The following is a 102,296-nucleotide window of genomic DNA, read 5'->3' on the forward strand; positions in this document are numbered from 1 at the left end:
TGAATCTTGGGGCTTTGCTGGCAAGCGGAGTTCTTTATTTACTTGCCTCAACATTAAGCAAAGAAGAAATTGTGAGTTGGGGTTGGCGGCTCCCTTTTTTGGCAGGGGGAATCCTAGGGATCTTACTCCTTATTGCCCGAAATGTGGTCCAGGAAACGCCGGTTTTTCAGTCTATTCAGGAAAGAAGCAAAAATCATAAGCCTCTCATGATCTTGTTGGACAATCATAAATTTTCTCTTTTAAAAGGTGCTGCCCTGACAGCATTTATGGCTGCTTTAACTATCACCAATCTCTACTTACCTTACTACCTTCCCAAATTCTTTGGATATGAATCAAAAGATGTCTATTTCGCCACAACCTTAAGCTTTATTTTTTCAGTCCTGGTTCTACCATTCGCAGGAATGATTGCAGACTTATTTCGCCATAAAACAACTCCCTTACGGTGGACTTGTGCTTCTTATATTGTTTTATCTTTACCCATTTTCTTGCTTTTATCGAAGGGAACAATGCTATTCTTGGTCACTTTTTTAATGATCCAACAACTTTTTATTGCTCTTTTTGTCTCTGCTTTTTTCCCCATTTTAATTCGTATTTTTTCACCTGAGGTAAGATACACAGGCATTGCTTTTTGTTACAACTTAACTTGGGCAACCATGGCAACACTTCCCATGGGACTAACAGCCATTCTCGACTTTTTTGCAAATCCTTGGGTCGTTCCCATCGTCTTGTCAGGTATTGCAGGACTGTCTTTAGTGGCAACGTGGGGTACAAAAGAGACGATTCTGGACTCTACAAATAATCGGGATGAAGAGGATCTCGTGAAATTGGAGCGAGTGGGATGAGTCTATTTTAAGGAGCTGAGAAAGAATTCTGGGCTGCATTATGCCTTTTTGGGGCTCAGCTGAGTTTTCGTTGTTTTTTTCTTTTCTATAAAATAATCCTACTGAAAAGCTAAAAAAATTATTTTTAAATTGCTTCTTCTAAGCCGTTGCACACATTCAGCATTGGCTCCAACAATTTCAGCATCTGACCATTTTTGAGAGACCATTCAAAAATTGGGGTTGCGACACGAGGTCTTTGTTGAGAGCTGTCCTGACAATGTAGCGAAGCATAGTAATGCAGGATAGGAGCCATGAGAGGAATATCCTCCTGAGAACCGAACTCGGGATAGAGCTAGGTAACTGATACAGATCTGTTGCAAATTTAAAGGGGTTTGGTAAAGTGGTCACTATTGTATCTCAAGGAGGCTATTTTAATGAAACCTCAAGACCTCCGATACAGGCATTTTCTCCCAACAATTATTCTGCAATGTATGAGATGGTACCTGCGGTATCCTATCAGCTATAGAAATCTTGAAGAAATGATGCTTGAGTGGGGCATTGATGTTGACCATACAACCCTTTACCGTTGGATTTAGCATTATGCACCTGAGTTTGAAAAGCGCATTCGTTGATATGCTAGATGTTTCTCTTGGTCATGGAGGGTTGACGAACCCTACGTCAAGCTACTTGGCGTTTACGCCTAAAGTGTACCTGCAAGGTGGCTTAATAAGTCAAAAATTGCCTATCTTTCAAATTTGCAACAGATCCCTATTTCTTATATATTGAAGCAAGGAGAAACACAGTTTAAAGAGATTGGACCTGGAACGGTTCTAACAGGTTTGGTGCGACGCATTAAGAATGAACAATAACTTATTAGCATTTACATACAAAACACCTCTCACTTTACAACATGGTAATGTGGAGTATGTAGCGGGTTTTTGTTTCAGCAAGCTTAATTTAGAGGAATTAAATGCAAATTATTCTGATTTCTTACTTGTTGAGGAGCAGAAGTGTTTTATGTCTCTTTACTACCCTAAAAGGCAGCATAGCTATCTTCTTGGCTGTTATTGCGCCAAGCAGTCCCTTACCCTTTATATGCAAAATAATCAACCAACGACATTATGGATTAAAAATGGAGTCTTTCAGCAGCCCATTGTTTATTCTCCTTTATTTTTAACACTCTTTTGGACGGTTAAAGAAGCCCTCTCTAAAGTTATTAAATGCGGTTTTACTATTCCAAGCGAATTGTTGGAGATAGGAGATATTCAACTTAAGGAAAATTATGTAGAAAGTAAATTTAAGAATTTTCAGCAATATCAAGCTTTATCTTTTTCAGTGGCTAACTATGTCTGTTCCATTGTTCACCCAAAAAATTCCGTTTTAACTTCCAATCCTTCAGCAATCAAAACAGCAATGACAGAGTTACCTATGCCCCAACCAAAATCTGACTTTGCTTCCAACAAACCAACAAATAAGGAACTCAGCATAATTTAAACCAGGATAATTAAAGTAACTCTTTTAAAAAGGACTTAAAAATGAATATGTTAAAAGCTTGCCAACTTAAAGAGCATCATAACAATGAGGAAACAGGGCGAAATTACCATTGTATGATTTTTGGGTTTCCCTCGTACGGCCATACTAATCCTTTGCTGTTGTTATCTGCAGAACTGGTCAAGTCAGGATATGAAGTGTCCTTCTATAATACAGACATGTTTAAGAAAGAAATTGAGAACACAGGTGCTGCATTCATTGATTACAAGAGCCCCGCGGCTGTTTTGGCTTCTCAGCCTATGGATTGTAAAACTCTTGATCTTGAAGGGCTATATGAGGAATTAAATCATATTTATGATGAAGTTTGGACCAATCTCCCTCGATTCACTGAACACTTAGATATCATAATTTATGATCAATTTGCTATTTGGGGAAAACGTTACGCAGAGAAAAATAATATCACATCCTTATGTTCTAACACCTATCTCCTTACTACCCCACATTACTGGAGAAGCAATTTCAAAATAGAAAAACTGAAAGAAAATGAACAATTATTAGAAGAGTTCATTAATTGTCTGTCAGGAAATTCAGCCAATGGAATCATTGTTTACACTCCTCAAGAGATGCAGATAGTGCAGCCATCAGCTGATGCAAAAAATATCTTCTTTCTTGGAAATAGGTTCGCTAGTCAATATCCTCCCAGCACAGCTAAATTTGGCAAAAAAGCTCTTATCTATATTTCTTTAGGTACTGTTTTTAATTGTGATATTGAATTATTAAAATCTCTGATAGACTACTTTGGCAATACTAAATATAATTTAATTATTTCTTCTGGAAATAATTTAAAAATATATGAGGAACTAAGCAAGTTAAAATTAAAACCTAACATACAAGTACATAAATTTATAGATCAACTAAAAGTATTACAAGAAGCATCATTATTTATAACGCATGGTGGGGGTAACAGCCTATATGAAAGCCTCTATTTCACTGTGCCTATGATTCTATTTCCACAAATGGAGGAGCAACATATTAATGCTCAAAAAATGGCAGAGTTAAATGTGGGCTATTACTTCCAAAAGGATGGGTTTTCAAAAGATCGAATGGATGAAGCGATGAATAATATCACACAAAATTGGGATATCTATAAAGAGTCCACAATGCTACTCAGAGAAGCAATAATCAGATCTTCAAATGCTCAAAAAGTTGTTGATCAAGTGAATAAGCTTTTAAGTAAGAATCAACGACCGCCGGCTAAAGCCGTCGCTATGTAATCAGCCTAAAGAGGCGAGCCTTCATTTGCTATATTTGGATCTATGCTACCATCTTAAATGTCAAGTAATTTTGGATTCCAAGGTTGTAAAGTCTTAAGCATAGCATTGAGAATCGTTAAGAGTTTGCGCATGCAGGCTGTAAGCGCAACCTTGGCAGCTTTGCCCTGTTTTCTTAACCGTTCATAAAAATGGTGAATCAATGGATTAAAGCTAATACAAACCAGAATCGGCATATAAAGAGCTTTGCGAACGCTCGACCTTCCTCCCTTTATAATCGCTTTTCCTCGTAACTGACCACTCTTACAAGCATAAGGAGCAAGATCAGCTAAAGAGGCAATTTGCTTGCGATTAAGGGACCCTAATTCTGGCAGATAACATAACAAAGAGGCAACAGTTTTATTGGCAATACCGGGGACTGTTTCCAAGCATTCTTTTTTCTGTCGAAACTTCTCATGGCTTTGGATGAGCTCTTCAATATGCTTATTTAAGCTTTTAATATCGTGTTTCAATTGCTCTATTTTTTGATTAAGAAGGGGTATCAGCCCCATTCGTGTAAAATGGTACGGTTTGAGATTAAACGAGAGAGTATTGCTCTGATAATAGTAGGGTAAAACCTATCTAATTTGGCCTCTTTATCCGTTCCTATTTATCTGCCTCTTTTTGGCGCTACATTATGAGAAGGTAATCATCTGATAGTAAAATATACGGTTTCGGAAAAGATTCAAACTCAAGACCATACCATTTACACGAATGGGGCTGATACCTCAAGTTGGATCGCTTGGGGCGAAATCTCAAGCATCTTGTCAATACAGTTGAAGATCTGAAAAATAAAGAAATAGGCTTTAGAGTTCTAAGGGGGCAGGGAGCCCAGATTGATACAACGACGCCGCACGGTAAACTTGTCTTTGGTATGTTTGCCGCTCTTGCAGAATTTGAACAAGAGTTAATTGTTGAGCGAACCAAGGCTGGCCTTGAGGCAGCACGGGCGCGTGGGAGAAAAGGGGGTCGTCCTCGAAAAATGGATATCCATCTCTTGAAAATGGCAATGGCAGCTATGTCAGATCGAAAAGCAGTTGCACAAGATATTGCTAAACGCCTCGGCATCACAACAACGACATTATATATGTATGTGAATGGTGATGGATCAGTTAAAGAACCAGGACAAAGATTGTTATCATCTGAACTTATTGCTTAAATATACATTAGCACGCCCTGTTGCGAAAACTATTAGTGATTAGAATTGTTTCTTGAAGGAAGGTTTTTAGGAGTTGTAAATTCCAAATTGTCTTTCAATAAGACAGACTTCGCCTATCATTCCGTCCGTAATATCATACCTTCATTTGCCCTTTTTTAAACATACGCATTAGCTCAAAACCCTTAAGTGTCGTATAAGCTGCTTTCATGGATTAAAATCCTAAGGTAGGCTCAATTAATCTCTTAAGTTTACCATGATCAGCCTCTTCCTTTTTAAGTTGCTGTTTGTTTTAATTAACTTGCAATTAAATTCTCAGGAATACAATTAATAAAAATGACTTATAGTTAATACTTAGGAAGAACAAAGAATGATAAAATTATTCCGCCCCCTTTTGGTTTGTTGCTTTTTGATTATTGGCGGGAGCTTTCTAAATCACGGGCAAGCAATGGAGCAAGACAAACCCCATGTTGACCCTACGCCTACCAAAGTTGTTCCGGCTTATGGAGGTGAGAAGCAGGAAGATTTTGAACAGGGAATACGCGTTGCTTCTTGCATATCCCTCGGGGGAGGATGCCTTGATCGTATTAATACTACTTTGAAGAGTGCTGACCAATTCGTTGTTTCTTTTATGTACCGATTTAATTCCCCAACGCTTATACGAACGCTGGAGGAGAAATATCTTGACTCTCAAAAAAGCGGACAGCCTATGCCTATTGTGGTTTTCCTAGATTATAATCAAACATATAACTCTTCTTTTGAAGGATCAAAATATATTAATTATGTGAAGCGATTAATGAATAGTATTCCTACCAGCCTGGTCAAATTAGGCAGCCGCTCCTTTCATCACAAAGTGACCATTTCCAAAAAACAAGGAGAACAAGCCATTGTTATTTTAGGTTCTGCCAATGCAACGTATGAATCAGATAATCAGCATTCGGAAGATGTTATCTTTGTCCAAAGCAACAAGCTAGCCGCATTTTATCTAGAAGAGTTTGAAAAGCTGTTTCGCCGGGATCCCTCAAAAAAATCGGTGGGGCAAGAATTTGAAGAACCTCAAGTAAAAATTTTTCATGAGCATCGCTTTCAACCTGAGGTTAGCAATATTGAGGCCCTTTCGAGAATGAGCAAGTTCTTGGCAGAAGAAGACCAGATAACTTTGGAAGGGCATGAAGGAGACATTACAACAGTGGCCCTTTCTACAGGTCATCCGGAAGAAGGAGGGAACCAAAGATGCTTAGAGGTAGTTACCCAGGCGCTAGGCAATCCTCGTAACAATGCTCTCTTTTTATTTGAAAACTATATCAGCCTGAACGAAGAATTGAAAAGCCAGGAAATATGGCAGCATTTAACCAGTAAGACCCCCAAATTTATTGTCGTGGAGGATAACAAGCATAATAGGGGAGAGAAAAATATACCCGACTCCGCATCAGAAGAAGATGAGGAACCTGAAGAGACAGCCATCATAGAAGACGAACTGGAAAAAAATGAAGGCGCTGCGGCTTTGGGCAGTAGAAATAACAAGGTTTTATTCTTTCGGCCATTTACGGGGCAGAAATTTCATCACAAGCTGATCCTACAATACTTTAAAAACAGGGATCCAATTGTTTATACAGGCTCTTTTCACATTTCTACCAGTGCCGTTAAGAAAAATTCGGAAACGATTATCGGTATTCGAAGTCAGGAGTTAGCAGATGATGTTTTGGCTTCCCTCTTACTCAATTCAGGCCTGGGAGAAAAACCGCAAAGTTGGAGATTTATTGCGGATAATCCTTATATAGCTAAAAAAATAGCTCCTTTATTTAGTGCAGAAACTGAATCATACCGGCAAACCCAATTATTGAAAGCCGCCGAGCAGATCTCCTTAAAAACGGACATCAATTTAAAAAGATATATGGATCGGTTAGATCGGATCCGTAGTGAAATATTAACAACTGCCTCTCATGCGGATGAGCAACAGGAAATCGAAAAATACTTTGATCATTATATAGGAAAATTTAAAGAAAATATAGGGAATGCTGAAGCACAGGTAGAAACCATTGAAGAATTAAAAACAATTATCTTTACGCAAGAAAATATTTATCTTATTTGGGAAGAATACTTAATGCAGCTAAAGAAAAAATCAAAGCCAAGTATAAAGGGTTTTTTTCGATGCCCGCCTATACTCCGTCTGAGCCTGAAGAATGGCTAAAAGAGATGAAAGGATGGCTGGAAGAAGAAATCGAACAAAACAAAAACAATAAGTTGAAAATCAAGGAAGAGTTGAACTCCCTAAAAAACCTGTATCATGCTTTAAATGATCTTAATGATTATGAAGAAACTCTTGGGGAGCTTTCTGCTTTAAGTGAAGAGCTAAATGAAGTTATTAAAAAAATTTCTTCTTAAAGATAGGAAAGCTCTTTGTCAGCTACAGCATAAAGCTGCAACCGTTTTAAAGAAACAGATAGTTTCAAGGAATAAACTGTGGGGAAGGATTATATTTTTGTTTTATTTTTCTTTGATTTGGGCGACTCATGCCTGAAAAAGCAACGCGCACATTTCTAAGCTTGGTATCTGCCAATAAAAGATTCACCACTTCATCAGTAATGTCTTCATTACGAGAAATATCCAATTCCCGTAGGTTAGGCATAGCTAGAAGTTGGGGGATTGAGCTATCGGAAATATGGGTAGCAGCAAGAGATAAGTATTCTAAGCTGGTTACAGAAGCAATATATGGGGTGGTTTCGTCTGTTATCCTGTTAGAGCTTAAATCTAACCTTTTCAAATGCTTGAAGTTGCCAATTTTTGTAAGATATGTATCATCAAGGTTACATGCCGTTAATGTAAGGCTTTGTACTAATGGATTAAATATTTTGGGCGAAACAGTTAACGCGTCGATATCACCTTGCTGATTAACCAAATATGATCCCTGTATGCTTATCACTTTATAGCGCTCTTCTTTTAGAGGCGTTAATTGAGAAAAGTAAAGTGGAACTCTTATAGTCAAGGTTTCTAGAGATTGAGAAGAATCCATTGGTTTTTCAAAAGATCGGACTACTTCTACGTGTGAAGGAACGGGCAAGCTTCGTTCAATTGCAGTGTCAGCAGCTCCGGCATATTGGGTGGCTAGTGCTGTCAGAGAAAAAGATAAGAATTTAAACATGTAAAGCGCCTTTATCTTTAAGTTTCAAGTTATCTGTTTCTATGATGTAGTTATCCTTCTCCCTTTTTTCAAGGTAAACTTTCTTATCATTTTAAATTAATTTTTATAATCGCTAAAATGGTTTAACACCCTAGCCTAGTATTCTTGTATTTGGTAACAGAGTTTATATGTAAACTCCCTGGTCCAATTTTTGGAGGGAAGACCACTTTTGAATGGTCTCCAAGTTGGACCGATTGGGGTGAAATCTCAAGCATCTTGTCAATACAGTTGAAGATCTAAAGAATAAGGACATAGGCTTTAGAGTTCTAACGGGGCAGGGAGCCCAGATTGATACAACAACGCCTCTCGGCATGGTCCTTTTTAGCATGTGCGCTGCTTTTTCTGAAATGGAACGGGAATTAATTCGAGAACGAGTTAGAGCTGGGCTAGATGCTGCTCATAAAAAAGGTAGGAAAGGAGGCAGACCAAGAGCCTTAACACCAGAAAAACTCTCAACTTTAATGTCCTTAACAAAAAATAATGAATTCTCAGTTAAAAAAATCTGTGAAATGGTAGAAATTACAAGATCAGTCTATTATAGGGCTCTTAAACAGAATAGCTAATTCATAGAAAGCACCCATTCCTCTGTGAGCTGCAGAAAATAAGGTGTTTCCAGGTTTTTTTAAATCCTTATGATAATCCTACGCTCAAATCCTAACACAACACCTCAAGGAGGTCTCAGGAAATTTCGCGACGATGGGCGCCCTGCTTAGGATTCCTTCAAGCGCGCACGCAAGAAATCGATGAAAAGCTGTGTTTTCGCCGGAAGCAGGCGCGTTTCGGTGATAGCGTAAACAGGGATAGGAGTGGTGCTCCACTGCGGCAACACTCGATGCAGTCGTCCCTATAATAGATAATATAACGAGAAAGAATTTCTAGGGAATTTTTTAACCTATTGATTTTAAAGTATAAATTCTTATATTTTTCAACAAAACTTGCTTGCTTTTTTAGGCTCTGGCTCAGCCCCTATTAAATTATCGTTTTGTGTTTTGCAGATCTGGCTCTTGCTCTGAGTTCGACATCAATATAACGATCAGTAATAGCCCCGGAGCTATGACCAGCATCATCTCGTACATGTTCCCTTGGGCGGCGCTTAACATCTTCAGATATGCCTGTGTGTCGCAACCAGTGCACGGTGGCCATACGAAGGCCATTGGCTTCTTCATGTTTACCCTCTGATTCAAGTAGCTCTGCTGCCTGATCGAAGCATTCTTGCACCAGATTCCGAATGGGACCATCATTCGTAATCGGCTTATTAGGGTTTTTAAGATGAGAGATTAAAGGTGTCTTTTCGTTAAGGGAGGGAAGGGGGGACAAGTTTAGATACTTCTCCCGATAGTGTTTTAAGGAGGTAAGCATAGCATCACTCACAGCAATTTGTCTGGCTTTATTGCCTTTTCCTATGGTTTTAAACCACCAATGTCCCTCAGCATCTTTAAAAAAATCACCCATGGTTGGGGTCCATCGTGGACTTGCAGCAAGTTCTGAGATGCGTAAATACATACCAAACAGACAAGAAAGGATAAAAACGGTTCTTTCATGGGAAGGGTTTTGAGCCGCTTTATCCTTGGCAACTTTAATGACGGTTTCCCATTGTTCATTGGATAATCGTCGGATCAGTTGAGTCTTGGCTTGTTTTTGTAAGAATTTACTTTTTTGCCGAATGAGAACAAGGGGGTTAACTTGAACGACTTGCTCTTGCAAAAGAAAGTTGTAGAAACTGCTCAATATATTAAACATGACCTTTAGGGCAGATTGAGAGAATTGGTATTTATCTTTATCGGGTGTAATTCCAACTTTATGGTCCTTTTTGCTGACATGAGCTTCAAAGGGACGCCATTCTGGGTTGGGAACTTTCTCACCCTTATCTTTTTTAAATCGTGCAACCTTTTTAAGGCTTATCCACCGCTTGGGTGGTTTCAAACAAAACTCAATAAAAGACTCAATATCTTCACGCTTATTCTTTAAGAAGGATTGTTGACACACAAACCAGCTCCACTGAAGAAGACGCTCCAAATCCCGTCTGTAAGCTCCAAATGTATCTGTACTTCCACGATAGCTGTATAAGAAATTCAAAGCCATTTGATAATCTTTAACAGCAAATGGTGGCAAAGTCACTTTAGTATGAGCAAAACAATGATCCAGCCATTGACTAATGATTTGATGAGGATTGTCATCGGCATAAATTGTTTTATATTGATCAATGACTTCTTCAAGGGTATCAAAAACAGGTATTGGAATATAGGAGTTTCTTGACATTTAAACGACACATCTTCATAACCTAGTAATCAAACTTACTCGTTTTTTATGAGAACAACAACAAAAAAGTAATCTCATGGCCAACAATGTGAAATGTGTGAAAGAGAAACAATAAGATACGTGCATTTTATGAAGCATAATGATCATGATCCGCTTGAGGTTGGATGCATTTGTGCTGGGCATATGGAAGGTGATTTAAATGCTGCTGAATCTAGAGATAGAGAGTTAAGAGCCAGAGCTAATCGCCGCTCTAATTGGCTATCCCTTTTAGGTTGGAAAGTATCAAAAAAAGAAAATGATTATCTCAGAACCCGTCCAAACATGACTGATGATGAGACACATTTTATTATTATAACTCAATCCCAATTTAGAGGCTATTCCGCTATAATCGATGGAAGCTATCTTAAGCTATGGTATGATAATAAAAATAGAGCAAAATTAGCAGCATTTGATTATCTTTGGCCCTCAAAAATGTCATTTAGCTAGCAACCAGTAGGCTTTTTAAAGTTACTTGCCTCTTTTCCTGGAAAACAGCGTTTTTAAGAGAGAGGTATTTTTGGCGCTAATGGTATGGCGTGAGCATTTAGATTAACTAACAAATAAGTTAATCTATCGGTGTTTATAAAATACTAATAATGAGGACTATACCATGACTATAACAATTCTCGGGATCGATATTGCTAAACGTGTCTTTCAACTTCATGGCGTAGATGCCAAAGGCAAGGTAATTCTAAAGAAGCGCGTTTCTCGTAATCAATTATTAAATTTTATTGCTAATCTTCCCCCATGCCTTATCGGGATGGAATCTTGCATTGGGGCTCATTATTGGGCGCGCCGATTTCAGACTTATGGACATGGGGTAAAATTAATCCCTCCTCAATATGTAAAACCTTATGTCAAAACCAAACATCGGTATCGTCAAAGAGTTGGTCAACAAAGGACAGCTTTGGTAAATCAAATTAGAGGACTCCTTAGCGAATATGGAATTGTGATTCCTCAAGGGATTACTTATCTACGTAAAAGGCTACCAGAAATTTTAGAAAATCAAGACAATCAGTTAACAACTCTGGCTCTTGAGATCTTTTATGATCTTCATCCGGAACTCTCGGCAATTGATGAGCGAGTAAAGCTGCTCGATAAACGTCTTTCCAAATTATGTGAACAGACTGAAGCGTGTCGAAAAATTAAACAAGTGGAGGGTATTAGTCCTCTTACAGCCACAGCTTTGGTCGCCGCTATTGGTGATGTGTCTAATTTTAAGAATGGCCGTTATTTAGCGGCTTGGTTAGGCCTTGTACCGCGTCAGTATTCCAGTGGAAATAGGCAAGTATTGTTAGGGATTAGTAAACGAGGGGATCGTTATTTAAGAACGCTTCTTATTCACGGTGCCCGCGCCTTTATTAGCTTGGCCAAGAGGAAATCTGCTTGGTTAGAAAACCTTGTCCAACGTTGCGGCAAACAGAAAGCATATGTCGCTTTAGCTAATAAAAATGCAAGGATTGTATGGGCTCTTCTTGCCAGACAAACAACATACCAATCAGCGCATTAAACAGGAAAACATAAGAAAACGCTAGACAAGTAAGAATGATTTACCAACGAGGTTTGCTAGAGTAAATAAATAGAGATGAATAATTGAGTCATACAGCTTCTTGAGATCCTGATTTGCAACACGGTTCATTGAGACCTTGGCACTGTAAAGGGCAAGAAGTGATCGGATACACCATCTGGCCTAGAAGAATAATCCTTCATAAAAGGGACGGAACCATATACGGATATATGTCTGCAATATTCTTTTTAAGTTTATCAATTTTTAGCTTACAATACGGATCGGTCCATATATGACGACACCGGTTCATTACTTTATAATTTTCCCTCGCGGTAAGATCTTAATTAGAATCAACACCAAAAAGCCTTTACTGTAAAATACAACTCCAAGTTGATTTTCCAAGCAATCGATCAAGCTCATTTTGAGCAGTATGGTCTCGGTATTTGTGAGATACAGGAGAGAGAGAACAAAAATTCATAGCTCCCTCATGCGAGACTCCCCCGCCCCTTAGCATTTCATAACTTAAATCGAACATGCACTGTGCTTCAACATTCTTCTTAGCAATAGCAATACTAAATGCCCTTAAAACCTCTTCATGGGATTGACCTACATTTTGCATATCTTCCAGCGTCCCCCTCAACATAGCTTTATCTTCAACATATCCTTGCTTTGCAGCAAGAGTACACCATTTAAGCCCCTCTTCGTATGACTGGGGCACACCATGTCCTTGTGCATGCATTAGCCCTACTGCATATTGAGCTGGGGCATACTTTTGCTCTGCAGCAAGGGTAGACCACTTCACAGCCTCTTCAAACGACTGGGGCACACCATGTCCCATAACATAACATCCTCCAAGCTCATATTGAGCTTGAGCATAGCCCTGATCAGCAGCAAGACGATACAACTTTGCAGCTTCTGTACGTGATTTATATATGCCTTGACGTTGGCCTGGTCCATCATCATACATCTTTCCAAGATGAAACTGACCAGGGGCAAATTTTTGAGCAGCAGACTTTTTAAACTGGTTTAGAGCTTTAGCATATTCTTCTTGATTATAATAGATTATGCCAATGTTAACCTGAGCATATGCAAATCCTTGATCAGCAGACTTCTTATGCCATCTTAAAGCTTCAGTACAATTTCCTTTCTTAGAATAGATTAAACCAAGATGATTCTGAGCAGAGGCAAGACCTTGAGCGGCAGCTAACTTACACCACTCTAAGGCTTTATCATATTTTTTTCTTTAATATATAATTCCCCTAGATTATCTTGAGCAATAACATCTCCTTGAGCGGCTGCTTTTTTTAAAGCTACTTTGTTAGGAAAGACTTCATTTTCCATTTCCATTGCATGAGAGCCGTACACAGAAGCGACAACAAAGAAACTTATAGAAGTTGTTAGACTCAGGAGCGTAGACATAAATATATTCCCTTTTATTATTATTTTTTCTAAAAAATTCTACATTGAATATTAGGAAGAACTTTACATTAAATATTAAGAATACTTTACAGGATGGTTTCTTATATGAGTCCTAAAAAGCAAGCAGGAGTATGCTTATCGAGAGTTAAGCTTGGCATTAAATGATAACGACCTTTTTCGGTTTAGTTGTCCTGTTTAAGAGATCTATAATAGACAGATCTTGTAATTCCAACCATTTCACAGATTTTTTTAAATCCTTATGATAATTCTACGCGCAAATCCTGGCACAATACCTTGAAGGTGAGACCATCCCAAACCTGGGGATGGTCTCACAACATATTGACCAACAGAAACACTATAGATACTATATGTAGTGTAATTATGGTGATTTTGGTTGAACAAGCCAAATCTTAAAAGGGAAACCGGGGTAATGCCATTTAAGACATTTACTAACCGGTGCTGCCCCCGCAACTGTAAGTGATAGCGTTTCTCCATCATATGTCACTGGATGAACTCTGGGAAGACAGGAATAACGCGATGATTCACCAAGCCAGGAGACCTGCCATAATGATGAACGTTTAACCCTCGGACGGGGTGTACCGAGTGCGAACTGGCATGGCCAGAACACTTTTTATCGCCCTCCAAAATGAAAGTTCTATTAAGGAGAAGCCCTTGAATAGAGCTAAGGAGAATCCTATGCAACGACTTTATGATTTTGACCAAAATGGGCATCTAGTGCCCCTACTCATCCATCCAAAAGTTATTAATTTTCCTAATAAAAAAACAGAAAAGCTACCTGTTGATTGGCGCCAGCCAGTAAGTAGCCAAGAGATTATTCAAGATCCTTCTCGTGATATCCTCTTAACCAATTTTGGCAAAGCCACTTTGGATGACCGCTATCTATTGCCGGGAGAAACCTATCAGGGAATGTTCGCTAGAGTATCCGCTGCTTTTGCAGATAATAAAGATCATGCTCAGCGCCTTTATGATTATATGTCAAAGCTATGGTTTATGCCGGCAACACCTATTTTGTCCAATGGAGGCGCCAAGCGTGGTTTGCCAATTTCCTGTTTTCTTAATTCTGTGAGTGACACCCTAGGTGGGATTGTCTCAGCTTGGACTGAAAACGTTGCCCTTGCTTCTCTTGGTGGCGGTATAGGTACCTATTGGGGCGAGGTCCGCTCGATTGGTGAAAAAATTGGGAGAGCCGGAAAAACATCAGGAGTTATCCCCTTTATTCATGTGATGGATGCCCTCACCCTTGCCATTAGCCAAGGATCGCTTCGTCGTGGATCTGCGGCTGTATACCTAGACATCCACCATCCTGAAATTGAAGAATTTTTAGAAATCCGCAAGCCTTCCGGTGACTTTAATCGCAAAAGCTTAAATCTAAACCATGGAATTGTCATTACGGATGAATTTATGGAGGCAGTTCTGGAGGATAAACTTTTTGGCCTTCGAAGCCCCAAAACAGGTGAAATTTTGCGACATGTCTCAGCGCGTGATCTCTTCCAACGGATTCTGGAAATCCGCTTACAAACGGGCGAGCCATATCTAATTTTTATTGATGCGGCCAATCGCGCTCTTTCCAAGCATCAGCGCGATTTGGGGCTAAAAATCACAATGTCAAATTTATGCAGTGAGATTTTTTTGCCCACTGGTACGGATCATTTAGGCCATCAACGCACTGCTGTTTGCTGCCTTTCCTCCATTAATGCCGAAAAGTGGGATGAATGGCATGAAGACAAAATCTTTATCGAAGATGTCATGCGATTCCTAGATAATGTCTTACAAAACTTCATTGAAAATGCGCCAGCTAGCATGGCTCAGGCGCGCTATTCAGCGATACGAGAACGCTCGGTGGGCCTTGGGTTGATGGGGTTTCACTCCCTCCTTCAATCTAAGCAAATTCCTTTTGAAAGTGCCCTTACCAAATCATGGAATTTACGCCTTTTCCGCCACATTCGCCGCAATGCTGATGCGGCCTCTGTCAAACTTGCTGAAGAACGCGGTCCCTGCCTTGATGCAAAAGAGCGCCATATTATGGCTAGGTTTAGTCATAAGCTCGCCATTGCTCCCACTGCCTCTATCAGCATTATTTGCGGAGGGACTAGCGCTTGCATTGAACCCATACCCGCCAATATCTACACACACAAAACCTTGTCTGGTTCCTTCACGGTAAAGAACCGTTATCTAGAAGCTTTATTGGAAGAAAAAGGCCTTAATACAGCCGCCATTTGGCAGTCAATCATTGAGAATGAAGGCTCTGTCCAGCATCTCAATTGCCTTAATGTGGAAGAAAAAGTCATCTTTAAAACAGCTTTTGAGATAGATCAGCGATGGATCATTGATTTTGCTGGGGATCGAACCCCTTTTATCTGCCAAGGCCAATCTTTAAATCTTTATCTTTCTTCTGACATTGATAAATGGGATTTGTTAATGCTGCATTGGAGTGCCTGGCAAAAAGGCTTAAAAAGCCTTTACTATCTCCGCTCCAAATCCATACAGCGCGCCCAATATGCGGGAGAGAGAAGTCCCCATCCCATGCAGAGCAGCGCTCTACGTAAAGATTATGAAGAATGCCTTGCTTGCCAATAAAAGATAGGATTACCCATGACTACTCAAAACCTCATTCACATAGACCCTCACACCCTTATCGGCCAAAATGTCTGCGGGCTACTTGATCCCACAGGCAGTTATAATGTAAGTCGTTATCCCTGGGCCTATGAGTATTGGAAACGCCAGCAACAAATCCATTGGATGGGCGAAGAAATCCCTTTGGGTGAAGATGTTAAGGATTGGCGATCAGATAAACTTAATGAAACTGAACGGCATCTATTAACCCAGATCTTCCGCTTTTTTACCCAATCGGATATTGAGGTAAGCGATAATTATTTCAAACGCTATATCCCCATTTTCCAGCCTCTTGAGATTCAAATGATGATGGCAGCCTTTAGTAATATTGAAACAGTACATATTGATGCTTATGCCCTCCTCCTCAAAACTTTAGGTATGCCCAGCACCGAATTCGAAGCTTTTAACGACTATGCGGCCATGCGTGATAAGTCTGATTATATGCACAGCTTTGGCACCCAAACTTGTGCTGATGTGGCGCGCACCCTGGCAATGTTTGGCGCCTTTACCGAAGGAATGGCTTTGTTTGCTAGCTTTGCCATGCTGCTGCACTTTCCCCGGTTTAATAAAATGAAAGGAATGGGGCAAATTGTGTCCTGGTCAGTGCGCGATGAAAGTTTGCATTGTGAAGCCATGATTCGCCTGTATCATGAGTGGAGCCAGGAAACTCAATCTGTGACTAAAGCTGTAGCCGATGATATTATTGATGTGGCGAAAACTATGGTAAATCTGGAAGATAAATTTGTAGATCTTGCCTTTTCCCTTGGTAATCTTGATGGTATGCAGGCTGAGGATATTAAGGCCTATGTTCGTTATATCGCCGATTGGCGCTTAACCCAGCTTAACCTTACACCAATTTATGGCTATTTTGAAACTGTTTCAGGGGCATATCAACAGCGTCGTCTCCACCCTCTTCCTTGGCTCACAGAAATTCTCAATGGCGTTGAGCATGCCAACTTTTTTGAGCAACGCGCAACTGAATACTCCAAAGCTGCAACAAAAGGCCAATGGGAAGGTGAAACTGGAGTCTGGAAGCTATTTGATAAAAAACGCTAAGCAAAAATTAACCGCTAATCTAATAATATAGTCTTTCAACAAGAGAAATTGCCAAGGTTCTTGGCTACACAAATCATATTGCGGCCCTGTTGCAAAAACTATGGAAGATTAGCATCGTTTCTTGATGGAAGGTTTTTAGTAAGGGTCCCGGCCGTTTTCGTACTAAAAGTCACGCTTGTATCTTGACAATACCTCCACATACCCAAGATTCGGTACGTGATGTGTTGGGTTGACACTTTCACGGTGGCTGCTCTTGCAGCCACTAGCAAACAAGCGTCTCGTGGCGCACACTAGCAATGAGTTGTAGAGCTTCCCTTGTCAGGCAGCTCTTATCCTTAAGTTCACCTGATAATACAGGTTGTCCTCTTCTTTATTCAAGGGAGGACAGCTCTCAACAAAGAATTCATGTCGCAACCACAAAGTTTGAATGGCCTCCCCTAGCAAGGAGGATATCTCTTATCCTTAATAAAGACTGCTATGCGTTGATTTAATTTTTTAACTTTTTCGCTTCTAAATTTGCAACGGAACCAGATAGTGTCACTTTATAAGTAATATATTTTAACTCACTTAAAGGGTAAAAAAGTGACTTAATCTATAAGTTCTTCTACATTTATTCTGAAAGTTTAAGGCAAATAAGAGATAACTATCATCTGCTTTCTTAAATGCACCGGACCCATTTTACAACCTTAGCAGCTTGGCAATGCTTTGCATTTCCATCAGCCCCGTTTAAAATACTTATAATTTTCACTTCGTAAAATTGCGTAAATAATATTACAAAAAATTCAATCGGTTTAATCGGTTAATCTTAAAACCTTCAATACAATAAGAATAAGGAACATACATAGATGAAACTACTAATATTAGTATTAGCATCGGTTTGTTACTTCTTACCAACCTCTGTAACCCAAGCTACATTATTTGGTGACGAGAATTTAATGAATGAAGCTCGTTCAAAAACGCCACAAGGATCTTACTTACTAAGAGCCGTGAAGCCAGGAACCTCAGACAGATCTGTTGATGGAAGCTCAGTGGTGATTGAAACCGAAAATGGTTGGCGCTTTGGCTTAACAGTTGCCCATGCTTTAGAACCACAAGAAGGAGAAAGTATTGGTTTACTTATTAATGAAGACAAAATTACACATGGAGGTAAAACTGTTATATTCGCTAATCATCAAGAAGTAAGCCACTTTCAAAAGCATCCTTCTTACGACCCAAAAAAATCATGGGAGGAACAAGTAAAATTTGACATCGGTATTTTCTCGCTAAAACGTAAGCATGCAGCAAGATTACCGCATAAATTCAATGGCAACATATATGAAGAGCCCCTCACACCAGGAAATAAATATGAAGCAATCCATTGCTCGTATGGTCCATCCTTCGATAATGGTTTAACGTCTTTTATGAAAAACACTTATCATGAGGCACCAATCACCACTACTTATGATGCTCGAGGATTTTTTTACCAAGTCATCGAATCAAGAGATTTTTATTTTCTTCTATCCAAGAATGCAGACAATAAACTTGAGTGGTATTGTAACGTACTACCCAATCCTGGTGAGATTAGCTCTGTAAAAGGAGATAGTGGTGGTCTGCTCCGTACTGTAGATGGGAAAGCTTTGGCGTTGAGTTCTGGTACAAGCTGGAAAAAATTTTATAAGAAAAACCCTGTCCTTGCTGGGCAGCTAAATAACCTAAAAGAGATGGCCATTTCCATAAATGATGAGGAAGCTCTATTGCAGCAAATTCATACATCTGTTGCAGATGTGCAAAAAACCAAAAAGCTTGAGCTTGAGGATGGTAGAATACTATATCGCTTTACCTTACAGGAGCATTTACCACTCATTAAAGCTGTAAATTACTTCACTGCGCTACCCATCCATAAGAAGTTTATTGAAATATTTGCCAACGAGAATAAGTGGCAAATTTATACAAATCTTCCTGGAAATCCCCTTTATCAGCAACTAAAAGCACCGTTAAAGTTTCTTAATCAAGATAGGTTTGACAGACTATTAGAAGGTATAGAAAACGCACAATTATTAATAGTATTAAGCCAAAAAGCAATAAAAGATTTTATAGAAAGAATGGCTAATAAAACCAATCTTGACCAACAACCCACCATTGAAGAACAGCAAGAGCAAGAAAATATCAACCTAAAACGCCAATCCTGCGAGGAAGCCCTAGCAGATGCGAAACATGCAGCCATAATTTATGAAATGATATTACAAGAAAAAGATCTCTCAACATGGTGGAATGACAATAAACATCGAATGCGAGAGGAGAGCTTTCATCCTACTGCAGAAGAGAGTATCGTTGTCGAGAAACTGATTTCCTTGGTTAACAAACTTGAGCCTTTAACACAGTCCTTAAGTCCAAGATTTTTACGGTGGTGCGGGTTTTAGGATCATACTAGTTCTTGTTTTGTTGAAAGCAAGCTAAAATGAGTTAGGGACGGCTTTGATGGCATGGCGTGAGCATTTAGATTAACAACAAATAAGTTAATTTATCAGTGTCCGTAAAAACATTAATAATAAGGACCATACCATCAGAGCCCTGGAGTCGAGTAAGCAGCATCCCTAGATTGCTCCAGGGATACTCCTCTAAGAACGGAGCGGGCCATTTTCACGGCACTCCGCTCAAGCCTTCAAAGGCTGAATGGTTTTCAACCCGGTCAGCTCAGTGTCGTAACTGAGTTTACAATGGCGTTGCTTTTCCTGTTCTCTCTTTACAAAGTATTCCTTGTAAAAAGGGTCAAAAGGATTAGCTTTGGCGACAATTTTAATGTGACGGCAAATCTTGGTGTCTATTGCGCGTTTTAGGAAGAGGGTTTTCTTCTTCCCTTCTTTATACTTTATCAGACAATAGAAACGCCAATTATCGCCCTTATGGCTCTTCCAGTAGTGTTTCATAATCCACTTTATGCCTTTTCGGGAGTGCCTTTTGAGCGCCCACCGTTTGTGAGGGCCTGAAAGAGTTCATGGTCGAATTGAGCGAAGACTTTCGATGCCACGACACACCGATAATAGTTTGTCCAACCCGTTATCTTTTCATTTAACGCGTAGATCAACTTGTCGGTGGGCAGCGCGATTCCCCTTTTGATCAAACATCTGAGTTCTTGTCGGAACTGCTTTATGTTTGCCTTGGAGGGTTTCGTGAAGACGCGTCCATTCTTGTATTTTCGTATGTTAAATCCAAGAAAATCGAATCCGTCCTCAATCGAGATGATCTTTGTCTTCTCGAGCGATAACTCAAGTCCCACCGTTTTAAGAGCTTCCACTAACTTTGGTTGCCGCCGTGACAATAAGGTGAGTCAGCATCGGGAACTTCCCCCAATGCTGCTCGCAGAACGGTGCATGAACCTCTCGACTCACACCGCTCCCATTATCTAACCGGTGATCCAAGACCTAATCTCCAGTGAACAAATAATCCAGACTCGCGTTTTCTTACACGACCCAGCCAATTCCTTGCTCTGTGTCTATGCCTTTGGAATCTTTTGTATTTCCTCATAACCCATCGGATCAGATAACGCTCTATGTTACGCAAAAATGGATACATGGCCGATTTGTAGTATCGTCCATAGTAATTTACCCATCCTTGTACATAGGCATTGAACATCCTTGCTAGGTCATCAATGTTCTTGTCACTTCGCAGATGAATCTTCCAACTTCGGATTTCTTTTCTAATCCGATTTGCAGCTTCTTTGCTAATCGCGGGCGTAAAGTTTACAAAGCCCTTCCCCATCTTGTTCTTTGACAGACGAGGACGAAATGTGTACCCAAGAAAATCAAAACTTTCGTGCTCGTAAGAGCCCTTGCGATCCGAATCCTTACAATACACAATCTTTGTCTTCTCTGGATGTAACTCAAGACCACATTCTTTCAATCTGTTCCTGATTCCCTCCAGCACCTTTTCCGCTTGCTTTAGCGAACTACAGTGCGCCAAAATATCATCTGCAAAACGCTCATACTTTACATTAGGAAAGTATCTCCTCATCCACTCATCAAACGCATGATGCATGAATATATTGGCTAGCAAAGGGCTAGCAACTCCCCCTTGGGGAGTGCCTTTCTCCCTTTTGATCAGTTCTCCATCTTCTGTTTGTAAAGGGGCTTTTAGCCATCTCTCAATGTAAAGATGAATCCACTTCTCCTTTGTATGGAATTTTATTGCTTTCATCATCAATGAATGATCTAAGTTATCAAAGAAGCCTTTGATATCCAGATCAATACACCAATCCTGCCGCCAACAACGCTTCCTGGCTACTCCTACCGCATCCAATGCTGATCTCCCAGGACGATATCCATAAGAATCTTCATGGAACTTCGGTTCGACTATATTTTCCAAGTAGCTCTTAACAACTGCTTGTGCAATTCGATCCGAAACGGTCGGAATTCCTAATAAACGCTTACTGCCGTCAGATTTCGGTATTTCCACTGCCCTCACTGGTGGAGGAAAGTAGGTACCCGATGACATTCGATTCCATAACTTATAAAGGTTATCCTTTAAGTTTAATTCGAAATCTTCAATAGATTCTTCATCAACCCCAAAGGCCCCTTTGTTCGCCTTAACTCTTTCCCAAGCGGCCATTACGCTTTGCTTGGAAATACAAAATGGTTTCGTCTTACTCACTTCGTTCCTTCCATCTTCATGGTTGACTCAATAGTAAAACCAGATAACTCGACCCCTTCGCTCCATTAGCTTTCACTAACTTCCTCACTAATACGAGTCAATCCGCCCCTGTGCTCTGCTTTGGTACTCTAATCCTTGTGGGGCTTCCACTTGGATGTCTCCCTTTGCATCAGAGCACAAGTTCCCACGTTCCATATAAGAGCCTGAGTCAAGTTCATGCCACCTCTATGCCGGAGACCACTTAGCCAGTAAACAGGTTTCCGCTAAGCTTATCCCGAGTTAACGACTCCCCCTCGGTTTTGATCTCATCGATACGCTTTCGACACTTCAGCAGTGGTTTAATCGCTTCATCTCCTTGATTCTTACCTGATATCTTGCAAGATACCTTTTCTCTAACGCTCACCACCCTGGCTTTTGACCAGCGCAGCTTAGAGTGGTTTGAAGCCTCTTCCTGCAAAGCGGCTTCGGAGGGCCTACCTCCATCTCTCATACAGTTGCACACAAATTCAAATCATACTTCTGGCTTCATACAATCCTTCTTTGTGCTCGTGGCACACTATCGTCAGCATAACGGACAAATTTAACACAGGGTATTTCTTTATCCAGCCACCAATCAAAGACCTCATCAAGATATAAGTTTGCTAGTAAAGGACTCATGACCCCGCCTTGCGGCGTTCCTTGAGTTCTTTTCATTACTTCTCCTTTTTCATCTTGTGTAGATGCTTTTAACCAGCGCTTAATATAGAGCTTTGCCCATTTCTCCTCAATTCTTCTTTCCACAATTTCCATCATTTGTTCATGAGGGATTGAGTCAAAGAAGTTTTGAATGTCTAGGTCAATAACCCAGGCGTAATCCCAGTTCCTCTTCCGTACTGTCCCGATAGCATCGTGGGCGGAACGATTAGGTCGGTAGCCAAAAGAATCCGAATGAAATGTTGATTCTAATTTAGCTTCTATCTTCTCTTTCACGACCATTTGCGCTACCCTATCCATTACTGTTGGGATTCCCAGGATACGCTCTTTTCCTCCCTGCTTTGGAATGGACACCTTTTTAACAGGGCTAGCCATATAGCTTCCAGAACTCATTCGATTCCACAGCTTATATAGGTGATTCTTATAATCTGCTTCAATCTCCTGAATACTTAAGCCATCACAGCCTGCTGCCCCCTTATTTTGTCGCACCTTAAGCCAGGCGTGATAAACTAACCGTTTTTCAATCTGATACACTTTTGTCATTGTTTATTTACATCCTCTTGTTTCCAATTGTGTAAACTCCCTATTATGACTCAATAAGTTCCCCCCTTCGCTCCTCATCCATTACAGACGACTCATCACTACTACAGGTTCTTCCGCCCCTGAGTTCTCTTAACACCACGTCTTTCGACCGTTAGCTGGCGTTGCTTTCCCTGGTGTAAAGGCTCAGGTTCCCAAGTTCCTTGAGTAAGCCTAACTTTAGGTCATGCTACCTATGTACCGGATGTCACTTGGTCAGAACTCACCATACCCACCAAGCCTTGCTCTCAATTACCGTGACAACTAATTGATTTCGACATCAACTTACGTTTTCGATACTTTAAATACGGCAGTTCACTTTCGTTCATCTCCATAAAGTCTTACATGGCACTTAACTATGCCTTTTCCTTAACGCTCACCACCACTGGTCTTAACTAGCAGCAGCTTAAGGTTGTTTGAAACCCCTGGGTGATCAGTGGTTCCGGAGGGCCTCTCCTCCATCTTACCCAAAGCACGAAACACAAAGCCTTGTATTTCTTCTTGGCACACGTCACGCTCTTGGCGTAAAATCTCATTCTCACGCCTTAGCTGTCTCAATTCTTGCTCTTCTTTATAATTCTTCCCAGAAAAAGCCTGTGTTTGATTAGCCTTATAGGCTTTTATCCAGTTATGGAGACTAGCCTTGCTAAGGCCTAAGTCATCACTCACTGAGTTAATGGAGCGACCTTCCTGCAAAACAAACTTTACAGCGCCTAGCTTAAACTCTTGGTCGTAAAATCTTTTTTGTGTCATTTTTTCACCTCATCTTTAACATTGATTATTCTCAATGTTCAGATCTCAGGTGTCTACTTTTTTGGGGGTAGATCAACTCACCCCGAACCCCTAATGAATTATATTTTTATTAAGGTCAACTATTTTAGATTCAAGGCGAACAATATGGGGAGAGTTTATCGGAAAATCTGTCTTAACTATTGCAAGAGCTTGCTTTAATAATTCAATTGCATGATTCTTAAAATTCTGAGACTGTTCAACATCTTCTTTTATTTTTACTGCTTTTTTTAAATAAAGTTCCGCTAAGCTTTCTAAAGCACTAAATCTTTTAGGATGGTTATGCTGCTGAAATATTCTTAAAGCTTTATTGATAAGCTTTTCAGCTTTACCCACTTCTCCCTCAAGTGTATATACTTGTCCTAAGGCTTTTAAGACGTAAGCAGTTTCAATATGGTCTTCACCATAAATTTTATGGTATATGGATAAACTTTTCTCAAGAAAAATGTTTGCTTTTTTGTAATTACTTAATTCTTTTTCGATAATTCCTAAATGTAATAAAACCCAAGCATTTCCCGTACTATCTGCTCCTAGTTGATGCATATAAATTTCTCGGGCTTTTTCTAAATAGTCTTTTGCTTTATCATAATTGGCAAGTTCTATATAGAAAATTCCTAACCCTGTTAAGGTATAGGCAATGGCTACTGGATTATCTGGCTGATGATGTGCCTGGTGGAGGCTAAGGGCGCGCTCAAGCAAATTTTTGGCCTTATCATAGTAAGCAAGCTCCGTATAAACTATTCCTAACCTGCTTAAAACCCACGGCATTTCTGAATGAGCTTCAGAAAAATATTCGCTATAAATTGTCTGAGCCTCTTCAAGAATAATCCTTGCTTTCTCATAGTGACCCTGCGATTTATAAACGTTTCCTAGTTGCAGTAGTGTCCAAGCTTTATCCGCATAATTATTAGGAAGATATATTTGATAAATTGATATACTTTGGTCAAAAAAGCTTCTTGCTTCCTCATAAACTCCTATATCTCTATAAAGCATTCCTAAATAGGCTAAAACCCGCGCAATTCCCCTATAATTCTTAGGAAAATATTTTTTATACATGTCAAGGCTATGGGTAAGCAAAATTTTTGCTTTTTCATAACGGTTTAGATTTCGATAAATAAGTCCTAAATAAGCTAGGGAGTGGGCAAATCCTATATGATTTTTTGAAAGATGCTTTTTATAGATAGTAATACTCTGCTCTAAGACAGTTGCCGCTTTTTCAAAATGACCATGTTCTCTATAAATATATCCTAAGTGAGACAAAAGACGGACAAGCCCTAAATAGTCTTTATTTTTATACTGGTTAAGCGTAATCAAGCTATTTTCAAGTATCTGTTGAGCTTTTCCGTAATTGCTTAGGTAGTAATAAAGACACCCAGATTCTGCAGTTATTTTTTCTTTAATAAGACTTGTTAAAAAATAATTATTGCTTAAAAATTTTTCACAATGGCTTACAGTTAATCTCATTCTTAAGTAATCTTCTATGTCAATAATATAAGATAAGTAGTTTTCAAATTTACCGGCAATTCTATTTATTAAAAAATTATTTTTCTTTAAATCGAGGATCTTAACCAAGTAAGTAAAAATTATTTCTTGTGTACTGCGATGAAGGGAAATACAAGCTATAAATTCAGGAGTCTCTGAGGACTCAAAATTAATTAAAGAATATTTTTTTAAATGGTAAATAAATCTTTCAACAATTACGTCATTTTTAAGAATACTCAACAAATCTTGCGGAATATTCTGAGAATCAAGTAAGCTTATAAATAGTAAAAGCTCACCGAAATCTTTATGAACCTCCATAATATGCTGTAAAGATAAGGTAATAATACCATATCGGGTTTTAACATACTCCCCACTATCCTCCAAAAAATTCTTTTGCGTACTTATAAAATCTTCGGTATTTTTATGAAGGTGTTCTAAATACTTTGCATAAGAAATTCCTGTTTGCTTTAAATAATGAGCTGCTGTTACCATATCTAAGGGAAAAGGTGGTATATTTTGTAAAAAGTTCAGTGCCTCTTCTTGCTCTTTTTTTGATAATTTTTCTGACTCGCAGTTAAAAAGGATTTTACTAAAAAGCATTAAAATTTCCGGTTTATTTAATCCTTTCATTTCAATGATATGCTCTGAAGTTAGGTAAATATTATTCTTAATATTGCTGTCTCGAGTGGTAAATATGACTTTCCCACTTCCCCAAACAGTAGGGTCGTGAGGAAAATAGTCTTTTATACTAGTTAAGGTTTCCACATTATCATAAATAAGCAACCAATTAGACATTCCTTTCAACCGTTCCTTAACAAAATAAAAAAGTTGCTTTTCCATTTCTTGAGAGTTTTTTATCGTGTAGATAAAGCTTAATTCATTTTTCTGTTCCCTTGTTTTGGCAAGCCTATACGCCAAGTCTTTAAATGAGCTTATCAGGCTATCTTTCGTTGTAGCATTAATTTCCCACACCAGAGGGAGTTTTTGAGAACGCCCAAATTGACGAACAATTGTGGTTTTTCCACTTCCTCCTATTCCCACAATTCCCAACAGAGAAATTGTTTGGACGCCCTGTGGGGCTCTCAGTTTTTCTTCTATTTTAGCAAGAATCTGAGACCGTATTAAAAGATTTGCCTCAAGGGGGAGGGGTAAATCCGATCGAATAGAATGTTGTTCCTGAACTTTACTATTTTGATCCGTTTTTTTTGTAGTATGGCCATTCACATTCAAGAATATCCAACTTAAAAAGCAAAGGCTTAGCCCAAAAGTGCCCAGGATCCATAACCGATTATTTCTTTTTTTAAGAAGGTGAGAAATAAATATAGATTCTAAAATATTTTTATTGAATTTATGACTACTATTCTCTTCGGGAAAAGAAGTTTTTCTAAATATCTCTTTTAACTCTTCAACATATAAGTTGACGTTAATTTGAGGATATATTTTTTGTAGTATTTCTAATATTGAAAAATAATAATTCTCTTTTTCTAAAAATAAAATTTGTTGAGCATGTTGTTTTTCTTTAAGGATAATTTCTTTATCTTCAGGAAAAAAAATAACTTCTCCTGAATGAGAGTTTGTTCTAAGGATTAACCTTGTTAAGTTATCAATATTTACCTCTTGTTTAAAAGAGCCTATTAAATTTTTGGGAAAGATATAGATACTATAATCTCTATTTTTATCCTTTAAATTTGGCATAACTTCCCCAAGGGGCTTATAGCCTTCTGTAGTACGACTACGTACAGAAATTCCTGCTTGGTTCAAATGATTTTTAATTTGATTAACAAAATATCCTATATCTTTTTGAGTTTGTCGATTTGTTTCATAACAGAAAGCCGTTTCACCTCTTATTAGTTGAGAAATTTTTCTTAATTGCTCTTCAAATTTCACTCTAATCAACAAATTGGGAAGATACTTATCCTTGATAAAGTTAAACTTATCAGACCTTTTAACAAAATCGACCACTTGTTCGCGGGTACTGGCGCCACATTTATCGGTAATTTGGTTGGTATAGGTGCTAACAGTTTTTTTACTGATTGATAAAAAATGAGCAATTTCATTAGGACGTTTTGAATTTATAAAGCAGGCAATAATATCTATTTTTCGGTGAGTAAAATCTATCCCATTAATTTGGGTTAGATGCTCATAATAAAGCTCATGGGTCGGAATAATTTTATTTTCTTGCATCAGGGAAATAGACCCTTCATATGAAGTATTTATTCATCAAGAAATATAAAAATTTATTAAGAATTTTATTTTTAGGTATTCTTGATGGTAACATCTTAACATACTCCAAGAGGAGGATAAAGACCTTATCAGACAGCTCATTAGACTTCTCCCTACGTCTACTGTCCTATATCTTCATCATCAATAACTTTCTAAATTGACGATGTTGCAACAGACTCTTTTTTATTAAGGAACATAGGTCTATCCGTAACAAGAAGAAAGGCTCAGGAAGACCTTTTGTTGAACCTCTAAAAAAGAAAGTTCTCTATCTTAGATTTAATAACAATAATAATACTTAGGAGCATATTATGGTTTTTAAAAATATAAAAAAACTTCAGAAGGTAATCTAGCTTTGTTTATCTGTTTATTCCATGGTATTTCCTTCAGGGTGAAGCCAGTGATATTAAGCATCCTGTTGGTAAGGGGAATGTAAAAGTTCCTAGATAAAAGAAAATAAATAAAGCACAAGAAAAAATGTATAACCCCAGAAAAAAACGGTAGTAATAGGAGATAATCTAATTTTATTTTAAAAAAACAGTCATTAATAATAAAATTAAATATTTTCCTCTAAGGGTAAAAGTATAAGAATACTGGCTAATAAAATGAGAGAATTGCGAATAAGCCTGGAACAAATTAATTTTTTCAGAGTCCATAAAGGCTTCACAATATCTCTAGTAAAAAGACTTCTCAAAAGCTTTTACCTCTATTTTTTTATGTTTGCATAATGTCAGGAAAAAAATGAAATCTTTATTACCAAATAAAAAGTCTTGTACTGCAAAAGATCTCTATATAGCCAAGAAAATACGAGAACGGCGTATTGAAAAAGAGATAAAACAGCATGAGTTAGCAAAAGCCTTAGGCGTTACGCCTCAACAAATATTTAAGTATGAAAAAGGGATAGATCGTGTTTCGGCTAGCCGGTTGCAAGAAATTTCAAAAATATTATCTGTTCCAATAAATTTCTTTTATCAAAACGCTGAAGAAGATTATTTCTTTTTGGAAGAAATTATCGTGAAGGTAGAGGTGGACCCCAAATTTAGACAATTTAGCAGCAAAAATAAGCTATAGTCAGTATTAAATATTATGCTGCACACTTCATTTCTAAAGAAGAATTTCTCTTCAGATTTTTGATATATAGGGTTCATAGTTGTGATCTCCCCCCGCATTTTTAGACAATAGAGATGTGAACGGCCTTACTTCTCTCAAACGCATTGGGGCTCATGTAGCCTAAACTAAATGCAATACTGTCTGCCACAATACTCTGCCTGGATCCTTATACTGCCTTCCATCGGGAAATATTGGTATTTTTTCAACTAATCTATTCAAGATAAATCCCCCACTCTATTGTTCAGTGAATAATAATGTGGATGCGACCGATCCTAAAAATAATACATGATCACAATGAAATTTATTTTTTACCTACAGTTAAAAAATTTGCTTGCGTTTTATGGTGATGAAAATTTATGACTGCCAATAAAACATTCAAGCAAGTTTGTATCATCGTATTAGGTTATATAGGCCTTCCTACCATTTGTATTTTAGCAGCTTCTGGTTATGAAGTCCTTGGGGTTGATAATTATATTACAGCTATCAATCGTATCCAATCAAAAAGACTAATGAATTCAGAGCCTAAGCTTCAAGATTTATTGTGCATAGTTATTCAAAGTGGCCGCCTTAAAGTTTCCACAAAAATTGCACCTGTTGATGTTTATATTATTGCTGTTCTTACTCCTCTAGCCTTCAATAATCAGCCAGATATTTCTTATGTAAAAACAGTTATTGACGCTCTAGGACCCTATCTTTGCCCTCATAATCTTGTATTTATTGAATCGACTTGTCCTGTAGGAACGACCGAAATAATAGGAAAGAAACTACAAAGTAGTTGTACTAACGTCTATGTTGCTTATTGTCCTGAACGAGTTTTACCAGGGAACCTTCTTTATGAACTTGTCTACAATGATCGTATGGTGGGAGGTATAGATGAAACTTCCACTTTGCATACGGTAGAATTTTATCAATCATTTATTCATGGTGATATATTCGCTACAAATACACGAACAGCAGAAGCAGGTAAACTTGCCGAAAACACTTATCGTGATATTATAGGAACCCGTCCTAAGGCCATTAAGCTTGCTCCCATCTTAGTGGCTATTTGCCAGAATAAATATTTTAAAAGCAAAATATGTATTACTCGTCAACACACCCATTTACTCGATAGTTTTTTTCTCAACCATGATGTTAAGATTGATTACCAATTTGAAAGATATGAAACGAGTGGGTCTCTGTATGAGAGTGCTGCGTATATTTTAAAACAAATAGGTAAAATTTTAGTAGAAGCTAAACCTGATCTGGTACTTGTTCAGGGTGATACGACCACAGCATTCATAGCAGCATTAGCAGCTTTCTATGCAGCAATCCCTATAACACACATTGAAGCAGGATTGAGAACAGGTGACCTTAATTCTCCCTGGCCTGAAGAAGCTCACCGATGCATGATTGCCAAGGTCGCAAACTTCTGTTTTGCACCCACAATAAAAGCACAAGATATGCTTTTAGCAGAGGGTGTGCCTCCTGAAAAAGTATGGGTTGTCGGAAATACCAGCATAGACGCCATAAGGCTCGCGCGCAAATCTTTAATTCCCCTTTCCTCTAAAGAGCGTTTTATCCTAGTAACCATGCACCGTCGAGAAAACCATGGCGCTTCCCTAATCGAAGTTTGTCAGGCACTTCGCCAAATAGTTAAACTGTTTCCAGATATTCATATTAAATTTGTTTTACACCCTAATCCTACTGTACATAAGCCCGTGAGGGAGATTTTATTCGGAGTGCACAAGGTTGAATTAATAGAACCTCTTGATCATTTTTCATTTACTAATCTCCTTGATAAATGTGCCTTTGTGATTACTGATTCTGGAGGCATTCAAGAGGAGGCATTTTCTATGGGTAAGCCTGTATTGATAGCGCGTAACGCTACTGAACGGCAAGAAGGTATTCTAGCTGGTATAGCACGATTAGTTGGTACAAAGGCTGCTAACATTATAAGTTGTTGCAAAGAATTACTGAAAAATGAGCAAATATTAAAATCTATGTCAAAGGTGCATTTTCCTTACGGAGATGGCCATGCTGCAGAACCTATTGTTAAAATCTTAGAAAAGAAATTATAGAGAGGTTGTTTTATGAGACCTCTAAATATTCTGTTTTTTGCTGACCGTCTTCCTCCACTTATTGGGGGAATGGAAATGCATGCAGGTTACTTTATAGAACATTTTACTGCCAGCCCCCGATTTCCCCTTTCTGGAGTCATCACTAAAAATGCTGCAGGGAAAGACTGCCTAATAACTAAAGATAGTAGAAATTTAATAAATCTTAAAAGATTACCAGCTCATCTCTCCCCTACTGTAGTCTTCTTTAATAGCGGGCGATGGATTGAGGAGCTCTCTCAAATTCGGGATACCTTTCCCAAGGCTATCTTTATTTATAGAACAGGAGGAAATGAAATTTTAAAAGCTCCTCTTATTTACCAAAAAATTTTGGATCATTCCTTAAGGCAATCTTATTGGGTTAAACAACTTAATAGTTTGGTAGATATCCTAATTACAAATTCGGGTTATACTGAACAACGTCTGCTTAAGTTAGGTATAACATGCCCTTTTGTACGCTGCGTTGGGGGTGTAAATACAGCTGCCTTCAAATCAGTCAAAAGGACGCGAAATAAATATTTAACCATTTTTTGCGCTGCTCGTTTTGTTCCCTATAAAAATCATTCTTTATTATTATCTGTCATACACCATCTAGTCTCCAGAGGATATAAGCTTCGACTTCGCTTTGCAGGGGATGGCCCTTTACTCCTCCATGCAAAAGAGCAAGTGCTGAGAGATAATTTAAGCTCAGTGGTCGAATTCCTTGGTGTACTTGATAATAAAGAAGTATGCCATGAGATTATGCGTGCTGATGTTTATATGCAACTTAGCACAGATCAAATAACAGAAGTTCCAGGGGGATCATATATTCATTCGGAAGGTATGGGACGATCTATCCTTGAAGCCTTAAGCGCTGGTACTTTTGTGGTGGTAAGTCAAAGTGGGGCTTTTCCTGAAGTTGTTACGGGAGATCGCGGGGTATTGGTTGAGCTTGGAGATGCTGCACATATTGCTAATCAACTCATGTCAGTTTTTAAGAATATACCTATACGTCATGCCTTTAGTGAGGAGTTTAGTTGGGCCAGAGTATTTAACCGCTATGAAGAATTGTTTAGAGATAATCATGAAAATCTTATTAATTACAGAAAAATGTAATCCATCTGAAACACAAAGAGATGGGGGTGCAAGAGTTGTGGATACTCTGCAACAAGCTTTTGACAGCTCTCTCAGTATCATGCAATTTGGCGCCCAAACAGATTCTTCAGCTACATGGTCTTTCAACTACCCTTTCAATTCAAACAATCGTTTTGAAAGGCGAATTGCTAATGCAAGTTTTATTGCAGAAAAAATTAAAGAGGTGGAGCATCTATTTACCCATCTTATTTTTATCCATGTGTCCATGCAATTCGGGCTTGTCAGTTTGCCTTTATGCAAAGGCATACATATCTGGACATTTCCAATGTTCCTAACCCCCTCTTATAGAGCTTCTGGCGAAATAGTCCCTGACACTTACTTTGAGATGGAGCGTCTAGCTCTTGCTTATTCTCAAGACATTTTGACACCAAGCCCTCTAGAAAGGCGCCAACTCGTAGAGATTTATGGTATCCCCGAGGAGCGCATCCATGTAATTCCTAGAGGAGTTGATACAAGCCTTATAGCCCCTAAAGTTCGATCTCTTGATGGCCCTCCTAGATTTTGTAGCATAGGGAGTATAAAGCCTCAAAAAGATACTTTAGGGCTAATACAATTATTTGCAGATGTGCACGCACACTTTCCAGGATCAACATTACGTGTCATCGGGCCAATCCAAAATTCTGATTACGGAAAAGCTGTTCAAGAAAAAATTCTTCAGTTGAGGCTTAATGAAGCTGTAGAGTTAACCGGGCATGTTCCACCCACTAAACTTGCACTTATGATTAAAGATGCTCATCTTCACCTTTCCATGGCAACATGTGAGACATTTGGAAGATCAATCTTTGAGACTTTGGCTTCTGGACTACCTAATATTGCAAGAGCTGCAAATAATGCTGCTGCCGAGTATCTAGAGCATCTACCCTATGCACGTTTTGTAGACGATTATGATCAAGCTTTGAAAGCGATTTGGGAGATGCTCAGTAATTTGTCAACGTTATCCTCAATGGCATTGGAAATTGGAAAATTATATAATGAAGAAATTTTGTCTCGATTACTCGTTGCCAAGATTTATCAAAAGGATTTTATTGCTGTATGTGATTTTGATGGAACACTCTTTCATAAAAGTGACCCAGAAAAAACTCAAAGATGCATGGAAGCTTTTCGTCATTTTCCCATACGTGTCATCTGTAGTGCCCGCCCCATTGAGAATTTGTTGAAAGAACTAGATTATTATGGCTTAACGGTTGATTGGATTGTGAGCTATGGAGGCGCCATTGTTACAAACGGATTTGGTGAGGTTCTTTGGCTTAAACCTCTTAATCTAGATGATGTTACACGCATAGAAACAGCAGTTCCTCAACTAAAGCGTATTGAGTTTGGAGGGGAAATAATCCAGCTTACAGCTCCTTATAGAGCATTACCTCCTATCTTTGGTTTACGCCTCGAGATTTATCAAAATGTAGCCTTCATTGCTCACTGGGAAGCTTCTAAATTACATGCTGTTCATCAACTTTTACATCATATTAATTGGTCAGGATGTGTCCATGTATTTGGAGACGGGCCCTATGACAAAGAACTATTAACTTACTTTGATGGTACTCTTATTACCTCATCCCCTAATAACAAACGTCAAAAAAAGGAGGTCGAAAATGTCTAAAACCTATTATAAGGGTTATTGGATGGTAACAAACCGATGTAATTTGCGGTGTACTTACTGCGTATTAGAAAATGCCCCCCATCAACTCAAAGCAGAGCTTGATTTGAATGGAAAAAAGGAGCTGGTTTCTCACTTATATCACAATTTTGGTTTTCGTAGACTTACACTTTCTGGCGGGGAAGTTATTATATTTGGTAAACATCCTCCAAGTGAGTTTATTGAACTCTTACGCCATATTCGTACATTTCGTTCTCCTGATCCTTCTAAAAATTTAGAAATAGAACTATACACTAATGGCACTTATCTTGATGAAAGAGTTGCTAGCGAGATGGAAGGAGTGGTGGATATGGTTGCTGTGACCATAGATGGTGTCAAGGATAGTTTTTTGACAGAAATAGGCAGAAATCACAGAGGTCATACTCAGTACTTTGACCACATTGTTAATATTTGTAGTCTTATTTCAAAAAAAGGTATTGAGCTAAAACTGCATAGTGTAATTGGACAAAAAAATCACTTACTCTTACCTGATGAAGTTGCTGTTATCCTAGATGCTATTGAATCAGCTGGGGGACAAGTGTCAGCTTGGAAATTTTATCAGTATATGTCCTATGACGCTCCTGACCGAGATACCATGCATGCAATTGCATCGAATTTTTACAAAACATTTAAAGCACGCGTTGAACGTGTTCTTGCCGGGCGTAACATTCGCTTACATTTTAAAGACAATCAGGAAATGAATGCCTCATTATTTAATATTCTCCCTTATGGGAATGCGCAATACATGCGAGCGAATGACACGTGGACAACTAGCCAGCGCACAGGGGACCTTCGTTCATATCCTTCTATGGCAGAACTATTTGCTCGTCATGATATTGATCATGAATTATACCGACAATTTCACCAGGTACAACGATGAATAAGCTTTTTATTACTGTTGATTTAGATTGGGCTTGTGAGCCTGCTATAGAAGAGACCCTTGATTTTCTTAAAGAGCAAAATATTACCCCTACAGTCTTTATTACACATTGTTCGCCCAGAGTAGAAGTAGCTATGAAGGAATTAGAAGTTGGTCTTCATCCCTTTTTTGATTCAACGTCGTCTCATGGATCGACCGTTTCTGAGGTCGTAAAACATATACTTGGTTTACCTCATAATCTACCAGCTTTTCGTTGTCACAGATTTGGGGTGTGTAATTCATCTAGGCAAGCTATGGCGGAAGCGGGGATGGTAATTTCTTCCAATGTTTGCACTGATCTAGAGGTAGTCCCCCCTTTTAGAGATCGTTTTGGACTTTTAGAAGTTCCTATCTTTTTAGAGGATGGGGGATATCTATGGCGTAATCATTCCTTAAAAATGACACCTGTGTTAAGGACGAGGGTCTTAGGGTCAGGAGCAAAAATTGTTATCATTCATCCTATGCATTTTGCTCTTAATACACCTCATTTTTCTTATATGTATGATATTAAAAAAACTTTAAACCGCATGGAATGGAACAATATGACCGAGCAAACTTTAAAAAAACTTCGTTGGAAGGGACGTGGAATCCGTGATTTAATTACTGATTTGCTCCAGCTAGGATCTCCTACAGGTTCATTAGGGTCTTTTTTAATCAATACGCCTTAATGTTGCATAATTTTCCTGCACCAAGGCCTGGATTGCAAAATTAAATTGCCCTATTTTGAGGCAACGATCAAAATCTTCCCTCGGGTATTGCCATTGATCTTGTGAAAAAAAATACGCGCCTGAACCTTCCCGAAGGGCTGGTAGGTAGGAGGTCAGGTTCATTTCTTCTTCCTTAAGTAAGGCTTTAAGATATTCAGCGCAAAGATTATCCTCTAAAGAAGGGGTTGTTGCTTCATGACCCATGGGAATAATACTAACCCTTGAATTAGGAATATTTTTTATATATTGGGCAGTTGCCTCAATATTCGCAAAACTTGCGGCAAGCACGATATCTGCTTCTCTGGCAAGAAGAAGGCCTCTGGCTCCTGCTGCAGTTCTATGAAACACATGCTGATCTTTTATTTCCATTTCAAGAACACGCGTTGGAGAGTTTGGTATATTATATGAAAGAGTAGAATCCTTTTCTGGCTTTCCAATCAGCAAAGGATTTGTATAGCCAGATGACAATCGGGATATAACCGTACTTTCAACCGCTATTGTATAAGATGCTGGATGATTCTCGAGAACGTAAGATGCAGTAGTAAAAGCACGAAATGCATCAATGATGACAATTATCTGAGATTGGTCTTTTTTATGGACAAAATTAATGGGCACAGATGAATGAATAGAGACTATGTTTTCTACCTCTTCTTCTTGCATAGCCCAAATGATAGAGTTAGCATTAAATAAACAAAGACCCAGATGAGCAACAAAAATTCTAAATGCTATTGTTAATGCTGCTTTCCTTAATAAACACTGGTTGTATTTTAACAGATTTAATAAATTCATAATCATTTCCTCAAGGATAGGGTTCAAGAAATGAGAGCACTTTTATAGATGAAGAGAGTCGCTCTTCTTGGCAAAGGTCCTGCGTGGAAAGGTCCGATAAAAGAGGACCCGGGAAAGTTATTTTCAATATATATGAGGGATAGTGCGCCCATACAAAGCGCGCAGGAAAGGCTCTCTTAAATAAAATTATATCAAAAACCTCACATAGAGCATGAGGGTGCGGCATTTAGAGAACCTTTACCTTCTGAAGATTTATTTATAAATTTCGTAGAAGTAAAGATGTTTAAACAACGTGAATACTTAAAATTTTTCACTTCTAAATTAACCAGAATAGCAAATTTACAAGATTTGGCACTGTTTTAAAAGCTATATTCCGGCACTGTTTTTCTTAAAGGTTCTATATTTTGCTGTTCTTCATCACCATGATATGTAGGTCACTGATGCTACCATCTTAAATGTCAAGTGATTTAGGATACTCGGGTTCTAACGTTTTAAACATGACATTTAAAATTGTTAAAATTTTTGGCTCTGTTGCATTTAGAAAGGAAGTGAAGATAATAGCTAAAAGATTTCTGAAGTAGTGGGTAAGTTAAGATGAAAGGCGATTTTTAGAAACGTCGTTTTAGTGACCTAGTCATTTTGCAATGTATGCGCTGGTATTTGCGCTATCCAGTTAGCTATCGTAATCTGAAAGAAATGATGGAAGAGCGGGGAGTTGAAGTTGATCATACAACAATCTATCGATGGGTTCAAAGATATGCTCCCGAGTTTGAGAAAAGATTGCGCTGGTATGCTAAACCGCTTGGCTTTGCCTGGAAAGTAGATGAGACGTACATAAAAATAAAAGGCCAGTGGAAATATTTATATAGAGCCATAGCCTCAACTGGTGAAACCATAGATTTTATGCTTTCCCATAAAAGGGATGCCAAGAGCGCTATTAGATTTTTCAAGCGTGCTCTCAAGCAATGTCATGAGCATCCTTGCCAGATTAATACTGATCAGAATCCTGCCTATGGTAAAGCCATAGAGAAGATGCGGCAAGAAAGATAGAGGTGGGCCCTAGAATTCGGACAGGATGTTAAGCTATAGTCCCGAGTAAAAAAGGACTAGAAAATGAGCGAAATAAGAAAACACCATAGCGCCGAATTTAAAGCCCAAGTTGCCTTGGCAGCCATTCGTGAAGATGCGACAATTACAGAATTGTCTTCCCGGTTTGGCGTGCATGCCACTGTGATTCATCGATGGAAAAAAGAAGCCTTAGCCGGAATGGTAGCAAGTTTTTCAGGAAAACAGGTAGTTCAGGAAAATGGTCACGCAGACCAAATCAAAGAACTCCATGCCAAGATCGGCCAATTAACGGTGGAACGGGATTTTTTAGAGAAAGTCTCCAAACGATTGGGAATCATCGGAGGCAAGAAATGATTAACCCCGCAAATAAAAACTTAAGCCTTGTGCGCCAATGTCGGCTTTTAAGTATCAGTCGTTCTGGGTGGTATTATGAGTCCAAAGGAGAAAATCCTTTGAACCTAACGCTCATGCGGCTAATTGATGAGCAGTTTTTGAAAACACCCTATTATGGTTCTCGCCAAATGGCGCGTCATCTAATTCGCAGCGGCTATTGTGTAGGCCGCAAGCGCGTCCGGTGACATGGGATTGGAGGCGGTTTACCAGTCTCCAAAAACGAGCACACCTCACTCTGAACACAAGATTTATCCCTATCTTTTAAAAGGACGCCGTCAAGTTAACTTTTGTAGATAGTAAAGATGTGTATAATTTCATTAGATGCAAAGAAGCTCTTGAGCCGCCTCAGACCAAATGGTGCAGGCGGCTTTAAAAGTTTCTCTTCTTTCAAATGCTTTTTTTAAGTAGCGTCCCACCTCAACGGCAAAAAGATTACGAACTTTCCCCATAAGGGCTAATGTTCTCTGTACACCCTGCGGTGATTTAAACTTAATCAGGCATTCCTCTTTGCGACGTGTCGGCTGATGGGTGTTTTCAACACGATTGTTTAACCCCTTATGTGATCGATGTTCGGTGCTCCGGCACATAGCCTGTATCGGTTTCCTGTAACTTTTCAATTTATCTGTGACAATGACTCTGGGAATAGGATAACTGCCCAACACCCGGCTTAAGAATCTAATTGCTGCTTTTTTATTACGGCGTTTCTGGAGAAAGACGTCCAATTCATAGCCATCAGAATCTACAGCGCGCCACAAGATAAACATCTCCCCATTGACCTTCACAGTCATTTCATCAATATGCCACTTATCCGAAGGTTTCCTCTCCCGTTTTTTGATTACGTTTCTGAAATGGCTTGAAAATTTGATGCTCCAAGACCGAATCGTTTCATAAGAGACTTGAACCCCTCGATAAGCCATCTGTTCCTCAATATCTCGATAGCTATTATTAAACCGATGATAAATCCACACAGCTTGACTAATAATAGAAACAGGAAATCGATGACGACGAGGAGCGGCTGTTAATGTCATGCTTCAACCCTTTAAATCTTTTTCCCATATCTAACACTCTCAAGCTTTTTTGCCTACGTTAACTTGACGATGCCCCTTTATGGGATTTAACCCTTTATAGGGGAAATAAGGGTATTTTTTGCCTTTGAACGCCTTCTCTTTACTTGTATTGTTAAGAGCAATGAGTGCATATCTCCTAGAAGGCCAATAGAAGAGGTGAAATTTTAAAATGCTGATTTCAAAGTCCATAAAAATGGTTGGGATAAGTGTTCTATTCTTGCTTACTTTCTCCAATGTTTCCTTTGCTTCAGATGCTTTTGAAGACAATGCTGCCCCTATTAATGCAAGCTCAAAAACTCTCGGAAGAAAACATGAGGTCGAGAAGACTCCTAAACATAGGAAGCGTAGGAAACTGGAGCTAAATCAAAGCCAAGCTAGTATAAGCGGATCTTTGATCGCAGAAGAAGCAGAAGAAGTGGAGAGTAATATCAGTTCTCAATCAAATGCCGAAGAACTCAATAAAATAGGAGATACCTCCCAACCATCAAGTAGCACAAGTTTATCTCTTCCGGACCTTTCTGACGAATTGCAAGAATTAATCTTTTCTTGCTTCGCTACCATGGACCATCGAACCATTCGAGCTTACATTTATGTAAATAGGCATAATTATAATAAATATGAATTGATAAGAGAGATATATAATAAAATAGCAACCAAAAACTGTCTTGAATCCATGGTATCTCCCAAAAATCTTATTAGCCATTGGCGTAAGCAAAGTCCAACATATGAGTTTACAATGAATGAAAGTGGCTATTGTTGTGAGCTTTCTTGTTACCCTTATATATTAGTTACTTATGGAAGGGACTACAAACTAGAGAATTATAGCAATGCGGATATTATAGCATTCACCTCAATTCTAAATAAGTTTCCAAAAATAAAAAAATTATCTTTTAGTGAAGAAATAATTGGGGATAAAACTGTTGTTGAAAAAGTTTTAAAGAACTTAGATGGGCCTCATGTAAAAAGAATGTGGTTGGGTGCAGCAGATGGTATGGATGGCAGGTTCTTAAAAGAAAAATTATGGCCACGCATCAAAAATCTCCACGTTAAATATTTGACCATCAGTGCTATGACCCCTGATTTATCACGTGCCATGGGATTAATCGCTCTAGACATTGCATTGACAGACTTTCCTCTTTACTCCTTATGTCTACTGTCCCCAATCTTAGACGATGAAATAACTTTAAGGTTAGCTTTATTATATGCGACTTCACCTCATCTTAAAGAAATGATGCTATGTGACGGAGCTCTAGAAATTTCTTCTACAGGGATGCAAGCATTGGCAATAGCAATTAAACATAATAAGTCAGCCTCTTTTAGTTGGAGTGATACTATTGGTAGCTGTCCTTTTTCTTTTGAAACATCGCATTAATTAAGTTGCAATATGTCAGCTGATATAACCGTGCCGCTGTTAGGCACCGGGGCATCGCCATGCATGGCTGCTGTACGAGTCAAGAGGTATTTTGATGAAGTTAAAGTACTATTCGCTCGTAAATATACGGTTTAGGAGTTATAAAGCTAAAAAGTTGAACAGCGAAACAATTTTGATTAATACCTTAATACTGATATCAAACTAAGAAGGATTTATAAGTATAAATTGTCAGCAGCTTTTCCATGCAACTTGTATATAAGTACTGTTCCAATAAAAGTATGTTAAGCCTCTGAATTTAAGTAGTTAATAAATAATAATTATTTCCTATTTTTTTTATTACCTTGTAATGTAAAAGGGTTTTATTGGTTATTATGAAGCGAATTTTAATTTGTTCTTGTTTGGATAAGTGTATAGGCTTGATTTCATAAACACGCATGCTTGATTTAGAGCGTCATTTTGTACCAAGAATAAATGAGAATATACAAATATTCGTACCAGAATTAATTGAGAATATAAAGTGATGTACTAGAATTAAATGAGAATATAACTCATTCAAACCAACATTATTTGAGAATATCTTATCGCAAAACTTGCCTCCCTTCATTTAACGAAAATCACTGATAAGAGTATACTACTTAGCATATTTTAAACGAAGATAATATCTTGTTTACCAGGAGAGCCTTGGAGCAAGAAATGATGTTCGTACTTTCCTAGATAAGTTGCTTGTTGAGGAGAAAATAACCCATTTGAACTTTAAAACAGAAAAAATCAAAGCATTTGGAGACCATCCCAAACCGGGGGGTGATAGCACAAATGCCTAAATTTGCAAGTTTTAACTTCCTCACAATAAACTGATAGATGCGCTTAAAAATCATCTAAGTTATCAATAGCCGATCCTTATTTTTCCTCACTTTGCAGATCACCCCCCGGTTTGGGATGGTCTCCTATTTGTGCAATTTAGAAATGTCCCCTTTTGTTGATACCTTATCCATTGAGGAATCCCAACGAAAGGTGGGGGATCATGGAAGGTTACATAACAATGAGCAAACAAGATCTAACTTGCCTCGAGCTTATTCAAAAAGTCACGTTAAGCTCTTGTTCTTAGCGGACAAGAGGCGTGGCCCCCATTGACAATAGCAACAAAGCTCGGGGCTGGGTTAATGGAAGGATGCTTCAGCTAAAGCTTTTTTGTACTGTTGTGAGTTCAGCAACCGGTTCATGTATCTAATTTTTCTTTTTCTTTTGCGATCAAAGCTGTAGGTGTAAGATCCCACTCCTCCCCCGAGATGACTCAGGCTACAGCCTCCATTGTCCCGCAACTCAATTTTATCTTCTGTTACTTTGATTGTAAATTGACACCTAGGTTTATTCCTAACTTGGGTTCCATCGGGCTCTGTATAGATAAAAGTATCGTTTGAGGTATAAGAGGCAATTCCCCATTGCGCACCTACCCTCGCCCAAGCTGACGTAATACGTGTTCGAAAATAGATAGACTGCTCTGAGACTTTTACAATCTCAAGGATGTCCTCAGGATCTCCAGTCGGAGGATAAGGAATGGACGAATCTACCCCATGTAGAAATTTATAAACGCCTTCAATGCTTTTGATGAGTTTCGCAGTGCTTTTTGTAGCAGTTAATGAGAATGCAGGTGCTTCGGCTTGCGGATGGGAAGTTGCAAGACATAATAAAATAATTGCTAATAGGATAGGGAGTCTGACAATCATTGGAACGAAAAGTTACTCGAAGGTTGTTATTATGCCATTTCTTGATCTTCCCCTATATTTAATGGTCTTAAAGGGTATAGTCAAATTAACTTTGCCTTTTAGTTAGTCTGAAAGATTTTACTCTTATTGATAGAGGAGAATGACTTATGGCCACAAAGCCATTTTGCCCCAAATGTATATTCTCATTTATTCTTGGTACAAAATGACGCTCTAAATCAAGCATGGACGTTTATGATATCAAGCATTTACACCTTAGGGGCTGTGTGAGAAGTCATGAAAGTGAAACTCTCACGCAGTCTTTAAGGTCGAGTGCTTCATGTTCAAAGTTTTATTCAGATTTTCCAGCTTTTCAAAATGATGAATTCCCCATAAAAAACCCGTAGTCACAGGAATCATAACAACCCAGATTCCCCAATGTCCCAGAGATCCAGGGGGAGTTCCCTCGGTCTACTCACCCTTCAAGGTTCGATGTTTTTTTTAATCGACCATATTATATGGCGTCATACAAAAGCCATTTCTATCCGACTATTGTCAGTTTTTAGTGAATAGAGACTGCTTGAACAAAATCATCCACAATGCAATTAAATAATTCTGGTTGTTCCCAATGGGGAGCATGGCCACAATCAATATGATGCATACTTACTAAGCTGCTATAATTAATTTCCTTCTTAATGTAGCCATTTTTTATCCATGGATCTTTTTCACCTATAATTACCGAAATTGGTGTATTGGTGCGCTCTAGAATGTCTTTCGCGTTGACTCCAATACCGTCTTTCACAGATTTAATCATAAAATGACGTGCATTGCCGTCCGCTCTCATATTTACCTCAACAAGATCTGGTACCTCATTTGGAATAAATCCACCATGAGTAAGAAATTTATAAGCATCTTGAATGGAAAATTGTTCTTTTTGACCCGTCAGATAAGAGACATCACTCACTTTAAATCCCTTTGTTAATCCCTCTGCAGTTAAAGGAATAGGAGGTGTCCCTGTAATAATTAAACCTGCCACAAGATCCGATCTTTGACTTAATAACTCAATAGCAATATGCCCCCCCAACGACCATCCACAAAAAATGGATTGAGAAATATTTAGCTTTTCCAGTGCTTCAATAATTACTCGTGCATAACCTGGAAAGGAATAAACCTGTTCAGGATTTAGAGCATTTTCGCTCTTACCATGTCCAGGTAAATCAAATGCAATGACCTTATATTTTTTCCCTAAGGTATCAAATTGTTTTTTGAAGGCTTCTTTGGAGGAAGAATTACCATGAATTAAAACAATAGGAGTTCCTTTACCTTCAGAAATTGCGTAAGCTATTTTGCCTCCAGATGTATTGACGAAACTCTTTGTATATATCTCTTGCGGTTTATCATAGCTCATTGCACTTCATACTTCTTGATAGTTAAATAGTAATTATTTTAGTTGGGTTTCTTAGTAGTAGTGAACTTCTTTTCGAAAAGTAAAGTTCCTACACACATGGTATTGAGTTTTAAAGCCAAACCATTTTATTAAGGCCACAGTAAAGCAGACTTTTATATTGTTCAACTTTTTATTAATTTATTGGATAAGTTTAAAAATTAAGATAGCAAAAAGCTAAAAAACCATTCTCTTACTTCAACCTATTTCTAAACTAGGGGCAGCATACGCCATCCTAGCCTTGAGGTTAGCATTCATTACCTAGCAAACATAGGAAGTGGTGGATATAGGACACACACTACCCTATAAGATTGACAAAGTTTTTGAAAGTAGAATTGAATGCTTTCTGCCCAATGATCGATCGCCGCATCAATAGAGGTGTCAGATCCAAACGTTCTTTCCTGTCTCAACGCACAATTAAATTATATTGCTTCTTTCACATCAAATAAAAGTTAGAAAATCTGAGGGACATGTAGTTATGAAAGGAGAATAGTTGTTACCCCATAAACCCGAGAACCTTGTAGTTGTTGATAGGTTATGGATTAAAAAAAATGGCATCTGGGAACCACAATAATACAAGCCATTAAGTACTTAAAAGTTTAAGTGAGCATAGACTTTATTTAAATAGCTTGGCAGCTATGATGGCTATTTGAGAGAAACTTATATATTTCCAGCAACTCTTCTTGCTCCAATGCTTCACCTTTATCGTACTTATCTTGTAAATAGCAGACAAAATTTCCTAGATGAGCCAAATGCCAGGCTATGGCAAAAAACTTTGTACTGTTTATTTCTACATTTTTTCCAAATGTAAGGGTAATTGCTGCTTTCATGTTGTTAAGGTTACCAATAGGAACAGTTATCCCTTTACTAATGTCATACCTTTTAGCTGCAGCGAAGAGTTCTTCTTGTTTTGGCAGATCAAATTCTTCTAAAGAATTAATCCCCTCCCCCCACATGAAAGGCATAAAAGTCTTTTTAGATCTCAAAAGCACCGGATCTACCTCATAAAAACCATTAAAATAGAGGTTTAACCATTCCTCTGGGTAAGAAGATATAAAATTTATAGGCCTACATACCTTAAACGATTCGAAATTTACGACATTGGAAGAATCAAAAACAACATTCGTTTTAGGGAGAGTGAAAATTTTTTGATGAGATGGTGGAACATCAAAGCGACAGATTGCAAAGTAATTGTAATTTAATCCTTGTAAAAAGGAATCAATTTGCTGTCTTATTAAGCTCATAACTTTCCACTCCAAAAATTAAATAAAATTATGTTCTTTTGTATCGAACTTGTGTACCGTATATAATTCATTTTTATTTTTCTTGATAGCAAAAATTTAGCTTAAATTTCCCTTTTAGAGCTTTTTTCCTTCTTCTTCGATAAATTAGGATGCTTTTTTTTTAAAACCATCCCTCCTCTCCTAATGAGCGTATTATCCTAAAAATGTATACTTTTTAAGCTAATAAGAGAAAAAACAACCCAGGAATTTCTAAAAAACAGCAAGAAAAATTATAGAGTGTAAATTTTAGAAGGAAAAATGAAAAAAGGCAAGTTTCTATAGGTTTTGATACTTGTAAGTAGCCACCTGAACATCTATCTCCAGTTTGTTAAGTAAAGGAGAATATAAATGTTAATACACTTAAATGCGCAAACTTCCAAGTATCACAACGACATTTTAGATGAGTTTTATAGGATAAGAAAGAAAATATTTATAGATAGATTAAATTGGGATCTTCCTGCTCAAGGAGATAAAGAGATAGATCAATATGATCATAATCAATGTAATTATCTTTTATCTATTTCAAATGATAAAGTAAGTGGGGGAATTCGGCTTACTCCATCCCTTGCTCCTAATTTAACATTTGATACATTTAGTGATGTGTTTAATCTTCCAACTCATATTAAACCTCAAAATAATTTATTAGAAATTAGTAGATTAGGGATAATAAAAACCTCCGACGAGATGCCTTCAAATATCGTCCGAAGAAAGACCCTCGAGTTATTTCAAGGAATTCTTAAATTTGGGTTATGTCATGGTTATGAAAAAATTATTACAGTCACTGATATAAGAATCGAGAAAATTTTTAAACTTTCAGATTGGCCTCTTGAAAGAATATCTGAAGTGCAACAAGTAGGAAACACACGAGCATTAGTAGGCTTCCTGCATATTACCCAGGAATATTACGATAAAATACAAGCTAAATTAGACCAACTCTCACCGGCTTCCTAGATAAGCAAAATTTATCTGTTAGCGGTAAAAGAGGAAACTTCTAGGGGGTCATTCCTAGAAGTTTTATAAAATCTGGATAACAAATTCAGACTTAAATAATAGCTTTTCTATTTTATCAGGAAAATATGATGTGTGTTTTAAACTTTCTTGCTGTTCATGAATTGAACACGATTCAAAGAACAATTTCAAAAAGCAATTCCATCCTTGAGGAAATTGCTTCGGTTCGTCGCGAAGCTGCTGATGCTCTTCTAGCCGCTCAAAGTTCATTCGCTTTTAAATCTCTATGCCTTCAATCCACTGTAGGTGATGATGGAGAAGAAAATGAGGTATCTCTTAAAGAGATAGAAAATAACTTTGAAAAAACAAACCTTTATTTAGATCACCATCTAAAGAAAAGCAAAGAAATCTTGATGAGAATCAGGGAAACTCAGTCTTTACTAGATGACTGAGCTTCGATTTACTTTTGGGGGTTTAACCTCCCCCATTCATCTCTAAATTTTTTAAATGACCTTATGAAAATGGATCTCAAGGTCCAATAACAAGGGAATAGAATATTATTATGCTTAATAGACTAACTTTTTTAAAAGGCTTAATATGGTTTGTGTTAAGTCTACTTATCAGCAATTTTAATGACCTTCTCATGAAAGGACTTGGTCAAAATTTACCTAATATGGAAATAGTATTTTTTCGATTTTTATTCGGAACTATTTCTCTCCTTCCCTTCATATTTGCCTTAGGACATCGTTCCTGGAAAAGTGAACGTCTTTTCCTTCATGGGATTCGGGGCCTCCTATTGTTTGTTGGAATAAGTCTATGGTGTTATGGACTTAAAGTTCTTCCTCTTGCTACTGCAGCGGTTTTAGGCTTTACCGTTCCTTTATTTACATTGCCTCTTGCCTTTATTTTTCTTGGGGAGCGCGTCCATTGGCCAAGATGGGTAGCAACTATCGTCGGCTTCGTAGGCGTTGCAGCTATATTAATTCCTACTGCCTTTAATGTTTCATGGGTAGCCTTTACGCTTGTAGGAGCGTCTTTATTATTTGCCATAATTGACGTTATCAATAAAAAATTGGTCGCGAAAGAGAGTATGGTCACTATGCTTTTTTATTCAGCTTTAGTCACAACAATATTAAGCGCCTGCCCGACCTATCTTGTATGGCAGAGTCCAACCTCCCATCAACTTTGCTTGCTAGTCGTGTCTGGAATAGGATCTAATTTGGTCATCTACTTGCTTTTAAAAGCTCTTACAAGTATGGAAGCTTCAGCTTTGGCTCCTTTTCGCTACCTTGAATTTCTTATGTCGGTGGTTTTTGGCTTCTTGTTCTTTCAAGAGTTACCCAGTTTGTATATTCTTTTAGGAACAGCCATTATTATTCCCACCACAATTTTTGTTGGGTTTTATGAAGTTTATACTGACAATAGACATAAAAAAGGAGAGATGGCCACCCTTGAACCACAAGCTTGTTACGTGCTTTCAGAAGCAGAAAAATTCTATTTGCAGTACAATTCCACAAAACGCATGCTGACGAATAAGAGGCCTAATAAAGGACTTCAAAAACTTGTGTGAATAAAAAAATTAATTCCCACCAATTACCTCTTCCAGACCAAAAAAGAAACCGGCTCACAAATCGAAATCTTTTTACCCTCTAGCTTAGCTAGGGGGTAACTTTGATAAAAACGCTGCTAATCCCCCCTCACGCCTTTTGATACCTTCTTTTTGCTCCTTAGATTCCAGGCAAATCTTCAACGTAAATCTTTGTACCCAAGTCCCATTGCTTCTTATCTTGAGTATTTATAATCAAACGCTGGTTGTTACTCTCCTACATTAAATAACCAACCGTCCCATCTTGTTTGGGGATGACCTTTTCAATAGAGAATAATAGTTTATTCTCGGTATATTACCTTGAACATCCACACACTGCAGCAGAAACTAAAGACAACGCGATTAATAGAATGCTTTTATTCATAAATAAGACCTTTATTTTGATGGAGTTTCTTTTTACGTATTAGGAGGCAAAGATATAGATTCTTCACTAAAAAATAAACGGTTTTAAATAAAATTGAGAGTTAGCCACTAATATCCAGGCTTCTTTTACACCCTTTTCCAATTTCCTCAGTTCTTTTCCAGGGAATTACCCATAAGGTACGTAGGTTGTATATTACTTAATTAAAATTATTTTTATGGGCAGTTTTTCCTGTCTAAGATCTTTACATCAGAGATAATTCCCTCATGATCTACAAATTTAATGATAAACTGCTTGCCATCCAACCCGGCACACTTTACAAGAATCTCTTTTCCAGACTCCTCATATTTCTCTAATCCATCATAAAAAAAAGTGATAGGAACAGAAAGGCATTGACCTAGATCAAGAAGACGGCTTGCCGGAATGCGATCTAAACCATTTTCGTATTTATGAATTTGCTGGCTTGTTACCCCAAGAGCTTTTGCCACATGATGCTGTGGTAATCCTAATTGCTTGCGACGTTCTTTGAGTTTTTTGCCTATCAGGCTTTCTATGGAGGAAGTTTTCGTTGGCATTTTTATATCTGTCTTTCTTATTGAATAGCCTTCTTTATAGTTGCTTTTCTTTCCCTAATCGGAAAAGGAATTACGTTTTCTCTGTTAGAACTAACTAGCTTTTTTTCCTGGCTTTTAGCTTTTAGGGGAAAAAGGTCATTTTTTGTTTCGTTTTGAAGATAATGTTTAAGTAAAAGATCATCTTTTTGCCTTTTCCATAACTCTTTACGGATTATGGTTTTTAGATTTTCTGTTTTTTCAACAAACCGATCATAATCTTCAGGAGATGCAGGGAGCATCAAGAGAACCCGGCCATCCTGATATAAGGGAGAAGTAAAAAAAGAATCAAAAGGTGATAAGTTTTCAGCATCTTTCTTTTCCAAAATGAGCCTTATTGCTTCCTCATCAAAGTAATCAGCAATAAAGAAAAGAAGCTCTAACCCTTGTAATACAATTTCAACCATTGCAGCATCATACAAAGACAAACTTCGCATTCCTAAAAGCTCGCCTGTCTCCAAACTAAATGTTTTAAGAGTTAGGCTCTCATTGTCATTTTCCAAAGACAAGCAGACAGAAAAACCGGTTTCTTTTTGTGAAAGAGTTAGTATGTTTTCATGAAATGAATAATTATGTTCAAGATGGTAAGAAAATGTTAGCTCTTCCCAAGAAGAGACGCTCTCTTCTAAAGCACAAAACAAATTTGGACCATTCATAAAAAAATTATTTGTAAAGTTATTCATTCCGGCTCCTAACATATCTTTTTAAGCCCTTACAATATGTTCTTAAATGGTACATATTGTAAGGGCATAATAGTTATTTCTGTTTCGTGTGGCAACTTATATTTACTGCCATAACTTAGCCTTTCTAATAAAATCTCATCTCTAAACACTAAGTGAAAAATATGTATAATTTTCCTTATAAGAACATATTGAGTTATTTATAGAAAAAACCTACTTTTAAACTTTATAAGAAAGAAAAAATGAAAGAGGTTTCGTAAAGGACTATCTCAATGATTTATTTTGGATATCCTTGTAAACCTTGAAGGTAAAGGATACATTTATTCCAGCTTACAATAAAAATGAATGATTCATGGATCAGGATCAACTTTTAGCTTTCTACTATACAGTAACCTTAGGGTCTACGGTAAATGCTGCTAACAAACTAAATGTTACCGCTTCATGGGTTAATCGACTTATCAAAGCTCTTGAGGAAGAAGTAGGGCACCAGCTTTTCACAAAAAAAGGCAAACACCTTATCTTGACACAAAAAGGAGAAATATTTCTTAAGACCGTTAAAAAGTTTTTTGCAGAATATGAACATTGCCTCATAGAGATGGAAAAAGTCTCTAATAAAATGGAAGGGCAGTTTACCTTATCACTTCCTTCTTTTATTAGCAGATCATGGTTTGTAGAGGCGGTAGCACCCTTTATTAAAGCTCATCCTAACATCTCTCTAGAAATTAAAACTTTGGCAGAGGCGCCCGACCTTAATGAAAGAAAGATTGATGTTGATATCAGGCCACTTTCAAAACCAGATGAGAATATTATAGCAAAGTATTTGATGACCTATGACATTGGCCTTTATGCCAGCAAATCCTATCTTCAGGAAAAAGGATCGATAAAGCAAGCTAGCGACCTTGAATCCCATCATCTCATCTCCTTTTCCAGAGATTATCTCTTTCCTTATGCTCCTGTTAATTGGCCCTTAAATTCAATCTCTAAAACAAAACAACCTATAGTTATTGATTGTCCCCTTGGGATCGCGCATGCCATTGAAGCCGGACTTGGCATTGGCCCCCTTCCTAACACCGTCGCCAATCTAAGCAAAACCTCCTTGATTCCCATCTTGCCTAAAATGCTGACTCATTCCATCGATATCTACTATACATACCCCAAAGCTTTATCAGAAAGCCGTGTTGTCAATGAACTTTATGATTATTTACACACCCGCCCAGAAAATCCTTTAAACGGTAGAATTAGAGCGTAATTTCATAACTGGCTTAACCTTTTTTCTGACTTAAAAAGCGAATTTAAAAGCCTTAGCATTGTACAAACCTTTCTTACCATTCACGCACAAAATTATAGAGAAACGATCTAAAATTATACTTATTGACCAACCTTGCTAAATGCAATAGCTATAACAATTATAGATGAGTCCATCACAATTTAAGATGGATATTTTAGTAAAATTTTATTTTTTATTAAAACCAAATACTAAATCTTAAATTTAAATTTATTAATTAAGGTAAGTTTGTTTAAAAAAAATTAGTCAGATAATAAACAACCAATAACAACAATAAGGTTTATATTATGCAATTAGCTACAAGCTCCACTTCCACCCAAGAAGACTTTTTACTGTTTCTTCAACAATGGGACCAAGAATACTCTGCTTCTCTTAGTAGAATAGATCTCTTTAATTCGTCTTTAACGGCTCAATGGAAACCATCTCAAAAAATATATTTTGCAAAATTATTTTATCATGTAAGGGGACACTTCATTGATTTTCTTTGGCTATTAGGTAATCATGCTTCTGATAAAACAACTAAGGACATTATATTAGCAAACCTAGCAGAAGAGTTTAATAGCTCTGCTAAGTCCCATGAACAAATGTATATAGATTTCGCCACTAGCATAGAGGCAGACTTAAGCGAAGAAATTATTGAAAATAAATACTACCTTCCTTTCATCCAAGAATATAATAAAGATCATTTAAGGTGGCTAATAAATAATAATGAAGAAAAAAGATTTTCTGCTTTTTCTGCCTATGAGAGATTAGACAATGTTGATTATAAATATTTAGCAGAATTAGCCACCTCTCTGAAAGCTTCCCGAAAGGGGCTTGTATTCTTTAAAGTTCACTTGAAAGCGCAACATTTTGGAAACACAGAAGATTATCTTTTCTCAATCTGGCAGGAGAATTCTGCTTGTGTTAAGGAATCTTTTAACTTTATAGGTAATCATCAATTAAAAATGTGGAAGAATTTATCGGATAATATATTTGGCTATACAGAATAGTACATTGTCCCAATTTTGGGGTAAGATTTTCGACAAGGCTTTAACAAGAATAGAAGCCGCACAAAGTAGTATAAAATTCTTTGGCATTGTAATGGCAATTAATTACCCCTTATATTGGATAATATGGAATAAGGGGATAGCTATAAATGGTAATTATACTGACTTATTCTTAAGATTATGTGCTACTTTGTTATGCTTAGGTCTTGTGTTTAAAGATTTATGGAGATTAAGGCTTAAGCGTTTATTTGTAGCATATTGGTATTTTACGGTCATTTTCTGTTTACCTTTCTTCTTTACATTTATGACACTCAAATACCATGCATCAGCTGTTTGGTTGATGAATTTTATGTCATCTTTTTCTTTCTCTTTCTTTTCTTTGACCTTGTAATGGCGCTTACTATATTTACTATAGGAGCTGTTGCAGGGTGTTTAGTTTTTTACTATCTTTTGCCACCTTTTTATCTAGATTTAGGGTCTATCGATTTATTTGAGTTCTTTTGTACAATTTTTGCAGCGGTAATTATTGGGGGACTATTTTCTTATAAAAAAGAAAACATCCAAAAAATCAAACAACAATCCCTTAAAATGCAAGCGGCCGCCATAGCGCATGAGATGCGGACTCCTTTAGCTGCAATTTCCCATTTAGCTGATGGACTGAAAATTAATCTACCAATACTTATAGACACTCAACAAACGGCACAAGATAAAGATGAGAGCGTAACCTATGTTCATAAAAGCCAATTACAATACCTTGAAGATACCCCCACAGAACTAGAAGCCGTAACAAAAAGCGCTTTTATCGTCATTGATATGTTATTGATGAATTTACGAGAAAATCCGTCAGAAGCTGTACTTGAGAAACATTCTATATTAGATTGTGTGAAGAATGCGCTTGAGGCCTATGCGTTAACAAAGCGAGAGAAAGCCTTGATTTCACTTGGTATTGCTGAGGACTTTGAAATTAAGGCAAATTCTCATCTTCTAAAGCATGTCTTTTTCAACTTGCTTAAGAACTCTCTTCATTATATTAAAGCCGTCCGAAAAGGGAAAATTGTGATATGGACAGAAAAGGGAGAACAGGTTAACAAATTATACTTTAAAGATACCGGTAAAGGCATCTCCAAAGAAAGCCTGCCTTATGTCTTTAACCAATTTTATAGCCGTACTGACCATGGAACAGGAGTTGGGCTTGCCTTTTGTAAAATGGTGTTGCAACACCTAGGTGGCGATATTACCTGCGATTCTATAGAAGGGGAATTTACTCAATTTACTTTAATATTCCCAGTCCTTAAATAGCTCAACCTTATTCTTCTTTTTTTTGGATTAAAGAAGAAAGGGAGCCGTTAGCCCCCCTCTTCTCTCATTTACTCCGACTATATTTCTCAAAAGAAATAATTTCAGAATGGTTTACATAATCCGCATCAGGAACATAGGCAACATAATATGTTTGATTCCCCTTCAAAGTTTGAACTGGATAGGCATATTTTTCCCACACTTCAGGATCAGGTTGCATTTTTACTCCACAAAATGGTAAACAGACTGTCTTACGATTTTCTTCTAAATCTTTGATTAAAGAAGAAGATATCCGTTTGCCTTCAGCAATTTTATTTTCGAAGATCCCTTGAAATTCTAGCTGAATGTTTTCAAAGTTTTCTTCTGAATATATAAAAAGAGCACTTGGTCTACCTTTTGAAGTAAGAAAAACAAATCCACCAGAAATATCATTTAAATAATATTCACAAATATTATTTTTTTCGAGTAACTCATTAAAATAACTAGCAAACACGGGATCATATAAGGCTGTATCTTCGGGGTTTCCAACAGCATACTCTTTAATAATTGATTCAACGGAGCTGCCTGTCAGAGACTTAAAATATTTAAACTGACTTTCACGAATAAACTCATTTATAACAGCTGCTTGACCTGTAGTATTCTTGCGAATAAACCCATCAATAATACCTTTGTTAAAAGCTTGAATTGCTAGTTCTTCGTCAGCAACCCCTGTATATAAAATCTTCCGAATATGGGGATTATTCAATTTTTCGCAAAACTCTAGACCTTTCATGCCTGGCATCTCATAGTCCACAATGACTGTAGATACTTCTTCATGGCGCTTAGGATTATAAATAGTTTTGTAAATTTCCTCTACTTCTCGCTCCCGTATAGAAAAAGAAGGAGATAAGAAATTAATCGTCTGAGAATTATTAATGAACTCTAAAGCAGTATAAGGATCATCAAAAAAATCATAGCTTGCTACATTCATATCTAGGATAGCTCTTAGACTCTTTAGCATCCTGGAATTATCATCCACAAAAACAATTTTAGTTGGAAAATAACAACATAACAAAGAATTCATGATTCCTTCTTTCATTTCTCAAACTCATAGCTCTAGTTTTACACAAAATATTTAAAAAATAATATATTAGCTAAAGTAAATAGCCCAAAAATTTAAAATTTATGAGCATAAATTTTTATATTATCACGTTCTTACTCTTTGAACATCTTTGTTAAATAATCGCCAAAGGCCCGAACACTATTCATTTCTTTTATTTCTTTAGAAAAAATATAATATATTTTCATTGCAGGGCCAGAAACTTCAGGTAAAACTTCCTTTAAATTTCTAGTAGTTAAACCTGGATAATTAGATGGTAAAGAGATAACCCCTGCCCCCTCCTCTGCAAGCTTCAACCCTCCCAAAATTGAATTTATTGTCACGGAGGGTTCCCTTCCATTTTCTAGCGTAGTTCCAATTTTTAAATGCCAATTGGCGTCTACCAAATTTTTTTCGTAATCAGCCACTTCTATTAATGCATGATTATCTAAATCTTCGACTGTTTCTGGTTTACTATTTCTGCTCAGATATTCAGGGCTTGCATAAAGCTTGTATTGAAGGCAGGTAATATAACTCTGAACTAAATCAGGCCTATTTTCTATGTATGGATGAATTAGGACGCTTTCTTTACAAAGAGGCAAATCTACCGTTTTAGGTATTTCATCAATGTTAATTTTGAGCTTCGGGTAAGCTTGCATGAAATAACAAAGGGAAGAAGACAAATACATGGATATGAAGTTAGAAACACTTACCACTTTCAGATGCCCATTCACTTCCTCATTTGGTTGCTGCAAAAGAAATTGTAGGGGAGCAATTTCCCTAAATACTTTTTCGACAACGCTGAAAATCTCTTCCCCTTTAGGGGTCAAGTTAATACCCTTACCATCACGAAAAAACAACTGATCGTCCAGAGCCACCTCCAATTCCCTTATGGTTCTGCTGATCGCAGATTGAACAACTCTCAAGTGACGACCTGCTTTTGAGAAGCTTTTAAAATATGCCACGTAATAAAATATCCGTAATTTATTCCAATGCGGGAAATCTGACGAGGGATACAACAGGGTTCTCCTATAAATTTTGCCCTTTATAAATCAAAAAACTAAATACTGGCTTTAATAGGATTTCCCTAAGCAGCTAGCTTCAATATAAATTTTATTTTAAACCCCAATTCGCACAAAAATCCCCTCACTCTTTTTTTTTGAAAAAGAATGTTAAATTTTTTCAAAATGGGAAGTTGCTATTTTATTTTTTTATTACAGATATAAACAGTGATTATAATTTTCGACCAGTTACCAAATAGACAGTCACTATTTCTGGTATGTCAATATGCTCTACTCAATATGACAAATAATCATAGCAAGCAGGCAGCATCACATAATCTTTTTCAGATTAAACACCTTAGAGCATCACAACCAGCCTTAACATGAATATCTTTGGCTAGCAGATTTATAAGATCAAAAAACGAAGCTGCGGTGCAGCAAGTATGCTCCTAGATTCCGGATAAGCGTTTAGGCTGCGCCTGGACTTGTTAAGAATGAGATGGGAGAGGGTAAAAAAACCCCACCGCGAGAGTGGGGAGAGAAATAATGCTCAGGAGGAATGCTATATTAAAGACACAAAATCATGCCACTGGGAGCGAGAGCTTCGCGAATGGCAGGGATTTTTTCGGGTTCAACCCACCAAGTCCAAAGCGTGTCAGAAATTTGTTTAAGTTGACCGCGTTCTGCAGAGGCCTGAACCCAATCCTGGAATCGGCTGCCGTTAACAATTCTGTCCAGATGCGCCTGACTGAGGACGTTAAAGGGATAGATGTCACGGAGATCGCCGGTCTTGTAAGTTTCTTTAATGAGACAGCTCTGATACCATTTAAAAATCTGTTCTCTTTGTTTCCCATGATCTGAATCTTCATAAGCTAATTTTAATCCATGTGAATACCCAAGTGCGTACGGATCTGGCCCATATTTTTATCCTTATAATTTTTTATAATTGTTTTTTAAAAATTAATATAAAGTGCTCGCTTATTAAATATAATAAAATTTGCCTTTATCCCATGTGAAATTGCCTAACAAAGAAAAAACGGGCGTATTGATTGGAGTACTCCACGTTGCATTTCGAATTAATCAGACATTTCCATACGAGTTACACTCTTCACAAACTCAGGCACAGTAAGCTGGGATTCAGATAGTATTTCTTGTAAAGTCTGTTGTTGCTTTTTGGTAATCGAATATTTAGTCATATAGGCGAGCTTCCATCCTAGCCTAATAGCTTTAAGTATATTTTTTTATCATGGATATTGTATGGCTTTTGATCATATTTATCTTTGTAGTACTTAATAATATGGCTGAAAATTGGTTGTGCTTCTGACATTTCTAACCTACAAGAACTGTGGACCATTCCAAACCTGGTAAACTCCAACATGTATTGCCAACCACTCGCTCTTTTATTTGCTTTAAATGCCAACCTTGCTTTTTTAAGGCAGGCTTTACCAAAATTAGCTTTTACATATGGCAAATATTCATTTGGCTTAAATTCCATCGTTATCCGATTTATAAATTGCTGGTCTGTTTCATCAATCTCTAGAGGGCTTTTGACAAAAGGATGAGCTACTTGATATACCTCTTCAAAATTTTCTTTATCATTTTCCAGCATTTTAATTTTTCTTATGCATAATGGCAGGGAGTCAGGGAATCTAAGACATAAAATGTTAATCACATTCGATGTAAAGCCTCTTGTTACGCCCTCTATTTTTGTGGAAAGTAATACCTGGGTAATAGCTGGATGAGTGTACCAGAAATCTAATTGTTCAACTAAGGCAGCTTTTACAATTGTATTAGACACCCTCTCAAAAACTCGATCTCTTGGCAGTGTTTCACTGGAAGGTTGACGCGTTGCTAGAGTATATCTAAGTTCACTTAATACTCTAAAATCCCACCCAGTAGATGTATAATCAGGGCCTCCACCCGCCTTCTCCAAATTAGAAGGCATACCATAGTATTGCTCATGCGCCAACACTCGAAAAACGCTATATATATGGGGAAAAGGAAGAGAAAATCCTTTTTCTTCAATAGAGCTTCGCAGTTCACTAAGGAGCTTGGGCCAAAGAATATTTTCATGTAAAAATTTCCCGCATTTAGTACAAGTATCAAGCCAAGAGTACGCATCCACAATAATGCCTAGTAACTTAGGTTGTGTTCCTTCTAAAATATCTTTCTTATGCTCTTCTTTAATTTTGTCTAAGCTACGAATTAATAATTGTGGATTTGTTCTTATTAGTTTTACAAATACCCGCTCACTGTGGGAGCCATATCCCCCTATTGCATATTTTCTTATCCTTTCAGCAAAAGAAATATTAGGTCCATAGGCAGAGTCAGGGTTAGGGCATGTAAGCATATTTCCAAGTTTTTTAATTAGGCCCCAAAATTGCCGTGATGTTTCTAATTCTTTTAAAGAATCAGGGTTAGCGCTACTACTTATGTAGATTAAAAGATTTAGTATATCGGTTTTTTGGGTATTATCTTCTAGTTTGCCTAGGGAGTTTTTTATTTGATCTAAAGCAGCGGAAATAAATAATTCTTTCTTATCTCTAAGAAATGCTTTAAAGGAGGCTTCCTTAAATCGTTTTTTATCTTGCTCCCCTTCTTCTTCAATAGCAGGTTTAGGAGGAGGCATCATTTCAAGCAATACCCTTACTGTGTCTTGACTAAGTTTAAAGAGAGAATCTAAATCATTTTTAAATAAAAAGCTTAAGAAACGACTTGTAAAATTTATAGTATTTTTTTGTTGTATAATATTATCTTTTGTATCTTTAATGTAAGGGCAGATGTCTGCAATTTTTTTAGCCACTTCAGCTAGGCGCCAAGGTTGAAAAACTTCCCATTCATCATTAACGATTCCATCATAAAGAGCGCAAGGGATATAGGCATCAGCTACATTATCTCCAGAATATATAGCCACCTTTGGGCCATCCTTATCTTTATAAATAAAGTTATAAAAATCCTCTATTTTTTGCTGGGTATCTGCCTTGCCATTGCCACTCATAAATACAATATCAGCACCCTTATCGTCCTTTAACATGCCTCCAGGAATAAGCTTTGGAATGCTATTATCATCCCATTGAATTACAAAGCTAATATGAGGAACATAAATATTGGATTTGTCGGGTGTAAAGCTTTTCTCATGTATATCAAAATCGTTTACATAACCGTTTAACACCTTTAAAATAAGCCCCAGCTGGGATAAATATCCATAAATTTTTGAAGATAGTTTAAGGGGAGCGAGAGCTATGCTTTCACCTTGTCTAAGTAAGCCATAACCAACTTTAAGTTTGTCTTCGTCTTTTACAAAACGGATATAAGACTTTGTATAATCTTTTTCCTGTTCTAACCTGTGCCTCTGTCTTCCTTTTTGTTCAGTATATGTGATAAAGCGTGGCAACCATTCTTCAGACGTATACTCCTTTGGGTCATTAATAAGGCACATCTTCTTAGAATCAGAAGATTTTGCCTCAAATGAAATTGAGCAATTAAATAGTGTTAAGGCTATTACTAAGCAAGAAGTTTTTAAAAACATATGTTTTATCCATATTTATTTTTGAAAAAATATATAGTTTCGCTGCCGATTGTGATGGCCCAAATATTCTTAGCTAATTTCTTTTTACTAAAGCTTTATATGAAATTTACCTAGAGGAAAAACTTATTGTTTGTAACTTGCTTATGTTATCCCCTATTTAGCAAGCGAGCCCTAAGAATATGGGTAATTAATTGAAATTTAAAGGTTTTAATACGTATGTCATTTTTGGAGTAGAGTTGAGGTAAGCTCAAGAGTTAACATTAAAAAGGATGATGTTAATAAGCCACATACTATAAAGTATCTGTGTGGTGGTCCCCAATTATAGGACAGTTTAGCAGCAAAAATAAGCTATGAGTAATGATAGCTTTGTATTTTAACAGCTTTGTTTCTGAGGCTTTTGAGTTAAATGTGGCCATGTAAATTTAAGAATGAGGTCAGTCTTTCTGCCGTGCCCTCCAGGTTTTGAATGGTCTCCTACTCTCATCTCCTATCCTGCTTGCTACGGCACACTCTCATCCATACGCCAACTTCCATTAACTGGCTTCTTGCGCTTGCGTACCCTTTTATCAATGAGAGGAACAAATCGACGCACCCATCTTTGTAACGTTGAATGATCAAATGGGTGCCTCGAATCACCATCATTTCTTCTAATTCTCGATAACTTAGGGAGAACCGACATTTCATATATACAAAAAGCATGATCACAGATGGAGACGAACAAAATCCTTTAAAGTAATGTAGCAGCGGCGGCGATATAATGAGCATCTAAAATTTATTCTTTTTGCAATGAATCTTGAACTCATTTCACCTTGTTTTCAACAGATGCGACAGAACCGATAATACTACTTATCCAACTACTTTAAAGAAATTTAAGCCTTCTTGGTTTAATAAATTTAACAAACCATCTTCCCCTAATAAGTGAGCACAACCCACAATTATAAGGATAGAAGAGTCGCCATTGTTTTTAATAATATCTTTTATTTTAGGTAACCATATTTTGTTGCGTTTAGTAGTGTCTTCTCGAATGTACTCTTTGAGGTATTCCTCATCTCCATTTAAATAAGCTTCATTTATTGCTTTTCCCATCAGTTGCTTTACAAGTTGCTGTCTGTTTATATTTTTTTTATGTATTTTTTTTGCTAATTCGGCTTCTTCATCTGCTGATGAAGGGTATAAATTTAGCAACTTTTGAATATTGTGTTTAAGTTGGTTGGTACTTACTTCAAATTTTTCTCTTGCTAGTTGATCTAGTTTTCCTGAAGTCTCCAATCTAGTATGTCCATCTTCTAAGCCATAAGTTTTTTTAAAATGTAAGCAATTAATATAAGAGTCTATCGTTTGATGACTATTACTATATTGTTCGCTATTTCTACCTGCAGAGATGTTTGAAAACCCAGTTAGTGAAAATTTTTCCAAAAGCTCTTGTCTTCTAATCTCAATATTGCTTTTAATACAATCATTCAATATTGAGGGAGGAACTCCTTTTACTTCCAAACCCCAGGCATTTTTAAGATCTAAACTAAATTTTTTTAAAAGAATGCTATGATGCTCAGGGGTTAAGTTATCATCAGGCCAATTAGGAGGAATTGAATCAAGGTAACCCTTTTGCTGCAGCGTTTCTAAGGTTACATCTGCAAAGTCAAATAGCTCAGGAAAGTCCCACGACCTTAAATTAAAAACTTCTTTTACAAGAATACTTGCCTTTTTCATTAGTTCTTTTATTGAATCATCGATACAAGAATGAGGCAAAGTATGCAAAGTTCCAAACAAATACACTACTGGGGCCTCAAGATCATTAGCACCCTCTAATTGATAGAAAAATAAACTTTTTACAGCTGGTTCTGTGCCTTCCTTAATAGTATCATCTTCTGCAGCTTGAGGAGCAACGCCTAGTGCAATGATAAAATAAAAAAAGCAAGCAAATATTTTTAACATATATATTTTCCTTTAATTTTAATAAGACAAAAGATATTAGAGAATTTTGCAACAGGAATAACTTCTTCATTTTCCTTTCTAATTTTTTACTTATTTCGGAGACCATTCAAAAGTTGGAGCTGCGACACGAGGTCTTTGTTGAGAGGGTGCTGTCAAGGGATATTGATCAGCATGAGGGGCAAAGGGCGCAGCAACGATAATGCCAACATTGAGCGGTTATGGCGCACATTAAAGTATGAATGGACACTGCTCAATGGCTATAGAGGTGTGGCAGATTACAAAAAGCTATTACCCAAGTTTGTAGCGTGGCCTAATCACACTAGGCCACATCAAGCACTAAACTATCAAACGCCTGCTGAGGTGTTGGTTAGTAGGCCTGGTGGATATGAGGAAAACCCTGACGACTTTCCTACAATATCCACGAGACCCAACAGCATTTGTAACCAGGAAAGGCTCTCTTAATTTTGGACTTTTTTTGATATGATCCATGGGTGCACTTCCCCTTTTCTCAAGGCAGGTTGTGGGACTCAGTATGGGGCAAAGACAAACAAAGGATCTTGTCATAAATGCGTTAAGGCAAGCCATTCTTCATAGAGGCATCCTTCAAGCTTTAGTGCATCATTCAGATCGAGGAAGTCAATATGCCAGTCATGAATTTCAGGCTCTCCTGCAAGATTATGGGATCACACCAAGCATGAGTGGGACAGGCAATTTTATGACAACTCTGTCATGAAGAGCTTCTTTGCAATGCTTAAAGGAGAATGTACGTTCTTTGAAAATTACGAAGATCGAGAACAATCAAAAAATAGTATTTTTGATTATTGTTTTATTTTCTATAATCAAAAAAGAATTCATTCGACTCTCGAGTATCTCTGCCCAAAGGAGTTTGAAAGAAGAGCGCTCTCATTGGAAGATTCTGTCCATTAACGCGGGCCAAGTCCAGTCTTCTCAAACACCTCTTCCTGACCATATTTCCGCCCGTTGGCAGGATATTCCTCGACTTATGGAAGGATGGTTAAAAGCTTATAATATTCTCCATAAGGACAAAGAGATTAACGCGGTCATACTCGCTGCGGCTATAGCTTTTGGTTTTGTATTTATTCATCTTTTTGTTGATGGAAATGGACGAATACATCGATATCTTATTCATCATGTATTAGCTGATCTTGATTTTACTCCTAAAGGTTCTGTCGCATCTGTGAGATAAGATTATGGATTAGACCAATACGGACTGATTCCGGACAAATTAAGCCATCAGATTTAAAAAATTATGGAAAGAGGAGTTGGAAGCATTTTGACCGATAATTTGTCCTTTTTGAATCATACGAATATTTTCTATCCCAGTAATCGTTACCTTGGCTGAATGAAAGTTCTTAAACCCGAGAGTTGGCCTTGTGCGCTTTTTGATAAAGCGATGATCTTGCTCGACAATGTTATTAAGATACTTAATTTGCCGGATTTCAATTTCATCTTCTTTAAGGACATCCTTGTTAAAACTGTCAAGCGCTGCTTTATTACTGCCACTTTTATCAACAGTGACTTTGTCAGGATGTCCACTTTCCTTAAAGGCTTTTCTAAAAAAAGCCTTTGCTGCAATGGCATCTCTCCTGGCCCGAAGCAGAAAATCAATGGTGTTACCTTCTTTGTCTACAGCTCTATAAAGATAGACCCATTTGCCATTTAACTTAATATAGGTCTCGTCCATTCTCCAACTTCCCTTAACTGGTTTCTTATGTTGACGAACCCTCTTGTCAATGAGAGGAACAAAGCGTTTCACCCATCTTTGTAACGTTGAAAGGTCAATTTCGGTGCCTCGGACCATCATCATCTCTTCTAATTCACGGTAGCTGAGTGAAAAACGGCATTTCATATAAACAAACAGCATAATAACCTCAGCTGAGGAACAAAATCCTTTAAAATGGGGAAGTAATTTCGTTGATATTGTAAGCATTGAATAAACCTCTTATTGCCTACAATTTACCCCTAACTAACTTGACACACAATAGATGCGACAGAACCCGGTTTTTGTTGTCCTTATTTACTTTCGTCCGCATTAATTAAGAATCTCATTTTAAATGTAGCAGCAGTTAACTTGACGGCGCCTTTGTAGGGATTCTTGAGTGAATTGACAAGCGGTGCGAATTAATCTGTTTAACTCGTCTTCATCAGGATGATCACCTATGATAGAAAAATCTATATCTTGTGAGAATCGATTATAGCTTTTAAAATAGCATTTTCGAAGACATGCACCTCCTTTAAATACCAAATATGGACGAAGCTCTTGTGTTTTTGAAAAGCCATATAACAACCAAGATATAGCATAATCCTGTTCTATTAAAGCCCTGTCAATAAAGGCTTTTTCTTGCTGCTCTTCAATTAATTTACTAATTAACATTGGTTAATAGGCTTACTAAATATCTTCCTTATTTTTAATTATACCAGAGCAATTATCACTTTTCTTTTAATTTTAAAAATATGTATTAAAGATGCTGTTACATTTAAAATGAGATTCTTAATTAATGCGGACGAAAGTAAACAAGGACAGCAAAAACCGTCATCAAAGGGGTTGCGTCAAGAACCCCCGATAAGTCGCCTTTCAGTTTTCAGAGCAGGGTTTTCTGGGGAAAATCTTGAAATTTCTCTATTCTGGCCTAGTGTAATGGAATGGACCCGCCCACTTTAAAAAAGGCTTAAAATAAGCCAGAATGACAAGACTTAACAAGCGGTAAACTGGCTCTGGTGCAGAAATAATTTTTTAGACGTATTTTTAAAAACACTTATGCAGAAAGGTACGCTCTGGGCAAGCAGTGGTGCATGGGCATCGTCCTATAATTATGTCCGCGTTAAAGACTGGACTTTTACCCTGCCTAACAAAGCCCCTAGAATGCCCCCTATAGATCGTGGTTTAATTAGGCTTATGAGAGTATAAAATGTGTTTAATTGTCATCAACTTATACTCTTTTTTACAGACGCCATAGAACCAATATTTCCTTGATCCGTATGAGCTCGTCGTCTATTAGGACTTGGATGGGTAATGCAAATTTTAGAAAGAGAGTCTTGTTCGTCCCCTCCTGACTTCATAATTTCTTGTTTCTTCTTGGCATCATTTAATTTGGTCTCAAACAATGCAAGCTGATGAATCGTTAAGCTTCCAGTCCCAGTCACCCAGTAGATCTCTAAACCTATTGTTGTTAACAAATTTCCCATATTTTGAATATGGCTTGCCACCATCATAGGGTCTTGTTTCCTCAAAGAATGTTTGCCTTGGAGGTAACTCATCCCTTTAACATACATTGTTTCAAGTTCATCTAAATCCCCTTTAAGAACGTAAACATATTTTTCATCAGCTTGCTTAATTGTACCGGTCTTTTTATGTTCTTCTATTGTTTTTTTAACCATATTAAAGTATTTTATTCTATCTTCCCAATCCTTCTCAATATTTTCTGGATTAAGTGTATGCTGTTTGGTTAATGTTATATTAACACTTGGAGAGCTTAACTCAAAATTCTGCGAGGTTTTAGAGCGACTGCCTTTCTCTCTCTTTTTGCTCTTTAGCCCTTCTTCTTTAGGCAATTCTTCTAAAGATTTGGACATATTTATATTATTTTTTAGCAATCTATTGTATAGATTACGGGGAGACTTAGGAGAAGTTGAAGAGATGATTATAGAGGAGCTTGTACTGGAAAGTTTCTTAGGTTCCTGAGAAATTATTGGTAATTGCTCTCTAGATTTATTGCGCTGAAAAAATCTTTTTATTTTACTGACATGACCTGTGGAGGTGATTTTTCTTTGTTCCTCTTGTGTATGGCCAAGGTTACCTAAGGGCAGAATTTTGGTACTTGAGTCATTACTGAATTCTTCAAACATCTTAATTTTTTCTTTTACGGATCTAGTATCTCGTAAAGAGATAGAAGGTGTAAGGATGGAAGGCTTACTTGGTATTTGCTCTTTATCAAAGTCCGATGAATAGACAGGAGTTGATACCTCGGCAATCAATAATACAGTAGTAAGCAGAAGAAATTTTTTCATAACAAAACTCTTAAAATGAATTGACTGGCCAACTTATACCAATCTGCCTGCCTCAAAAAGGCAGAATCAAAACTATCAAAAAATTCAGCATTTTTATCCATCAAAATAGGAAGATTGTAGCGTACTAGATTAAAATCTCATAGGATATTCTATATGCTACAATGCTGAAAAGAATATATTATTCTTATTATTTCTTTTAACTTTAACATCTTTAAGTTCTTGATACCAGTCCTGATTTAAATAAAATCAGCTCGCCATGGAGAGTCGCTCTAAGTAATGGGAGCTGCTTATCCGAGTGTGCCTGGCATGAATAGAAGCTTGGAGGCGAAAGTCCTCTACCCATCCTGATGGAAGAGAAGGGTTAGTATAACACTTACCGTGCTAGGTTTTTGCGTATATGTTGAAAATACTTTGATTTTTATTGAGATAGACCATGTTAATCGTAGGTAGGGAAACAACAGGGCATAAGCAAGGCTGAATCAATTTTTCTCATTTGAGAGGGGAGGGTGTTCACCTTCTTCTTTAGCTTCTTTTTTTTCCCTCATTTTTTGCTGCCATGCCTGACGTTTTTTCTTCTTTTCAGCATAAAATTGTTTCTTGTGTTCAATATAGGCGGCCGGCGCCGTCAAGTTAACTTTTGTAGAGATAGTAAAGATATGTTTAATTAGACCTATTAGACGCAAATGAGCTCTTGAGCCGCCTCAGACCAAACAGTACAGAACCGCTCTAAAAGCACACTTTCTCTCAGATGCTTTTTTCAAATATCGCCCCACCCCTATGGCAAAAAGATTACGAACTTTTCCCATAATGGCTAATGTTCTCTGCACACTCTGAGGGGATTTAAACTTAATCAAACATTTTTCTTTACGGCGTGTAGGTAAATGAGCATTTTCAGCTCGATTGTTTAATCCTTTATGGGATCGGTGTTGAGTTCCTCGACACATAGCTTGTATTGGTTTTTTGTAGCTTTTCAATTTATCTGTGACAATGACTCTAGGGGTAGGATAACTGTCTAATAACCGGCTTAAAAACCGAATTGCCGCTTTCTTATTCCGACGTTTCTGAAGAAAGACATCCAGTTCATATCCCTCACAATCCACGGCACGCCACAAGATAAATATCTCTCCATTGACCTTCACTGTCATTTCGTCAAGGTGCCACTTATCCGAAGGTTTTCTCTCTCGCTTTTTAATAACGTTTCTGAACTGGCTTGAAAATTTAATACTCCAAGAACGAATCGTTTCATAAGAGACTTGAAACCCACGGTAAGCCATCTGTTCTTCAATATCTCGATAGCTGTTATTAAACCGATGATAAATCCACACAGCTTGACTAATAATAGAAACAGGAAATCGATGACGACGGGGAGCAATTGATAATGTCATGTTCTAACTCTTTAAGCCTTTTTCCCATTTCTATCACTATAGAGATTTCTTGCCTACGTTAACTTGACGCTTCCGATCAAAGTGATTCAGTTGAGGTGTTTTTTATGTTTTTAAATGAGATTATTAAGGGAAGAGATTAAGTAATATTTCTCTCGTGACAAAAATTCATAATTTAATACATTAGCTCTCTTCATCTACCTGCAAGTGTCTCAAAAAAACAATTTTTCTTGAGGCACACCTTTACTCCTCTCACTATCATTTCTAGAAGACAATTGCAGTAACCCCAAAAGTTGGCTTCAATAAAACGACTGTAGATAGTTATACCATTTTAAAAACCGTGCACTCTCATTTAAAAACCGTGCACTCTCATCTGCTTCAACAACTTTTGGCCGTCGGGGCGTAACTCTCCTTGAGGGCCTACAGGCGGTAAAGGATCTGGCGGGTAATATCCAATTCTTCACATAAGTCGGCGACCTTGGTTTCTGGTTTGCCCATTGCGGCTTGGGCAAGACGCAGTTTGGCTAACGTCATCTTATGCTTTCTTCCCCCTTTTCTGCCTCTGGCTCTAGCCGCTGCTAATCCTGCTTGAGTTCTTTCAACAATAAGCTCTCTTTCAAACTCTGACAAAGCAGCAAACATCCCAAATACAATTTTACCATGGGGTGTAGTCGTATCAATTTGAGCCCCCTGCCCTATCAATACCTTGAAGCTAACGTTATGTACCTGAAGCTCATGAATAATATTAATCAGGTGACGTAAATCCCTTCCTAATTGTAGCAACGCGATCTTATAAGCCCATATATGGATGGCCTTTCACCCCCATAACTTTCTTCTCTGCCAAGAAGAAAGTTATTTCCTTCTTAAGCTCTTTATAGCATTAGCCGGACTTACAATATATGGACCGATCCGTATTGCAAGATAAAAATTGTCAAATATTAATGGAGGCTAACTAGAATAAAAAGTGCTACAAATTTAGGTTAATAATAAAGATGGAAAATAAAATAATTTTAATAAAGAAGTGGTTACTCCTCTATGTATAGAAATAAAATAAAAACTCTGCCTCTAATTTTGTCTTTTTTTGCTTTCTTACAAAGCAATTTCACAAGCGCCATGGAAATGGATATGGATGAAGTGCAAATAGCTCCAACTATTTCTACTGTTCCGAATGAAATATTACACAAAATTTTTTATTATATTGATGAGCTAAGCGATTGCATGCGTGTAGCTGGAGTTTGTCGCCTCTGGAGAGAAGGTATCAAAGACCTGGAAAAAGATAGTATTCTTTATGTATCCAGAAAATTCCAGAAGGAAGATTATAAAATTTTCAACGAAAGCATTTTCCCATTTCTTAGTTTAACACAAACATACAGATTTTCAGAGCCTGTCAATATCCCTGAGATAGTACACCCTAGAATTAAGGAGTTAAATTTGATAGGGTGCGGCAGTATAGGTGACGAATTGGGAAAAGATATCGCAAGGTTTGAATTCACTGCTCTAACATCGTTAAGTTTACGGGATGCAAGCATGAGTGTCGGTGGGGCTACAGCTCTTGCTACTAGCACTCGTCTCATAAATTTGACAGAATTAGATTTAGGTTATAACATCATTGGCAAGAAAAGCGTGATGGCTTTAGCCAATGGGAATTTAACAAACTTAACCTCATTAAATTTAGAGCATAACCTTCCAATAAGCACAGAAGAAGCTAAAATTCTTGCAACAGGAAATAGCCTTTTTAACTTAACCTCTTTAAACTTAGCAAGTAACTTTAATATCAAGGAAGAAGGGGCTCGGTCTCTAGTACTGGCTACCTCTGATAAACTCATCTCCCTAACCGTTTTAGCCCTAAGCGAGATACCATTTTCTGCTAACGTTAAAAATTATTTAAAAAATATAAAAAAACCTACATTAAATCTAATAATGGATGAATGATGTTAGCTAAATTTGCAAAATTAGAAGAAAATAGGACTCTTAAACAAGGAAACAGCTTGCATTAAGTGAAAAGGAAAGGGCGAATAAGGGAGTTCGCTTTCCGTTACACTATCGAACTTTTTTAAATAGGATTGGCCAAACAAATAGGCAAAGAGCTCAAGACTTAAATCCTCTTTAGTGGTCTTTTAATTTTAATAAAATTTGTTCCATATTGCATAAAATTCCTTCTGGGTGCTCAAAGTTCTCAGAAATGTAAGATTGGATAACTTTTTCTGAGACAGATATATCAACATCTCTTAAGAAAAGACCGCAGATGTGGGTCATTGTATTTAGGTTTTTTGTGAAGATGACTTCTTGAAAAGAATATATTTCTGTTTAGGGTAGCATGATTTTTATTTTTGAAGTAAAAGAGTCGAGATCAATTGGTTTGCCTCCAAAATGACAAACTAATTTTTCTCGTGTCCCCTCTCTATTAAAAAGGCATCGTCATATATTTAAATGCTTTTGCTAGCAGGAACCCATCGATAAAGAGTAGGAATAGAAACACCCAAATTACTGCCAACTTCTTAAGGAGGGATGCCATTGGCTAAGAGATTCCTCGCCGATTCAATTTTACTTGGCGTCATTTGCCTTTTCCGCCCCCCTACTCTTCCTCTTTGTTTAGCTGCCATAAGTCCGGCGCGAGTTCGCTCAACAATCAATTCACGTTCCATTTGCGCAAGGCTTGCCATCACATGAAAAAAGAAACGTCCCATAGGGGTGCTGGTATCAATATGGTCTGTCAAACTTTTGAAATGAATTTTTCTGATCTCTAATTGAGTGACAAAATCAATGAGTCCTTTAACGCTACGTCCTAAACGATCAAGTTTCCAAACCACAAACGTATCGCCTTCCCGCAGCTGCTCAAGAGCTTGCTGTAATCCAGGCCGGTCAGAGCGAAGACCACTTAATTGATCTTCATAAATTTTTGTGCACCCCCCTTCCCTCAAAGGGTTCCGTTGCAAATTTGAAATAAGTTGATAAAGTAGCGAAAAACGGTTCCGTTGCAAATTTGGAAATAGGCTGAGCTAGGGCTTTAGAATGTAATATTGTGGACGCAATTTAGGCGTAAACGCCAAAGAGCCGATTAAAGAAGTGAATTTGATTTTGATAGCTTTTCGTTAAATAGATTGTTTGCTCTTTGATCATCATGGCCATGGCCTCAATGCCTTTGAGAGTTCGATTAGCTGTCTTAAATGATTGGAATCCTAACATAGGGCGGATACGTCGTTTAATGCGTCGATGATCTTGTTCAAGGATGTTGTTAAGATATTTTATCTGCCTATGATTGAGGTCTTTGTCTAAAATACCCTCATTCTTTAGCTCTTCAATGGCTTTAGTATAGGAAGCATGCTTATCTGTTGTAATTGAGGAAGGCATATATTTGCACTGCTTCAATACTTTCTTAACGAATCGCTTAGCAGCTGCCAAATCACGGGTATGGGCTAACATGAAATCGACAGTACGTCCATATTTGTCAACAGCCCGATATAAATATTTCCATTTTCCTTTAACTTTAATATAGGTCTCATCGACTCTGAGTGACCATACCCAAGGCCTGGCATACCAGCGTATCCTCTTCTCAAATTCAGGAGCATAATGCTGAATCCAACGGTAAATGGTTGTGTGATCAACCTCTACTCCTCGTTCGCTAATCATTTCCGCCAACTGGCGGTAACTAATAGGGTATCTCAAATACCAGCGCAAATATTGTAAGATAATTTCGGGAAGGAAATGACGATATCTAAATTCTTTGGGTTTCAAGATGCGTTTCTTTCACGGACTAAGTTTCCCTTAAATTAGCAACTCTTCTCAAATTTGCAACAGAACCTCCCAAACCTGGGGGGTGATCTGCAAAATGGGGAAAATAAGGATAGGCTATTGATAACTTAGATGATTTTTAAGCGCATCTATCAGTTTATTGTGAGGAAATTAAAACTTGCAAATTTAGGCATTTGTGCCATGACCCCCAGCTTTGGGATGGTCTCCACATTGTAAAACTTCCAAAAAATTTATCGTAGTAAAAATTTATTAATTAAAAAATAATATATCTGAAGCCCAAAGTACTTCATTTTATGTGGGTGATCTGTCGAAGAAGAGGAGGGTAAATTATCCTTTACTTCTTGTGGCAGGTAGCATTGTGAAAAACTTACTGGAGTCAATTCTCTCTTAATAATTTTTACGTGGTTTTTTTAAGAACGGTAAGTATGCCTTTAAAAACCACATTGGTTGAAAATGCAGATTTTTAAATGCAAGGACCATTATTAGTATACTGATGACCAGCAATAGCCTGGGCAATTATGCAAAGCTTCTTGGACAAAAATTATTAGCGGTCAAATTTTTAATCGATCAGGAAATCGATTTAGCAATAACGGTTGAAAAACCCCTCTCCAATTAAATTTTATGAGGGTCATGATCCCCAATAACAAACAGCTGATCTTTTTGATCAAAAACTCGTTAATATTCAACGAACTTGGAGGTAACCATAATGACCTATCTTCAATTTATCATACTAGGTTTTTACTCATGGCTGGTAGAGATATCTTCTCTGCAAGCTATGGACGGTTCAGAAATTCATGATTTACACCAGGGACAAGGGCCTGAGTATATTGAGAAACTAGAACCGTTTGTAACAGGCACTTCAAGACTTAAATATACCTTTTGCTACCAACCACAACAAGCTTCTTTACCCAAAGATAATGGACAACAAGAGGAGCTCCCTTCTACTCCTTATGTGGTTCAAGATGGATTAGTGGCAAAAGTTACGACAGAGGAACCAGAGCTAAGCAAACAAAGTAGCTCATCCCCATCAGATAATCGAGATCAAGTAAAAACCCCCTCGCAGTGGCCTCACTGTGTGCATGGTCATTTAATGATGCGACTTGGAACTGGAGAAATAACGGTTGGTTCTGGCATTTTGGTAGGGCCTAACCATGTGTTAACGGCAGGTCATAATCTTTATAACCTTAATAAAAAGCAATGGGTTAATGAAGTTTGGTTTAGCCCAGGAAGACAGGGGAAAAACTTTCCCTTTGGCTATGTGAAAGGAGGCACTCTCCTTTGCCCTAAAGAATGGACAACTAATTCTCGACAAAAGGATGATTATGATTTTGGAATGGTCATTTTAGAGCAAGCCATAGGGAATAAAACGGGGTGGTCAGGGTTACTTTACGCACCCGATATCTACTTTGATCACTGGAGTGTTACTGTAACCGGTTATCCCGGCGAAAAAGGCAGCAAAGATTATTATTCCACCCAAATGTGGGAAAAAGAAAGTCGAGCAAAAGCTCAATGGTTTGGGCCTGAAAGAATTGAATATGACATTCCCACATCTTTTGGTCAAAGCGGCGGAGCCATCTGGCGTCAATGGCCCAGTTCGATCAATCAAACGAGCATCTTTACCATTGGGATTCATACTGATGGTAGCCTAAGCGGCAAAAATAAAGGTGTCCGCTTCACACAGCAGAAGTTTTCTCGTATTGTAAACTGGATAAAAACCTATCACTTAAGGGAAGCTGTTGAGTACCGTATTTTAGAACCAAAGCTTGTTAAGATGAAGGAACTGAGTACTGCTGATGATTGGTGGAATAAAGGAAATACCTATTTTCAAAACCAAAAATATCAAAAAGCTTTTACCTGTTTTTATAATGCCGTCAGTAAAGCTGGTGATAAAGCTCCAGACCTTATGCTGTTATCATTGGCTGACTGTTACCGCAAAGAAAAAGGAATCCAAAAAAACTATCTGGAAGCATTTAATCTTTATATGCAGATAGAAAATCCCCAAAACTGTGCTGAAAGTATGTGTCATATTGGAAAGTTTTATCTTAACGGTTTGGGAGTTCCTCTAGATATTGTCTCTGGTTTGCATTTTCTTGAAGAGTCAGCAAAACAAGACAATATCAAGGCTATTTATGAGCTTTACCGACTTTATTCTCCTGACGGTAAATACCCAAACTTGGAAAAAGCAAAACGATATCGTGATAAAGCACAAGCTCTTGGAAAACCGATACTAGACCTTCAATTCCTAGAAACCCATAATCCTGATACCCGCTTGCGAACCAATATCAATAGCCAAGAAAAAGGAAAAGAGAAAGAAATAGATGAAAGAAACCCCTTAAAAACTTCCATTCAATTAGTAGAATGCTTGAAGAAAGCTGCTGAGAAAGGGGATGTCTCTGCTCTATTTAATCTTGGATTGATGTATGCAGAAGGGCGGGCTGGATTACCCCCAGGAGAGCAAGCGTATCAACAAGCTATGAAGTGGTATATGAGGGCTGCTGAGAAAGGATTTCCTGAGGCTCTATTGAACCTTGGATTGATGTATGCAGAAGGGCGGACTGGATTACCTCAAGGAGAGCAAGCAGATCAACAAGCGGTAAAATGGTTCAAGAAGGCTGCTGAGAAAGGCAACATCACTGCTCTGTTTGATATTGGATGGATGTATGCAGAAGGGCGGGCTGGATTACCCCCAGGAGAACAAGCAGATCAAGAAGCTATGAAGTGGTATAAGAGAGCTGCTGAGAAAGGGGATGCCTCTGCTCTATTGAACCTTGGATTGATGTGTACAGAAGGGCGGGCTGGATTACCTCAAGGAGAGCAAGTGGATCAACAAGCGGTAGAATGGTTCAAGAAGGCTGCTGAGAAAGGCGACATCACTGCTCTGTTTGATATTGGATTGATGTATGCAGAAGGGCGGGCTGGATTACCCCCAGGAGAACAAGCAGATCAAGAAGCTATGAAGTGGTACAAGGAGGCTGCTGAGAAAGGCAATGCCTCTGCTCTATTGAACCTTGGATTGATGTATGCAGAAGGGCGGGCTGGATTACCCCCAGGAGAGCAAGCGGATCAACAAGCGGTAAAATGGTTCAAGAAGGCTGCCGAGAAAGGCAACATCACTGCTCAAGTGAACCTTGATTTGATGTATGCAAAAGGGCGAGTTGGATTACATCATGAAGAGTAAGTGGATCCAAGCAGCACTGTGATGAGTAACATATGCTGTTTTCTTATATCATCGCTTTGGCTTAAGCTTACGCGATATAGGGGAAATTCTCGCTTATTGAGCGATAGAAGTGAGCTATGAAACTCTTCGTAAAGGGGGCGGCAAATTTGGTCCAATTTATACTGGTAGAGTAAACCGGTGGAACTTCTCTACCAGCTTCTCGCAAAACCGTACGTGACCCTCTCCATTCATACGGCTTCTATTAGGCAAACTCCGGACATAATCCTGAGTTATTCACAAAAGTTGGTGACGAGACATTCAAGCGGCCTGTTTGGTATCATTGGGAATGACTTCATAACCGTTGTTGAATTTGACACCTGAGATGACTTTTGGCAACTGATTTTTGCCATCCAGGCGTCGCCATCTTTTTTCAGCTTCTTTACAACTCGTTGCTAGATTAACTGAACCATTTTATCTTACCAGAAATAGCTGTAGAATCCCACCACAGATAAATGAATCGACAAGTCCAGAGCGTCTTTATCTCCTGCCCAAAGCGCTTTCAGACAAGCTGATAATCCAGGACGATCATCCAGCTTACCACTGGCATAATCTTCAGGCAGGATGGATCGGTTCTGTTGCAAATTTGAGAAGAGTTGCTAATTTAAGGGAAACTTAGTCCGTGAAAGAAACGCATCTTGAAACCCAAAGAATTTAGATATCGTCATTTCCTTCCCGAAATTATCTTACAATATTTGCGCTGGTATTTGAGATACCCTATTAGTTACCGCCAGTTGGCGGAAATGATTAGCGAACGAGGAGTAGAGGTTGATCACACAACCATTTACCGTTGGATTCAGCATTATGCTCCTGAATTTGAGAAGAGGATACGCTGGTATGCCAGGCCTTGGGTATGGTCACTCAGAGTCGATGAGACCTATATTAAAGTTAAAGGAAAATGGAAATATTTATATCGGGCTGTTGACAAATATGGACGTACTGTCGATTTCATGTTAGCCCATACCCGTGATTTGGCAGCTGCTAAGCGATTCGTTAAGAAAGTATTGAAGCAGTGCAAATATATGCCTTCCTCAATTACAACAGATAAGCATGCTTCCTATACTAAAGCCATTGAAGAGCTAAAGAATGAGGGTATTTTAGACAAAGACCTCAATCATAGGCAGATAAAATATCTTAACAACATCCTTGAACAAGATCATCGACGCATTAAACGACGTATCCGCCCTATGTTAGGATTCCAATCATTTAAGACAGCTAATCGAACTCTCAAAGGCATTGAGGCCATGGCCATGATGATCAAAGAGCAAACAATCTATTTAACGAAAAGCTATCAAAATCAAATTCACTTCTTTAATCGGCTCTTTGGCGTTTACGCCTAAATTGCGTCCACAATATTACATTCTAAAGCCCTAGCTCAGCCTATTTCCAAATTTGCAACGGAACCCTTTAGAAAGTGCCTTAAAAGGACAGCAGGAACGTCCAAGGAAATATCACTCACTACAACAAGCTCACCTAAGGAAGGCTCACCTCTTGAAAACGAGGCTCCGTCTTTAGAGGAAGTTGTAAAAAGCTGGGGAGATTTTTCAGGAAGAAAATACCCTAATGCGTCTTCCCGAACACGCATTAGTATAAAAGATGACAGTGATGGTGAAGACGAAGCAGATGGTTCCTATAATCCTAACGTAGCTAAGTTTAATAATGAGTCAGTTATTATATTAGGGACGCGACTAAAGCTGTTAGCAAATGTCTATCTAAGAAACCTTGACCAAATGGCCAACATCTTTTTTCCTAGATATACAATTACATTTCAAGGCGAAAATGGCGAGGAACAATCTTTCAAGCTAGCGCTAAAGAAAGCAATCTTGTCTTTTTCGCGTTGTCACTCAACAACTTGATGAGATCGTTTATTAATTATTTTACTCCCCCTGTTCCGCATTTGTACTCGGTCAGCATATTTGTTAGTTGCTTTATTCTCTCGTGGGATTGGGTTATATATCTTGAGTATTGATGGGGGTCGCTTTGATTGCTGGTGTATGTCCCTTTATTTATTAAATTTTCGTATCTTACAATTGCGGAATTATTCTGCTCAATAAGCCCTGGGATTATCTCACATATTCTCTGCCAACTGAATTGATCTTGCTTATTCGCATATTCCTTGCGAGCACTTACTAAAGCCTCATCAAGGGCTCTTTTATCCATTTTAGAATATTCCCCACCTGACAGAACTACTCCATCAGTCTTTGGTATGATATTTATGGCGTTTTGGTCTCCAATCCTATTGTACTGATTAGGATGATATCCTTGAAGATTACGTTCCGTACTCTCTAAATTATTAGAATTACTATCAGAAAAAAGGCGATTGTTAATGGTAGTTTCTCTTGGTTGGTTTTTTGGTATCTTTTTCTTAAGCGGATATTTCTTTTGCTGAGAAAAGTCCGCCTTAAAGCTTTCATTATTATTCAGCAGATTATAAGAATTATGTTGGTTCTGAGGAGCAAATGAAGAAAAATTGTCAAAGATGTTTCTGCTCTTTATTTCAGTGTTATCATATACAAAAGTGGGCACGTTGTTTGTTTTATCTTTTATAAACTGCTGATTTTTTTCTAAATCTGACTTTTTCTTCTTAAAAATATTTTCAAACTCAGTGCTATCGTTATTTTCATCCCTCCGACGCATAAGCGGTTTTTGGGTTGGCGGCATAATAACTGAATTCTGGAAGGTATTTTTTACGTTGTTATTATTCTTCAATATATCCCTTTGATTAACAAAAATAATTTCTCCATCTTTTTGTGTCCAAACCTTTAGACTATTGCTAGAAAGAGTCACTGTAATTAAACCACTTGTAGAAGTGGAAAAGATATTATCGTTTTCTTGCTGAATTTGATACTTGCTTTGAACGCCATTAGCCTTGTTTATCAAGAGGTTATGTGGATTTTGTACTTGATCTTCCTTGCTTGGTTTGAAGATAATCTCTTTAAATAGATCATAAGCCTCTGCTGTGGGATGGCCATATCTACTTCCATGGCTGATAAGTATAAAAGATGGAGCTACGGTCTTTAACCAAGTTTTGTTATTTGTTTCCTCGGTTATACTTCCATGATGTGCAGCCAACAATACCTCGCTCTTTATAAATCTATAGGTATTGGAGCTATTTTTTATCTGGCGATAATTTTGTAAAATCTTTGTGGTCGTAAAACCATCAGCATCACCAGTTAACATAATAGAAGGCCCCTCATTCCCCTTCTCATTACATTGAACCTTTATAACTAAACTGTCGCTGTTTGTAGATTCATTGGTATCTCCTATAAAACGGCGAACGTGCTGATCCCCAATAGTAATGTGGGTAGGGTTAATCGCAAGGAAATGAACTTTGCATTTATTATCTTTAAACCGAACAGCTTCCAACAACTCCCTGGCATCAACTGGCACTCCCTCCATTGTGATAAGTTGGGGTGTATCTGAATCAGGGTCAGAATGGACATGTGGTTGATAGGCATTAAGTTGCGACAGGCTCTCGACTATCTCTTTCGTGTATAAATTTAATTTTTGAAGCTCTTGGATGACAACCCTATCATCTTCCTTTAGCCAACCTTTTGAAGCTAATAATGCTTTAACATAATGAGATTGTATTTGAGCATTAGTCAGAGGAGCAAAGGATACGGCAGGGCAAAAGACTTTTAATTTATTATTATTTCTACGTTGGTGCAGAATCCACTCTATAAAGGTTAGATCATATTGATAAAGTAACCCTCCTAAAACGATGTTTTCTAATTCATCATTGGAAAATAATTCTGGAATCTTATTATAATGATCTTCGTCTGGATGGCTAATAATTATAGTTTTGATTCTTTCCGTATTTTTCGATCTCCCAAAAATATTTATTCTTATATTGGTAATGAAGCTATCATATCTTGTTTCATCATATTGTTTCTGCGTGGTTATTCTTAATTTAACGCTTAAAGGTTTAGCTTTTTTTCCTATTTTCTCATTTTTCACATATTTATCAGAGTCTTTTGGTAGCTCGGTTGTCCCCCCATCAATAATCATATATTCCTTAGGTTCAGAGCCATTATCAAAAGCAAAACTGGCCATATTACCTTGGCCAACGTTATGAATTTTAGTCGTTACTTGAGAGTTATCTGAACAGAAGGCACCAAAACTTATTATTAAGGAAAATAGGAGAATTGCATATGGGCGCATGGACGTATGCTCCGAAATAATAACAGACGTAGATGTTAGTAGATCACCTTGATCCTACTTTGCCTACCTAGGTTAGCTCATAATAGTTACTTTCTCGTTAATGGATCTCGTTTTTACCACAAACAAATCGCTATATAGCCACAATCTTACTTAGGCTTGCAAGCAGAGCTGTCCTTACGATGATAAGCATCCTCCTCTTGCCCATGTCGCCAAACACTTGTTTTTCCTATACTTCTCCCCTTCTCTATTCTTAACCATCAAAATTGACTTAAAATTGTCCGAAAAACAATGTCGTTTATTTGTTGTCTAGTTGTTTGGCAGCTAGATCGATTAGGAAGGTCTCTCCATCACCTCTTAGAAATTGTCAATAATCTAAAAGAACGTCGCATCTCATTTAAAAGCTTAACTGAAAATTTTGATACAACAACGCCGCAAGGGGAATTATTTTTTCATATTTTTGGCGCCTTAGCGCAATATGAACGTTCTCTTATTCGAGAGAGGATTATGGGTGGGTTAAAATCAGCTGAGGCGAGAGATCGAAAAGGTGGTCGCCCTAAAAAGATTAATGATGAAAAACTTCAAGCTATTTTAAATAATTTAAAAACGGGACAATCCAAAGCTTCTGTGTGCCGGACATTTCAAATTCCACGGACAACTTTATACGACTATTTAGACAGAGTTAAATTTCAAAAAGAAAATACATCACTCTTGAACGGTCAATTAGATTCTTCAAATAATAAATAGAAAAAACGGCCGTTTTCGTGACTGCTCTGGTAGAATTAATTAATAGTCGGTCGCTTGTCTTTTAAGCGCCAAAGATTTTTGTTTATTTTCTTCTTTTAGAGATTCTTTTAAGTATAATTCCCCTAATATTTCTAAGCATGTGTAGCTTTCAGGATGCTTGATTTGCTCAAATTTGCTCCAAGCTTCCTTTATTAAAGTTTGGGCAATTTCAATACCACCTTTAGCAGCATGAACATGTCCTAAATCTCTCAAAACTTCTGAGAGTTTAATATAATTGTTGTCGTAGTACTTTTGATAAATTAGAAGACTTTGCTCCAATAAGTCTTGAGCTTTCTTATAATTTCTTAAATTTCTATGGATATTTCCAAGATAAGTTTGCGCCCATACCACTCTAGCGTGATTCTCCCCGAAATTTCCTTTATAAATAGTAAGGCTTTGCTCAAGGAGATTTTTGGCTTTTTCATAATTTCCTAGATTCCGATGAACATCTCCAAGATAAGTCTGTGTCCAAGCAACTCTAGCGTGATTCTCCCCGAAATTTTCTTTGTAAATAGTAAGGCTTTGCTCAAGGAGATTTTTGGCTTTTTCATAATTTCCTAGATTTCTATAGACATCTCCAAGATAAGTTTGCGCCCATGCCACTCTAGCGTGATTCTCCCCGAAATTTTCTTTGTAAATAGTAAGGCTTTGCTCAAGGAGATTTTTGGCTTTTTCATAATTTCCTAGATTTCTATAGACATCTCCAAGATAAGTTTGTGTCCATGCAATTCTAACGTGGTTTTCCCCGAAATTTTCTTTATAAATAGTAAGGCTTTGCTCAAGGAGATTTTTGGCTTTTTCATAATTTCCTAAACGTCTATATAAATTGCCAAGATACCTTAAAGTCCAAGCTATTTGAAGGTGGTTGCTAGGAAGGCATTGTTTACAGGTTAAAAGACTTTCCTCAAGGAGGCTTTGGGCCTTATTATAATCTCCTAAACGTCTATGCGTATTTCCTAAATACCCTAAAATTTGAGCTATTTGAGGGTGGTTCCTAGGAAGGCATTGTTTGTAAATTAAAAGGCTTTGTTCAAGAAAGATCTTTGCTTGCTGATCATTAGCTAAAGCTCGATAAACATTCCCTATATACCCTAAAGCTTCAGCAATTTTAATATGATTTCCTGCGTGATTGTTTTTAAGCTTTGTCAGAACCTTTTCAAATAAATATTTAGCTCTTGTATAATTGCCTAAGTAAAAATAAATTTTTGCTAAATTGCTGCTTATAGAGATTCTATCTCCCTCTTCTAGCAAATTAGTATAGGTTAACAATCTTTCTACGTGATTTCTTAAGATCGTTATTTTTAAATAGTTTTCTTTTTCAATAAGCTTGGCAAAATAAGTGTCTAAAGAATTAGTAATTAAGCGAACGATAGTTTTGCGCTTTTCAAAATTTAAAGTCGCTATGAGGTAAAGTAAAATTACTTCTTGAGTGCTCCGATGGATAGAAAGGTTAGCCTCTTTAGGATTGGCCTCATTCATAGTAAAAGAAAACTTTTTTGAATTGTAAATAAAGTTATCTACAACTTCACCATTTTTATATGTATTTAATAGTTCTTTTGGGATTTTTTGAGAATCAAGAAGGCTTATAAACAATAAAAGGTCACCGAAATCTTTGTGCGTATCCATTAAGCGTTGTAGGGATATAGTGATAATTCCATACCGCGTTTTAGTATAACATCCAGCTTCTTTTAAAAGATTTTCCTGTAGATCTGCAAAATCTTTATTATACTTAGACATATTTTCTAGATATTTTTCGTAAGAAACGTTTGTTGCTTTTAAATAATAAGCTGCAACAGAAACATCTAAAGGAAAAGAAGGGATCTCCTCTAAAAACTTTCTTGCGCTTTCTTTTTGAGTGGGCGTGAATACATCGATATTTCCGTTACCCATAATCTTGAGAAAAAGGTCTAATTGTTGGTCCCGGTTTAACTCTCCAACTTGTATGAGATGGTTTACCTGACTGTTGTTTTGAAGGTTACTATTTCTTGTTGTCAGGATAATTTTCCCCTTTCCCCAAGTTCTAAAATCTTGTGGAAAATACTTTTGAATATCCGTAAAAAGTTCAACATTATCATAGATTAAAAGCCAATTTGAATTGGATTTTAATCTTTCCTTTACAAATAAGAGAATTTTGTCTTCTTTTTCTTGCTCATGTTGTATGCCTTGAATATTTCTCAATATTTTTTGATGTTCGTCTGTCTGAGAAAGGGCATAGGCTAGATTTTCAAAGGAATGCATAAGGCTTTCCTTTGTTTCCGCGTTAATTTCCCAAACAACAGATGATTTCTGATGCTGGGCATATTGCCGGGAAAGTGTAGTCTTTCCAGCGCCACCATTTCCAACCAAGGCAATTGTTTGAATATTTTCAGGGCCTTTAAACCGTTCCTCAATCTGTTTTATTAGCACGGGCCGTTGCACGAAAAGTGGTTCAGTTGGGATAGGCAAATCTGATCGAATCAATTTTATTTCTGAATCTTTATGGGAGGAAGCAATTTTGTCAGACTGATTGTGGTAAAATGATAAAAGCCAAAAACCAGCAGCACTAAGGCAAGAAATCCCTCCTAAAGTTATCCATTTTTTCCCTTTTCTTAAAGTATTTTGAGGGAGATAATTCGCATTTTTTTGTTGTTCTAATTTACTTTGTTCTAATTCTATTGGAGAAGATATTTTTTCAAATGAAAGAGAGTGCTGATGATAGTAGTGCTTGAATTTAGTAATTATTTTTTCTAGGCCATCATTGGGTAATAGCTTTTTTAAAATTTCGAATATTAGAAAATGGTAGCTTTCATAGTCTCCAAAATTTATGTATTCAATCTCTTGTATTTGCTGAGGGATAAGGGTGCTATCTTCTGTTGTATTTAAAAGAAAAAGAACATTGTTTGTGTTGGGATCTTGCTCTTGAATAAAGTTAGATATCTCTAATTGCGCTTTTTCTTCATTTTCCTGTAGCTGTATGAGGAAGGGTTCATCTAGGAAATATATAATACAGTCAGCTTGTTTAGCTTCTTGATTGTATTTAAAAGGAGGAATAGATTTGCAAGCTCCTATAGCTTCAATTGATACCTCAATCCCGGCAAGCCCTAAATTTTTTTGAAGTTGGTAAACAAGAGGGACCCTGTCTTCTTGTTCATTTTTGTAAAGAATTATGCAACGAAGCGGTAATTTTTTAGTTGAGAGCTTTAAAACTTCTTCCAGTCTCTGTTCAAATTCGGATTGAATTATCATGTTTAAGTAATGATTTCTTATAACTAAGAACTTATCAGATTTTTCTATGAAATTTCTTATGCTTTCTTGAGAGTTGCATTCCAATTTCCGCATGATGTTGCGTATGTGGGTTTCAGCTGTCCTTGATGCAATTGATAAGAAAGCAGCAATCGCTTTAGCTGTTCTGCCATGGACAAGGCAGGCGATGATATCTATTTCTCTAGGAGTAAAATTTATCCCATTTATTTTTTCTAGAAACTCAGAATTAATCTCTTCTGAGAATTTTTTTTTATTTAGGGAAGTTTTCATGCTTTATAACTGCTTAAAACTTTTTTCTCAAGCAACACCTAAGTTATAACTATGCTAAATTCTGAAATTGCGCAATAGCCTACGTATATTTTACGTAGAACAAGTGATTACAGTTATTTTCTGTACAGAATATATCCAAATTTTCATATACACCGGCCTTAATAGTGCCTTTGTGATTGAGCTGGCACTATTAAGGTTAATGATATGTTCGTATTAGGAGATAATTAAATGAAAAATCTAAGCCAAAATAGATTGTCTAAGAAAGAAAAAAACCTACAAAACATTTCTGCAAATAAAAGCTTATTATTAAGCACAACGCTTTTTTTAATAGCGTGTACTTCAGGCTTCACTGCACATGGAACTCAGCAGCCTGCTATGATGAACCCACCGCATACCCATCACAGGGTACAACCTATCGATTTAGACCGACTTCAAAGGGATATTAATCTTACCGAAACAAGAATTCAAGCAATTGCTAACCAGCACCAGAATGCAAAGGGGCAAGTTATTGTGATTGGCCCAAGCGGTAGCGGAAAAAGTACACTACTGCATTACTTGGCTGGTAACCGTATTATTGCAGAAAATAGTGTTTCTGGTGTGGGACGTCAACTAGCACCTACAAAACGTTTAAATGGGCTAACCATTAGCCACACGCCAAGAGTAGGTACTAACTTTCCAGGAGCATGGTACGATCAAACAAATAATCTTGTTTACTGGGATTGCCCAGGGTTTGGCGACCCCAGGAAAGAGGAAAGTGAAATTCGTAATGCTTTTGCCATTCATCACTTGTTTGAAAAAACCCAAACTCCCCTTAAAATTTTACTTGTGGTCTCAGAATCATCGCTAGACAATCGCGGTATGGAATTCTTAAATTTGCTCAATGATATTACAGAAAAACTCCCTGATAGTCGTCTGATAAGCAGCCTTTCATTAATTATAACAAAACAAGATAGAATAGATCCTGGTAACCGTCTAAACTGGCTAGTAGCCACAGAAAAATGCCTTACAAACAGATCTAAACTGCTCCTCAATCATCTTGCTACAAATCCCAACCAAGTGGCAGTTTTTCCTTATCCTACACAAAATGGAAAAATAAGTACAAACCATCAAACGGGAATATTACTCAGCATCAATACGGCTCAATTTATTAATAATTTAACTATCCATAGAACTGTGGACAACGCAACAAAGAGTGTAATTGCTAGTTTAGCTCAAAAACTAAATGAAAAGGTTAAAGAAGAAGTAGAGGTAAAAGTAAGTAAAGTCTTTACTGAATTCTGCGAGAGAAAGATTAATCACCATAATGGTTCGGTTGCTACTTTAAGACAAAACTTGACAGCTATAGAAAGAAACATTAAGGGGTTAACTTCTATTCCTGCCACAGCGCCTGATACTTTTGTAAGTGATCTAGAAAGAATTTTAGGGAGACATCAAGAATTTGATGAAATGAAAAACAGTATTCGCCAACTTAAATTTTTGCATGATATTCATCCCAGAGTTACCTATCAAATTTCTGATTGGGCCCAGGCTCTTAAAGCTGCTCGCAAAAAAATTAAAGAACTAAGCCAACCACCTACTTCAAATTATCACAATAATGCTGTTCATCTTAAAGGCTTTTTAATAGGAACGAGTGATATAGAATTTTCTGTAAATAATTTACGCGCTACTCATGGATCTGTAGGTGAGGTTAATGCCTGGTCTTTAAATACTATTTTCGTTGATCAAAATTTAACTTTACCTGGTGTGTCCGTTAGCATGATTGCCCCTGCTATGAAGGTTGATGGAAATAGATACATAAAACTAAGTGGAAGCAATGGAAAAAGTTATACAAAATCCGCTTCCAACGGCAAATCCGGAACTGCCACCCAAAGTGGTCGTAAAGGTTCAGACGGTTCTCCTGGAGAACATGGTGGACCTGGCGGTAACTTTTATGCAAAAGGAGGCACTGGTAACTTTGAAAACTTTGATAACTTGCAGATTAGCACCAATGGTGGTAATGGAGGCAATGGCCAAAAAGGTGGTAGCGGTGGTAATGGAACCAATGGCGTGGACGGAAACGCAGGTCATATCACTAGAACCGAAAATTACTTTGATCAATATGTCGGAGGAATTGAGGAAAAATACCGGAATCGGCCTGAGATAAGAGCCTGGATTAATAATGATGACATTGCTCGACATGAACATAAGCACATAAAAGGGGTTATACATTACTATGAAGCTTCGGGCACACCTGCGACGGCCGGCGGCGGTGGAGGTAAAGGAGGGAAAAAAGGCCTAAAAGGGGAAAAAGGAACTGTAAAAATTGATGGAACCCATTGGGGACCTCATGTCGCCACTGATGGGGTGAATGGCACTGATGGAGCTGGTGGTGCCCCCGGTAAAGGTGGCACTCATGGAAGAAACCATCATGGAGTAGTGATTACAGGCGCAGAAACTTTCATTGAACGTAGCGAAAAACCAACTGACTACTGGCATCCTCTAAAGGATCGTTGGTTAGTATCCAAAGGTTATCACGCTTTTACACAAGCAGCGAGTGGTATTAAGCCAACAACGTTAAACACAACAGGTCAACAGCCACAGGTTACACAGGTGGCTTTAGATATTGTTTCTATTATAACAGACTATCGAAATTATTACTGGGGTCAATATCAACACGGACTTCCTTTTGTTAAGGTCTTTCCTGGTCTATAGCTTGCTTACAGTTAAATAGAAAAGACCTCGTTCGTTAGATAGATTAGCAGCTAAGTTGAACCAAATTACAACAATTAAGGTTTAACTTGCTGCTAATCTTACTAAAGAGAGCTGATTCTCACTGACAGCATTGCATTTAGAACCAAATATAGAGAATTTTTATCTATTACCTAAAAATTTAAGGATATACTAAGACATGCCATTTGCGCAACAAGGCCTATTCAAACCGATGAGAGTTTTCGTCATAAAAAGGAATACTTAGAAACAGTCCCTGGTATTGCTCATAAAACTATTGCCTCTTTGTTATGTTATCTGCCAGAATTAGGGTCCCTTAATCGCAAGCAAATTGCCTCTGGTCTTGCCCCTTATGCTTGTGAGAGTGGTCAGTTACGAGGAAAAGCGATTATAAAGAGAGGAAGGTCGAGCATTCGCAAAGCTCTTTATATGCCGATTCTGGTTTTTATTAGCTTTAATCCATTGATCCGCCATTTTTATGAACGGTTAAGAAAACAGGGCAAAGCTGCCAAGGTTGCGCTTACAGCCTGCATGCGCAAACTCTTAACGATTCTCAATGCTATGCTTAAGACTTTACAACCTTGGAATCCAAAATTACTTGACATTTAAGACGGTAGCATCAGACCCGCTGGCCCCCAATGATTGGACAATGTAGCAGCAAAAATAAGATTACATTGATCCTGCCCCGAATGCTGGACCAGGTCAGATGAGAAAATTCGACTTTAAAAGCTTATCAAATTCATAACAATTTATATCTCTGCATACGTTGACTAGTTTTAGGGCAGTAGCGTAGCGTCAGAACCTAACAGAGTCTCTTCCAAACTATACCATTTATTTTCCTCTTCAGGAAAAAATATCCATTCAATATACATTTTTAATTCAGTCTCTTTATCACCCCTAAGAATAGGAACTAGCTTACCCCTTCTTAGGGAAGCGTAATCAACTTTTTCCTTATCTATGTATATTTCATATCTTTTATTGTGAATACTTTTAACCTTTACTTCTTTTCCTTCATGTCTCCCTTCCCACATGCTATAAAGTTGAGGGGGTTGTTGTTCTATTAATTGTTTCTTCTTGTCGTAGGCTTCTAAAGCCTGTTTTTCTTTCTTGTTTGGCCTTTTAGGATTTTTAGGTATTGGTCGCTCTAGGCCGCATGTAATAAGTTTTTTACAGTCGCACTTATACTCAGTCTTTTTCAAGGAGTCTAAAAAAGTATCAATACGTCTTAAGCGATTTTTCTTCTTTATTTTATCGGTTTCCTCTATACTTTCTAGTAGAGATCTAGCTTGTTCTTTTCTTGATTTATAAAAGTAAACTTCTTCTTTTACACCGTAATTTTCTGAGAAGTCTTTAATTCTTCTTAACCATTCTAATATTTCTTTATTTTTTTCAGTAGGCTCTTGTTGTTCAAATAAACCGTCCCTTTGGGTTTTACATAGGTAAAATTCTATGAAGTTGGAAAAAATCTCTGAGTTTTCAATACCAGGCAAAGGAAAATGAGCAGATATGACGCTTTTTTCACCCTTCAGGAAGATCGGCTGATTGATTAAAAGATTAGGGTTTTTAAAATTATTAGGCGAGATAGCAAAAGAAAATCTAAAAAAGATTTTCATATCCTCAATCGGAGGATATCCTTGCAACCTTAGTTCTCTAACCCATAACTCCACATTTTTAAGGTATTTATCAACTTTTTCCTTAAGTGTCGGACGCTTTATTTGGTCAGAGCCATTAGCAATCCCAAAGAGTAAAGAGCGACAACTTTCTCTTTCTTTATCCCTAGTTTCTTTACAAATAAAATAGTAACTTCCTAAATCAAAAAGTAAGGCAAGTTTAAGGGGAGATTTTACTTTCTTTTGTTTAGGCTCAGAGTGTTCTTCTTCTTCGTTAGGTTCATCTTCACTACTCCTGCTACTTGTAGCTTTTTGTAATAATCCTTCAAGAATAGGAGTGGCAGAGCCAGAAAAAAATAAATCTGTAAAGTGTTCTTCTGTATGTTCCTTGGTTATGCTGTCTTCTCTTGTAGTAGTATGAATACTTAATTGAGGAATGTTGTGTTTTAACTTTAACGCTTCAGAGTTTAAAAAGTATGTTAAGGCTTCCTTTTTCGCCCCTCCTCTCTCCCAATCAAAAGAATATCTATTATTAGTGTTTGGATGAGATCCACTTATAAAGACAGTTGCTTTATCCTTTGATAAGCTTAGTGAAGTATCATAATTTAAATACCCCCCTTCTATACACTTTGTAATATTGTCTTGAGAATAAAGAAGGCTTAAGTGAACAATTAATGAATTTGGACACTTAATAGGAAAATCTGGAGATGTCGATTTTGAAATATAAATTTGCCCTATAGAAACTAATTTATTAATTAGCTGAAGACCATGATGAATCTTTTCAGGTTCACATTCGACTTCACTGGAACCTATTAGAAAGCGGGAAGGTAGGAAAGAAACAATATGGAGATACCTATTCTCTTCTTGCTCTCTCTCCCAATCACTATCATCAAGCTGCATTGCAGCTGATAAGGAAGCAAATAAGCTTAGAAATATTATAAAAAGAAGTTTTGTAAGCTTATTATGGCCTTTAAAGTAAGGCAACTTCATAAAAAAGCAATCAATAAGCCTGGTCATAGTGATTTTTCCTGTATTATTTTTTGTTATTTAAGGACCTTACAAAAGCCAACAAAACTATCATTCTTATGATGGTTAAAAGAAAGTTTTTTATTTCTCTAGGTATAACCTAGCACCCAACTTTGCAAGTATAGAGTTCATATTACCGCCTTAGCAAGTAGGAGTATTCCCCCCAATATTAAGAAATTAAATGCGTTACTTTGGTCTTAAATAACAAAATATTTTTCAGTGTTACAATGGGAAAATTATATTTAATTTGAATGAGGAGAAAGAATGTCAATTTATAGTATACTCTAAATTTACATTTTGCAGCCTAAAGAGTTTGCTAAATAATTTATCGTGCAATTTCCATTTTTCCCTTCCTGTTTGCCAATAATAAGTATATTATGAGTATAAATATTTATTAAATTATACCTGTTGTGTACCTATGAAAGAAAAGTTGTATCGTATCGAGCAGCCGAAAATTCCTAGAAACTGGGAAGCAGAAGCTAAAAAATTAACGGAGACTCAAAAAAGAGATCTGATTGATATTTCTGAAAACCCTGTATATTTATATTGGGATAAAATAAAATACAAGGCGTTCAAAGATCTCCCAATATCCCATGAGGTTGCTTGGGCCTTTATTATTAACCACCGCAAGAAAACCTATCGCACTTTACAAATCCAAAACGAAGAACATGAATTTTATCGATATTTGCCTCTTCAACGGTGGGAAAAAACTGTCCTATTCTTCGATAAGATATTTCTGAATCGCCCCCGAGATCCAAACGCTCAATCAGAACCCTGGATGGTTGAGGCCATTTCATCCGCTATGATCGAGGGAGCTCATACGACACGAGATAGGGCCATGCAGTTGCTGCATCTACATAAAACCCCAGCAGATTATGGAGAGCGGATGATTTTAAACAATTACAAAATGGCCCAAATCCTTGAGAATCTTCCCCTGGATTTTCAGATTAGCCTTGAAACATTATTTGATTGGCAAATCCAGTTAACCAGTCAAAATCTTCCCAATGAAGATCAAGGAAGATTGAGAACAGATGCAGATCACATCGTCATTGCCCCAAAGACTCCAGATATCGTGACATTTGTTCCCCCTACGGAAGCTTTTTTGAAGGATCAGCTTGGTTCCTTTATTGGCTTTGTAAATCAGGATAATTTAGATCTTCATCCCTTGCTACAAGCCATTTGTATCCATTACTGGTTTGCTTACTTACATCCCTTTGTGGACGGCAATGGTAGAACAGCCCGTTCACTGTTCTATTGGTTTTTAATGAAGTCTGGATATCCCAACATAACGTCATTACCAATATCCCCCTTGATTTTAAAATCCGTTCAGCAGTATAGCAAAGCCTTTGTTTATACAGAGCAGGACCACCAAGATTTAACCTATTTTATCGATTTTAATATTCGCCTTATTGAGGAGGCTTTAGTCCAATTTAAGGCTTCTCAATTCCTCGAACGCACTGGTGATGAACTCTATGATGAGAGATTAAATCTGCGTCAAAATACAATTGTGCACGTACTTAAAACGAAACAATTACCTGATGTGAATGTCAGTTATGTCCAACAAAAATTTGGTGTTAGCAAGTTAACAGCCATTAATGACCTCAAAGGGCTTGTATCTCTTGATTTTGTAGAATCTCGTCGAGTGGGAAAGAATGTTCTTTATAGATTAAAAGGTGTCGCGGTTTCGTCCTTTTGTTGATAAAGTCCTTTTAGCTCACATTTACATTTCCCTTATCGTCTAATGGCCAGTATGGGTTCCAAGCAACTTCAAAAGGATACCCATCAGGGTCAGTAAAGTAGCCTGAATATCCTCCCCAGAAGACTTTTTGGGCGGATTTTACAATTTCCCCACCAGCTTTTTCGGCTTTATTCAAAACATCACGGACTTCTTCCTCATTTCTAGCGATGTAGGCAAGGGTAATCCCACTAAATCCAGGCTCTATTTTCAACCCAACATCTTTTTCTAATTCTCTTTTGGAAAAAAGCGATAAAACCATCCCGCCGATTTGGAATAAAATAATATGTTCATTGCTTGAGGGTGAGACCTTCCACCCTAACCCCTTCTCATAAAAAGTTCGTGACTTTTCAAGATCCTGTACTCCTAGAGTAATTACACTTAATCTTTGTTCCATTTGCTTTATAGTTTTTTCTACTTCGTTTTTGATTGGACTATTTTGGGGTTTGGCGCAAATTTTAAAATGGCTATAGTATACCCAATTTTCATTTTGATTGGGTATATATTGTCGGTAGAGGTGCCAAATAATTCTGACATTTGTTTTTGGTTAAGCCAAATAGTCTCTGATTCTAACCGTACTTTTATTTGAAAACTGCCATCTTCTGCTTGATAGATAAGAAGCTGCTTTTGGTTATTTGAATTGTTTTTTTCCATTACCCTGCATCCTCTTGGAGTAATTTATATACGGTCGACCTTCCGATTCCAGCTTGCTTGGCTATTTCCGTTGCTCCAACTCCACTGACATACAGAGCTATTATTTTATCTCTATCAATTTTGCGCTTACGGCCAAACTTTATTCCCTTAGATTTAGCTTCAATACGGCCTTCATTAGTCCTCTCTAGAATACGATGACGTTCTGCTTGAGCAACAGCTGTTAAAATGGTAACAACCATTTTTCCCATCGTCCCTTCTGTACTAATCCCGTCATCGAGAAAACGAATCGAGACCCCCATTGCATCAAACTCTTTAATTAATTGAATCATGTCCGCAGTGTCTCGCCCAAACCTATCTAATTTTTTAACCAGAATGACATCATTCTCTTCAACCTTTAAGCGTAACAGCTCTAAACCATTCCGTTTTGTATGGCTGCCAGTGGCAATGTCTGTGAAAATACGATTTTCTTTTGCGCCAGATTCTTTAAGTGCCTTAATCTGAATATCGAGAGATTGTTGGCTGGTTGAAACACGAGCATATCCAAACAGTCGCATGGTCTATTATGTCTCCTAAGTCGATTATTAGAATTTATGTCTACTAATATGTTAAAATACGATTTTATAGACACTCTATTTCATATGATTTATGGTGTCTATAAATTTATAAATTTGCAGACAGTAGTACCTTAATGATCCCTGGATTGTTGTGCAAATATGAGGTAAGGATAGAATCCCCCTCTTTTTCCCCAAGCTTTCTACAGGGTCTGCCAGTCTCTGATTTAATGTTGTTTATCCTTCCACTCCTTAATTTGCTCCTTACTTCCTGGGAGCACCGATAAAAAAAGCCTTTCTTTTTTTATAGCAGGTTCTGAGTGAACAGCTGCATTGGAAGAGCCCACAATAAAAACTGTTCCTTGGCCTAGTTGGGGCATCGAAATTGCTTCTTTAGAATTAGCTAAAAAATCTGCAATAGCTTGGCGATTATAATTATTTTTCTTTGTTCCCTCATATATCAAATCATAAAACTTCCCTCTCTTATTAATAGGTAGCCTATAAAATAAAGTTGGTGCGCCTATAAGGATCATGACTATTTTATAGGGGTTTCCCACAAAAGGCTTATAATAATAGCCGTCTATGTGCCAACGAGGAAGATCATATTCAAAAGTAGGGGTAAAAGCGCGTACAGCAACCCAAGCTGTTTCTTGCCTAGAGCCTTGGAGAATATCTTTCACAAGTCTTACAATAAGCTGAGAAACCGCCTTGGTACTACCTTTGTTTTCTTTTGCTAATGATTCGATAAATTCTTCTAGCTCACATTCTAAAGCTGTAAGGTTTCCATAGTTATTATATTCTTTGGGTGAGCTAATTTTGAGGCTTTTTAAAGCATCTTCCTCGCTCTTTGAGAATTGAGGATTATAGTGAATAAAGGGGTTTTTTGGACCTAAATTGTTAATGGCAAATTGAATCCTACTGCGCAGTTTATTTTCAATATTTTTTGGAAAGGGAGGGACAAGCATACGAAAACCCCTTCTTTTACTATTTCATGTAGCCCTTCAATACGGCTATGTTTTTCGTATAGTTTTAGAGCATTTTCAAGCACCTTTCAAAGGTGTTGATCCATGATGACGGGAAATAAGTGTTTTTAGTAAGAACAACTTTTGTATGAGTTATCGCTTAGAAATATTTCATAGCGCTAATTAAACGCAATTAGCACCATTCATTACAACATTATCACAAAAAAAGTTAAATTTATGCTTTTTATCTCTTATAAATATGTATTTTTTAATGTAAATTTTACGTATTTAATAATTTGTTTTATACAAATTTATACGACGCAATAATAAAAAGGGAACAAATGGCCTGTTTAAATATTTTTAATAAATTCAAATGTAAATTAATTTTTAGTTTATATTTATTTAGCCCTCTTACAATCTTGGCAAGTGAGCAGAATCTTAATAAAGAATTAAACCATCAAACAACAAAAAATATACCAATCACGCAAATAGCTGAGTCTTTTTCTGCATCAAATACTATTTCTCAACACTCAAGCAAAGCTAGGAAAGTCCCACTTCCAGGAGAGGAGGAGGAAGAAGAAAAAGAATCAAAATCAGACTCACAATTGCCTACAGAAATAACCCATTCTTTCACACATATGGACATTTCTTCGGATAAGACCAATCCCTCTATAAAAGCTGAAATCTTACTTGAAGGAAGGGGGCTAGTTGATATCAACGGGGTTAATTCTAATGGCTGGCCAGAAGGGTATTGTTTTAAGAAACAATCAGGCCGTTATAGTAGGATAGTGCTAAGCGATCAATACTTCTCTAACTATTCAACAGCATTACTTAATACTTGGAATCCTCGAGAGTTTACTTCCCTTTCAGGCTTGGCACAGGGCGAAAAACTAAATAATTTTAAGTTAGTCGTTCACGGACTTGAACTCAAACATTTGGATAAAAACCTTGAAGGAATGTCATTTGACGATTTTATTAAACAACAATTAAATCCCGATGTTCCTTTAAGAAATAATTTCATACCTTTGTATCCATACTTTTTCCATAAAAAAACAATGATATCTGCTTCAGTTATTTGCGAGTGGCTTACAGCTACTTTTGGTGAGGCAGGGTTTGTACTTACAGTCCCTCCTCAAAATTACCTTTGCGGTGCTAAGAAGGATATACATACACCTACTGATATTGATTTTTATAATTTTAATAAGCATAAGGTGGAGCAATGGAGAAGATTGTTAGGGGCCGCTGGTGAGGTACAGCGAGAAAGCGTTGGAGAGGTTAGAATAAAAGCCTCGGTGCAGCTTAACCCTTTACCTCGCCTACATTTATTGCTTCCTTCTAAAGATAATAGCCAAGATACTAAAGTAGATCGATTGAGAAAAGAAATGGAAGATATCAGTTCCTTAATGGATGCCCAGTCCTTATTGGAAGATAAAGATAAATTATCTTTTACAAACATCGTAGAAGACATGATACAATATGGATTAAAAAAACAGCAAGAAAACAAATCTAAGGAGGGTCATTCTGCTGCTTCACAACAATCCGGATCACCTACTGTTACATATAATGAAATTGCGATTAGTCCTTCTATAGGAAATAGCAATGTGCTTATAAGTGGTGTATTTCTTCGCTCCTCAAAAGAAAAGTTAGAGGTGTTTCTAAGCCAACAACATATTCAAAAATTAATGGATACTGCTAGAGCTTTTGATCTACCTGTTATTATTATTTACGATGGGAATAAATATGATACATCAGGAGCAGGCGGATTACAAAAATGATAAAGCGAAAGCTTAAATGATTAAAAATTAAATCTCTAGTATGCAACTCATTGCTAGTTTCTGGGCAGAAATAACACAAAAAGGTGTAACAATATAGATGAGTTTATTTTTGTGCCGCAGGAACTGCTTCTTTCCTGCTATTTTTTGGAAAAACAGCTAATTTCAGGCATGGTGAAGCATACCCGTTTTGGATATTATGTTGAGTATTATTAATCAGATCACAATTTAGCCGTTACAAAAGTGTCGCAAGTTAATCATAGCGTAGGCAATATATTTCGTTCCATAGTGGTGAGCGCTGATTCTCTCAAAGAAGCCGCTTGAATTTATCTTCCCAAGCAAAAATTCTCTCGATTGTGCGAAAACGTTCTTTAAAAATCTTGAGATCAAACAGGGGCTTGCGTCCGCGCTTGCTCTGCTTCCTATTTCGCTTGTTGGGATTGATATTAGGTTTCATGCCGGTTCTGTCGCATCTATTGTGTGTCAAGTTAGTTAGGGGTAAATTGTAGGTAATAAGAGGTCTGTCAAATGCTTACAATATCACCAAAATTATTACCCCATTTCAAAGGGTTTTGTTCCTCAGCTGAGGTTATTATGCTGTTTGTTTATATGAAATGCCGTTTTTCATTCAGCTACCGTGAATTAGAAGAGATGATGATGGTCCGAGGCACCGAAATTGACCTTTCAACGTTACAAAGATGGGTGAAACGCTTTGTTCCTCTCATTGACAAGAGGGTTCGTCAACATAAGAAACCAGTTAAGGGAAGTTGGAGAATGGACGAGACCTATATTAAGTTAAATGGCAAATGGGTCTATCTTTATAGAGCTGTAGACAAAGAAGGTAACACCATTGATTTTCTGCTTCGGGCCAGGAGAGATGCCATTGCAGCAAAGGCTTTTTTTAGAAAAGCCTTTAAGGAAAGTGGACATCCTGACAAAGTCACTGTTGATAAAAGTGGCAGTAATAAAGCAGCGCTTGACAGTTTTAACAAGGATGTCCTTAAAGAAGATGAAATTGAAATCCGGCAAATTAAGTATCTTAATAACATTGTCGAGCAAGATCATCGCTTTATCAAAAAGCGCACAAGGCCAACTCTCGGGTTTAAGAACTTTCATTCAGCCAAGGTAACGATTACTGGGATAGAAAATATTCGTATGATTCAAAAAGGACAAATTATCGGTCAAAATGCTTCCAACTCCTCTTTCCATAATTTTTTAAATCTGATGGCTTAATTTGTCCGGAATCAGTCCGTATTGGTCTAATCCATAATCTTATCTCACAGATGCGACAGAACAACTTCAAGGGGCTATACTGGACATAGCAGAACAAGCAAAGGACCCTAAAGTGTTAAAAAGATGGGAGTTAAAAGGAAAAGCCGCCCCTTCCCTTTCCTTAGAAAAAGAGAACAAAGAGAAAAATGAGCAATAAAGACTTTGTTTATAACTCGAATTTGTGCTATAAAATGAGTTATAAGTAAGGAACATATAACTCATGACTTGGAATTGGCAACAAAAAGATTGGCCCAACTTTACTTACGATAAAAGTACCTTAGAGCAACTTGAAGCTGATTTTTTGAAAAACACAGGACTTTTACAAGGAATGCTAAAGTATCTCCCTGAAGAAGATAAGCTTATTCTGATGGTAGATATGATGAGTAACGAAGCGTTAAAAACTTCTGAAATCGAAGGCGATTATTTAAATCGAGAAAGCATACAATCTTCTATACGACGCAATTTTGGTTTAGATGCCGATAATCGAAAGGTACCTCCAGCAGAGCGTGGCATTGCTAACTTACTTGTTGATTTATACAAAACATATGCAGAACCACTCACCCATGAGAAATTATTCTGTTGGCATGAATACTTAACAGACGGGCGACGAGATCTTCTTGATATCGGCAAATATAGAACCCATCCTGAGCCTATGCAGGTGATTTCAGGATCTTATCACAAACAAAAGATTCATTTTGTTGCACCTGCCTCTAAGGAAATACCAAAAGAAATGGATCGATTTATTCAGTGGTTTAATACGACATCCTTTGAAAGAAATGACCATTTACCTATACTGACAAGGGCTGGTATTGCTCACTTGTATTTTGTCTGCATTCATCCCTTTGAAGATGGCAATGGGCGCATTGCACGGGCGATTGCAGAAAAATCCCTATCTCAAAGCCTTCAACATCCAACCTTAATTTCTTTATCGCACGTCATACAAAAACATAAAAAAGACTATTATCAAGCGCTAGAAGACAATAATAAATTCATGGAAATAACAGATTGGCTAGTCTATTTTGCCAAAACAGTTATTGAAGCTCAACTATATTCCCAAAGTTTAATAGAGTTTATCATCAATAAATCTAGGATACTTGATCGACTGAGAGGACAATTAAATAGTCGACAAAGCAGGACCCTTTTACGCATGTTTAAGGAGGGCCCTGAAGGATTTAAGGGAGGATTGAGTGCTGATAATTACATCCGCATAACCGATGCTTCACGAGCTACAGCGACTCGTGATTTGCAAGATTTGGTTGAAAAAGATGTCTTGCTAAAGACAGGAGAGCTCAAAGGCACACGTTATCATTTAATCCTAAAATGTTAATGGTATCGCAGAAAAATCAAAGGGTAATATGCGCCTCTAAAAAGGAGCTTACTGATGCTAAACTTGTTAACTATTAATCTCCAAGCGATCCATCAAAAACACAATATTTTCAGAAATTATGAAATCTACATCGGAAAAGATTTATTTGGCATATGGGTACTCACAACGGCCAATGGCCGTATTGGCACTACTGGCAAACTTAGAAGTTATTCTTTTGAGACATTAGAATCCTTACACAAGAAACTTCAGCAGCTTCTTAAAAAAAGACAATCTGCACACAAGCGTATTGGTACCGATTATAAAATTATTTCTTACTTGTGTGTTGATAATTTTCTTGAAAAAGAACTCCTGGAGACTCATTTATTTGATTCATTCCCTATATTTGTTCCCCTTTGACCTCTTCACCAAATACTCTAAATTAGGATGTTTTTCAAGAAAATCAATCTTCTATTTTTCTTAATTTCTGTCTTAATGTATATGCCCAATTTTTAAGCAACTAGGTTAAAAGGCTTAATTCTTGGGAAGTTAGATATATCATAAGAGGAACAATTCACAGAGTTATCCACAACAAAGTCGAATATCTTAAAGTTTCAGGTTCTGTCGCATCTATTGTGTGTCAAGTTAGTTAGGGGTAAATTGCAGGCAATAAGAGGTCTGTCAAATGCTTACAATATCACCAAAATTGGATTTGTTGCGCAAACAGAAAAAGTTGTCATTAAAAGGTAAATGGAAGTATTTTTTTTAAAATAAAAAAGGACGACCTATGCCTTATAAAGAACGTATTAGGCGATCAGGCGCTATTCATAAACGTCAAGAGCACTATCGCCTACAGAATTGGCCAGACTATAATCAAACTTTAATAAACAGAGGAGATCTCACTTTATGGCTTTGTGAGGATCTTCACCATAAGTGGTACGCGCAAAAATCTCCTATTTCTAAAAAAGGGCGGCCTCTTCACTATTCTGATCATGCCATTACACTAATGCTAACATTAAGGCTCATCTTTAAACAAAAACTTAGACAAACTCAAGGATTGGTCAAGTCATTGTTTCATCTCCTTGGCCTTCAATTGGATGTCCCTGATTACACAAGACTATCACGTCGAGGGACTGTCCCTTTAATCACGCGCCAATTAGAAAAAATGGATGAACACGGTCACCTTGTCATTGATAGTACAGGTATTAAAGTATTTGGAGAAAGTGAATGGCTCGAAACAAAATATGGCAAACAGTACAAACGCAAAGTCTGGCGTAAGCTTCACCTTGGCATTAGCAGCAAGGGATTAATTGTTTCTCGGATAATGACTAGTCATTTAACAGATGATCGATCCTGCTTAGACGCTCACCTTAAGCAGGCCGATGCGACAAATATTACGCAACTTATTGCTGATGCGGGCTATGATGGGGAAAGTGTTTATGAAAAACTAGAATTAGACAACATTCAAGCCATTATTCCTCCAGCTCGAGGATCTCCTTCACTGTCAGAAGAGCATTGCTCTGTCAGACAAAAGGGTATTAATTACATTGATAAAAAGGGACTATACGCCTGGCAAACAAAAAATGATTATGGCAGGAGAGCAAAAGTAGAAAATACGATATACCGCTATAAAGAGGTGATCGGTCGTAAGCTTAATGCCAGGTTATGGGATAACCAGGATGCAGAATTGCATCTTGGGTGCTTCATCATGAACACTTTTACTAATCTTGGCATGCCGGAATCAGTTAAAATCTAATAAATACGGGGAAAAGGGGGACTTTATTCTTTCGTCCTATTTGCGCAACAATGCCGCCTTAGGTGGGATAACACCTATGCAAAAGTTACGTGGGGTGGTCTTTGACAATTCTACTTTTGACTCCCTTTAATTTTTGGGGGGGGATTACCGTATGACGTGAACACTAGTAAATTAGCTTAATGTTCACGCTATACCATCAGCACCCTATATGCTGCAGGAGTAGTTTATAGCTTGTATGTTGACAGGAAAGATGAGAAGCAGGGTTACCCCCACGGCTATCTAGTCGGTTAGTCTTTGGATGTCAAGCTTAGTGCCAGCAGAAGTAGTAATTAGGGATAATTTAACTAGCATCTCCATATTGGGTGTTCTGTACGGAGCGAAACAATTAAAAAATAGACGATTATGTAAACGGCTAGTTGCCTCGAGACCTAATAAAACAACACTATTTCCATAAGGCTTTTTATAATGAGAGGGAAAGTTAGGCTCCATAGGGATAGAAAAACTCAAGAGATTGTTGGAAATCTCCTCGTCAATCTCATCAAGGAGACTATGAATCTGATTATACGTGATGGTTAATCTATTTCCTTCAGGAGAGAATTGTTGATTAAATTCGCAAAACATTTCCGTACGAGCATAATGATTAGGTAGCTCTTCTCGAGTGGAAACAACTATTACAGAGATAGGCTGCGGAGGAAAAGTAAAGTCAGAAGGAACCTCTATTATGCAATAGGGCTTATTATCTAATATTCCATCATCCACGGGAGCATCTATGCAGTTGGGCATATCTTGCGCTTTAGCATTCTTGGGGATTAGCAGATAAGCTCCCATTACACAGCAATATAAAACGTATCTAAAATTATCAAACATTACAAAATAACCTTTTTTGATTACATATTTAAAAATATAAAATAAATTATTTATAATTTATAGCAAAATATTTACAATAAAATCATTAAAAATTTTATCTTTATAGATAGGGGGCGCCGTCAACTTAACTGATTAATGACCAAATTAAGGCGCAAACAACCCTTTCTTTCAAATTTTAGACACAGTGATTCTGTTGATTGATAGAATGCCAATCGTTAATCGCGTTTTTAAATGCTTGTCTGTAGTTTTTTGCAGATTGCTTATAACGGCCAACTTTAAATAGATTATTGATTGCCCCATGGCACGATAAAAAGCGTTGAGTCAATGGCGCAGATTTGAAACGTCGCATCTTATGTTCTTGCTGACGGATTGCTTGATGTGAATTTTCAATTCTGTTATTTAACCTTTTATGTTGACGGCGTTCTACAGTCAAGCCTTGGTTTTAATACGAAAAGGTGACTTTCAATTAAAAGGATGAATTATATTTTGGATCTTATTTATCCTATAATTTAGACACCTCTAATAATTTTTGCCCGGGCTCTTTAACTGAGCCATCACCATTCACATACATATATAATGTCGTTGTTGTGATACCGAGGCGTTTAGCCACATCTTGTGCAACGGCTTTTTGATCTTTCATAGCCGCCATAGCCATTCGAAGTAAGTGAACATCCATTTTACGGGGACGATCCCCGTTTCTCCCACGCGCCCTTGCTGCCTCAAGGTCAGCCTTGGTTCGCTCAACAATTAACTCTCGTTCAAATTCTGCAAGAGCGGCAAACATACCAAAAACAAGTTTACCGTGAGGCGTTGTCGTATCTATCTGAGCCCCCTGCCCCGTTAGAACTCTAAAGCCTATGTCCTTATTCTTTAGATCTTCAACTGTATTGACAAGATGCTTGAGATTTCGCCCCAACCGGTCCAGCTTCCAAACGACCAATGTGTTACCAGGGGTCCTGTGGAAGAACCCCCAAAAGTGTTTGTTCTGAGTTAGGCCTCTTTCCAGAAGTATTGTTTTAAGTGTTTTTCAAGTGCACTGACCATTGCATTTACATCGATATCACCATCACTCTTTTTAAAATTATACTTTCCAGTAAAGGCGATATGCCCCCAGGCAATCGGTGAAATTCTGGCAAATTCTTCAATAATTGCTGGCTTGACCATTTCTTTAAGTATTTTCTCGTAAACGGTGTTCAAAATAATGGTATTGTAAGCAATAATACAATTTGCCACGAGTCTTACTGCATGGGCGCTGACTTGATTGTTGACTACTTTTTTTCCTTTAAAAACACCACGATAGATTTTTCTAATGAGTCCCTGTAATTGGTGATAGGCCTCAGTTCAATTTCTAGCTGTTTGTATCGCTTTTCGAAGAGCCATATTATCGATTAAATTCAATACATGCGTGCTTTTAAATATCAAATTATACTCAAAAAGTGCTTTTTTTAATCCCGCATAACGAGCGTAGGAATTTATTTTTCTGACAATATTACTTTGTGTATTTTCTTGTAGGAGCAACGAAATTAATACCCGTAATATTCCTCTTTTTTCCGATTTAATCAGGCTTGTATTGATTACCCCATTCGGGCGAATAATGCCGGCATAATTATCGGGTGTTTTGATCGAATATAAGTCATTAGATGCTTCTTTAATATCTTTAATGCTAGGCACATAATCCACATCTATGGAGTCCAGGATAACAAAATTAAGCTTATTCAAAGAGTGATTACCGTCACCATGTCGATGTTAATGTCTGTTTTATTACCATAAATGACATCATAAAGAGAGTGTCCTTCATATTCGTTTAGTCCAATATTCTTGGCATTCACGGCGACAAAATTTGCAACCAATGTATAGACAGAAAGTCCTGGAGATTTACCAAGATATTTTTTGGAATATCTTGATTGAATGGTACTCTCACTTGTCGAAAGTTTTTGCCCATCAGCATCTCCCAACAATTTGTCATCCATTAAATTCCACAGCTTAAAGATAGGCAGTGAATGGATCAAATTACCCACCGCATCATTCGAAGCGCATAATGTCTCTATGCGAATGAAATCCTCTTGAGTTGATCGTAGAAGATTATAGTTAAGATCAGACATTTCAGCCATTTTTTCTGTGCCAATGCCAAAAGCGTCTGACAAAACACAGGCATTAACGGCCAACGTCATTGGCTTTTTTCTTTTGTTGTAGCGTGTTCTCATGTGGCTAAAAGACTCCCACATGTTGATGCGATCGCCAATGTACATCACGATATCTGGTATTTCTATTTGAGATAAAGTTTTAAAAAAAGCATCATCCAGACTATCCAGGCTATCATAGCCCAAAGTCCAGTCTTGTTCACCGGCTTTCGTTTCTTTTATATTGAACTCTGCATTCTCGCCAAGATTGATCCGTTTTGTTGTTCTATCCCATGTATTGTCTAGCATGGTGAGAGCCTCATCCAAGCGTTGATCGCAATAAATTGGAATTTTGGGGTAACCAAATTCGTTGGCTATCCTTTCAACATCATCCACCAATCTATCATCGACCAAATCATGATCAATATCACAATAAGAAACACTTTCATTACAGCAAAGTAGACCTTTGTCCAGGCGACGGTACATTTTCTGATAAATAAAAAATTCAAATAAATGAGGATCTAGCTGCTCATCACTTGGATCTTTTTTCAAACAAGGGAGCACCGTTCTGGAGAGCGTGTCTTCCAAATCTTTAGGCACTCTAAATGTTGCTGGACTTTTTCCGCGAGCATAGTGATCTTTCATCAGATGGAGGAGATCCATAATACCACTCTTCTCTTTATAAAATCCAAACGGTACGGTCAGTAAGATTGGTCTTAGATAAAGTGCAAATAATCGTGATGATTTTAAATAAAATTCACGCGTAGCCGCTTTCTTATCAAAGGTATTGCCCTCTAAAAATTGCGCTAGCACACAAAACTGTTCTTCTGGCAAAATTTTATAAGCTACCTGATTTAACTCCTCATGACTCAGATTGGGTTTGCGTTTTGGAAACCACTTGAGAAAACGAGCTAATTTTGGAAAATCAATAGCCAACCCAGAATTATGTTCGGTCATTGCCTTGTCAGCATAAACCTTACCATCATCCATTATGAGTCTTGTATGATACATAAAACTGGTGATTAAGTTATCCATGATTTGTTGATACCGATGGTAGACAAAACAAAGAGTCTGCAACCATTGGTGAGGGATACTTAATCTCCTTAGTCGGGAAGCTGCGTATTGTTCTGCTAAGTCAGCATAATAACGGATAGCATTTTTAGACAGCAGGAGGGATGGAAGGAAATCTTTTGCAAAGTTATACAATTCAACAAGCGCCAAGGCTTTGTCAACTTCAGCACTTATTGAGGTATATGTGAAGTTTTTTTGATCACATCTTATTGTGTTGAGTTTTGTTATGCCATCCTCTCGGGCTATCAATTCTGCTAATTGCTCTTGTTGTGGTTGAGGGATAAGTGCAATTAAGTGACTTAGCCTCTCATTCTCTTTGGCCAAGGCACGAGTAAATAGGTCTTGTAGAGTGCGGTAGGTTGGAATAACTATTTTCTGATTATCAAAATACACTAATAATTGACGGAAGGTATCATATCCTTTTGGATAAAATCTTAGTAATTTACAAATATGGGCCTCAATTAGGGTGGCTTGCTCTGTTGACCAATCTTGATAATCAAATAGGCTGAGAATAACTTGTTTTTGCTGGCTAATCCGCTGACGTGTGATGCAACCTTGTAGAATCTTATCGGTCCTCTTAAAAAATTTGGTAAGGATGTACTCGACATCAGCCCGAACATCATCAAATGTAAAAGTGAAAAATTGATTCTTGGCTTTGAAGTATGCAAGCTGCAAAATAAAGCACACTTTTGTTTTGATGGTTCCAAATTGACCTAATGCATCCAGCTCGATCTGATTCATTTCAAAATAGAGCAATTGCTCATTGTGGTTAAAAATTGGCCTTGCATAGAGATCGGCTATTTCGGCTTCCGGTAGGAGATAAGGGCGCTTCAGATTATTCATGGGTTCAAAAAAACGGAGGTTTAGCTGGACTGGCTGGTTCAGTTATCTAAGGTGGGATTCTACGCCTATTTCTGGTAAGATAAAATGGTTCAGTTAATCTAGGTTCAAAATATTATTTTTTTATTAGTAAAATGGACTAAAGTACATGAAAATAGGATATGCTCGTGTTTCAACCAGAGACCAATCGTTATCTATGCAGGTGGAGGCACTAAAAGAGGCTGGTTGTATTCAAATCCATGAAGAAATTGCCAGTGGTGCAAAAACAGCAAGACCTATACTTGATGAGATAATGCGAAATCTTCGAGAAGGTGACACATTGGTTATCTGGAAATTAGATAGGCTTGGCAGAAACTTGGCACATTTAATCCACCTGACAACAAAATTAATTGAAAAAAAGGTGGGGTTAATTAGTTTGAATGACCCAATCGATACAACTACTCCTCAAGGACGGTTAATTTTTGGAATTTTTGCTTCCCTTGCAGAATTTGGACGGGAATTAATTCGCGAGCGCACGCAAGCAGGGTTAAAATCAGCTCGTGCTCGGGGGCGAAAAGGAGGTAGACCTAAAGGGATGTCAAAATTAGCTATGGAAAAGGCAACTATTGCGGAAGCACTTTATAAAAATGGAACTATCCCCGTGAAAAAAATTGCCGAACAATTGGATATTTCTAAAACTACTTTGTATTTGTACCTGCGGTCTCGAAATGTTTGTATTGGTGAAAAAAATTGCTAATCATCTATTTTTAGAAAATTTATATACCAGACCATCATAAAGGGATTATGCCTGCCGCTATGTCTTTTATTCAAACACCCAATAGACCGGAAATTACTTTATCATTGGTAACCGACCTCATTGCAGAACAGTTCCCACAGTGGGCCCATTTGGAGATCAAACCTGTTGAATTCAGCGGCATAGATAATAGAACCTTTCGCTTAGGCGAAGAAATGTTCATAAGACTCCCAAGTGCTAAAGGGTATGCACCACAAGTTCCAAAAGAACAAAAATGGTTGCCAATATTAGCACCACATCTTTCATTTCATATTCCTGAACCTTTAGCTCAGGAGCAATCTTCAAAGAATTATCCTTGGAATTGGTCAATCTATCGATGGATTGAAGGAGAAAGTGCAAATACTCTCGTCATTGATGACTTGCATTTACAGCTATTTGCCTCACATCTTGCGCAGTTTCTGAATGAATTGCATAAGATCGATGCCACTGATGGCCCACATGCTGGACTCCATAAATACTGGAGGGGCGCCCACCCTTCCGTTTATGACGCAGAGACAAGATCGGCAATTGCGGAGTTACGAGACATTATTGATGAAAGAAGTGCGGCATCTGTTTGGGAAAAAGCTATAAGCTCCAAATGGAGCCAGAACCCTGTGTGGATTCATGGTGATTTCGCAAGCGGAAATATCCTAATCAAAGATGGACGGCTTGCTGCCGTTATTGATTTTGGATGCATGGGAGTTGGCGATCCTGCTTGTGATACGGTGATAGCTTGGACATTCTTAAAAAACGAAAGTCGGAAAGTCTTTAAGTCACATTTGGCCTTAGACCCTGATACGTGGGCTCGAGCACGCGGCTGGGCTTTATGGAAGGCCAGCTTTGAGCTTGTAGCACTCAAAGATAAAACAAGCCCAGAAGCGGTGCAAAAACAGCAAATTATTAATGAGATTTTAAATGAACATGAAATGGTTACAACTAATTTTTGAGAAATGTTCCTCGGCCTTCTGGAAAATAGCCTAACTCAGAACAAACACTTTTCGTAATAACTTCGTATAGCATACATTATACGAAGTTATACGATATCTAAGGTGGGATTCTACGCCTATTTCTGGTAAGATAAAATGGTTCAGTTAATCTAGGTTCAAAATATTATTTTTTTATTAGTAAAATGGACTAAAGTACATGAAAAT

General features: G+C 37.5%; 84 protein-coding genes, 15 pseudogenes and 1 riboswitch. Of the genes and pseudogenes, 48 read left to right on the top strand and 51 right to left on the bottom strand.

Annotated elements, in window-relative coordinates:
- A partial coding sequence (locus tag IG80_RS15840) for an MFS transporter (RefSeq protein ID WP_032113933.1) occupies positions 1–842 on the top strand: 842 nt, incomplete at its 5' end.
- Positions 843–966: 124 nt separating this feature from the next.
- On the opposite strand, the gene IG80_RS15265 is transcribed toward IG80_RS15840, so the two are convergent.
- The gene (locus IG80_RS15265; protein WP_156962172.1) at positions 967–1,134 is read right to left on the bottom strand and encodes a hypothetical protein; all 168 of its coding nucleotides are present in this window, start codon (positions 1,132–1,134) and stop codon (positions 967–969) included.
- 121 nt (positions 1,135–1,255) lie between these two features.
- Between IG80_RS15265 and IG80_RS16910 the strand changes: the two are divergent.
- From IG80_RS16910 to IG80_RS0109995, 3 genes and pseudogenes are all read left to right on the top strand, one after another.
- Positions 1,256–1,513: pseudogene (locus IG80_RS16910) on the top strand (IS6 family transposase); the annotation flags it as partial.
- A gap of 166 nt (positions 1,514–1,679) precedes the next feature.
- A complete protein-coding gene (locus IG80_RS0109990) occupies positions 1,680–2,315 on the top strand; it encodes a 4'-phosphopantetheinyl transferase superfamily protein (RefSeq protein ID WP_032113934.1) in 636 nt (211 codons plus the stop codon).
- A 41-nt stretch (positions 2,316–2,356) separates the two neighbouring features.
- The gene (locus IG80_RS0109995) at positions 2,357–3,586 is read left to right on the top strand and encodes a glycosyltransferase (protein WP_032113935.1); all 1,230 of its coding nucleotides are present in this window, start codon (positions 2,357–2,359) and stop codon (positions 3,584–3,586) included.
- A 53-nt stretch (positions 3,587–3,639) separates the two neighbouring features.
- On the opposite strand, the gene IG80_RS0110000 is transcribed toward IG80_RS0109995, so the two are convergent.
- Positions 3,640–4,095, bottom strand: a complete 456-nt coding sequence (locus tag IG80_RS0110000; protein WP_052046343.1) for an IS110 family transposase — start codon at positions 4,093–4,095, stop codon at positions 3,640–3,642.
- Positions 4,096–4,352: 257 nt separating this feature from the next.
- On the opposite strand from IG80_RS0110000, the pseudogene IG80_RS0110005 reads away from it, so the two are divergent.
- A pseudogene (locus IG80_RS0110005) lies at positions 4,353–4,781 on the top strand (recombinase family protein); the annotation flags it as partial.
- 66 nt (positions 4,782–4,847) lie between these two features.
- Here the strand turns inward: IG80_RS0110005 and IG80_RS16915 are convergent.
- A pseudogene (locus tag IG80_RS16915) lies at positions 4,848–5,046 on the bottom strand (IS6 family transposase); the annotation flags it as partial.
- Between the two features lie 102 nt (positions 5,047–5,148).
- Here IG80_RS16915 and IG80_RS0110010 point away from each other — a divergent pair.
- Together IG80_RS0110010 and IG80_RS0110015 are read left to right on the top strand one after the other, a co-directional pair.
- Positions 5,149–6,969 carry a phospholipase D-like domain-containing protein gene (locus IG80_RS0110010; RefSeq protein WP_032113936.1) on the top strand — a complete coding sequence of 607 codons (1,821 nt, stop codon included), beginning with the start codon at positions 5,149–5,151 and terminating at the stop codon, positions 6,967–6,969.
- Entirely contained in the window at positions 6,930–7,163 is a 234-nt protein-coding gene (locus IG80_RS0110015) for a hypothetical protein (protein ID WP_156962174.1), read from the top strand. The genes IG80_RS0110010 and IG80_RS0110015 overlap by 40 nt, the downstream gene beginning before the upstream one ends.
- A 64-nt stretch (positions 7,164–7,227) precedes the next feature.
- Here the strand turns inward: IG80_RS0110015 and IG80_RS0110020 are convergent, their stop codons facing one another.
- Positions 7,228–7,920 carry a leucine-rich repeat domain-containing protein gene (locus tag IG80_RS0110020; RefSeq protein WP_032113938.1) on the bottom strand — a complete coding sequence of 231 codons (693 nt, stop codon included), beginning with the start codon at positions 7,918–7,920 and terminating at the stop codon, positions 7,228–7,230.
- Positions 7,921–8,174: 254 nt separating this feature from the next.
- On the opposite strand from IG80_RS0110020, the pseudogene IG80_RS16920 reads away from it, so the two are divergent.
- Positions 8,175–8,522: pseudogene (locus tag IG80_RS16920) on the top strand (recombinase family protein); the annotation flags it as partial.
- Positions 8,523–8,668: 146 nt separating this feature from the next.
- On the opposite strand, the pseudogene IG80_RS16925 reads toward IG80_RS16920, so the two are convergent.
- Positions 8,669–8,803: pseudogene (locus IG80_RS16925) on the bottom strand (LysR family transcriptional regulator); the annotation flags it as partial.
- Positions 8,804–8,928: 125 nt separating this feature from the next.
- Positions 8,929–10,218 carry a tyrosine-type recombinase/integrase gene (locus tag IG80_RS0110030; protein WP_084756393.1) on the bottom strand — a complete coding sequence of 430 codons (1,290 nt, stop codon included), beginning with the start codon at positions 10,216–10,218 and terminating at the stop codon, positions 8,929–8,931.
- A 129-nt stretch (positions 10,219–10,347) separates the two neighbouring features.
- Between IG80_RS0110030 and IG80_RS0110035 the strand changes: the two genes are divergently transcribed.
- Positions 10,348–10,704, top strand: a complete 357-nt coding sequence (locus IG80_RS0110035; RefSeq protein ID WP_052046345.1) for a hypothetical protein — start codon at positions 10,348–10,350, stop codon at positions 10,702–10,704.
- 163 nt (positions 10,705–10,867) lie between these two features.
- Positions 10,868–11,767, top strand: a complete 900-nt coding sequence (locus tag IG80_RS0110040) for an IS110 family RNA-guided transposase (protein ID WP_032113939.1) — start codon at positions 10,868–10,870, stop codon at positions 11,765–11,767.
- A 364-nt stretch (positions 11,768–12,131) separates the two neighbouring features.
- Here the strand turns inward: IG80_RS0110040 and IG80_RS16930 are convergent, their stop codons facing one another.
- From IG80_RS16930 to IG80_RS13500, 3 genes and pseudogenes are all read right to left on the bottom strand, one after another.
- Positions 12,132–12,566 (bottom strand): tetratricopeptide repeat protein, encoded by a 435-nt coding sequence (locus IG80_RS16930; protein ID WP_420887388.1) that lies wholly within the window; start codon positions 12,564–12,566, stop codon positions 12,132–12,134.
- Positions 12,546–12,941, bottom strand: a pseudogene (locus tag IG80_RS16935) (tetratricopeptide repeat protein); the annotation flags it as partial. The pseudogene IG80_RS16935 and the gene IG80_RS16930, both read right to left, overlap by 21 nt.
- 41 nt (positions 12,942–12,982) lie before the next feature.
- On the bottom strand, positions 12,983–13,183 hold the full coding sequence (locus IG80_RS13500) for a hypothetical protein (RefSeq protein ID WP_052046347.1): 201 nt from the start codon (positions 13,181–13,183) through the stop codon (positions 12,983–12,985).
- A 365-nt stretch (positions 13,184–13,548) separates the two neighbouring features.
- Positions 13,549–13,764: riboswitch (cobalamin riboswitch) on the top strand.
- 91 nt (positions 13,765–13,855) lie between these two features.
- Here IG80_RS13500 and IG80_RS0110050 point away from each other — a divergent pair.
- The 3 genes from IG80_RS0110050 (at position 13,856) to IG80_RS0110060 (ending at position 19,272) form a co-directional block, all read left to right on the top strand.
- Positions 13,856–15,781: a ribonucleoside-diphosphate reductase subunit alpha gene (locus IG80_RS0110050; RefSeq protein ID WP_198027362.1), complete on the top strand. Its 1,926-nt coding sequence runs from the start codon at positions 13,856–13,858 to the stop codon at positions 15,779–15,781.
- 15 nt (positions 15,782–15,796) lie between these two features.
- Positions 15,797–16,873, top strand: a complete 1,077-nt coding sequence (locus IG80_RS0110055) for a ribonucleotide-diphosphate reductase subunit beta (RefSeq protein ID WP_032113941.1) — start codon at positions 15,797–15,799, stop codon at positions 16,871–16,873.
- An 845-nt stretch (positions 16,874–17,718) separates the two neighbouring features.
- A complete protein-coding gene (locus IG80_RS0110060) occupies positions 17,719–19,272 on the top strand; it encodes a hypothetical protein (protein WP_156962175.1) in 1,554 nt (517 codons plus the stop codon).
- Between the two features lie 234 nt (positions 19,273–19,506).
- On the opposite strand, the gene IG80_RS13505 is transcribed toward IG80_RS0110060, so the two are convergent.
- The 8 genes from IG80_RS13505 to IG80_RS0110090 all read right to left on the bottom strand — a co-directional run bounded on the left by IG80_RS13505 (position 19,507) and on the right by IG80_RS0110090 (position 27,226).
- Positions 19,507–19,779, bottom strand: coding sequence for a hypothetical protein (locus tag IG80_RS13505; RefSeq protein WP_052046348.1), 273 nt, complete (start codon positions 19,777–19,779; stop codon positions 19,507–19,509).
- An 8-nt stretch (positions 19,780–19,787) separates the two neighbouring features.
- The gene (locus IG80_RS16940; RefSeq protein ID WP_420887387.1) at positions 19,788–20,147 is read right to left on the bottom strand and encodes a group II intron maturase-specific domain-containing protein; all 360 of its coding nucleotides are present in this window, start codon (positions 20,145–20,147) and stop codon (positions 19,788–19,790) included.
- Positions 20,134–20,271, bottom strand: a complete 138-nt coding sequence (locus IG80_RS15845; protein ID WP_198027364.1) for a hypothetical protein — start codon at positions 20,269–20,271, stop codon at positions 20,134–20,136. Before IG80_RS15845 ends, IG80_RS16940 begins: the two co-directional genes overlap by 14 nt.
- The gene (gene ltrA, locus IG80_RS0110070) at positions 20,252–21,457 is read right to left on the bottom strand and encodes a group II intron reverse transcriptase/maturase (RefSeq protein ID WP_156962095.1); all 1,206 of its coding nucleotides are present in this window, start codon (positions 21,455–21,457) and stop codon (positions 20,252–20,254) included. Before ltrA (IG80_RS0110070) ends, IG80_RS15845 begins: the two co-directional genes overlap by 20 nt.
- Before the next feature lie 283 nt (positions 21,458–21,740).
- The gene (locus IG80_RS0110075; RefSeq protein ID WP_032113179.1) at positions 21,741–21,989 is read right to left on the bottom strand and encodes a hypothetical protein; all 249 of its coding nucleotides are present in this window, start codon (positions 21,987–21,989) and stop codon (positions 21,741–21,743) included.
- Positions 21,990–22,024: 35 nt separating this feature from the next.
- Entirely contained in the window at positions 22,025–22,735 is a 711-nt protein-coding gene (gene ltrA, locus IG80_RS0110080) for a group II intron reverse transcriptase/maturase (RefSeq protein ID WP_052046350.1), read from the bottom strand.
- Positions 22,736–23,140: 405 nt separating this feature from the next.
- Positions 23,141–23,524, bottom strand: a complete 384-nt coding sequence (locus tag IG80_RS0110085) for a transposase (RefSeq protein WP_052046351.1) — start codon at positions 23,522–23,524, stop codon at positions 23,141–23,143.
- A gap of 90 nt (positions 23,525–23,614) precedes the next feature.
- The gene (locus IG80_RS0110090) at positions 23,615–27,226 is read right to left on the bottom strand and encodes a tetratricopeptide repeat protein (RefSeq protein ID WP_032113943.1); all 3,612 of its coding nucleotides are present in this window, start codon (positions 27,224–27,226) and stop codon (positions 23,615–23,617) included.
- A gap of 777 nt (positions 27,227–28,003) precedes the next feature.
- On the opposite strand from IG80_RS0110090, the gene IG80_RS0110095 reads away from it, so the two are divergent.
- The 6 genes from IG80_RS0110095 (at position 28,004) to IG80_RS0110120 (ending at position 34,819) form a co-directional block, all read left to right on the top strand.
- Positions 28,004–28,333, top strand: a complete 330-nt coding sequence (locus IG80_RS0110095) for a helix-turn-helix domain-containing protein (protein WP_052046352.1) — start codon at positions 28,004–28,006, stop codon at positions 28,331–28,333.
- Positions 28,334–28,728: 395 nt separating this feature from the next.
- On the top strand, positions 28,729–30,429 hold the full coding sequence (gene wecB / locus IG80_RS14725; RefSeq protein ID WP_052046353.1) for a non-hydrolyzing UDP-N-acetylglucosamine 2-epimerase: 1,701 nt from the start codon (positions 28,729–28,731) through the stop codon (positions 30,427–30,429).
- Between the two features lie 12 nt (positions 30,430–30,441).
- Positions 30,442–31,560: a glycosyltransferase family 4 protein gene (locus IG80_RS0110105; RefSeq protein ID WP_032113944.1), complete on the top strand. Its 1,119-nt coding sequence runs from the start codon at positions 30,442–30,444 to the stop codon at positions 31,558–31,560.
- Positions 31,529–33,196 (top strand): glycosyltransferase, encoded by a 1,668-nt coding sequence (locus IG80_RS0110110; RefSeq protein ID WP_032113945.1) that lies wholly within the window; start codon positions 31,529–31,531, stop codon positions 33,194–33,196. The genes IG80_RS0110105 and IG80_RS0110110 overlap by 32 nt, the downstream gene beginning before the upstream one ends.
- The gene (locus IG80_RS0110115; protein ID WP_032113946.1) at positions 33,189–34,112 is read left to right on the top strand and encodes a radical SAM protein; all 924 of its coding nucleotides are present in this window, start codon (positions 33,189–33,191) and stop codon (positions 34,110–34,112) included. The genes IG80_RS0110110 and IG80_RS0110115 overlap by 8 nt, the downstream gene beginning before the upstream one ends.
- Positions 34,109–34,819, top strand: a complete 711-nt coding sequence (locus IG80_RS0110120) for a polysaccharide deacetylase WbmS family protein (RefSeq protein WP_052046354.1) — start codon at positions 34,109–34,111, stop codon at positions 34,817–34,819. The genes IG80_RS0110115 and IG80_RS0110120 overlap by 4 nt, the downstream gene beginning before the upstream one ends.
- On the opposite strand, the gene IG80_RS0110125 is transcribed toward IG80_RS0110120, so the two are convergent.
- Complete coding sequence (locus IG80_RS0110125; protein WP_032113947.1) at positions 34,802–35,647, bottom strand: 2-phosphosulfolactate phosphatase; 846 nt, start codon at positions 35,645–35,647, stop codon at positions 34,802–34,804. The genes IG80_RS0110120 and IG80_RS0110125 overlap by 18 nt on opposite strands.
- A 594-nt stretch (positions 35,648–36,241) precedes the next feature.
- On the opposite strand from IG80_RS0110125, the pseudogene IG80_RS12685 reads away from it, so the two are divergent.
- The 3 genes and pseudogenes from IG80_RS12685 to IG80_RS12690 form a co-directional block, all read left to right on the top strand.
- Positions 36,242–36,691 (top strand): annotated as a pseudogene (locus IG80_RS12685) (IS6 family transposase); the annotation flags it as partial.
- Positions 36,692–36,760: 69 nt separating this feature from the next.
- Positions 36,761–37,069 (top strand): transposase, encoded by a 309-nt coding sequence (locus tag IG80_RS0110135; protein ID WP_032113948.1) that lies wholly within the window; start codon positions 36,761–36,763, stop codon positions 37,067–37,069.
- Entirely contained in the window at positions 37,066–37,293 is a 228-nt protein-coding gene (locus IG80_RS12690; protein ID WP_075553231.1) for an IS3 family transposase, read from the top strand. Before IG80_RS0110135 ends, IG80_RS12690 begins: the two co-directional genes overlap by 4 nt.
- A gap of 132 nt (positions 37,294–37,425) precedes the next feature.
- Here IG80_RS12690 and IG80_RS14195 read toward each other — a convergent pair whose 3' ends face one another.
- Together IG80_RS14195 and IG80_RS15850 are read right to left on the bottom strand one after the other, a co-directional pair.
- Positions 37,426–38,136: an IS6 family transposase gene (locus IG80_RS14195; RefSeq protein ID WP_032113949.1), complete on the bottom strand. Its 711-nt coding sequence runs from the start codon at positions 38,134–38,136 to the stop codon at positions 37,426–37,428.
- A 39-nt stretch (positions 38,137–38,175) separates the two neighbouring features.
- A complete protein-coding gene (locus IG80_RS15850) occupies positions 38,176–38,442 on the bottom strand; it encodes a hypothetical protein (protein WP_198027365.1) in 267 nt (88 codons plus the stop codon).
- Between the two features lie 124 nt (positions 38,443–38,566).
- On the opposite strand from IG80_RS15850, the gene IG80_RS0110155 reads away from it, so the two are divergent.
- Positions 38,567–39,547, top strand: a complete 981-nt coding sequence (locus IG80_RS0110155; protein WP_198027366.1) for a hypothetical protein — start codon at positions 38,567–38,569, stop codon at positions 39,545–39,547.
- 1,157 nt (positions 39,548–40,704) lie between these two features.
- Here the strand turns inward: IG80_RS0110155 and IG80_RS0110160 are convergent.
- From IG80_RS0110160 to IG80_RS0110170, 3 genes are all read right to left on the bottom strand, one after another.
- Complete coding sequence (locus IG80_RS0110160) at positions 40,705–41,271, bottom strand: hypothetical protein (RefSeq protein WP_032112565.1); 567 nt, start codon at positions 41,269–41,271, stop codon at positions 40,705–40,707.
- Positions 41,272–41,809: 538 nt separating this feature from the next.
- Positions 41,810–42,655, bottom strand: coding sequence for an alpha/beta fold hydrolase (locus tag IG80_RS0110165; protein WP_032113952.1), 846 nt, complete (start codon positions 42,653–42,655; stop codon positions 41,810–41,812).
- Between the two features lie 656 nt (positions 42,656–43,311).
- Entirely contained in the window at positions 43,312–43,935 is a 624-nt protein-coding gene (locus tag IG80_RS0110170) for an autoinducer binding domain-containing protein (protein ID WP_032113953.1), read from the bottom strand.
- 387 nt (positions 43,936–44,322) lie between these two features.
- Between IG80_RS0110170 and IG80_RS0110175 the strand changes: the two genes are divergently transcribed.
- From IG80_RS0110175 to IG80_RS0110185, 3 genes are all read left to right on the top strand, one after another.
- A complete protein-coding gene (locus IG80_RS0110175) occupies positions 44,323–44,925 on the top strand; it encodes an acyl-homoserine-lactone synthase (protein WP_032113954.1) in 603 nt (200 codons plus the stop codon).
- Positions 44,926–45,050: 125 nt separating this feature from the next.
- Complete coding sequence (locus IG80_RS0110180; protein ID WP_156962178.1) at positions 45,051–45,374, top strand: hypothetical protein; 324 nt, start codon at positions 45,051–45,053, stop codon at positions 45,372–45,374.
- 110 nt (positions 45,375–45,484) lie between these two features.
- Positions 45,485–46,492 (top strand): DMT family transporter, encoded by a 1,008-nt coding sequence (locus IG80_RS0110185; protein WP_075553232.1) that lies wholly within the window; start codon positions 45,485–45,487, stop codon positions 46,490–46,492.
- A 612-nt stretch (positions 46,493–47,104) separates the two neighbouring features.
- Here the strand turns inward: IG80_RS0110185 and IG80_RS0110190 are convergent.
- Both IG80_RS0110190 and IG80_RS0110195 read right to left on the bottom strand, forming a co-directional pair.
- Positions 47,105–47,464: a helix-turn-helix domain-containing protein gene (locus IG80_RS0110190; RefSeq protein ID WP_052046356.1), complete on the bottom strand. Its 360-nt coding sequence runs from the start codon at positions 47,462–47,464 to the stop codon at positions 47,105–47,107.
- A 17-nt stretch (positions 47,465–47,481) separates the two neighbouring features.
- A complete protein-coding gene (locus IG80_RS0110195) occupies positions 47,482–48,183 on the bottom strand; it encodes a hypothetical protein (protein ID WP_156962179.1) in 702 nt (233 codons plus the stop codon).
- A gap of 349 nt (positions 48,184–48,532) precedes the next feature.
- Between IG80_RS0110195 and IG80_RS0110200 the strand changes: the two genes are divergently transcribed.
- From IG80_RS0110200 to IG80_RS0110210, 3 genes are all read left to right on the top strand, one after another.
- Entirely contained in the window at positions 48,533–49,429 is an 897-nt protein-coding gene (locus IG80_RS0110200; protein ID WP_032113957.1) for a LysR family transcriptional regulator, read from the top strand.
- Positions 49,430–49,752: 323 nt separating this feature from the next.
- Complete coding sequence (locus IG80_RS0110205) at positions 49,753–50,457, top strand: iron-containing redox enzyme family protein (protein WP_032113958.1); 705 nt, start codon at positions 49,753–49,755, stop codon at positions 50,455–50,457.
- 330 nt (positions 50,458–50,787) lie between these two features.
- Positions 50,788–51,753, top strand: a complete 966-nt coding sequence (locus tag IG80_RS0110210; protein WP_232224395.1) for a sensor histidine kinase — start codon at positions 50,788–50,790, stop codon at positions 51,751–51,753.
- Between the two features lie 64 nt (positions 51,754–51,817).
- On the opposite strand, the gene IG80_RS0110215 is transcribed toward IG80_RS0110210, so the two are convergent.
- From IG80_RS0110215 to IG80_RS0110235, 6 genes and pseudogenes are all read right to left on the bottom strand, one after another.
- On the bottom strand, positions 51,818–52,813 hold the full coding sequence (locus IG80_RS0110215; RefSeq protein ID WP_032113960.1) for a response regulator: 996 nt from the start codon (positions 52,811–52,813) through the stop codon (positions 51,818–51,820).
- Between the two features lie 131 nt (positions 52,814–52,944).
- On the bottom strand, positions 52,945–53,583 hold the full coding sequence (locus IG80_RS0110220; RefSeq protein ID WP_232224396.1) for a LysR substrate-binding domain-containing protein: 639 nt from the start codon (positions 53,581–53,583) through the stop codon (positions 52,945–52,947).
- Positions 53,584–53,652: 69 nt separating this feature from the next.
- Positions 53,653–53,847 (bottom strand): annotated as a pseudogene (locus tag IG80_RS16945) (helix-turn-helix domain-containing protein); the annotation flags it as partial.
- Between the two features lie 1,195 nt (positions 53,848–55,042).
- The gene (locus IG80_RS0110230; protein ID WP_032113963.1) at positions 55,043–57,358 is read right to left on the bottom strand and encodes a hypothetical protein; all 2,316 of its coding nucleotides are present in this window, start codon (positions 57,356–57,358) and stop codon (positions 55,043–55,045) included.
- Between the two features lie 508 nt (positions 57,359–57,866).
- A pseudogene (locus IG80_RS14200) lies at positions 57,867–58,123 on the bottom strand (IS6 family transposase); the annotation flags it as partial.
- Positions 58,124–58,204: 81 nt separating this feature from the next.
- Complete coding sequence (locus IG80_RS0110235; protein ID WP_032113964.1) at positions 58,205–59,293, bottom strand: TraB/GumN family protein; 1,089 nt, start codon at positions 59,291–59,293, stop codon at positions 58,205–58,207.
- Between the two features lie 162 nt (positions 59,294–59,455).
- Here IG80_RS0110235 and IG80_RS0110240 point away from each other — a divergent pair, with 162 nt between their 5' ends.
- The 4 genes from IG80_RS0110240 to IG80_RS0110250 are packed head-to-tail and all read left to right on the top strand — an operon-like array spanning position 59,456 to position 60,500.
- Complete coding sequence (locus IG80_RS0110240; protein ID WP_269517189.1) at positions 59,456–59,755, top strand: integrase core domain-containing protein; 300 nt, start codon at positions 59,456–59,458, stop codon at positions 59,753–59,755.
- A gap of 25 nt (positions 59,756–59,780) precedes the next feature.
- Positions 59,781–60,026 carry an IS3 family transposase gene (locus tag IG80_RS13525; protein WP_052046358.1) on the top strand — a complete coding sequence of 82 codons (246 nt, stop codon included), beginning with the start codon at positions 59,781–59,783 and terminating at the stop codon, positions 60,024–60,026.
- 14 nt (positions 60,027–60,040) lie between these two features.
- Positions 60,041–60,220: an IS3 family transposase gene (locus IG80_RS16950; protein WP_198027368.1), complete on the top strand. Its 180-nt coding sequence runs from the start codon at positions 60,041–60,043 to the stop codon at positions 60,218–60,220.
- Positions 60,180–60,500, top strand: coding sequence for a Fic family protein (locus IG80_RS0110250; protein WP_032113965.1), 321 nt, complete (start codon positions 60,180–60,182; stop codon positions 60,498–60,500). Before IG80_RS16950 ends, IG80_RS0110250 begins: the two co-directional genes overlap by 41 nt.
- A gap of 39 nt (positions 60,501–60,539) precedes the next feature.
- Here IG80_RS0110250 and IG80_RS0110255 read toward each other — a convergent pair whose 3' ends face one another.
- The 6 genes and pseudogenes from IG80_RS0110255 to IG80_RS12700 all read right to left on the bottom strand — a co-directional run.
- Entirely contained in the window at positions 60,540–61,244 is a 705-nt protein-coding gene (locus IG80_RS0110255) for an IS6 family transposase (RefSeq protein WP_032113966.1), read from the bottom strand.
- A gap of 120 nt (positions 61,245–61,364) precedes the next feature.
- The gene (locus IG80_RS0110260) at positions 61,365–61,688 is read right to left on the bottom strand and encodes a nucleotidyl transferase AbiEii/AbiGii toxin family protein (RefSeq protein ID WP_032113967.1); all 324 of its coding nucleotides are present in this window, start codon (positions 61,686–61,688) and stop codon (positions 61,365–61,367) included.
- Between the two features lie 551 nt (positions 61,689–62,239).
- The gene (locus tag IG80_RS0110270; protein WP_032113969.1) at positions 62,240–63,322 is read right to left on the bottom strand and encodes a hypothetical protein; all 1,083 of its coding nucleotides are present in this window, start codon (positions 63,320–63,322) and stop codon (positions 62,240–62,242) included.
- Between the two features lie 479 nt (positions 63,323–63,801).
- Complete coding sequence (locus tag IG80_RS0110275; protein ID WP_032113970.1) at positions 63,802–64,005, bottom strand: hypothetical protein; 204 nt, start codon at positions 64,003–64,005, stop codon at positions 63,802–63,804.
- 18 nt (positions 64,006–64,023) lie between these two features.
- On the bottom strand, positions 64,024–64,707 hold the full coding sequence (locus IG80_RS0110280) for an IS6 family transposase (RefSeq protein ID WP_075553234.1): 684 nt from the start codon (positions 64,705–64,707) through the stop codon (positions 64,024–64,026).
- A 349-nt stretch (positions 64,708–65,056) separates the two neighbouring features.
- A pseudogene (locus tag IG80_RS12700) lies at positions 65,057–65,481 on the bottom strand (recombinase family protein); the annotation flags it as partial.
- A 258-nt stretch (positions 65,482–65,739) separates the two neighbouring features.
- On the opposite strand from IG80_RS12700, the gene IG80_RS13530 reads away from it, so the two are divergent.
- A complete protein-coding gene (locus tag IG80_RS13530) occupies positions 65,740–66,636 on the top strand; it encodes an F-box/LRR-repeat protein (RefSeq protein WP_052046361.1) in 897 nt (298 codons plus the stop codon).
- Positions 66,637–67,130: 494 nt separating this feature from the next.
- On the opposite strand, the pseudogene IG80_RS12705 reads toward IG80_RS13530, so the two are convergent.
- Both IG80_RS12705 and IG80_RS0110300 read right to left on the bottom strand, forming a co-directional pair.
- Positions 67,131–67,649, bottom strand: a pseudogene (locus tag IG80_RS12705) (recombinase family protein).
- An 88-nt stretch (positions 67,650–67,737) separates the two neighbouring features.
- Positions 67,738–68,442 carry an IS6 family transposase gene (locus IG80_RS0110300; protein ID WP_032113530.1) on the bottom strand — a complete coding sequence of 235 codons (705 nt, stop codon included), beginning with the start codon at positions 68,440–68,442 and terminating at the stop codon, positions 67,738–67,740.
- A 721-nt stretch (positions 68,443–69,163) separates the two neighbouring features.
- Between IG80_RS0110300 and IG80_RS13535 the strand changes: the two genes are divergently transcribed.
- Positions 69,164–71,635, top strand: coding sequence for a trypsin-like serine protease (locus IG80_RS13535; RefSeq protein WP_052046362.1), 2,472 nt, complete (start codon positions 69,164–69,166; stop codon positions 71,633–71,635).
- A 518-nt stretch (positions 71,636–72,153) separates the two neighbouring features.
- On the opposite strand, the pseudogene IG80_RS16955 reads toward IG80_RS13535, so the two are convergent.
- Positions 72,154–72,234: pseudogene (locus tag IG80_RS16955) on the bottom strand (recombinase family protein); the annotation flags it as partial.
- Positions 72,235–72,306: 72 nt separating this feature from the next.
- Here IG80_RS16955 and IG80_RS0110310 point away from each other — a divergent pair.
- Positions 72,307–73,011: an IS6 family transposase gene (locus IG80_RS0110310; RefSeq protein ID WP_032113530.1), complete on the top strand. Its 705-nt coding sequence runs from the start codon at positions 72,307–72,309 to the stop codon at positions 73,009–73,011.
- Positions 73,012–73,543: 532 nt separating this feature from the next.
- On the opposite strand, the gene IG80_RS0110315 is transcribed toward IG80_RS0110310, so the two are convergent.
- A complete protein-coding gene (locus tag IG80_RS0110315; RefSeq protein WP_032113971.1) occupies positions 73,544–75,832 on the bottom strand; it encodes a ComEC/Rec2 family competence protein in 2,289 nt (762 codons plus the stop codon).
- Positions 75,833–76,120: 288 nt separating this feature from the next.
- Between IG80_RS0110315 and IG80_RS0110320 the strand changes: the two genes are divergently transcribed.
- Positions 76,121–76,576 (top strand): recombinase family protein, encoded by a 456-nt coding sequence (locus IG80_RS0110320; protein WP_052046363.1) that lies wholly within the window; start codon positions 76,121–76,123, stop codon positions 76,574–76,576.
- A gap of 39 nt (positions 76,577–76,615) precedes the next feature.
- Here IG80_RS0110320 and IG80_RS0110325 read toward each other — a convergent pair whose 3' ends face one another.
- Entirely contained in the window at positions 76,616–80,035 is a 3,420-nt protein-coding gene (locus tag IG80_RS0110325; protein ID WP_420887389.1) for a tetratricopeptide repeat protein, read from the bottom strand.
- On the opposite strand from IG80_RS0110325, the gene IG80_RS16305 reads away from it, so the two are divergent.
- From IG80_RS16305 to IG80_RS0110335, 3 genes are all read left to right on the top strand, one after another.
- Entirely contained in the window at positions 79,932–80,177 is a 246-nt protein-coding gene (locus IG80_RS16305) for a hypothetical protein (protein WP_232224398.1), read from the top strand. The genes IG80_RS0110325 and IG80_RS16305 overlap by 104 nt on opposite strands.
- 179 nt (positions 80,178–80,356) lie before the next feature.
- Entirely contained in the window at positions 80,357–82,819 is a 2,463-nt protein-coding gene (locus tag IG80_RS13540; RefSeq protein ID WP_052046364.1) for a GTPase family protein, read from the top strand.
- Between the two features lie 219 nt (positions 82,820–83,038).
- A complete protein-coding gene (locus IG80_RS0110335) occupies positions 83,039–83,443 on the top strand; it encodes a transposase (protein ID WP_269517191.1) in 405 nt (134 codons plus the stop codon).
- Positions 83,444–83,610: 167 nt separating this feature from the next.
- On the opposite strand, the gene IG80_RS0110340 is transcribed toward IG80_RS0110335, so the two are convergent.
- Positions 83,611–85,461: a hypothetical protein gene (locus IG80_RS0110340; protein WP_032113973.1), complete on the bottom strand. Its 1,851-nt coding sequence runs from the start codon at positions 85,459–85,461 to the stop codon at positions 83,611–83,613.
- Positions 85,462–85,888: 427 nt separating this feature from the next.
- On the opposite strand from IG80_RS0110340, the gene IG80_RS0110345 reads away from it, so the two are divergent.
- Complete coding sequence (locus IG80_RS0110345; protein ID WP_032113974.1) at positions 85,889–87,169, top strand: Fic family protein; 1,281 nt, start codon at positions 85,889–85,891, stop codon at positions 87,167–87,169.
- Positions 87,170–87,179: 10 nt separating this feature from the next.
- Here the strand turns inward: IG80_RS0110345 and IG80_RS0110350 are convergent, their stop codons facing one another.
- The 4 genes from IG80_RS0110350 to IG80_RS0110365 all read right to left on the bottom strand — a co-directional run bounded on the left by IG80_RS0110350 (position 87,180) and on the right by IG80_RS0110365 (position 89,375).
- Complete coding sequence (locus tag IG80_RS0110350; protein WP_032113975.1) at positions 87,180–87,602, bottom strand: VOC family protein; 423 nt, start codon at positions 87,600–87,602, stop codon at positions 87,180–87,182.
- A 17-nt stretch (positions 87,603–87,619) separates the two neighbouring features.
- Positions 87,620–87,859 carry a virulence RhuM family protein gene (locus IG80_RS0110355; RefSeq protein WP_032113976.1) on the bottom strand — a complete coding sequence of 80 codons (240 nt, stop codon included), beginning with the start codon at positions 87,857–87,859 and terminating at the stop codon, positions 87,620–87,622.
- Entirely contained in the window at positions 87,859–88,413 is a 555-nt protein-coding gene (locus IG80_RS0110360) for a recombinase family protein (protein ID WP_032113977.1), read from the bottom strand. The genes IG80_RS0110355 and IG80_RS0110360 overlap by 1 nt, the downstream gene beginning before the upstream one ends.
- Positions 88,414–88,637: 224 nt before the next feature.
- Positions 88,638–89,375 carry a hypothetical protein gene (locus tag IG80_RS0110365; RefSeq protein WP_032113978.1) on the bottom strand — a complete coding sequence of 246 codons (738 nt, stop codon included), beginning with the start codon at positions 89,373–89,375 and terminating at the stop codon, positions 88,638–88,640.
- Between the two features lie 338 nt (positions 89,376–89,713).
- Here IG80_RS0110365 and IG80_RS0110370 point away from each other — a divergent pair, with 338 nt between their 5' ends.
- From IG80_RS0110370 to IG80_RS0110395, 5 genes are all read left to right on the top strand, one after another.
- Complete coding sequence (locus IG80_RS0110370) at positions 89,714–91,147, top strand: hypothetical protein (RefSeq protein WP_032113979.1); 1,434 nt, start codon at positions 89,714–89,716, stop codon at positions 91,145–91,147.
- A gap of 525 nt (positions 91,148–91,672) precedes the next feature.
- The gene (locus tag IG80_RS0110380; protein WP_032113980.1) at positions 91,673–92,377 is read left to right on the top strand and encodes an IS6 family transposase; all 705 of its coding nucleotides are present in this window, start codon (positions 91,673–91,675) and stop codon (positions 92,375–92,377) included.
- 259 nt (positions 92,378–92,636) lie between these two features.
- On the top strand, positions 92,637–93,743 hold the full coding sequence (locus tag IG80_RS0110385; RefSeq protein ID WP_032113981.1) for a Fic family protein: 1,107 nt from the start codon (positions 92,637–92,639) through the stop codon (positions 93,741–93,743).
- A 54-nt stretch (positions 93,744–93,797) separates the two neighbouring features.
- Positions 93,798–94,139, top strand: a complete 342-nt coding sequence (locus IG80_RS0110390; RefSeq protein ID WP_052046366.1) for a WGR domain-containing protein — start codon at positions 93,798–93,800, stop codon at positions 94,137–94,139.
- A 367-nt stretch (positions 94,140–94,506) separates the two neighbouring features.
- On the top strand, positions 94,507–95,475 hold the full coding sequence (locus IG80_RS0110395; RefSeq protein WP_052045949.1) for an IS5 family transposase: 969 nt from the start codon (positions 94,507–94,509) through the stop codon (positions 95,473–95,475).
- Between the two features lie 279 nt (positions 95,476–95,754).
- Here the strand turns inward: IG80_RS0110395 and IG80_RS0110400 are convergent, their stop codons facing one another.
- The 4 genes and pseudogenes from IG80_RS0110400 to IG80_RS0110420 form a co-directional block, all read right to left on the bottom strand.
- Complete coding sequence (locus tag IG80_RS0110400) at positions 95,755–96,342, bottom strand: hypothetical protein (RefSeq protein WP_032113982.1); 588 nt, start codon at positions 96,340–96,342, stop codon at positions 95,755–95,757.
- Positions 96,343–96,517: 175 nt separating this feature from the next.
- A complete protein-coding gene (locus IG80_RS16960; protein WP_075553235.1) occupies positions 96,518–96,775 on the bottom strand; it encodes a DDE-type integrase/transposase/recombinase in 258 nt (85 codons plus the stop codon).
- 69 nt (positions 96,776–96,844) lie between these two features.
- Positions 96,845–97,294 (bottom strand): annotated as a pseudogene (locus tag IG80_RS0110405) (recombinase family protein); the annotation flags it as partial.
- Between the two features lie 38 nt (positions 97,295–97,332).
- Positions 97,333–100,376 (bottom strand): annotated as a pseudogene (locus IG80_RS0110420) (Tn3 family transposase).
- A gap of 145 nt (positions 100,377–100,521) precedes the next feature.
- On the opposite strand from IG80_RS0110420, the pseudogene IG80_RS0110425 reads away from it, so the two are divergent.
- Positions 100,522–101,094: pseudogene (locus tag IG80_RS0110425) on the top strand (recombinase family protein); the annotation flags it as partial.
- 62 nt (positions 101,095–101,156) lie between these two features.
- Complete coding sequence (locus tag IG80_RS0110430) at positions 101,157–102,092, top strand: aminoglycoside phosphotransferase family protein (RefSeq protein ID WP_232224399.1); 936 nt, start codon at positions 101,157–101,159, stop codon at positions 102,090–102,092.
- The last annotated feature ends 204 nt before the right edge of the window (positions 102,093–102,296 follow it).

Origin of the sequence: Candidatus Paracaedibacter symbiosus, assembly GCF_000757605.1 — a bacterium.
Taxonomy (GTDB): Bacteria; Pseudomonadota; Alphaproteobacteria; order Paracaedibacterales; family Paracaedibacteraceae; genus Paracaedibacter_A; species Paracaedibacter_A symbiosus.

Coding starts and splice junctions, on each gene's coding strand:
- IG80_RS13500 (WP_052046347.1), bottom strand. CDS start 13,183: ATGTCTACGCTCCTGAGTCTAACAACTTCTATAAGTTTCTTTGTTGTC.
- IG80_RS0110235 (WP_032113964.1), bottom strand. CDS start 59,293: ATGTTAAAAATATTTGCTTGCTTTTTTTATTTTATCATTGCACTAGGC.
- IG80_RS0110095 (WP_052046352.1), top strand. CDS start 28,004: ATGAAATCTTTATTACCAAATAAAAAGTCTTGTACTGCAAAAGATCTC.
- IG80_RS0110090 (WP_032113943.1), bottom strand. CDS start 27,226: ATGCAAGAAAATAAAATTATTCCGACCCATGAGCTTTATTATGAGCAT.
- IG80_RS0110170 (WP_032113953.1), bottom strand. CDS start 43,935: ATGAGCTTAATAAGACAGCAAATTGATTCCTTTTTACAAGGATTAAAT.
- IG80_RS0110110 (WP_032113945.1), top strand. CDS start 31,529: ATGAAAATCTTATTAATTACAGAAAAATGTAATCCATCTGAAACACAA.
- IG80_RS0110430 (WP_232224399.1), top strand. CDS start 101,157: ATGCCTGCCGCTATGTCTTTTATTCAAACACCCAATAGACCGGAAATT.
- IG80_RS0110385 (WP_032113981.1), top strand. CDS start 92,637: ATGACTTGGAATTGGCAACAAAAAGATTGGCCCAACTTTACTTACGAT.
- IG80_RS12690 (WP_075553231.1), top strand. CDS start 37,066: ATGATTAACCCCGCAAATAAAAACTTAAGCCTTGTGCGCCAATGTCGG.
- IG80_RS0110030 (WP_084756393.1), bottom strand. CDS start 10,218: ATGTCAAGAAACTCCTATATTCCAATACCTGTTTTTGATACCCTTGAA.
- IG80_RS0110105 (WP_032113944.1), top strand. CDS start 30,442: ATGAGACCTCTAAATATTCTGTTTTTTGCTGACCGTCTTCCTCCACTT.
- IG80_RS16305 (WP_232224398.1), top strand. CDS start 79,932: ATGATGTTGCGTATGTGGGTTTCAGCTGTCCTTGATGCAATTGATAAG.
- IG80_RS15265 (WP_156962172.1), bottom strand. CDS start 1,134: ATGGCTCCTATCCTGCATTACTATGCTTCGCTACATTGTCAGGACAGC.
- ltrA (WP_052046350.1), bottom strand. CDS start 22,735: ATGACAAAAGTGTATCAGATTGAAAAACGGTTAGTTTATCACGCCTGG.
- IG80_RS0110315 (WP_032113971.1), bottom strand. CDS start 75,832: ATGCGCCCATATGCAATTCTCCTATTTTCCTTAATAATAAGTTTTGGT.
- IG80_RS0110400 (WP_032113982.1), bottom strand. CDS start 96,342: ATGTTTGATAATTTTAGATACGTTTTATATTGCTGTGTAATGGGAGCT.
- IG80_RS0110200 (WP_032113957.1), top strand. CDS start 48,533: ATGGATCAGGATCAACTTTTAGCTTTCTACTATACAGTAACCTTAGGG.
- IG80_RS0110355 (WP_032113976.1), bottom strand. CDS start 87,859: ATGGAAAAAAACAATTCAAATAACCAAAAGCAGCTTCTTATCTATCAA.
- IG80_RS0109990 (WP_032113934.1), top strand. CDS start 1,680: ATGAACAATAACTTATTAGCATTTACATACAAAACACCTCTCACTTTA.
- IG80_RS0110040 (WP_032113939.1), top strand. CDS start 10,868: ATGACTATAACAATTCTCGGGATCGATATTGCTAAACGTGTCTTTCAA.
- IG80_RS0110345 (WP_032113974.1), top strand. CDS start 85,889: ATGAAAGAAAAGTTGTATCGTATCGAGCAGCCGAAAATTCCTAGAAAC.
- IG80_RS0110010 (WP_032113936.1), top strand. CDS start 5,149: ATGATAAAATTATTCCGCCCCCTTTTGGTTTGTTGCTTTTTGATTATT.
- IG80_RS0110365 (WP_032113978.1), bottom strand. CDS start 89,375: ATGCTTGTCCCTCCCTTTCCAAAAAATATTGAAAATAAACTGCGCAGT.
- IG80_RS0110135 (WP_032113948.1), top strand. CDS start 36,761: ATGAGCGAAATAAGAAAACACCATAGCGCCGAATTTAAAGCCCAAGTT.
- IG80_RS0110350 (WP_032113975.1), bottom strand. CDS start 87,602: ATGGAACAAAGATTAAGTGTAATTACTCTAGGAGTACAGGATCTTGAA.
- IG80_RS0110175 (WP_032113954.1), top strand. CDS start 44,323: ATGTTAATACACTTAAATGCGCAAACTTCCAAGTATCACAACGACATT.
- IG80_RS0110215 (WP_032113960.1), bottom strand. CDS start 52,813: ATGAATTCTTTGTTATGTTGTTATTTTCCAACTAAAATTGTTTTTGTG.
- IG80_RS0109995 (WP_032113935.1), top strand. CDS start 2,357: ATGAATATGTTAAAAGCTTGCCAACTTAAAGAGCATCATAACAATGAG.
- IG80_RS0110055 (WP_032113941.1), top strand. CDS start 15,797: ATGACTACTCAAAACCTCATTCACATAGACCCTCACACCCTTATCGGC.
- IG80_RS0110115 (WP_032113946.1), top strand. CDS start 33,189: ATGTCTAAAACCTATTATAAGGGTTATTGGATGGTAACAAACCGATGT.
- IG80_RS0110260 (WP_032113967.1), bottom strand. CDS start 61,688: ATGTTAATTAGTAAATTAATTGAAGAGCAGCAAGAAAAAGCCTTTATT.
- IG80_RS0110015 (WP_156962174.1), top strand. CDS start 6,930: ATGCCCGCCTATACTCCGTCTGAGCCTGAAGAATGGCTAAAAGAGATG.
- IG80_RS0110195 (WP_156962179.1), bottom strand. CDS start 48,183: ATGAATAACTTTACAAATAATTTTTTTATGAATGGTCCAAATTTGTTT.
- IG80_RS13525 (WP_052046358.1), top strand. CDS start 59,781: ATGGGTGCACTTCCCCTTTTCTCAAGGCAGGTTGTGGGACTCAGTATG.
- IG80_RS0110120 (WP_052046354.1), top strand. CDS start 34,109: ATGAATAAGCTTTTTATTACTGTTGATTTAGATTGGGCTTGTGAGCCT.
- IG80_RS0110270 (WP_032113969.1), bottom strand. CDS start 63,322: ATGAAAAAATTTCTTCTGCTTACTACTGTATTATTGATTGCCGAGGTA.
- IG80_RS0110180 (WP_156962178.1), top strand. CDS start 45,051: ATGATGTGTGTTTTAAACTTTCTTGCTGTTCATGAATTGAACACGATT.
- IG80_RS0110280 (WP_075553234.1), bottom strand. CDS start 64,707: ATGACATTATCAATTGCTCCCCGTCGTCATCGATTTCCTGTTTCTATT.
- IG80_RS13530 (WP_052046361.1), top strand. CDS start 65,740: ATGTATAGAAATAAAATAAAAACTCTGCCTCTAATTTTGTCTTTTTTT.
- IG80_RS0110380 (WP_032113980.1), top strand. CDS start 91,673: ATGCTTACAATATCACCAAAATTATTACCCCATTTCAAAGGGTTTTGT.
- IG80_RS0110060 (WP_156962175.1), top strand. CDS start 17,719: ATGAAACTACTAATATTAGTATTAGCATCGGTTTGTTACTTCTTACCA.
- IG80_RS0110205 (WP_032113958.1), top strand. CDS start 49,753: ATGCAATTAGCTACAAGCTCCACTTCCACCCAAGAAGACTTTTTACTG.
- IG80_RS0110075 (WP_032113179.1), bottom strand. CDS start 21,989: ATGAGAGATGGAGGTAGGCCCTCCGAAGCCGCTTTGCAGGAAGAGGCT.
- IG80_RS16950 (WP_198027368.1), top strand. CDS start 60,041: ATGCTTAAAGGAGAATGTACGTTCTTTGAAAATTACGAAGATCGAGAA.
- IG80_RS14195 (WP_032113949.1), bottom strand. CDS start 38,136: ATGACATTAACAGCCGCTCCTCGTCGTCATCGATTTCCTGTTTCTATT.
- wecB (WP_052046353.1), top strand. CDS start 28,729: ATGACTGCCAATAAAACATTCAAGCAAGTTTGTATCATCGTATTAGGT.
- IG80_RS0110125 (WP_032113947.1), bottom strand. CDS start 35,647: ATGAATTTATTAAATCTGTTAAAATACAACCAGTGTTTATTAAGGAAA.
- ltrA (WP_156962095.1), bottom strand. CDS start 21,457: ATGGCCGCTTGGGAAAGAGTTAAGGCGAACAAAGGGGCCTTTGGGGTT.
- IG80_RS0110185 (WP_075553232.1), top strand. CDS start 45,485: ATGCTTAATAGACTAACTTTTTTAAAAGGCTTAATATGGTTTGTGTTA.
- IG80_RS0110390 (WP_052046366.1), top strand. CDS start 93,798: ATGCTAAACTTGTTAACTATTAATCTCCAAGCGATCCATCAAAAACAC.
- IG80_RS0110395 (WP_052045949.1), top strand. CDS start 94,507: ATGCCTTATAAAGAACGTATTAGGCGATCAGGCGCTATTCATAAACGT.
- IG80_RS0110020 (WP_032113938.1), bottom strand. CDS start 7,920: ATGTTTAAATTCTTATCTTTTTCTCTGACAGCACTAGCCACCCAATAT.
- IG80_RS0110255 (WP_032113966.1), bottom strand. CDS start 61,244: ATGCTTACAATATCAACGAAATTACTTCCCCATTTTAAAGGATTTTGT.
- IG80_RS0110230 (WP_032113963.1), bottom strand. CDS start 57,358: ATGTTTTTAAAAACTTCTTGCTTAGTAATAGCCTTAACACTATTTAAT.
- IG80_RS0110035 (WP_052046345.1), top strand. CDS start 10,348: ATGAAGCATAATGATCATGATCCGCTTGAGGTTGGATGCATTTGTGCT.
- IG80_RS13535 (WP_052046362.1), top strand. CDS start 69,164: ATGACCTATCTTCAATTTATCATACTAGGTTTTTACTCATGGCTGGTA.
- IG80_RS13540 (WP_052046364.1), top strand. CDS start 80,357: ATGAAAAATCTAAGCCAAAATAGATTGTCTAAGAAAGAAAAAAACCTA.
- IG80_RS0110085 (WP_052046351.1), bottom strand. CDS start 23,524: ATGACACAAAAAAGATTTTACGACCAAGAGTTTAAGCTAGGCGCTGTA.
- IG80_RS0110360 (WP_032113977.1), bottom strand. CDS start 88,413: ATGCGACTGTTTGGATATGCTCGTGTTTCAACCAGCCAACAATCTCTC.
- IG80_RS13505 (WP_052046348.1), bottom strand. CDS start 19,779: ATGAAACACTACTGGAAGAGCCATAAGGGCGATAATTGGCGTTTCTAT.
- IG80_RS0110340 (WP_032113973.1), bottom strand. CDS start 85,461: ATGACCAGGCTTATTGATTGCTTTTTTATGAAGTTGCCTTACTTTAAA.
- IG80_RS0110370 (WP_032113979.1), top strand. CDS start 89,714: ATGGCCTGTTTAAATATTTTTAATAAATTCAAATGTAAATTAATTTTT.
- IG80_RS0110165 (WP_032113952.1), bottom strand. CDS start 42,655: ATGAGCTATGATAAACCGCAAGAGATATATACAAAGAGTTTCGTCAAT.
- IG80_RS0110160 (WP_032112565.1), bottom strand. CDS start 41,271: ATGATTGTCAGACTCCCTATCCTATTAGCAATTATTTTATTATGTCTT.
- IG80_RS0110190 (WP_052046356.1), bottom strand. CDS start 47,464: ATGCCAACGAAAACTTCCTCCATAGAAAGCCTGATAGGCAAAAAACTC.
- IG80_RS0110320 (WP_052046363.1), top strand. CDS start 76,121: ATGTCGTTTATTTGTTGTCTAGTTGTTTGGCAGCTAGATCGATTAGGA.